We start from the raw sequence: 114371 nt of genomic DNA on the forward strand, positions 1-114371 counted from the left end.
TCGGATTGTTCCGGATGTTCAAGGGTTTGCACCTTCTGGTGCGGGTCCGCCGGCCTTTGGGCCATGAACGCCGGAAAATGTCGCAAGGGATGCTCATCAAAAGCCCTTGCAGAGGATTGGCCGCTTAACCGCAGAGCCATCGGATTTATCTCGAGAAGCTGGTCTTTTTTGTCAAATCGATTGTTGCTGAATGTTTGGTTGTCCATTGGTATCCCCCATGGAGACGAAATGTTCGTGAAGGCAAGGATGGATATTGGCAATGAGAATGATCAAGTGTCTTAAGGGCATTTGGTGGATGCCTTGGCATGCACAGGCGATGAAGGACGTGATACGCTGCGATAAGCGTCGGGGAGGTGCGAATACCCTTTGATCCGACGATTTCCGAATGGGGAAACCCACCTTAGATATCTAGAAAATTTGAACTGTTGGAACGATGAAGCGCTGTTTTGGTTTGTTTCTCAAAAGGAGGCACCCATACAGACCGCTCGGTCGTCGCGGCTTATGCCGCGCCCTCCCGGAGCACAGCCCTGAAAGGGCGGTACGTGCGTGAGGGAAGAACACTTCAACTTTCTAGATATCAAAATAAGGTATCTAACTTTCGAATACATAGGGGTTAGAAGCGAACCCGGGGAACTGAAACATCTAAGTACCCGGAGGAAAGGACATCAAACGAGACTCCGTAAGTAGTGGCGAGCGAACGCGGACCAGGCCAGTGGCTTTTATGAGACAAGTGGAACACCTTGGAAAGGGTGACCGAAGTGGGTGATAGTCCCGTACACGTAATGCGAATAAAAGTCCTTGAGTAGGGCGGGACACGTGAAATCCTGTCTGAACATGGGGAGACCACTCTCCAAGCCTAAGTACTCGTGCATGACCGATAGCGAACCAGTACCGTGAGGGAAAGGTGAAAAGCACCCCGACAAGGGGAGTGAAAGAGATCCTGAAACCGAATGCCTACAAACAGTTGGAGCCCAAGATTTGTTCTGGGTGACAGCGTACCTTTTGTATAATGGGTCAGCGACTTAGTCTGACGAGCAAGCTTAAACCGGTAGGTGTAGGCGCAGCGAAAGCGAGTCTGAACAGGGCGTTCAGTTCGTCGGATTAGACCCGAAACCAAGTGATCTAGCCATGAGCAGGTTGAAGGTAAGGTAACACTTACTGGAGGACCGAACCCGCATCTGTTGCAATAGATTGGGATGACTTGTGGCTAGGGGTGAAAGGCCAATCAAACTTGGAGATAGCTGGTTCTCCGCGAAATCTATTTAGGTAGAGCGTCGATCGAATACCTTCGGGGGTAGAGCACTGGATGGGCTAGGGGATCTCACCGATTTACCAAACCTAACCAAACTCCGAATACCGAAGAGTACTAATCGGCAGACACACGGCGGGTGCTAACGTCCGTCGTGAAGAGGGCAACAACCCTGACCACCATCTAAGGTCCCTAAGTTATGGCTAAGTGGGAAAGGATGTGAGGATCCCAAAACAACCAGGATGTTGGCTTAGAAGCAGCCATCATTTAAAGAAAGCGTAACAGCTCACTGGTCTAAATAAGGGTCTTTGCGCCGAAAATGTACCGGGGCTAAAGCCATACACCGAAGCTGTGGATTTGCACGTAAGTGCAAGTGGTAGCGGAGCGTTCTGTAAGCCGTTGAAGAGAGACCCGTGAGGGCTCTTGGAGGTATCAGAAGTGAGAATGCTGACATGAGTAACGATAAAGGGAGTGAGAGACTCCCTCGCCGAAAGTCCAAGGGTTCCTGCTTAAAGTTAATCTGAGCAGGGTTAGCCGGCCCCTAAGGCGAGGCCGAAAGGCGTAGTCGATGGGAACCACGTTAATATTCGTGGGCCTGCGGGTAGTGACGGATCGCGTATGTTGTTCTTCCTTATTGGATTGGAAGGGCTTCGAAGCGGTTCCAGGAAATAGCTCCCGCGTATAGACCGTACCCTAAACCGACACTGGTGGACTGGTAGAGAATACCAAGGCGCTTGAGAGAACTGCGTTGAAGGAACTCGGCAAATTGCACGCGTAACTTCGGAAGAAGCGTGACCCTTATGTACGCAAGTATGTGAGGGTGGCACAGACCAGGGGGTAGCGACTGTTTACCAAAAACACAGGGCTCTGCGAAGTCGCAAGACGACGTATAGGGTCTGACGCCTGCCCGGTGCTGGAAGGTTAAGAGGAGAGGTGCAAGCTTTGAATCGAAGCCCCAGTAAACGGCGGCCGTAACTATAACGGTCCTAAGGTAGCGAAATTCCTTGTCGGGTAAGTTCCGACCTGCACGAATGGCGTAACGACTTCCCCGCTGTCTCCAACGCAGACTCAGTGAAATTGAATTCCCCGTGAAGATGCGGGGTTCCTGCGGTTAGACGGAAAGACCCCGTGCACCTTTACTATAGCTTTACACTGGCATTCGTGTCGGCATGTGTAGGATAGGTGGTAGACTTTGAAGCGGGGGCGCCAGCCTTCGTGGAGTCATCCTTGAAATACCACCCTTACCTATATGGATGTCTAACCGCGGTCCGTTATCCGGATCCGGGACAGTGTATGGTGGGTAGTTTGACTGGGGCGGTCGCCTCCTAAAGAGTAACGGAGGCGCGCGATGGTGGGCTCAGACCGGTCGGAAATCGGTCGTCGAGTGCAATGGCATAAGCCCGCCTGACTGCGAGACTGACAAGTCGAGCAGAGACGAAAGTCGGTCATAGTGATCCGGTGGTCCCGCGTGGAAGGGCCATCGCTCAACGGATAAAAGGTACGCCGGGGATAACAGGCTGATGACCCCCAAGAGTCCATATCGACGGGGTTGTTTGGCACCTCGATGTCGACTCATCGCATCCTGGGGCTGGAGCAGGTCCCAAGGGTATGGCTGTTCGCCATTTAAAGCGGTACGTGAGTTGGGTTCAGAACGTCGTGAGACAGTTCGGTCCCTATCTGCCGTGGGTGTAGGAATATTGACAGGATCTGTCCCTAGTACGAGAGGACCGGGATGGACGTATCTCTGGTGGACCTGTTGTGGCGCCAGCCGCATAGCAGGGTAGCTATATACGGACGGGATAACCGCTGAAGGCATCTAAGCGGGAAACCCACCTGAAAACGAGTATTCCCTTGAGAGCCGTGGAAGACCACCACGTTGATAGGCCGGGTGTGGAAGTGCGGCAACGCATGAAGCTTACCGGTACTAATAGCTCGATTGGCTTGATCATTCTCATTACTTATATCCATCTAAAGCGCTCACGCATGAGCGGGTCTTCGACCCTATGCTCCGCGAAGGCGCCGGACGACCGGCGACGGTCAGTCGACCTTGCGGGCTAACGCCCGGAAAGCCGATAATCTCAATGTTGCAAGACATTGAAAACAGTCGAAACGACAACAAAACCAGCTTCTCTTTCATCGTTGCTTTTTGCTGACCTGGTGGTTACAGCGGAGCGGCTGCACCCGATCCCATTCCGAACTCGGCCGTGAAACGCTCCAGCGCCAATGGTACTTCGTCTCAAGACGCGGGAGAGTAGGTCGCTGCCAGGTCTGCCAAACGCAACATGAAATCATAATCTCTCCACATCCCATACTTTCCAATCAACAGGCCGCATCAAGCGGCCTTTTGCTTTTGCAAAACAGCAGGCACAAGTGCATAATTACACGCCGCTTCAAACGCGGTAGCCGGAAATACCGGCATGGTGGCAAGGGGTGCAGCAGCCCCGTCCGACCGCAGAAGCCTCAAAGCTTCCAGGTCGGACAAACGGAGAAATCCGGGCTGCACCGTCTGACCGCAGGGCAACGCCCGAGGACAGACACACGAAAACGGCAATCGCCGGATATGGTGGCGCGGGGTGGAGCAGCCCGGTAGCTCGTCAGGCTCATAACCTGAAGGTCACAGGTTCAAATCCTGTCCCCGCAACCAATCTCCCAAAAACATCTCAAAACAAGCTTCTCACAAAACACAAACATTAACCCCGCTCCCGCGGGGCTTTGTCGTTTGAGGAAGGCGCAAAAATACCAGCGCAGCCTATGCCGTGATATCGATAACCCCGCAGTCGCCGCTCTCGCTGCCAAACACCAGGCGGTGCCCGGTTCTGTTCCAGTCCATGGACGAAACTGCGCCCTTGCCGGGGCGGCGCAGCAGCACTTCCTTCTGATCGCCGAAGCGGCCGACGAGGATCATGCCGTCGGCATAGCCGATGGCGACGATATCCTCGACGGGATGACAGGCCACTGCCGTCACCGCGCTGTCGCCGCGGGTTCCCAGCTCCAGCGGCGCCTTGCCCATCGGGCCGTCCTTGCCGGAAAACGGCCAGACAACTGTTGCCGGGGCACCCGATGTCGCCAGCCATTTGCCCTTCGGGCTCCACGACCAGCTTTTGACCTTGTTGGGATAGCCGGTCATGCGCATGTGGCGGTTGTCTTCCAGGCGCCAGCCATGCAGGGCATTTTCCTGCATGGAGGTAACGAGAAAACGGTTGTCGGGTGAAAAGATCACCGAGACATGGGCACCCTTCCATTCAAGTTCGGTCGGCGTGCCGTTGGTCGCCGGCCAATGCAGTGTCACGCCATTGTAGCGCGCGACCGCCAGCCGCATGCCCTTGGGCGCAAAGGCGAGCCCTTCGACGCTGCGTTCATGGGTGAATTCACGCACCGATCCGTCGGGTGCACGCACCCAGGCAGTCTTTCCCGATGCATAGGCCACGGCGCCATTCGGTGCCGCCGCCAGCGCCGTCATCCACTTGCGCGGTATCCTGCTGAGTTCGGCGACTTCACCGTTCAGGCCGATCGAACAGACCCGGCCATCCTCGCCGCTTGTAAGCAATGACTTACCATCGACGGATGGTACGGCGCAAAGCAGGCCGTCATGGGCCTCCACGGTCTTGTGGCCATTGTCGAGCCGATGCACGCTGCCGTCGGCAAGCGCGAAGAACGGGACATCCTGGATAAAGCGCGCGTCAACGCAATGGCCGGCGAGGTCTAGCGGGGCAATGGTCGGCATCAGGCAAGGCAGCTTTCAAGTCCGGATTTCAGCGCATCATGGTCGAGTTCACGGCCGATGAAGACAAGGCGGCTTTCGCGCTTTTCGTTGTCTTTCCACGCCCGCTGATGATCGCCCTCGATGATCATATGGACGCCCTGGATGACGTAGCGCTCGTGATCGTTCCGGAAGGCGAGAATGCCCTTGAGGCGCAGGATATTCGGACCCTGTTCCTGGGTGATCTTCTGCACCCACGGGAAGAACTTGTCGGGATTGAGCTCGCCGACGCGCAAGGAGACCGAGACGACCGTGGTGTCATGAATCGGCGATGCATGATCATGGTGGTGATGGTGGTCATGCCCATGGTCATGGTCGTGATGATGATGCGCATGATCGTGATCATGATCGCAATCGGGCCCGCAGGCATGATCGGGGTGATCGTGGTCGAGGAAATGCGGATCGTTTTCCAATGCGCGCGTCAGGTCGAAAGCGCCGCGGTCAAGCACCCGCGTCAGGTCGATGTCGGCGCGCTCGGTCCGGTGGATGACGGCATAGGGGTTGATGGCGCGCACCGTGGCTTCGACGGCGGCGAGTTCCTCCGGCGTGACCAGGTCGGTCTTGTTGAGCAGAACGACGTCGGCAAAGGCAATCTGGTCTTCCGCCTCGCGGCTGTCCTTCAGGCGCAGCGGCAGGTGCTTGGCGTCGACGAGCGCCACGACGGCATCCAGCATGGTCTTGCTACGCACATCATCATCCATGAAGAAGGTCTGGGCGACAGGGACGGGATCGGCAAGGCCGGTTGTTTCGACGATGATGGCATCGAAACGGCCGGGACGGCGCATCAGGCCCTCGACGACGCGGATCAGGTCGCCGCGCACGGTGCAGCAGATGCAGCCATTGTTCATTTCGTAGATTTCTTCGTCGGATTCGACGATCAGATCATTGTCGATGCCGATCTCGCCGAACTCATTGACGATGACCGCATAGCGTTTGCCGTGATCTTCGCTGAGAATGCGGTTGAGCAGCGTCGTCTTGCCGGAGCCGAGATAGCCGGTGAGCACGGTGACGGGGATTTGGGGGATGCGCGCCGCATCCGGCGCAGCACTGGTGGTCGTTTGAGCTTCACTCATCGTGTGCCTCTTTGAATGGATGAACACAGGATATAGGTGATCGCCGCCGCTTTTGCTACATCAACTGTATTCAATTGCATGAATGGTTTGTTCAACCGGATTGAGCCTGTCAAGGGCGCAAAGCCGAAACGTCGAAGCGGTCGACATCCTCAAGCAGTTCAATGATGCCTTGCACACTGTGCGCAATGATCTGTTCGCCCGCTTCTGCGGTGGCGCGGGCGGCGTTGCCGGCAACGCCCAGCCGGTTGAGATCCGACATCTTCCAGCCAAAGGCATGCGGGCCGTAGGCGCGCAGGTGCTTGTAGTCCCGGATATAGGCGCGTTGGTTCGAATCAAAGTCCCGCGCCTTTGTCATATCCACTGTTTCCGGGTAGAGCGCCAGCATCACCGATGTTTCGATAAAGCCGCCATGAATGTCGAGCGCCTTGTCTTCCGGCGAAATCAAGCCATCCGGCAAACCAAACCGTGTCCAGCTTGTTGCCACGGCAAGCATATTGCAATGCACGCGCAGTTCCGTCGCGACGATGGTCATCAGCGGCGCGTTGCCGCCATGGGCGTTGAGGATCACCAGTTTGGACTGGCCACGACCGGCAACCTGCCTGCCGATGTCGATCCAGCGGCGGACAGCCGCATCGAAGGCGAGGGTCTTCGTGCCGTCGACATCCATATGCTCGATGGAGTAGCCGACGGGTTCAACCGGCAGGATGTCGACGGCAAGTGTGGGGGGAAGTGCCCGTTTCAGCCGTTCCGTCAACCCTTGCGCGATCAGCGTGTCGGTGTCGAAGGGCAGATGCGGGCCATGCTGCTCGTGGGCACCAAGCGGAAGAAGGGCAATGGTTCTGGCGGAAGAAGCGGGCATGGGTCACTCACGCGGTTTGACGGACCCTGTTAGCATAATTGTCGCGATGCCACGAGGATAGGCGCCGGAGGCCGGATTTTTACAGGCTTATTTCAAGCGCAACAGCAATTCGTCGGCAAATTTCATCAGAATGTCATATAAGAATTGTAACGCGGATTCATCGGGGGGATTGGACTTATGGTGCGGAGCTGAATGTTGGGGCGCCAAGATCTGTTTTCCATACAATTCCGGACTGCGCAGCGCCGATATTCTTCGCCTGATAATTGCCATTTACCAAAAAGAGCTAGCCGCCTTATCATCAACCGGACAATGGGTTCATAGCGAGCAGGAATTTGAATGGTCAAGGAACGCAAGCCTCTCATCCTTCATCGTCTGCAATCAACCGCTCGCTTGACGCGAACGGCACTGGCAACCCGGCTGCTGGCCCATGGTTTCTACGCCGGGCAGGATGCCGTCATGTTGCAACTGGCCCATGAAGACGGCCTTTCGCCGAGCGTTCTGGCAAAACGCCTGGGTGTCCGGCCGCCGACGATCACCAAAACCATCTCCCGGCTGCAAACGCAGGGTTTCGTCAAGAAGGAAGGGTCGGCGACCGATCAGCGCCAGGCCCATATCTTTTTGACCGATACCGGCAATGAAGCGATCCGGGCGATCGAAAAATCCATCCGCAAGACCGAGAAGGATGCGATGAAGGGCTTCGACAAAAAAGAGCGCAAAGCCCTGATCAAAATGCTGCAGCGGCTGGAGATCAATTTGTCGGCTGCCGAACTGCTGCGCCAGACCGGCTCGGAGGACGATCACGAGGAGGACGAGGGGGAAGAAGAGTAATTTTCTCGTCGCTCGTGGTGATTTACCGTTACAAATGATGTGAAATTGCTAACATGACGGCACGTCCCGCCGTCTGATTGGTTAGCTCCTTGCCTGTACCCGCTCCTTCCTCCCAGGAGGCCGTTCCTGCTGCCGCAATTCTTTACATCTTTGCGGCGGGCATCCTGTTTTCCTGCCTGGATTCAAGCGCCAAATATCTGGTTCTCCAGGGTATTCCGCCCGCATTCATTTCGTGGATGCGGTTTGCCGAGCATACGGTGCTGGTTTTCATCTTCTTTCGCGGCTGGACCAATCCGGCGCTGTTCAGGGTCAAGAGCATCCGCTTTCAGCTGCTGCGCGGCTTGTGCCTGTTCGGTTCCACCTATTTCAATTTCTATGCGCTGCAGACCATGCAGCTGGGCGAGACGATCACGATCACCTTCGCCGCGCCCATGGTCATTGCCGCCTTGGCAGGGCCACTGCTGGGGGAGTGGGCCGGCTGGCGCCGCTGGGCGGCGATCATCGTGGCATTCATCGGCGTGCTGATCATTGCGCGGCCCGGCTTCGGAACGCTCAATCCCGGCTTGCCCTATTCGATACTGGCCATGCTCAGCTATTCGCTCTACGTGCTGCTGACCCGCCGCATGGCTGCCACCGAATCACCAGAAAGCCTGATCTTTTTTTCCGCGCTCGCGCCTGCCGTGCTGATTTCGCCGGCCATCACCCAAGCCGTGATGCCGCAGACATGGTTCCAGATTGCGCTTCTGCTCATGCTCGGTTTCTTCGGCGGGTTAGGGCACTATCTGATCATTCTGGCCTACCGGCGCGCGACCACGGCCGCGCTTGCGCCCTATCCGTTTCTGCAGATCGTCTGGATGCTCGCCTTCGGATATGTGTTTTTCGGCCAGTTTCCCGATGTTTACACGCTTGTTGGCGCGGTTATCGTCATTGGCAGCGGGCTTTACGTCGTGCATCGCGAACACCGGTTGCGGCGGCGGTCCTGATCGCAGTCCGCATCCGCGCGTCACCGGCTCAATTGCTGCTTTGCGGGGCACGGGCGGCGAAAGGGCTTTGATTTATCCGGTTGCAGTGGCATAACGCCAGAGAATGACACTGTAATTGTCTGGCTAGACGGCGGGGAGGCGGTTTTTGGCGCAAAAGATCAAACTATCGACAATTGCCGACGCGCTGAAAGTGTCCACTGCAACCGTATCGCTTGCGTTGCGCGACAGTCCGCTTGTCGCCGATCAGACCCGCGAAAAGATCAAGGAACACGCGCGCGCCATCGGTTATATCTACAACCGCCGGGCGGCCAGCCTGCGCACGTCGCGCTCGGGCATTGTCGGTGTGGTGGTTCACGACATCATGAACCCGTTCTTTGCTGAAATCTTGCGGGCAATCGAAGGAGAACTTGATCGCTCCGGCCAGACCTTCATCCTGTCGAACCATTACGATCAGCTCGACAAGCAGCGCACCTTCATCGAGACCGTCCTGCAATTGGGCGGTGACGGCGTGATCATGTCGCCGGCCATCGGCACCCCGGCCGAAGATATCCGCATGGCGGAAGACAATGGTCTGCCAGTTGTCCTGATTGCGCGGTCGGTCAAGGATGCCAACGTGCCGGTGTTCCGGGGCGATGATTCCTACGGTATCAGCCTGGCCACGAATCATCTGATTTCACTCGGGCACACGCGGATTGCCATGGTCGGCGGTACGGACCAGACGTCGACGGGCCGTGACCGCTACGAAGGTTATCTCCTGGCGATGCAGAAGGCCGGTCTTGAGGTCAAGCCGGAATGGCGCATTCCCGGGCCGCGCACCAAACAGGCCGGTTTTGACGCCGCGCCGCAGTTCCTGGCGCTGAAGGATCATCCGACGGCGGCCGTCTGCTGGAATGATCTGGCTGCCATCGGCATGATGAACGGCATTGCCCGTGCCGGGCTGGTGCCCGGCGTCGATATTTCCGTGACCGGTTATGACGACCTGGAAGAAGCGGCGATTGCCACGCCGGCGCTGACGACCGTGTGGAACGGCCAGCGCGAGGTCGGCCAGCGCGCCGCGCGCGCCTTGCTCGACCAGCTCAATGGGGCGGATACCCACGCACGGCAGGAGCTGATCAAGCCGGAACTGCGCATCCGGCAGTCCACATCCAAACCCAAGGAACGGTAGTCCGGTTCACAGCCGCGTTTTCAACAGGCGGCTTAAAGCTTGATTAAGGCTGTTTGCCTAAGGTCGCTCCAGGCCAGTAATCCCCGGGGAGATCGTCGTGAAGCTGAGTTTGCCTGCCGGGATTGGCCTTGCCGCCTTTTTCGCCGCCGTTGCGGTGCTTGGGGATTTTTTGTCGTCCGCCAGCCCGCCGCCCGTGCAGGTCGATCCGACGACGACCGCTTCCATCGGACTGACAGATTTCGACCGGCCCGCCTTTCTCATCAGCAGCCCGGGAGGCGCGGCAAAGTGCAAGATCTTTCCACAAGGCAACGGTATTGCAGGGCATGATGCGCTGCACGTCGCCAGGGAATGTGCGGCGCTGTATGCGCCTTTGGCCGACGCGACGGAGTGGCGCAACAATCAGGACGGAACCATCGCTCTTGCGGATCAGTCCGGGAAAACCATCGTTGAATTCAGCCCCGGCGACGGACGGGCCTATGTCAGCGTTGCGCCGCGCTCCGTCCTGCTCTCGCTGTCGGCGAGCGGGCTGAATCTGTTCTAGCCGGGATTATTCTGCCGCCTGAAGCCGTTCGCGGGTGGCCTTGTGCGCCCGGGCGGCATCACCGAAAGCGGCAAAAATCTTGCGCGACGGGCTGTCGCTTTTTACCCAATATTCCGGATGCCATTGCACGCCGACAGCAAAACCGCGGGCGTTTTTGACCGACACGGCCTCAATGGTGCCATCCTCCGCCACCGCTTCAATGTCCAGCTGGGCCGCCGGCTTGTCGATGGCCTGCCGGTGCACGGAATTGACCTGAACCGTATCCGCCTGCATGACATTGGCGAGGCACGAGCCCGGCTTGATGCGCACGGGATGGCGGATGGCAAAACGCTCCGCCTGCTGCTCGGATTGCGGCGCCCGGTGATCCATGCGGCCATCCAGTTCCTGTATCTCGGTGGCGAGCGTGCCGCCGAGCGCGACGTTCAGCTCCTGAATGCCGCGGCAAATGGCAAGCAGCGGCACACCGCGCTCGATGGCGCGCCGGATCAGGGGCAATGAGGTCGCATCACGGGCAGGATCGTAGGGCTCGTGCGCTTCGGTGGGCTCGACGCCGTAGAGCGCGGGATGGACATTGGATTTGGAGCCTGTGATCAGAACTCCGTCCACGCCGTCAAGAATGGTATCGATATCGAGGCCTTCGCCGAAAGACGGGACAATCAGGGGGATGACGCCCGCTGCCTCGTAGGCCGCCTTCAGATACTGATCGGGCGCTGCGTGCCACGTGTAGTTTTCAAAGGCACGAACGTCTGATGTGATGGCGACGAGTGGCTGCCGCATGGGGATGCTCCATAAACAAATCTTGATAGAATGTAGTGCAGTTCGGGGGTGTTTCCAATGGGTCCGGCCCCGAGAGCCTTTCGGCCGCAAAGACGGCTTTTCTGTGAGGTTTTCCCGGATTTTCGTCGGCTTTGCACCGCGCCCCGTTTGTGTTTTCAGCCGCTGGACTTGAAGAGTCGAGTGTGTATGGTGGTCGGCGGACCGGGAGAAATGGACTGTTTGTCCGGGGGGTCTGAACCGAAATACTGGAGGAGAGTATATGGATCGTCGTTCATTCATCAGGAATGCCGGATATGCCAGCGCGGGGGTGGCTGCGGCTACCACATTGGCCGCGCCGGCAATCGCGCAGTCGATGCCGAAGATCACGTGGCGCTGTGCGTCGTCATTTCCAAAATCACTCGATACGATCTATGGCGGCGCCGAGGTTCTGTCGAAATATCTGAAGGAAGCCACGGACGGCAATTTCGTCATCCAGCCCTTCGCGGCCGGCGAAGTCGTTCCGGGATTGCAGGCTGCCGATGCGACGGCCGCAGGTACGGTCGAACTGTGCCACACCGTTGCCTATTATTACTGGGGCAAGGACCCCACCTGGGCTCTGGGTGCAGCCGTACCCTTCGCGCTCAATGCCCGCGGCATGAATGCCTGGCAGTACCAGGGCGGCGGCATTGACCTGATGAACGAGTTCTTCAACAAGCAGGGCCTGCAAGCCTATCCGGGCGGCAATACCGGCGTGCAGATGGGCGGCTGGTTCCGCAAGGAAATCAAGACCGTCGAGGATTTGAAGGGCCTCAAGATGCGCGTCGGCGGTTTTGCCGGCAAGGTGCTGGAAAAGCTGGGTGTCGTGCCGCAGCAGATCGCCGGCGGTGACATCTATCCGTCGCTCGAAAAGGGCACGATCGATGCGGCCGAATGGGTTGGCCCCTATGACGATGAAAAGCTCGGCTTCCACAAGGTGGCGCCCTATTATTATTATCCCGGCTGGTGGGAAGGCGGTCCGACGGTCAGCTTCATGGTCAACAAGCAGAAATGGGATTCGCTGCCGCCGAGCTATCAGTCACTGTTCCGCACGGCGGCCCAGGCAACCGATGCGAACATGCTGCAGAAGTATGACTATGTGAACCCTCCGGCCATCAAGCGGCTGGTTGCCGGCGGGGCGCAGCTGCGTCCGTTCACGCCGGAAGTCCTCAATGCCTGTTTCGAGGCGGCCAATACGGTCTATGCCGAAATCGAAGCGACCAATGCGCCGTTCAAGAAGATCTGGGACTCCATCAAGGCTTTCCGCAACGAGCATTTCCTTTACGCTCAGGTGGCCGAATACACCTTCGACACGTTCATGATGGTCCAGCAGCGCAACGGCAAGCTCTAAGCCAGCCGTTTTGAGCAAACAAAAGCCCGGCAGCGATGCCGGGCTTTTTCGTGTCCTGCCGTCACATTTTCGGCGGCTGGCTCAAATCCGGTGCCGCCGGTTGCGCGGGCGGCGCCGGATTGGGCGCGGGACCGCCAAGCGGCGGTGCACTGAGGTCGGTGCCCAGTCCGCCGCCAAGGCCACCACCCAAACCGCCGCCAAGCCCGCCGCCGAGGTCGGAATTGGGAATCTGGATCGTCGCCGGATTGATCGTGCTGGCAGGGCCGGTGTAGTGCATGACCATCTGCGGGAACATGATCGTCAGGGCCACCATGAGGATCTGGATGCCGACGAAGGGCACGGCGCCCCAATAGATCTGCCCGGTGGTGATCGGCTGGATTTTCTTGCCGGTGATCTTGTCCATATAGGGCACCTTGGCCGCCACGGAACGCAGATAGAACAGGGCAAAACCGAACGGCGGATGCATGAAGCTGGTCTGCATGTTGATGCCGAGCAGCACGCCGAACCAGATCAGGTCGATGCCGAGCTTGTCCGCGACAGGCGCAAGCAGCGGCACGATGATGAAGGCCAACTCGAAGAAATCGAGAAAGAACGCCAGGAAAAACACGAGGATGTTGACGACGATCAGGAATCCGACCTGTCCGCCCGGCAGGGATACCAGCAGGTGCTCGACCCAGACCTGACCGTTGACGCCGTAGAAGGTGAGCGAGAACACACGGGCTCCGAGCAGGATGAAGAGCACGAAGGATGACAGTTTTGTCGTTGACGCCAGCGCCTGATTGATCACGCTGAAACGGAGGCGGCCCTTCGAGGCGGCCATGAGCAGGGCGCCGACGGCCCCCATGGCACCGCCTTCCGTCGGCGTGGCGATGCCGAGGAAGATCGTGCCGAGCACGAGGAAGATCAGGGCGAGCGGCGGAATGAGAACGATGATCACCTGCTGCGCCAGCCGTGACATCAGGTTGAGGTGGAGTGAGCGATCCGCCAGCGCGAAAGCGTAGACGGCGATGGTGCCGATGGTCGCGCCCCAGATGTCGGCGTTGGTTCCCGCCACGGGTGTCAGCCAGACAATCGCGGCGTAGGCGATCGCACCGGCAACGGCGAGGGCAACGATGAGCGATGTGACGCCCGATCCCAATGTGCGCGCCTCGACGGGAAGAGCCGGCATGGATTTCGGTTTGAAGATGGACAGGGTCAGGACATAGACCATGTAGAGACCCGTCAGCACGAGGCCCGGGATCAGCGCGCCATGATACATGTCGCCAACGGAACGTCCGAGCTGGTCGGCGAGAACGATCAGGACGAGGGATGGCGGAATGATCTGTGCCAACGTGCCGGATGCGGCGATCACACCGGATGCGACACGGCGGTCATAGCCGTAGCGCAGCATGATCGGCAGTGAGATCAGGCCCATGGAGATGACCGATGCCGCGACGACGCCGGTGGTGGCCGCGAGCAGGGCGCCGACGAAGATGACGGCATAGGCGAGGCCGCCGCGAATCGGACCGAACAGCTGGCCGATCGTATCGAGCAGGTCCTCGGCCATGCCGGAGCGCTCGAGGATGATGCCCATGAAGGTGAAGAACGGAATGGCAAGCAGGGTGTCATTCGACATCACCCCCCAGAACCGTTCGGGCAGGGCATAAAGGAACGGCCAGTCGAGGGTGATCGTGCCGTTGGAATAGGGGGCAAGTTCGACGCCAATGAAGAAGAACAGCAGCCCGTTTGCAGCAAGGGCAAAGGCGACGGGGTAGCCGATCAGCATGAAGACGATCAGCGAAACGAACATGATCGGCGCCATGTTCTGCGCAATAAATTCAATCATTGCGCGCCTCCGCCATGGCGACTTCCTGTTCCGCAATCTCTTCGAGGCTGAGAGGCGGATTGGGATCGGGGATATCGCCGCGCATCACCGCAATCTTCTTGATGATTTCCGAAATGCCCTGAATGGCCAGAAGCAGGAAGCCGACCAGCAGGATCAGCTTGCCGGGCCATTGCACCAGCCCGCCGGCGCTGGGCGAGCCTTCGCCGCTGCGATAGGACAGGCTGACATAGGGGACGAAGTAAAAGCACATGAGCAGGACGAAGGGCATCAGGAAAAACAAGTGCCCGAGCAGATCGATCCAGTGCTGCACCCGGCGCGAAAAGGCGCCGTAGACGATGTCGATGCGGATGTGCTCGTTCTGCTGCAGCGTATAGGCCGCGGCCAGCATGAACGCGCCGCCAAACAGGAACCACTGCAATTCCAGCCAGGCATTGGATGACTGGTTGAACACCTTGCGCACAATGGCGTTGCCGGCGCTCACCACCACGGCCAGGAAAATCAGCCAGGCGACGTTGCGGCCAATAAATTCGTTGAAGCGGTCAATGGCTCTCGATACGGCAAGCAAAGCCGACATGCAGTTCCTCCCCCTCAGTCCGGCAACCCTCCGTTGCCGGGAAAAGCACCCGGACAGCCCTTGGCTGCTCGTCAAAACGGCGGCAATGCCTTCGTTTCGGCTGTCCCTCCCGATATTCCATCTGAACTGTTACCAGCCTCATACCGGTGCAGCAACCCGGGATGTTGCGGCCCGGCCTTCGTTTTCACGAAGGTGCTCGTTCGGTGGTTGTCATCGTTGCACGGGCAGTCTAACAGTGAATAAAACAATCCGGGGTTGGTATTTATTGTAATGACAAGTGCCTCTTCTCTTTCCGTTGCAGGAAAGACCATTGCGGTAACAGGCGGGTCCTCAGGTCTGGGGCTCAGGATGGTTCATGTGCTTGCCGCGCATGGTGCGAATGTTGTCTCCATTTCGCGCACGCCCGCGCCGGACAATGAGCACAGCCCCAATATTCTCAATATTATTGCCGATGTGACTGTTGCCGACGATATCGAGCGCGCGTTCGACGAGGCCGAGCAGAAGCTTGGAACGGTCACGGTGGTTTTCAACAATGCCGGTGTCGCCACGATGGAACGGGCGCTCACCACGACGCGCGAACAGCTGCGGCATATTTTTGAAGTGAACGTCGAGGGCGCGTTTTTCATCGCGCAGGAAGCGGCCAAACGGATGATTGCCGCCGGGGTCGGCGGATCGATCGTCAATTCCTCCAGCATCCTTGCCGATGCGCCGGTCAAGGGGTCCGCGGGCTATGCCATGTCGAAGGCGGCGATCAGCCAGATGACCCGCTCCCTGGCGCTGGAATGGGCGTCGCATGCGATTCGGGTGAATGCCATTGCGCCGGGATGGTTTCCGACGCGCCTCAACGAATCCATCATGAGCGGCCCGGCGCACGGATTCCTCAAGGGCAAGAACCCGATGCGCCGTCTCGGCGAGCCTGAGGATATCGATGGCACCGTTCTGCTGCTCGCCTCTGATGCCAGCAGCTATATCACCGGCACTGTCATCACCATCGATGGCGGCCACAGCCTGCAGGGTTAAATTCGTTCCGCTTCATTGTTGTTGGTGCGCACCGCAAGAACAAAGACCAGCAGCGCGAAGACGGCGGCATCGCGCCACAGGACCGGAAAATATCCGCCCCACAGGGATTCGACGATACCGACAGCCGCCGCGCCCAATGCCGCGTGCAGCGGTCTCGACAGGCCTCCGGCGGCGGTGATGAACAGGATCTTCAGACCGAAGATCATGCCGGTATTGAAGCTGACATTGCCGTAGTACAGCGCTGCGAGAAAGCCGGCGAGGGCGCAGACCGCACAGGCGGCAAGGATTGCCCGCGTCCGCACGCGGCGCGGATCAATCCCGCACATGGACGATGCAAACGGCTCGTCGCTCACCGCACGCCATATCCGCCCTGCGGATGTGCGCTGCATGATCAGTTCACCGGAGGCGATGACGATCAGGGCCACGCCGATGTTGACGAGTTGAATCTGTGTCAGGCTGATGTCGACGGCCGCGCCCAGCACGTGCACCGGGTCGGCCAGCATGGGCGGAAGCCAGTAGTCCCTGGTATCGGCGGCAAGGCGCGACAGTTCCATCAGGAAAATGCTGAGGCCGAGCGTCGCCACCAGAATCGTGTTCCTGTTCCCGGCCTCGAGCGGCGTGTAGATCAGTCTGGCGATGGCATAGCCGCCGAGCCCGACATACACCGCGGCAACGGCCAGCCCGAACCCGAGCGCCAGCGGCAAGGTCATCCACAGGACCGTCCAGCCGAACGCCGTGGCCAGGATGAATGTCTGGCCTGAAAAGGCAAACAGGGCGCCGAGCGACAAATCCGTTCGATGGGTCAGCCCGTGGATCAGCACATAGCCATAGGCCAGCAGCGCATAAAGCGCGGCGTTGTGGATGCCATTGATCAGCAATTGAAGAAAATAGGCCATCGGTCACCCGCAGATTTCCTTATATACTAACTTGCAAAATTGATTTTACCAGTTAGAATTTCGCCATGACCTTTGACTGGAATGCGCATCGATTCAGTGGCGGCGTGCTGGCTCTCGACCTGGCCAATACGGTGGTTTTTCGTGACGCGCCCGACCGCGCGCTGGACCGGTTTTCAGACCGTTCGGAACTGCGGGGATTTGCCGAAGCGGCGGCGCAATTCCGGCAGGCGGAGTGGGGCGATGCCCGCTTCCACCCGCCGGTGCAGCCAGCACAGATCAACCGGCTTATCGATGTGCGTGAAGCCATCAATGCGCTCTTTCGCACGGCCGTGCGGGGTGGAGGGCTCCCGCCGGCAAACATGGCGGCATTTCTGCAGCTTGGCTCGGCGCTGGTGTGCGATGAACCAGGCAGACAGGATCTGGCGTTGCCGGGCGCGGGCAAGGGCGAACGCGACCTGTCGCTCGGCACCGCCGCTTTCCTGTCCGCCATGCGGCTTCTGGAGCCGGCGCGGCTGGAGCGGATCAAGATCTGCCCGAACTGTCATTGGCTTTATCTCGACGAAAGCCGCAACCGCAGCCGCCGCTGGTGCGATATGACCGTATGCGGAAACCGGGCCAAGGCGCAAAGACACTATCGCCGCAATCGCGAACCATCGGAATCCGGTCATGGATAAGAGCATGAATCACTGGCGCCGGCTTGTCCTGTTGCCTGTACTGGCGGGTGTATTGGCCTTGGGGGCCTGCCGCGATTCGGGCGAGGGGGATTACCTCGCCGTTGCCGGAAAGCTGTTTGTCTTCAACTACCGGATTGCCCAGGCAACCTATCATCTGACGCTGACAAAGGTCCGCAAGGTGCCGGGTGATGCCGTGCTCGAGACCACCTTTGAAAACCCGGCCGGAGGAGAGCCTTTCATTGTCCGGCAGAATGTCTGGCCCGCAGCCGAAAAGATTTCGGTCGACAGTCCGCCGGTCAAGTGCGTGAAGGCCGATCGCGGCTACAAGGTAACGATCCGTCTCAGGGATGCCGGAGGCAAGCTGCTGCAGACAATCGACCGGACGATGATATCGGACACGGATGAATCGGTGCTGCCCAACAGGCCGCTGGTCGTCGGTCCGTTCTACGATCCCAACCCGGACAAGGACAAGCCCGACAGCGATGCTGTTGCCTGTCCGGCGTGATCCCTGGTGCCAGGGGGCAGCCATACACGGGATGGCGGTTTCATGGCGCCCACGCAGTCGCTTTAGGAATTGGTAATTGTGTTTCCCATTTGATAAATATCAGTTTGACATGGGGGGCAAATAAATATTCTAAATGCATGCCTCATACATAATCTGAGTATCGTTGGCGTTTGTTCGAAAGTATTCGTTAACGTATCCAATTATGGGTACAGTTATTCACGGACATTTTGATGAAAATTGAACGCAACGAGAGTATTTTTCTCGAAATTTTGTTCCTTCGCACGCTTTATGCGAACAAGAAGGCTGTCTGGTGGACCTCGGTCATCCAGATTCTTGCGACATTGGTTATTTATGTCAAAACCGATCATCCCATTTATGCGGCCTTTGCCCTCGCATTCTTCTTGATTGTCCTTGGGCGTACTGCAAACGCCAGCGCATTCGAACGAAAAGATCTTTCGTCCGCCACCATGGCCGATTTGCGGACATGGGAGTGGCGCTATCTCCTCGGGGCCATCAGCACGTGCATCCTGCTCGGCCTGCTTTGTCTGGTCAGTATCTACGTTCTCGCGGACGCCTCGGCTGCCATCACCAGTGTCGCAATCGTCGTCGCGTCGATGGTGGCGCTGGTGACGCGCAACTACGTTTCGCCGACGGTCGTCATCGGCATGTCCATTGGCATTCTGGCACCGCTGTTCCTGACATTCGTGCTCCTGGGCGGCATTTACAACTGGCTGCTGGCGCTGCTGATCCTTCCCTATTTCTGGAGCAATATCCGGATCGCATCCAAGCTGCGGCAATCGCTCTGGGATGCACTGCTGGGCAAACAGCAACTGAGCGTCGTTGTCAGCCACTTCGACGCCGCGCTAAACGGCATGCCGCAAGGGTTGCTGATGTTCGACCGCAACCAGACAATCACCGTTGCCAATATGAAGGCGGCGAAAATGATGGGCTTTGACGAGCCGGAGCAGGTTCACGGCCATTCCCTGCAAAGCCTGCTGCGGCTTGCCCGGGTCAAAGCCTATTTTCCCGAGGAGACGCAGGCTTCGTTGTCCGGCAAGATGCAGGACCTGCTCAGCGGGCGCAAGGAGCGCGACATGTTCATGTCTCCTGCCAAGCGCCATTATGAATTCACGGCAACGCCGGACCCGCAGCATGGCACGGTACTCATTTTCCAGGATGTGACCCGGCGGGCGGAAGCGGAGGCGCAGATCAGCCGCATGGCGCGCTATGACAGCCTGACGGGCCTGCCCAATCGCAGCCAGTTCGCCGAGATTGCCAGGACCTATACCGATGGCATCGAGCCGGGCACGCAGATCGCGCTGATGGTTGTCGATGTCGACGGTCTGAAACGGACCAATGACACGTTCGGCCATCGCATTGGCGATGAATTGCTGCGCGCCTTTGCCGACCGGCTTGCCTCGATCGACGTGACGCATCCGGTCATTTCGCGCTTCGGCAGCGATGAATTCGTGCTGCTGTTTTCGGCCGCCACGCGCGATGACGTGCTGCAGAGCGTGGAGCGCATCATGGCGGCCATATCGGGGCAGTACACCATCTCCGGCCATGACATCCTGACCGGCGCGCATGCGGGTGTGGTGATCGTCTGCGCGGCGGAGTTTGATCTTGCGGTCATGCACATGAATGCCGATCTGGCGCTCGATGTCGCCAAGAAGGACAGCCAGAAACAGTGGGTGGTTTTCGTCGAGACGATGGACCATTCCTTCCGCAGCAAACAACGGCTCAAGTCGGATTTGCGCAAGGCCATTGCCGAGGGCACCCTATCGGTCGCCTATCAGCCGATCATCAATGTCCGTACCCTGCGCATGGTCGGGTGCGAAGCGCTTTCGCGCTGGAACCACCCGGAATACGGGCCGATTTCCCCGGCGGAGTTCATTCCCATGGCGGAAGAGATGGGGCTGATCTCGGATTTGACCCAAAACGTTGTGGAACAGGCGATCAAGGATTGCAGCCTTTGGGGGTCGCGGATTGCGGTCTCCATCAACCTGTCGTCGCACGACCTGCAGAACATGGACATGGCCGACATCATCCGTTCTGCCCTGCATCGCCACAATGTAGAGCCGGAACTGATTGAAGTCGAGGTGACGGAAGGCGCGATCATTACGGACCGCGAGGCAACGGGAGGCGTTCTCCAGAGCCTCAAGGCCATGGGGTTGCAGGTTGCCATCGACGACTTCGGCACCGGCTATTCCAGCCTGAGCTATCTGAAGGATCTGCCGGTCACCAAGGTGAAGATCGACCGCTCCTTCATCACCGATATCACCGAGGAAGGCCGTTCCCTGAAGCTTCTGCGCGGCATCGTGCAGATGACGCATGAGCTGGGCCTGTCCGTGACAATCGAGGGCCTGGAGACGCGGGAACAGTTTGCCTTGATCAACCGCTGGATCGGCGCCGAATATGTGCAGGGGTTTCTCTATGGCGCGGCCACCACGGCGGAGAATATCGCCAAGAACTTCGATATCGAGATGGTGCAGTTGCCGGTGAAGCCGCGAAACAGCGAGATCGCGGCGGCCAGCTGACCGGGCGGCAGCGGCAACTGCCGCGCCATGTTCTGCGCGCTTGTGCTTGACCTGCTCCCGATCTTGTCGAAAACTCCCGCCGCTGACAAAGCCAGACTCAACAGGAAAGTATCGCTGTCATGATTGCACAAATTGCCATTGCGCCGCTCGTCGCGCTGATCGCCGGGATCATCATCCTGATCGCGCCGCGCCTGCTCAATTACGTGGTTGCGCTCTATCTCATCATCATCGGTGTGACCGGACTTTTCCCGCATCTGCTCAGCTGAGTGCAGCGGGAAGAAAGGCCCGGCCGGTAAAATCAGCGCAGTTGCCATTTTTATCGATTGAGAGGCTTTTCAGCGACTATCTGCGCATTGCGCTGCCGCGGGCTTTTCGCTATTGCCAATAGGACTAAGACTTTATGAGGTTTGAAGATGGCTGAACATCACGACACGGCGCCCGCAGAACTGGGTGCACCCATGGACTACAACGAGCATGAAAAGACGTATGATCTGTTCATTGCTCTTTCAAAATGGGGTGCGGTTGTCTGCATCGCTTTGGTAGCTGCGATGGCGTTCGGCTTTTTCGCTGGCGGGTTCTTCTCCGCAACTATTCTGTTTATTCTTATTTGCGTTGCTGCCTGGTTCGTTCTGTAAACACGCTCCATCAGCGTTGTTCATGAGCCGGGCGGATAATCCTGTTGACATCCGCTTGCATGAGCGGGCCCATCACCAGGATTGCCAATCGTCATAGCGGGGCAGGCGCGCTGGTCTTCGGGCCACTGCCTGTATAGTGGCAACATGCTTGGGGGTGAGGGCTTGGCTCAGACACTGTTCATACCGAAAGAGACCGACGTAAATGAACCGCGGGTTGGCGGTTCGGCGGAAACGGTCAAGAAACTGATCGGTCTTGGTTTTTCAGTCATTGTGGAAGGCGGCGCGGGTGTCCTGTCCCGCATTCCGGACCGCGAATTCGAAGCGGCGGGCGCGACCATCGGCAAAACCGCCGACATCCGCAATGCCGATGTCGTTCTGAAAGTCCGGCGTCCATCCACGGCTGAGCTCAAATCCTACAAAAAGGGCGCTGTCGTCATCGCCATGCTCGACCCTTACGGCAATGATGCTGCCGTCAAGGAACTGGCGGATGCGGGTGTCACCGCCTTCACCATGGAATTCATGCCGCGCATCACGCGGGCGCAGGTCATGGACGTGCTGTCGAGCCAGGCTAACCTTGCCGGCTATCAGGCGGTGGTCGATGCGGCCGGGGAATATGACCGGGCCCTGCCGATGATGATGACGGCGGCCGGCACCGTTCCTGCGGCCAAGATCTTCATCATGGGCGTCGGCGTTGCCGGTCTGCAGGCGATTGCCACGGCGCGCCGCATGGGCGCCGTCGTCACCGCGACGGACGTGCGCCCCGCCGTGAAGGAACAGGTTGCTTCGCTCGGTGCGAAATTCCTCGCTGTCGAGGACGACGAGTTCAAGGCGGCTGAAACCGCCGGCGGCTACGCCAAGGAAATGTCGAAGGAATATCAGGCAAAGCAGGCGGCGCTGGTTGCCGACCATATTGCCAAGCAGGATATCATCATCACCACGGCGCTCATTCCCGGACGGCCCGCACCGCGGCTCGTCACCCGGGAAATGTATGCGCGCATGCGTCCCGGCTCGGTCATTGTCGATCTCGCGGTCGAGCGCGGCGGCAATGTCGAAGGGGCTGTGGCGGGCAAGACCGTCGATGTCGACGGTGTGAAGATCGTCGGTCACCTCAATGTCGCCGGCCGCATCGCAGCGACCGCCTCGCAGCTCTACGCCAAGAACCTCTTGGCGTTCGTCGAGACGCTGGTCGACAAGGATGCCAAGGCCATCAAGATCAATTTCGATGACGAGCTGGTCAAGGCAACCGTGCTGACCCATGACGGCAAGGTGGTTCATCCGAACTTTGCCGCAGCGGCTGCCGCACCGGCGGAGGCAAAGGCGGAGCCCAAGAAGGTTGCGGCCAAGGCTGCGCCGAAAAAGGCCGCCGCACCCAGGAAAACCGCGCCCAAGACGGCCGCCCCCAAAAAGACTGAAGGAGAGGCGTGATGGCTGATACCGCACTCGAAAAAGCGCTTGATAGTCTCAATCAGGCGGCCGAAACGGTTCGCCAGGTTGCGGAAAACATGCCGGAAGCAGCCGGTGCCGCGGCCCATGCGGTGACCGGCGGTGCCGTCGATCCCTTCGTCTTCCGCCTCGCGATCTTCGTGCTGGCGATCTTTGTCGGCTATTACGTGGTCTGGTCGGTAACACCGGCCCTGCACACGCCGCTGATGGCCGTCACCAACGCCATCTCGTCGGTTATCGTCGTCGGTGCGCTGCTTGCGGTCGGCCTGTCGGCCAGCGGCTTTGCCACCGGCTTCGGCTTCATCGCCCTGGTGCTTGCCAGCGTCAATATCTTTGGCGGCTTCCTTGTGACCCATCGCATGCTCGCCATGTACAAGAAAAAAGAAAAGTGAGACCTGGGCAATGAGCGTAAATCTCGCAGCTTTTCTTTATCTTGTCTCCGGCGTCCTGTTCATTCTGGCGCTGCGCGGCCTGTCGCATCCCACCACAAGCCGTCAGGGTAATTTCTACGGCATGATCGGTATGGGCATATCGATCCTCACCACACTCACCCTTGCCGAGCCGAGCTTCCGTGGTCTTGGCCTGATCGTCATCGGTCTTGCCATCGGCGGCGGCGTTGGTGCCTATACGGCCAAGCGCATCGCCATGACGGCCATGCCGCAGCTGGTTGCCGCCTTCCACTCGCTGGTCGGTCTGGCCGCCGTCATGGTGGCTGCGGCGGCCATCTACTCGCCCAACTCCTTCGGGATCGGCGAAGTCGGCTCCATTCACGGGCAGGCGCTGGTGGAAATGTCGCTGGGTGTCGCCATCGGTGCGATCACCTTTACCGGCTCCATCATCGCCTTCCTCAAGCTTGACGGCCGCATGTCCGGCAAACCGATCATGCTGCCGGGCCGCCATGTGCTCAATGCGGGCCTCGCGATTGCCATCGTCGTGCTGGTCGTGGCGCTGGTGATGAGCGAAAGCCATTTCGTCTTCTGGCTGATCGTCCTGCTCTCGCTGGTTCTGGGTGTGCTGATCATCGTGCCGATCGGCGGCGCCGACATGCCCGTCGTGGTGTCGATGCTCAACTCCTATTCAGGCTGGGCTGCGGCCGGTATCGGCTTCACTCTCGGCAACCTGGCGCTGATCATCACCGGCGCGCTGGTGGGCTCTTCCGGTGCCATCCTGTCCTACATCATGTGCAAGGGCATGAACCGCTCGTTCATCTCGGTCATCCTCGGCGGCTTCGGCGGCGAGACCGGTGGTGCTGCGGCCGGTGAAGTCGAACAGCGCCCGGTCAAGCAGGGCTCGGCCGACGATGCCGCCTTCATCATGAAGAACGCCTCCAAGGTCATCATCGTGCCGGGTTATGGCATGGCGGTGGCGCAGGCCCAGCACGCCCTGCGTGAAATGGCCGACAAGCTGAAGGCCGAGGGTGTGGAAGTCAAATATGCCATCCATCCGGTCGCGGGCCGTATGCCCGGTCATATGAACGTGCTTCTGGCCGAAGCCAATGTTCCCTATGACGAAGTGTTCGAGCTGGAAGACATCAACTCCGAGTTTGCGCAGGCCGACGTGGCTTTCGTCATCGGTGCCAATGACGTCACCAACCCGGCGGCAAAGACCGATCCGAAATCGCCGATCTTCGGCATGCCGATCCTCGATGTGGACAAGGCCGGTACGGTTCTGTTCATCAAGCGCGGCATGGGCTCCGGCTATGCCGGCGTCGAGAACGAGCTGTTCTTCCGCGACAACACGATGATGCTGTTTGCCGATGCCAAGAAGATGGTCGAAAACATCGTCAAGGCGCTGGATCACTGATCCGGTTGCCTCCGACATATCAACTGAAAGCCCGCCGCATCGGCGGGCTTTTTCATTTCAAGGTCTGTTGGATTGTCCGCTGAATCTTTTGCTCAAACGCCGCCAGCCGGGCAGGGGCCAGTTTCTCGCAATTGTAGAGCGACAGCATGGAGAAGCGCGCCTTGGGTGCGCAGGTGCCGATGATGGCCGTGCCGAGAATACGGCGCACCGGACGGAACATGATCAGCCGGTCGATCCACCAGGGCGATCCGAGCGTGGTGATGGCGATACACGCGGTCATGGCGTTGAGACGGGGGATCATCCGGCCGAAGTCCGGCGCATGGTCGTAGGCGGTGCCGGGCACGAAGACCCGGTCGATCCAGCCCTTCAGGATGGCAGGCAGTCCGAACCACCAGGTGGGAAAAACCAGGATGAGCACATCCGCATTCTGCAAGGCGGCGGAGTCGTCCGTGACTTCGGAGGCATCGTATTGCGTGGTGTAGTAGCTTTGCCTTTCCGCGGGCGAAAGCCTGGGATCAAAACCACGCTGATAAAGATCGAACAGCTGCAGTTCATGCGGTGACGCGGCAATCTCAGCCGTCACCAATGCGGTCAGGTGCCCGCACAGGCTTTCTTTCAGGGGGTGAGCGGAAACAATGACGAACCGCTTCATGGGATGGGATCAGGAGCGCGTGCGCGCCAGGCCATCAAGGGCGGGCTTGTACTTGGGATCGAGCTGCGCTGCCTTGGCGTAGGATTTCGCCGCGCGGGCCTTGTCGCCGCGATGCTCGTAGATCAGCGCCTGATTGGCCCAGCCCTCGGCAATCGTGCCGTCCAGCTTGATCGCATTGTTGAAATCGTCAAAGGCGTTGTCGTCATCGCCCATGGCCACATAGGAAATGCCGCGGCCATTATAGGGCTCGGCGGCATCGGGCTGCAGCGAGATCGCCGTGGAGAAATCTTCGATCGCCTGCTTGTGCTGGCCGCGCGCCTGATAGATCAGGCCGCGATTGTGATAGGCGCGGGGATCGGTGGTGTTGAGCTGGATGGCCTGCTGGAAATCGCTGAAGGCGCGGTCGAGCTGTCCCGACAGGCGGTAGAGATTGCCGCGGCCGATATAGGCGGCGTCATATTGCGGATTGATCTGGATGGACTTGCTGTAGTCCGCTGCCGCCTGGGCCGTATTGCCCATGTTGCGGTAGACCAGCGCGCGGTTCGCATAGGCCTGGTAGAAATTCGGATTCAACTGCAGCGCCGTGTTGAAATCCTTGATCGCGTCGCTGTTGCGGCCGGCCCGGCCGAAAGCGGAGCCGCGCACATTGTAGGCTTCGGGATCACGGGGATTGCTGCGGATGACGCTGTCGAGCGAACTGATGTTCTCGGAAGACCCTTGCGCCTTGTCGATCCCGGTCATGTCGCTGGTCGAGGTCTGGCACCCGGCAACAGCCAGGGTGAGAACCGAAGCGATCACCAGTCCGGTGGTGCGCAACGCCTTGAATACCGATTGCGGGTCGCGATACGAAACCATTTCAAGTGAATGTGTCATACTCTTGGTATCCCGTTCAATCGAAAACGCAAAAAGGGCGGTGTGACGCAAGCCACTCCACCCCGTTATTGTGTCAAGGCGTTAATAAATGCTGATCAACGAGCCGCAGAAGCGCGGACCGGTGCCTTGCGTGCTGGCATTGGCAGAAGACCTTCGCGCTGTGCCTGCTTGCGGGCAAGCTTGCGGGCGCGGCTGATGGCTTCTGCCTTCTGGCGGGCGCGCTTGATCGAGGGCTTCTCGTAATGATCATGCATCTTCATTTCGCGGAACATGCCTTCGCGCTGCATCTTCTTCTTGAGAACGCGGAGAGCCTGATCAACATTGTTTTCGCGTACGAGTACCTGCACGTTTTATCCTGTATCTCTTAGAATTTCGTTGAGCTTGAATCCGAACCCATATCCTTGGTCAGTGGGTCAGCAATCCAAACTTCGCGACGGTCATCCATCGCAAACTGACGAGGCCATTATCAGAATGGCAATGGAATGTCCATGGTGAAGCTGTTTAAAATGGCGGATATTCTTCCCCGCCGCCGGTTCACGCGCCCGTGCAATTTTAGAATAACCGGCACGGAACGCCAATCTCCGTCGCAAAATGGCAAAAGACCTTTGAGCGGATGCGTTACTGATGCATAAAAGTGCGATCCTGCGCTTGAAAATCGATGTCGATTTCAGGACAGGATACGGCTCTCGCAAATCGTGGAACAAAACGCTCTGCCAAGGTCACCGGTACGGCCGAAAGCTCTGCAAAGGATTGAATGATGCGGAAATATTCAGTGTTTGCTTTGGCCCGCGAGGCATTGCGTGCCCACAAGGGGTGGGAGCAGCAATGGACGTCGCCCGAACCCAAGTCGGAATATGACGTCATCATTGTTGGCGCTGGCGGACATGGTCTTGCCACCGCCTACTACCTGGCGAAGGAACATGGCATCACCAATGTCGCAGTTCTGGAAAAGGGCTGGCTGGGCGGCGGCAACACCGGCCGCAACACCACGATCATCCGGTCCAACTATCTCTATGACGAATCGGCCGGCATTTACGAACATGCGGTGAAATTGTGGGAGGGCCTGAGCCAGGACCTCAACTACAACGTCATGTATTCGGCGCGCGGCGTGATGATGCTGGCGCACAATATCCACGACGTCCAGGTGTTCAAGCGCCATATCCATGCCAACCGGCTGAACGGCATCGACAATGAATGGCTGACGCCGGAACAGGTCAAGGAATTCTGCCCGCCGATCAACCTCTCCGCCGATGCGCGTTATCCCATCATCGGCGCGGCCCTGCAGCGGCGCGGCGGCACCGCCCGTCACGATGCCGTCGCCTGGGGCTATGCCCGCGCGGCTGCCGATCGCGGCGTGCATATCATCCAGAACTGCGAAGTCACCGGCATTCGCCGGGCGGCCAATGGCGCGGTTGTCGGCGTCGATACCAATCGCGGCCCGATCAATGCCAAGAAGGTCGGTGTGGTGGCCGCCGGTCATACCTCGGTGATCATGAACATGGCCGGTGTGCGCATGCCGCTGGAAAGCTATCCCCTGCAGGCGCTGGTGTCCGAGCCGGTCAAGCCGCTGATTCCGTGCGTGATCATGTCGAACACCGTGCACGCCTATATCTCGCAGTCCGACAAGGGCGAAATGGTTATCGGCGCGGGGACGGACCAATATACGTCCTATTCCCAGACCGGCGGGCTGCACATCATCAATCACACGTTGGACGCGATCTGCGAAATGTTCCCGGTGCTGACGCGGCTGAAAATGCTGCGGTCCTGGGGCGGCATCGTCGACGTGACGCCGGATCGTTCGCCGATCCTCGCCAAGACGCCCGTCCCCGGTCTCTACGTCAATTGCGGCTGGGGAACCGGCGGGTTCAAGGCAACGCCCGGCTCCGGCAATGTGTTCGCCCATACGATCGCCCGCGACGAGCCGCACCGGATCAATGCGCCGTTCACGCTCGAGCGCTTCACCACCGGGCGCCTGATCGACGAAGCCGCCGCCGCCGCCGTGGCGCACTGACAGATTCAAGAAACGAGACGACGACAATGCTTCTCATCAAATGCCCCTATTGCGAAGAAGAGCGCCCGGAGCTGGAGTTCCGCAACGCGGGTGAAGCGCATCTCGTGCGCTCCCCGGCCATATCGGAACAATCGGACGAAGACTTTGCCGCCTTCCTGTATTTCCGCCAGAACCCCAAGGGGCTGCAGTTCGAGCGCTGGCGGCATATCCATGGCTGCGGACGCTTCTTCAATGCCGTGCGCGATTCCGTCTCCGACAAGTTCCTGACCGTCTACAAGGCGGGCGAACCGCGCCCGGATGTCGAAACGCTTCTCAATCCGGAAACCGTTTCCGATGCTGAACCTGCAAAGAAACGCGCCCCCCGCGCCAAGAAAGGGGAGCTGTAAGCCATGAGCATTCCATCCCACTCCGGAAGCAACCGTATTGCCGGTGCCGGCCGCCTGGTTCCGGCGAAGACCGTCCGGTTCACCTTTGACGGGCAGAGCCTGACGGGTCTTGAAGGCGACACGCTGGCCTCGGCGCTGCTGGCCAACGGCATTCATCTGGTCGGCCGTTCGTTCAAATATCACCGTCCGCGCGGCATTCTTTCCGCAGGCAGCGAAGAGCCGAATGCGCTTGTCGATGTCGAGCGGGACAAATCCCGCAAGCAGCCGAACGTACGGGCGACCGTGCAGGAGATCTATGACGGGCTGAAGGTCAAGTCGCAGAACCGCTGGCCGTCGCTGACCTTCGACGTCGGTGCGATCAACGATGTGTTCTCGCCCATGCTGCCCGCAGGCTTCTACTACAAGACATTCATGTGGCCGAAGTTCGCATGGAAAACCATCTACGAGCCAAAGATCCGCGCGGCGGCCGGCCTTGGTGTTGTTCCGGGTGAAGCCGATACGGACCGCTATTCCAACCGTTTCGCCCATTGCGATGTGCTGGTGGTCGGCGGCGGCGCTGCCGGTCTTGCCGCTGCGCTCAGCGCCGCGCAAACCGGTGCCCGGGTCATCCTCTGCGATGAGCAGGCGGAAGCGGGCGGCGCACTGCGCTACGAGACCGATGTGACCATCGATGGCAAGCCGGGTTATGACTGGGCGACGGAAACGCTGGCATCCCTGCGCGCCATGGACAACGTCACGGTTCTCACCCGCACCACGGCGTTCGGTTACTACGCCCAGAATTTTGTCGGCCTTGTCGAGCGGATCAGCGACCATCTGAGCAATCCCGGCTCCGACATGCCGAGGGAGCGCCTGTGGCAGGTGCGTGCCAGGAAGGTCATCCTGGCGACTGGCGCCATCGAACGGCACATGGTTTTCGCCAACAATGACCGTCCCGGCATTCTGCTGGCTTCGGCGGCGCGCGCCTATCTCAACCAGTATGGTGTCGCGGTCGGCCGCAAGGTCGGCGTCTACACGGCCAATGATTCCGCCTATGCGGCGGCGATCGATCTGAAGCGCGCCGGCGTCGATATCCCTGTCATCGTCGACACGCGTGACAATCCATCCTCGCCGGTGATCGAGGAAGCCCGTTCGCTTGGCATCGACGTCGTGACCGGTCATGCGGTGTTCAGCGCCGGCGGCAAGCGCCGCGTCTCCTCCATCAGCATCCGCCCCAACCGGGGCGGCAGCGAGCGCAAGGTGGTGGTCGATGCGCTGATCATGTCGGCAGGCTGGACGCCCTCCGTGCACCTGTTCTCGCAGTCGCGCGGCAAGGTGGCATGGGATGCCGCCAATGAGCGGTTCCTGCCCGGCACCTGTGCGCAGGATTGTGTCTCGGTCGGTGCCTGCAATGGCAGCGACGGGCTGCAGCAGGCGCTGGACGAAGCCGTTGCCGCAGGCGGCAAGCTCGCCGGCGAGACCGGTTTCAACGGCAAGACCAAAACACTCAAGGCAACGGGCGGAACCGACTGGGTTCTCGGCATGATCGGCTCCGCGCCGGGTGCCGGTGCCGATACGACGGTCAAGGCTTTCGTCGATTTCCAGAACGACGTGACCGCCAAGGACGTGCGCCTTGCGGTGCGCGAAGGCATGCATTCCATCGAGCATGTCAAGCGCTTCACCACCAACGGCATGGCCACCGATCAGGGCAAGACATCCAACCTGCACGGGCTGGCCATTGCCGCCGAAGCGCTCAACCGGCCGATCCCGGCCGTTGGCCTGACAACTTTCCGGGCGCCGTTCACACCGGTGACTTTCGGCGCGATCGTCAACCATGCACGGCATGACCTGTTCGATCCGACCCGCCGCACGCCGATGCATGCGTGGCACGCGGCACAGGGCGCGGCCTTCGAGGATGTCGGGCAGTGGAAGCGCGCCTGGTATTATCCGCAGGCAGGCGAAGACATGCATGCGGCGGTGAACCGCGAATGCGTCGCCGTGCGCAACCAGGCCGGTATCTTCGACGCCTCGACACTCGGCAAGATCGAAGTGGTCGGGCCCGATGCGGCCAAATTCCTCGAACTGCTCTACACCAATCCATGGGAAAAACTCGGTGTCGGCCGCCTGCGCTATGGCATCATGCTGCGCGAAGATGGTTTCATCTATGATGACGGCGTCGTTGGCCGCCTGACCGAGGATCGCTTCCACGTGACGACGACGACCGGCGGTGCGCCGCGCGTCATGAACCACATGGAAGACTATCTGCAGACGGAATTCCCGCATCTCAATGTCTGGCTGACCTCGACAACCGAGCAATGGGCCGTCATTGCGGTGCAGGGGCCGAAAGCCCGCGAGATCATCGCGCCGCTGGTGGAAGGCATCGATCTTTCCAATGAAGCCATGCCGCATATGAGCGTGCGGGAAGGCAGGATCTGCGGTGTGCCGACACGGCTGTTCCGCATGTCCTTCACCGGTGAAGCGGGCTATGAAATCAACGTGCCTGCCGATTATGGCCGGGCCGTCTGGGACGCCGTCTACGAGCGCGGCAAGCCGCTGGGCCTGACGCCCTATGGCACCGAGGCCATGCACGTGCTGCGCGCCGAGAAGGGATATATCATCGTCGGCCAGGACACGGACGGCACAGTGACGCCGCAGGATGCGGGCCTCACCTGGGCCATCGGCAAGAACAAGACGGACTATGTCGGCATTCGCGGCCTGTTGCGCCGCGACCTGGTGGCGGATGGCCGCAAGCAGCTGGTTGGCCTGAAGACCAGAGATGCCCATGTGGTGCTGGAGGAGGGCGCGCAGATCGTCGCCAATCCGAACCAGCCCGTGCCGATGACGATGATCGGCCATGTGACATCCTCCTACTGGTCGCAGAATTGCGGCCGGTCGATTGCCATGGCTTTGGTGATCGACGGAACAAAGCGGCTCGGCGAAACGCTGTATGTGCCGATGCCCGATGGCGTGATCGAAGTGGAAGTGACCGGAACGGTGTTCTTCGACGAAAAGGGAGAACGGTTGAATGGCTGACCTTGCTCAAACGGCGCAGCGTGCGCATCCATTGCAGACCGGCCATGCCGGGGTCGGGTCCGTATCGGTAACCCTTGCTGATAACGCCACCCGCGTTTCGCTGCGGGCGCGGCCCGATGCGGTGGCGACGCTGTCCAAGGCGCTCGGCCTTTCCCTGCCGCTGAAGCCGAAGACAACCACCAGTCAGGGCAACCGTGCGGCCCTGTGGATCGGTCCGGATGAATGGCTTCTCATCGATGCGGACGGCAGTTCGCTGGTGGCCGATCTTGCCAAGGTGAAGGTGCTGCATTCCGCCGTCGACGTCTCCCATCGCAATGTCGGGATCATTGTCTCCGGCCGGGGTGCCGATGCTGTTGTCAATGGCGGTTGCCCGCAGGACCTGTCGCTCGGCGCCTTTCCGGTCGGCGCGGCCTCGCGCACGGTGCTCGGCAAGATCGAGATCGTGCTGTGGCGGACGGCCGAGGACACGTTCCGGGTTGAATGCTGGCGCTCCTTCTCCGGCTATGCCTACAGCTTTCTGCAGGAATCAGCGCGGGATGTGGCTGTCTGATCATACGACTTGAGCCGGCCCACTCATTTGTGCGTGGTTCGACAAGCTCACCATGAGGGAGACGGAGGATTGCGGGGAGCCATATTCTGCAACGGTCCCGATTAGCTTTGCAGCCAATCCATCTCCGTCATGGTGAGCTTGTCGAACCACGCACATTGCGTAGTGCAACGGCGATCTTTTTTTGCCGAATGCGCGGGTATTTGACAGCCCCGCGTAATAATAGTGTGCAGATTGATCGCCGGTGAAGTTATCGATCACAATTGCGCCGTGCTTTGCCATAATGAGAATGCCGATGGCTGCCGATTCGCGCGGTCGCGTCGCGAGAGTGGTTTATGGCTGTCAAAAAGCGCCTTGTTATCAATTTTACAGGCTATGAAGGTCTGCATCCCGATGCGGTGCGCGGGCGCTATCTCAATGCCTCGGCCGATTTCAACACGCTCTGGCACACGAAAACCAAAGCGGGGCCCATGCAGCCGGAGGGGCCGAACATCGCCTCGATGCAGCTTGATACAACCGGGGCGAACTGGACGGTCGAAACCGAGTTCTGCCAGTACGGCACGGCCGATATCTTCGATGCCTATTCCGCGCGCAATGTCGTAACGCGCTTTGCCACCGGCCTGATGGCGTTTCTCGATATTCTCATCACCGGCACCTTCTGGCGGTATCTGCGCACAAGCTGGCGGTTCTGCATCTTTTTCATGTGGCCGTTTGCGTTGACCTGTTTCATTTCGCTGGTCGCGCTGCTGATCGGGCTTGGACCATTGTTTGGCGGTTTCAGCGCCTACCACATGTTTTGGACCATTCCCCTTGCGCTCGCCATCGCCCGCCTCCTGATCCGCTGGCCGGGGGAAAAGGTATTCCTTTCCTACCTCTTGGATGACTGGGCGGCGGCGTCAGACCGGATTTACCGCCGCAGTCCGGCTTTGCTGGAACGGCGCAAGGCTTTTGCCGACCACCTGACCGAGAAGCTGCGGGAGAGCGGCGCGGACGAGGTGGTCATCATCGGGCACAGCCTGGGTACCGTGCCGGCTGTCGAGGCCATTGCCGATGTCTGGCGCAGTGCGCCGCAGCTCATCAGGCAGCAGCCGGTTTCGCTGGTGGCAACCGGCTCGTGCCTGTTGATGATCGCCTTTCATCCGCGTGCAACGGATTTGCGGGAAGATGTGCGGGTTGTCCTGCAGGATGCGCCGGTTCTGTGGGCGGAATATCAGACCATCGCGGATATCGTGCATTTCTACCGGTCGAACCCGGCGGCGGCGCTGGGGATAACCCCGCGCACCGAACTGCTGATCCGGCGTATCCGGTTCAAGCACATTCACAGTGCCAAGCGCTATGCGCGTGCCAAGAAGAATTTTTTCAAGATGCACCTTCTGTTCCTGAAGGGCGCGCAGATCCGCAATGCCTACGATATGGGCATGTTCGTGCAGGGGCCGTTTGCCTTCCAGGATCTGGCCGTGCGTGACAGTGCGCCGCCGCTGGACGATGCCGGGCGGCTTGTCGAGGCGATCCGCGCCTGATCAGTCCATTTCCGGCGGATGCTCGAGCACGGCAATCGTCAGCCAGTTTGCAACGAGTGCCGGTTTGATCGAGCCTTCGATTTCCAGGGTGACTTCGTAGTTGTTGAGCACACGGCCGGACGGGCGGATATCCGCATCCACCAGCTTGAAGCGGGCACGCACCTGCTTGCCGGATTTGACCGGCGCCATGAAGCGCACCTTGTCGAAACCGTAATTGATGCCCATCGTCGCGCCTTCGATCATCGGCAATGCCTCATAGGCGAGCGTCGACAGCAGCGAGATGGTCAGGAAGCCGTGGGCGATGGTGCCGCCGAACGGCGTTTCCTTGGCCGCACGCTCCGGATCGGTATGGATGAACTGGTGATCATCGGTCGCATCGGCAAACTTGTCGATCATGTCCTGGCTGACCACGCGCCATTCCGAACAGCCGATTTCTGTGCCGACACCGGCCTTCAACTGCTTGAGCGTGATAGCGTTCTTCATGGTTCCAAGGCTTTCCGAAAATTGGATCAGATCATCGATGGGGCTGTCGATAGACTTTTATGAACCAAATGTCATCCCTTGCGCGCTGCCGTATTGTTTCAAAGCCGGAACTCACCGTTATGATCAGCTCGTCAGAACGCCGGAGGGCCTTGCACCTTCCTGCTTGACGCCAGTTCAATATGGGCAAGCATGCCTCTGATCAGCGTATCGAAGATCAGCCGAAAGCGGTGTGAAGACCGCAGGTTTTCGTGCATGGCGATCCAGGTGGGAAGTATGATCGAAAACGCGTCGGGCAGCAGGCATACGAGGTCAGGATTTGCCTGGCCGAGACTGTCCTGGCATATGCCGATGCCAATTCCTGACCGGATAGCGGCGAGTTGGGCCAGATTGTTGTCCGTGCGATAGCTGAACTTAAGCTCATGCGGCATCGGAAAACGTTTCTCGATGCTGCGTATGAAGGCGGTCTGCCTGTCGAACCCGATGAGCCGGTGATTTTTCAATTCTGCCAGCGTACGGGGCGCGCCGTACCTGACAAGATAGGCACGGTGCGCGTAAAGCCCGAGCGAGATGCCTCCAACATTGCGCACAAGCAGCGCCTCCTGTGTGGGCTCTGCCATTCTGACAGCAATATCAACCTCGCGGTTCAAGAGATTTTCGACCGTATCGGAGGCGGATAACTCGATCTGCAAGTCGGGATATGTCTCAAGCAGCGGCGCGAGTATCTGTGGAAGAACCTCGGTGCCGATAACCTCGCTCGCGCCGATGCGTACCGTGCCTTCCACCGCGTCACGCTGTGCTGTTGCCAGACGGACAAGTGCTGCGGCATTGGCAGCCATGGCGGCAGCGTAGGGTTGCAGTTCCAGCGCGGCATCGGTTGCAAGCAGGCCGTTCGGCGAGCGGGTGAAGAGCTGGGCGCCAATAAGGTCTTCCAGCGTGTCGATATGCCGTCCCACGGTAGGCTGTGTCAAGCCGAGCTCACGTGCCGCTGCCGACAGTGAGCCGTGCCGGATGACATGAAGAAAAGTCCAGTAAAGATCCCAGTTCGGCATCTGTTGCATTATTTATGTATAGCCAGTCAAGGAATTTTGTCAATTTTGTTTATCGTATTGCTGGTGCATTGTTGGCGAGACAACGGAGAAAATGCACATGCAATCAACAGAACAGAAGATGGCGCTTGTATTGGGCGCAACAGGTGGCATCGGTGGTGCGGTAGCACGCAACCTCCTGAAGCGAGGCTGGCATATCAAGGCCCTGACGCGCGACATCGGCAAGGCCGGGAAAACCGCGGGTGATTTCGAATGGATTGCGGGTGACGCCCTCAATCCGGTGGATGTCAGCAAGGCAGCAGAGGGCGTGTCCCTGATCGTCCATGCCGTCAACCCGCCCGGATACCGGGACTGGGAGAAGCTTGTTGTGCCCATGCTCGACAATACCATCGCGGCGGCAAAGCAGGTGGGCGCCCGCGTGCTTCTGCCCGGCACTGTCTATAATTTCGGACCCGATGCCTTTCCGGTTCTGGCTGAAGACAGTCCGCAACATCCCGTCACGCGAAAAGGCAGGCTGCGTGTCATGATGGAGCAGCGTCTGAAGGATGCTTCCGCATCCGGTCTCGACGTCCTGATCGTCCGCGCTGGTGATTTCTTTGGCCCGAAGGCCGCAAACAACTGGTTCTCGCAAGGGCTTGTCACGCCGGGAAAGCCGGTATCGCTCGTCAGCAACCCTTCAAGGCGCGGCATCGGACATCAATGGGCGTTTCTTCCCGATGTCGCTGAAACAATGGCCCAACTGGTCGACCGGGCCGAAACCCTTCCCCGTTTCGCGGTCTATCATATGGAGGGCTTCTGGGATGTGGACGGCATGCAGATGGCAGCCGCCATCAGGCGTGTGGTTGGCCGCCCGGTGAAGGTCAGATCGTTTCCATGGTGGATCGTGCCGATCATGGCACCCTTCAATGCATTCATGCATGAGTTGAAGGAGATGCGGTATCTGTGGAAGCAACCGCTGCGCATGACGAACACGCGTCTGGTTGGCATACTCGCGGCCGAGCCAAGGACACCGATCGATGAGGCAGTACGGCAGACACTGGCTGACCTCGGCTGTCTCTGACAGCCCGGGTTGCCTTTGGCGGGTTTCGCCGTCACGCGGCAAAACTGCCACGAACCGCAGATGCAAAACAGAATATGGTTCAGGGAAGTTCGGATGGTGGGCGTGACAGGGATTGAACCTGTGACCCCTACGATGTCAACGTAGTGCTCTCCCGCTGAGCTACACGCCCATCCGACAGGGGCGCATACACCATATTGATTCCGGTCCGTCAATAGGGTTGGAAGAAGTTATCAGGCTTTCTTCACCGGAGCAGGCAGATAGGGCCTTTGATCAGGCCGCTACCAGCATTTTTTCGATCTCATTGACGAGATCGCGCAGGTGGAAAGGCTTGGAAAGCACTTTCGCATCCTTCGGCGCTTTCGAATCGGAATTCAGCGCCACGGCAGCAAAGCCGGTGATGAACATGATTTTCAGGTCCGGGTCGATTTCCGACGCACGGCGTGCCAGCTCGATGCCGTCCATCTCCGGCATGACAATGTCGGTGAGCAGCAGTGAAAACGGCTCTTCGCGCAACCGGTCATAGGCGCTTGCGCCGTTGTCGAAAGGCGTGACGTGATATCCTGCCTTCTCCAGCGCCTTCACCAGGAAGCGCCGCATGTCATTGTCATCTTCTGCTAGCAGGATTCTCTTCATCAGTCCGTCCGAATTGTCTGTCGCCTGATCATCCCCAGACAGGCGCCCCATCATGCTTAACAAGACGCTTTTTTGGTAAAGATCGCGTGAATGATTTGCTGAAAATAAGGGGGAACCCCGGAAAAGTCGAGCAAGATCGCAGCCGGGCGATCGAAGAATGCACCTGGTCCGGTCAGCCCGGAAAAGTTCCGCTGCCTTTGGCGGCTGATCAATTCCCTCCGGGGCGAAGTTGCTCTAAAGTAACGGCATATTCAAGCAAACCGTCGAAGTGAATGATGACCCTCGAGCGCGATTTCCCTGACAAGCTGCCCTATGAACTGCGCCGGCCGGCTGACCAGCGTATTCCGTTTGTGTTCAATTCGCCGCACAGCGGTCAGGTTTATCCGCCGGCCTTCCTGCAGCAGTCGCAGCTCGATGCACAAACGATTCGCCGCTCGGAAGACTGTTTTGTCGATCAGCTCTTTGCTGCCAGCGTCATGCTCGGTGCGCCGATGCTGGTGGCGCATTTCCCCCGCGCCTATCTCGACGTCAACCGCGAGCCCTATGAACTCGACGCGAAGATGTTCAGCGATTCGCTTCCCTCCTATGCCAATGCAAATTCGGCCCGGGTTGCCGGCGGTCTTGGTACCGTTCCGCGCCTTGTCGGCGAAGGGCAGGAAATCTACGCGCAGAAACTGCCCGTCGAGGAAGCGCTCGGCCGCATCACCACGATCTACAAGCCCTATCATGCGCTGCTTGCCGGGATGCTGGTGGAAACGCGCAGCCGTTTTGGCTATGGCGTTCTCGTCGATTGCCATTCCATGCCCACCGGCATCCGGTTTCCGGAAAGCGGCCTGCGCCCGGATTTCATCATCGGGGACCGGTTCGGCACCAGCTGTTCGCCGGAATTGACGCACACCGCCATCCACCTCCTGCGCGAGATGGGCTATGCGGTGGCGCACAACAAGCCCTATGCGGGCGGTTACATCACCGAGCATTACGGGCGTCCGCTCAAGCGCTTCCATGCATTGCAGATCGAGGTCAATCGCGGCCTCTACCTCAATGAGCACAACTACGAGCGCAAATCGGGCTTCGGGCAACTGCAGCGCGATATCAGCCAGTTCCTGGCCGATCTCGTTTCGCTGCCGGACTTCCACTTCCTCGATGTGCCGCTCGCGGCGGAATAAGGTCTTGTTGCTGTTGCCCGTCTGCAAACAAAAAAAGACCGCGCAAGTGCGCGGTCCAAGTCTAGGGAGGAAACGCCCAAGGAGGGCATAGACAGGTCACCCCGTCTGTTAACCAATCTATGCTGCATCGCACAAATGTCAAGTGATTTGTGCGTTTTTTTAAGCACGATAATTATGTGCCTAAAAAAAATGCAATAATTTAGCCGACAATGCAGGTAAATGAGAAAATTTTGATCGCGAGGAACCATTTTGGCCATTGAACTTTCGTTTTTGCGGCGGATTGCCGAGGTTGCAGCAGCGCAGACATTGCCCCGCTTTCGCACCGTTTCGTCCATCGACAACAAATATCAGGTGGGATTCGACCCGGTCACCGAGGCCGACAGGGAAGCCGAACGGGCGATTCGCGCGCTGATCAACAGCACCTTTCCCGCTCACGGCATCATGGGCGAGGAGTTCGGTTCGGAAAATCTCGACGCTTCGCATGTCTGGGTGATCGATCCCATCGACGGCACGCGCGCCTTCATTTCAGGCCTGCCGGTGTGGGGCACGCTTGCGGGCTTGACCATCGATGGCGATGCGGTGGCCGGCGTCATGGCGCAGCCCTTCACCGGTGAGCTGTTCATGTGCGACGGCACGGCATCCTATTACGAGGGGCCGGGTGGCGCGCGCCAGCTGAAAACCCGGCAGAATCCGGACATCGCCCAGGCCACGCTGTTCACCACGACACCCGCCCTGTTCAAGGACAAGAAGCGCGAGGCCTATGACCGCGTGGAGCGCAGCGTGCGCATGCCGCGTTACGGCGCCGACTGCTACGGCTATGCCATGATTGCCGCCGGTTTCGTCGATCTGGTGGTGGAGACCGCCTTGCATCCCTACGATATCGTTGCGCTGGTGCCGATCATCGAAAAGGCGGGCGGTGTCATCACCAATTGGGATGGCGGCCCGGCGGAAAAAGCCGGCGATATCGTGGCCGCGGGCTCAAAGGAACTGCACGCGCAGGCGCTGGAGCTTCTCAACCGCTGAAAGTTCACATCTCCGTGGCCTGTTCGTTCTCGATTCCGGCCATGTCGCCGCCGGTTCCGGGAATGAAGGCATCGAATGCCGCGAAAAACTGTTCGCGGTAAAAATCCTTCTCCTGCAGGATTTCATGCTTGGCGCCGTCGATGGTGATCAGTGTCGCATTGCGCAATTGCAGGGCGAACCGTTCGATTGCCGGGGTGGACACAACGCTGTCGGCCCCGGCGGCGACGACAAGGCTGGGGATGCGGATCGCCTCGATATAATCGGGATTCGTCACGCGTTTGATCGCCTTGGCCGCCGAGGCGATCCATCCGGCGGTCGGGCCGCCAATGGCGAGCTCCGGCGCGGTTTTCACTATTTCGCTGTTGCGCAGGTAGCGCGCGGCGTCCGATGTAACCTCGTTGAGGGCGAAGGGTTTGATCACCGGCTTGCCGCCGCGGATATACATCCCGCCGAGACCGGTCAGCCGCAGGCTATTGGCGACGGCGCTGAGCAGAATCTTGCCGAGCCGGCTGCCGTTGACGTCGAGAAGCGGCACCATCAACACCATGCGGCGGATGCGGTTTGCCAGGGCGGGCGCGGCGAGAAGCGCCGCCAGCGCGCCGGTGGAATGGGCCAGCACGTAAAACGGTCCGCGGCAGTCGGGCAGGAGCACGCTTTCGAACAGCAGCTCCAGGTCGGCCGCATAATGGTCGAAACTGCGGACATGGCCGCGCAGCGGGTCCTTCAGCAGGCGGCTTGATCCGCCCTGGCCGCGCCAGTCGAAGGTGGCCACGGCAAAACCCCGCTTGGCAATGTCACGGATGGTCTCGAAGTATTTTTCAATGCATTCGTTGCGGCCCTGCAGGATGATCACGGTGCCCTGGACGGGATGGGTGGTGGCGGGGAAAATCGCGTAGCGCAGCTGCCTGCCGCCCTTGAGCGGCAATGCGGCAACGCGGGCATCCTGCGGTGTCGGATTGGCGGCTGTTTCGACAAGCGGATGGGTCATGAATACCGGTCAGTCCTCGTCCCGCCCATGGGGGGATCACACGGGTGCGTTTGCATCTTTTGATAAAATGCATGGCAATAAAGGTCAAACCGGGTTCTCGTAAAAACAAAAAAATGACCGGAAACCCTTGGGAGGGCTTCCGGTCAGTACATTCCAGGCGGAAGGGACGTTACACCTGGAACGATCTCAGGAAATCAGTAGCCGTTCGCCGGGCGGATCTCGATGCTGAACCCGTTGTCGCTGCGGCGGTCGCGGTAGCCGCGCCGATCGCCCATCACACGGGTATCGAGGATGTCGCCATCGCGGGATACGGTGACCAGAACCGGCGTGCCGCGGCGCCATGCCTGGACAAAATAACGGCCGCGTTCGAAGTTCACATCGCGGACACGGTAGCCGCGGCGCTCCAGCATGCGGGTTACTTCGCGCGGACCGATCTGGTCGCGGAAGCGTTCATCGCGGCGCCATTCTCCACGCCGATCACCATAGAAGCGGCGGTCCTGAACGAGCAGGCCATCCATGTCGCCGCGGTCATCCATGTAGATTGCCCGGTCACCGCGATAGGTGAAGTCGTCGGCCATGGCCGAGGCGGAAATGCCTGTGACCAGCAGGGCGGCGGCGGTCAGTGCCAGAACAGTCTTTTTCATCATCTTGTCCTCGTCTCTTGCCGGTCAAATCCCGGCGTTGGATGTGTTTATAGGAGAGGGCGTGTGAACGTATCCCGAAGGGCGCGTTCATCTGGCGTTCATCGCTGCGGGATGCGTTGGGATGTGTAAAAACCGGAACATCCGGCAGCAAAAGGGGGCTTGAAATGGCTTTGACCGTTTCCCAAATACCTGATGTGACCGCCATAACGGGGTCACTGGTTCAGCGGGACTTGCCGATTGAGGGAGTCTCTTGACGAGCCAGAACACGCAACATTGTCGCTCTAAAGGAGGGCTTACTATGCGTCACGTGGATTTTTCCCCACTTTATCGTTCGACTGTCGGTTTTGACCGGCTTTTCACTATCCTCGACTCGCTGGCTCAGCCAGACGGTGCCCAGTCCTATCCGCCCTACAATATCGAGCGGACAGGCGAGAACACCTACCGCATCACCATGGCCGTTGCCGGCTTCTCGGAAGACGAAATCCAGATCGAAGCCCATCGCAACCAGCTCAAGGTGACCGGCGAAAAGGGTGCTGAAACATCGGATGACAGTGCCGAAACCCTGTATCGCGGCATTGCTTCCCGCGCGTTCGAACGCCGCTTCCACCTTGCCGATTTCGTTGAAGTCAGTGGTGCCAGCCTGAAAAACGGCTTGCTGCACATTGATCTCAAGCGCGAAATTCCCGAGGAAATGAAGCCGCGCAAGATCGCTGTCACTGCCCTGTCGGAAAAGACAGCCAAGCAGATCGAAGCCAAGACTGCCCACTAAGCTCTGAAAGCCGGAGTGAAAGAAGCGGCGCGATTGCGCCGCTTTTTTTATGCGATGAGCGCGCCGAAGCGGCTGATGTCTTCGGAGGTCGTGGCAAAGCTCGTGACAAAACGGGTGATCGTCTCGTCTTCGGCAACATGACCCTTTTCGGCATGGGGCGTGTGCCAGTCATAGAAAACGGCCCCTGCCGCCTGCAGTTTTGCCGATGTCTGCTTTTTCATGATCGCGAACACTTCATTGGCGCGCGGCTGCCAGGCGAGACGCAGATCGTTCGAATTGCTGATCAGCTTTGCCAGTTCCGCCGCCATGGCATTGGCATGCGTTGCCGTTTCCAGCCACAGCCCATCGGCAAAATAAGCCTCGAACTGGGCCGCGATGAAGCGGGATTTTGAAAAATTCTGCGCCGACCGCATGCGGATATAGGGCATCTGCCTTGCCTGTTCGGGGTTCATGAAAACCAGTGCTTCGGCACACCAGCAGCCGTTCTTGGTGCCGCCGAATGACAGGATATCGACGCCCTGCTTCCAGGTCATTTCCGCGGGCGAACAGCCAAGCGAGACAAGCGCATTGGCAAAACGCGCGCCATCCATGTGCAACGGCAGGCCATTTTCCTTGCAGATGGCCGAGATGGCGGCGATCTCGGCCAATTCATACAGTGTGCCGCTTTCGGTCGACTGCGTAATGGAAACGCTCATCGGCTGGCCCGCGTGGACGTGGCCCTTGGGGAAACCGTTCAGAGCGGCTTGCAGATTGTCGATGGCGATGCGGCCTGTCGGCCCGTCGATGGCCTGAACCCGTGCTCCGCTCGCGAAAAATCCCGGCGCGCCGGCCTCATCGGCAATCATGTGCGCTTCGCGGTGGGCAAAGGTGATGCCGCCCGGGCGGGCGATGCTGGCCTGCGCCAGGGAATTGGCCGCTGTTCCGGTCCCGACAAAGAAGACGGCGACGTCGCGCTCGAAAATTGCGCTGAATGTCTGCTGGACGGCGCGGTCGAGATCGCCCGTGCCATAGGCCGCGGCGAAACCGTTGGCATGTCTGGTCAGATTTTCGGCAATTTTCGGATGGGCTCCGGCCCAATTATCGGATGCGAAAAGCATGAAACAACCTCGGATGTGAAACTGACGCCGCCACGCTTACGCTTTTCCCCGCGGGCTGGAAAGCAGAAGATGATGTCTTTCCCGCAAGGGATTTTCGGGGTGCGTGGCGGAACCATCTGCTTTTCCTTGCTTATTTAGGGGAAAACGCCTGCCTCGAAATGAAATGCATGAAACACCCGATGTTTGCGCAATGATATTTCGTCCAATGCTGTTATTTTTTGCTTTTCCATCTTGTTTGTTTGGAATTATTCTGGCATACGAGGATATGACAGCAATGCTGTCCTAATTTGCACGATCCAAGCGCGGGATGGCAAGCAAGGGTGCTTCCGTCCTCAAAATGGTGACCGCAGTTTGCAACCGGAAGATATGCCGCACCAGAAGGGGCAGGAATATATGCTATTCCGTCCCGCGAGGAATTGACCGCCCCAAGGGGCCCATTTGGAGGGATTAACGATGTCGGATTTGACGCCATCTGTAACGACTGAACTTGCTCAGGCCGTACAGAACCGTGCGGTCAAAACCAATAAATCGTCCGGCATTCCCACCCGACAGGGCTTGTACGACCCGCGCAATGAACATGACGCCTGCGGCGTCGGCTTCGTCGCGCATATGAAGGGCGTCAAGTCGCACAAGATCATTGAAGACGGGCTGTTCATGCTCGAAAACCTGACGCATCGCGGTGCCGTCGGCGCCGACCCGCTGATGGGCGATGGCGCAGGCATGCTCGTGCAGATTCCCGATGCGTTTTTCCGCGCGGAATGGGCCGAAAAGGGTGTCGAGCTGCCGCCGGTCAATCATTACGCCGTCGGTTATCTGTTCATGCCGCAGGATGCCGAAGAGCGCGCCCATATCGAAACCGTCATCACGGAAGTGATCGCCTCGGAAGGCCAGACGCTGATCGGCTTCCGCGATGTTCCCGTCGACAATTCGTCCCTGTCCAAGGCGCCGCATATCGCGGCGACGGAACCCTTCCACCGCCAGGTGTTCATCGGGCGCAACCCGAACATCGAATCCAATGAGGATTTCGAAGGCCGGCTGTTTATCCTGCGCAAGGTTATTTCCAACCGCATCTATCAGGAGAACGGCGGCAAGGAGAGCGACTTCTACGTCGTGTCCATGTCGGCGCGCACCATCGTCTACAAGGGCATGTTCCTCGCCTATCAGGTCGGCGCCTATTACAAGGACCTGAAGGACCCGCGTTTCGTCAGCGCGGTGGCGCTGGTGCATCAGCGCTTCTCGACCAACACCTTCCCGTCATGGAAGCTGGCGCATCCCTACCGCATGGTTGCGCACAATGGTGAAATCAACACCCTGCGCGGCAACGTCAACTGGATGGCGGCGCGTCAGGCCTCGGTCGACAGCGAATTCTTCGGCAACGACATCTCGAAGCTCTGGCCGATCTCCTATGAAGGCCAGTCCGATACGGCCTGTTTCGACAATGCGCTGGAATTCCTGTTCCAGGGCGGCTACTCGCTCGCCCATTCGATGATGATGCTCATTCCCGAGGCATGGTCGGGCAACAAGCTGATGTCGGACGACCGCAAGGCGTTCTACGAATATCATGCCGCCCTGATGGAACCATGGGATGGCCCGGCAGCGGTTGCCTTCACCGATGGCCGCCAGATCGGCGCGACGCTCGACCGCAACGGTCTGCGTCCGGCCCGCTATATCGTCACCGACGATGATTTCGTCATCATGGCGTCGGAAGCCGGCGTGCTGCCGGTACCGGAAGAAAAGATCGTCAAGAAGTGGCGGCTTCAGCCCGGCCGCATGCTGCTGATCGACATGGAAAAGGGCGAAATCGTCTCCGACGACACGATCAAGTCCGAGATCGCCAACCGGCATCCCTACAAGACATGGCTGAAGAACACCCAGCTCATTCTTGAAGAGCTGAGCCCGGTCGAGCCGCGCGCGCTGCGCAAGGATGTCAGCCTGCTCGACCGCCAGCAGTCCTTTGGCTATACGCAGGAAGACACCAAGCTGCTGATGTCGCCGATGGCGACGACAGGCCAGGAAGCCATCGGCTCGATGGGTACGGACACGCCGATCTCGGCCATGTCCGACAAGTCGAAGATGCTCTACACCTATTTCAAGCAGAATTTTGCGCAGGTCACCAACCCGCCGATCGATCCGATCCGCGAGGAACTGGTGATGAGCCTTGTTTCGTTCATCGGTCCGCGTCCGAACATTTTCGATCTGGTCGGCACGTCCCGCCGCAAGCGCCTGGAAGTGCGCCAGCCGATCCTGACCAATGGTGATCTGGAAAAGATCCGCTCCATCGGCCACACGGAAGACCGCTTCGATACGAAGACACTGGATATCGCCTATAATGTCGAGGAAGGCGCGGCCGGCATGGCCGGTGCGCTGGAGCGCCTGTGCGAACGCGCCGAGGCGGCCGTGCATGGCGGTTACAACATCATCATCCTGTCGGACCGTCAGGTCGGGCCGGACCGCATTCCGATCCCGGCACTCCTGGCGACGGCCGCCGTCCACCATCACCTCATCCGCAAGGGTCAGCGCACCTCCGTCGGTCTGGTCGTGGAATCGGGCGAGCCGCGCGAAGTGCACCATTTCTGCTGCCTTGCCGGCTATGGAGCGGAAGCGATCAACCCCTATCTTGCCTTCGATACGCTGCTCGACATGCACAAGCGCGGCGAGTTTCCGCCGGAGGTGGACTCCAAGGAAGTCGTATCGCGCTACATCAAGTCCATCGGCAAGGGCATTCTCAAGGTCATGTCCAAGATGGGCATCTCCACCTACCAGTCCTATTGCGGCGCGCAGATTTTCGATGCGGTCGGCCTCAAGTCGGAATTCGTCGACCGCTTCTTCTTTGGTACGGCGACGACCATCGAAGGTGTCGGCCTGGAGGAAGTGGCCGAGGAGACGGTGCGCCGCCACCGCGATGCATTCGGCAATGATCCGGTTCTGCTCAGCACGCTGGATGTCGGCGGTGAATATGCCTACCGCATGCGCGGCGAGGCACATCTCTGGTCGCCGGATGCGGTAGCCAAGCTGCAGCATGCGGTGCGCACGGAGTCGGCCACCACGTTCAAGGAATATTCCGATCTGGTGAACAGCGAGTCCGCCCGGGCGCAGACCATACGCGGCCTGTTCAAGATCAGGATGGCTGGAGATGCCGGGCGCAAGCCCGTCTCCATCGACGATGTCGAACCGGCCAAGGACATCGTCAAGCGGTTCTCGACCGGTGCCATGTCGTTCGGTTCGATCAGCCGCGAGGCGCACACGACCCTTGCCATCGCCATGAACCGGATCGGCGGCAAGTCGAACACGGGCGAAGGCGGCGAGGAGCCGGACCGCTTCTATCCGCTGCCGGACGGCAAGCCGAACCCCGAACGCTCGGCCATCAAGCAGGTCGCATCGGGACGCTTTGGCGTGACGACGGAATATCTCGTCAACTCCGACATGATGCAGATCAAGGTGGCGCAGGGTGCCAAGCCCGGCGAAGGCGGCCAGCTGCCCGGCCACAAGGTCGACGCAACGGTTGCCAAGACCCGCCACTCCACGCCGGGTGTCGGCCTGATTTCGCCGCCGCCGCACCATGATATCTATTCCATCGAGGATCTGGCGCAGCTCATCTACGATCTGAAGAACGTCAACCCGCAAGCCGATGTTTCGGTCAAGCTGGTGTCGGAAGTCGGCGTCGGAACGGTTGCAGCCGGCGTTGCCAAGGCGCGCGCTGACCACATCACCATATCGGGCTATGACGGCGGCACGGGTGCATCGCCGCTCACATCGCTCAAGCATGCCGGTTCCCCGTGGGAAATGGGCCTTGCCGAGACCCAGCAGACGCTGGTGCTCAACGGCCTGCGCTCGCGCATTGCCCTGCAGGTCGATGGCGGTCTGCGCACCGGCCGCGACGTGATCATCGGTGCCCTGCTGGGCGCCGACGAATTCGGCTTCTCCACGGCGCCGCTGATTTCCGCCGGCTGCATCATGATGCGCAAGTGCCATCTCAACACCTGCCCGGTCGGCGTGGCAACGCAGGACCCTGTCCTGCGCAAGCGCTTCAAGGGCACGCCCGAACACGTCATCAACTTCTTCTTCTTCATGGCGGAAGAGGTGCGGCAGTTCCTGGCCGACATGGGTTATACAAGGCTGGAAGAGATCGTCGGCAAGGCCGAACTGCTCGAAAAGCGCGAGATGATCGATCACTGGAAAGCCAAGGGTCTCGATTTCACCCGCATCTTCCACAAGCCGGAAGCGGCGGAGGAAAAGACGCGCTGGACCGAGCGGCAGAACCATCCGATCACCGATATTCTGGATCGCAAGCTGATCGAGCAGGCCATGCCCGCGCTGGAGAACAAGATCCCGGTCAAGATCGAACTGCCGATCAAGAATGTCGATCGGTCGGCAGGGGCGATGCTGTCGGGTGAGGTGGCCAAGCGCTACCGGCACAAGGGCCTGAAGGAAGACACGATCTCGGTCACGTTCACCGGGACGGCCGGCCAGTCCTTTGCGGCATTCCTCGCACGCGGCATCTCGTTCGAGCTGATCGGCGACGGCAATGATTATGTCGGCAAGGGCCTGTGCGGCGGCCGCATCGTCGTCCGTCCGCCGCACGATACGAAAATCGTGCCGGAGAATTCCATCATCGTCGGCAATACCGTGCTGTACGGTGCCATCGAAGGCGAAGCCTATTTCCGCGGCGTCGCGGGCGAACGCTTTGCCGTCCGCAATTCCGGCGCCATCGCGGTGGTTGAAGGCACGGGCGATCATGGCTGCGAATACATGACCGGCGGTGTCGTCGTGGTCATCGGCCAGACGGGACGCAACTTCGCGGCCGGCATGTCCGGCGGCGTGGCTTATGTGCTCGATGAAGCCGGTGATTTCGCCCAGCGCTGCAACATGGCGATGGTCGAGCTGGAGCCGGTGCCGGAAGAGGACGATATTCTCGAAAAACTGCACCATCACGGCGGCGATCTGGCCCATAAGGGCCGCGTCGATGTCTCGGCCAATATGACCAGGCATGATGAGGAACGCCTCGTGCAGCTCATCTCGAACCACATGCATTACACGGGTTCGGGCCGGGCGAAGGAAATTCTCGACAATTGGGAAGCCTTCCGGCCGAAATTCGTGAAAGTCATGCCGGTCGAATACCGCCGGGCGCTCGAAGACATGGAGCGCATGCGGATGGGTGTCGCAGCGGAATAAAATCAACGCACTCCTGCTTCGAGCGTCATCACAATGATGCTCGGCATGGGGTCCAATGCTGCCCAGACCCAACACGGGAACGGGTGGTCCTCCAAGGGTGAGGGGAGCAGTTTTATGGGTAAGGTTACAGGTTTTCTCGAGATCGACCGGCAGGTCGGAAAGTATCAGCCCGCGTCTGACCGCATTCGCCATTTCCGGGAATTCACCATTCCCATGACCGATGGCGAAGTGAAGAAGCAGGCAGCCCGCTGCATGGATTGCGGCATCCCGTTCTGCCACGGGCCGACCGGCTGCCCGATCCACAACCAGATTCCGGATTGGAACGATCTCGTCTACAACGACAATTGGGACGAGGCGATCCGCAACCTGCATTCCACCAACAATTTCCCGGAATTCACCGGCCGCATCTGCCCGGCCCCGTGCGAGGAAGCCTGCACGCTGAATCTCGAAGACGTGCCGGTGTCCATCAAGACGGTGGAACAGGCGATTGCCGACAAGGCCTATGAAAAGGGCTTTATCATCCCGCAGCCCGCTGCGTCGAAGACCGGCAGGAAAGTTGCCGTCATCGGCTCCGGCCCGGCCGGTCTGGCCGCGGCGCAGCAGCTTGCCCGCGTCGGCCATGAAGTGCATGTCTACGAGCGCGAAAGCCGCGCTGGCGGCCTGCTGCGCTATGGCATTCCCGATTTCAAGATGGAAAAGCACTTCATCGACCGCCGCGTGGCGCAGATGGAAGGCGAAGGCGTCACCTTCTTCTACGGCGTCAATGTCGGCATCGACAAGCCGGTGCAGGAACTGCTCGATACCTATGATGCGGTGCTCTATTGCGGCGGCGCCGAAACGCCGCGTCCGGCGGGCATTCCGGGTGCCGATCTCGACGGCGTCCACGATGCCATGAACTATCTCGTGCAGCAGAACCGCCGCGTCGGCCGTGAAAACATCGAATCCGTGGCCTGGCCGAGCGATCCGATTGTGGCGTCAGGCCGCCATGTGGTTGTCGTCGGCGGCGGCGATACCGCCTCTGATTGTGTCGGCACGGCATTCCGCCAGGGCGCGGTGAAGGTCACCCAGCTCGATATCCGCCCGCAGCCGCCGGAAAAGGAAGACAAGCTCAGCGTCTGGCCCTATTGGGCGACGAAGATGCGCACGTCCTCCTCGCAGGCGGAAGGCGCGGACCGCGAGTTCCAGGTGGCAACGCTTGAATTCATCGGTGAAAACGGTGCATTGACCCATGTCAAATGCTGCGAGGTTGATGAGGCGCGCAAGCCGGTTCCCGGCACCGAATTCTACATCAAGGCGGATCTCGCCTTCATCGCCATCGGCTTTTCCGGTCCGTTCGAAACCAGTGTCGTCAGGGAACTTGGCGATGCGCTGGAGATGCGGGCGGATCGCCGCGGCAACCGTTCGATTGCCGCCGATGACAAGGATTACCGCACCAGCGTCGACAAGCTGTTCACGGCCGGTGATATCCGCCGCGGCCAGTCGCTGGTCGTCTGGGCGATCCGTGAAGGACGCCAGGCGGCACAGGCCATCGATGTCGCGCTGATGGGATCGTCGGTTCTGCCGCGATAGTCAGGCCGTTATTTCGGTGCCGCGTCAGACTTTGCCGGCCACGCATAGTCGTTGATGCGGCCCGGCTGGGCGTCCGGCGCCTTGCCTTCGAGAAGCAGCTTGTCCTGCGCCGACTTGTCGGCGGCCGCGGCTTTCGGTGCGGCGCCGAGGAGATCGGTGCCGCCATCCAGTTCCGGGTCACTCAGGCTGATCGGTGCAATGCGGTCGACCTTGACCGGTGCCTGCGGCGTTTCCGGCAGTGCCTGCACGGGCGAGCCCGGCTTGACGGCGGCGATGGCCGGTGATGTGGCGTTGCCCAGCATCTGGCGCAATGGTTTTTCCGCATAGAAAGCCAGTTTGCGCTTGCCTGCGGTGGTCAGGCCGACGCCGTCATTGTTGCGCAGACGGGCGGTCTGGCCGGAGATGTCAAAGCCCGACAGCGTAAAGCTGCCGCCCTGGTCGACAAAGCCTTCCCAGACATCGACGAATTTGCCGTCCGCCTTCTCCGTCGCATTGCGGTAGAGTTCGTTGAACGCCAGGAGATCGGTGCTCATGTTCTTGAACTTGAACGAGGGCTGGCCGACCCACACCACGGGGTGCCCGGTCTTCTTGACCGCTTCAAGGAATGCGTTGATGCGGCCCTGGTATTCCTTTGTCCAGGCTTCGCTCTGCGGCGCGGGGCCGTTGGCGAATTGCTGGCGGTCATTGGCACCGATCATCACGACGACGACAGCCGGTTTTTCCGCGTCGATCAGACCGCCGATGGTGGCGGGCCAGTTGCGGTGGTCGCTGCGCACGAAACCGGATGAGCCGTCGCTCTTGTCGACCACGCGCACGCCGGGCGAATCCATGAAGGCCGCATTGAGGCCTTCGGCAAGACCGCTGGCCATGAAGTCACCGACAACCAGGATGGTTTTGGCATCGGCCAGTTTCGACGGAATGACCGGTTCGTCCGCCGGCGCGGAGGGCTGGCTGGCGGGGGCTGCCGGTTGCGGCCGCGGCCGCTCGGCCCGCTTGGTCGTGCGGTTCTTGGAGGGGCGGACGGGCCGGTTGTTTTCGTCGAAGATCATCCGGTCGGTATTTTCGCGGTAGACTTCGCGGCGCGAGCCGAAGAGCATGTCGAGCAGTGTGCGCTGCTGGGCGGCGGCGATGTCGGTAAAGACAAGGCCGCCGGCCGCACCGAGGGATACGGACACAACGATGCAACGGATGAGGCGAGCCGGCCGTTTCATTGTATCCATCGTATTTCCAAACCTTATCGCTTGCGGATAATGGTCAGCACTTCCTTGCTGGGATGACCATCGGGATCGAGCCCCATTTTCTTCTGGAACGCCTGGATGGCATCCCGTGAGCCGGAGCCGATTTTCCCGTCCACTTCGCCGTCATAATAACCCAATGCGCGCAGATGTGTCTGCAATTCTTCACGCTCCTTCATGGAGATGGGCGTGAATGGGCGATTCCAGTCGCGGCGCAGCGGCGGCGCACCGCCGATCTGATCCGCAAGAAGACCAACGCCAAGCGCATATTTGTCGGCATTGTTGTAGTTCTTCAAAACGGAGAAATTCCGGGTCATCAGGAAGGCGGGCCCCTCGCGCCCGTCGAGCACTTTCAACTGGGCCTTTTCATTGCCGCGCGGGAATGGTTTGCCGTTGGCGCGCACCACGCCGAGGCTCTGCCATTCCGCCATGGTCTTTGAGCCGGCGGGGAATTTGCGCCCGGCCGGAAGGGTCACTTCGTAACCCCAGGTCCGGCCCGATTCCCAGCCGTTCTTGGCCAGGAGATTGGCGGCTGTCGCCAGCGCATCGGGTACGGATGTCCAGATATCGCGCTTGCCGTTGCCGTCCATGTCGACGGCATAGGCGAGATAGCTCGTGGGAATGAACTGTGTATGGCCAAGGGCGCCCGCCCAGGACCCGGTGAGGTGGCTGCGGTCGATGTCTCCGGTCTGCAGGATCTTCATCGCCGCAATCAGCTGGGTGCGGGCATATTTCGCCCGGCGCTGGTCGGCATAGGCGAGGGTTGCGAGCGAACGCACGGCGTCGCGCATGATGTCGGGCCGCTGCATGGCTTCGCCGTAATTGGTCTCCATCGACCAGATCGCCAAAAGGATATTGCGGTCGACACCGAATGATTTTTCGATGGCGGCGAGCCAGCGGCTGTATTTGCGCGCCATTTCCCGCCCGGTGGTGATGGAATGCTCGTTGACGCGGTTATCGATGTAATCCCAGACCGGTGCCGTGAATTCCGGCTGATAGGCGGCTTTCTGCAGCACTTCGGGATCGATATCCTTGACGCCGGCAAAGGCGCGCTGGAACGTCGAGGCGGAAATTCCGCTCTGCAGCGCCGTGGTGCGGAAATTGGCAATCCATGTCTGGAACTTTGCATCGGCGGAGGCACTCGTCGCCGTGACTGCAAAAGCCAGGCTCGCGGTTGCGGCCAAAATCATGATTCGCTTTGCAAAACTCGACGGGCTCTTGAACATGTTGTCTCCTTGAACTGGGTTTCCACCTATTCCGGCAAACAATAAATTATGCACATCAAAGTTAGGAATTGGTTTACCATGCATATTTGACGGGCGGTTCCTGCGGGAACATTACCGGTCGAAAAAAATGTTTATTATGCAGCTCAAACTATTTTCATTCTTTGCAGGGCAAATGTCCATTACCAATGTTAACTGAGTTTTTGTGTGAGATGGGGAATATATTGTGACGACAGCGAAGAGAATCCGCAAAGCCGTTTTTCCAGTCGCAGGTTTTGGCACCCGCGTTCTTCCGGCAACCAAGTCTATCCCGAAGGAAATGCTGACCGTTGTCGACAAGCCGGTCATCCAGTACGTGGTGGACGAAGCCCGCGAAGCCGGTATCGAGCACTTTATTTTCGTGACCGGCCGCAACAAGGCGGTCATCGAAGATTATTTCGACGCCCAGTACGAGCTCTATTCAACCCTGGCCGAGCGCGGCAAGACGGCGCTGCTCGACGAGTTGCAGAGCATCCAGCCGGGACCCGGCACGACCAGTTTCACCCGCCAGCAGGTGCCGATGGGGCTGGGCCACGCCGTGTGGTGTGCCCGCGATATCGTCGGCGATGAGCCTTTCGCGCTGCTTCTGCCCGACATGATCATGCAGCCGGAGAAAAACGGCTGCCTTGCCGACATGGTCGAGCTGTATAATCAGGCGGGTGGCGGCAATATCGTCGCCGTGCAGGAATGCGATCCGGAAGAAGCCCACAAATACGGCATCGTCGGCAAGGGCAAGGATGTCGGCAACGGTTTCGAGCTCACCGAAATGGTCGAGAAGCCGGCCAAGGGCACCGCGCCGTCCAATCTCTACATCAACGGCCGCTATATCCTGCAGCCGGAGATTTTCGACATTCTCGAGCATCAGGAGCGCGGTGCCGGCAATGAAATCCAGCTGACCGACGGCATGCTGAAACTGGCCAAGGAGCAGGATTTCTTCGGCTATCACTTCCAGGGCCGCACCTATGATACGGGCTCGAAGGAAGGCTTTGTCGAAGCCAATGTGGCGTTTGCCCTGTGGCGCAACGATATTCGCAACGGTGTCATCGACAATATCGGCAACATGCTGAAGACCATCCAGCCGCGCAAGGTTTGAGATGCGTTGAGGGGGGATATCACCCCCCTCTGTCCTACCGCTGCAGCGTCAGGCCCATATAGACGCTGCTTTCGCTGGTCTGGCGGGTATCGACCTCGCTGCGTGTGACGCGGTGCCGGGCGCTGACATCCAGCCCGAGGAAGCGGTTGAACCAGTAGGTGGCGCCGACTTCGGCGCCAAAGCCCTTGTCGAGGCCGCTGCCATCCTTGTTGTCGCGCAGCGATGCGCTCAACTCGGCATTGACGCTGAGGTTTGAACGGATCTGGCGCTTTACGCCAAGCCGTCCCTCATAGAAGATCGAACCGCTGTCATTGGGCGTTGTCCCGCCTTCGACACGGGTGAGCAAACCAAGATTGACATCGGTGCCGCGCTGCGGCGACCATTTGATTGCCCCGTCGACGCTCAGACCATCGACATTGGACAGCCGCTCATCGTCGATACTCTGGCGCAGATAGCCCAGCGCCAACTCGCCCGAAAGTTTCTCGCCGAAATCCGCCTCGATACCGCCGCGCAGCGCTGTGCGCATGCCGGAGCGGCGAAAGCCGTTGGAATCTTCCGTTTCATCGTAGATCAGCTTGCCGATCTCCACTTCGGCGAAGGGTTTGATCGCCGGGGACATTTCGAAGCCGCCGCGCAGGGCGATGCTGGCAAAGGTGTTGTTGCGATCCTTCTGGCTGAGCGTTGTCCCGTCGGGGAACTGGGCCTGACCATAGGTTGTCCGGTCGACCTTGCCCTTCACCTGGCCAAAGAACCGGCCGAATTCGTGCCTTATGCCCAATGTGCCATCCAGTTCCTGCACGCCGGGCCGGTTGGATGCGCCGACAACCGCCGTCGGCGCGCTGGCATCCTCCTGCCGGTAGCGGTAGCCGCCTTCGCCGGTCACGGTCGTGCGGTCGCCGAGATCGAGCTTGAACCCGCCGCGCAGCCCGACATTGGGCGCGGAATACTCCTGGCCCGACAGCGTCTTGTCGTAGAGACCGTCGAAATCGAGAAAGGCCGAATGGCGCGACCAGTCCGTCGTCGCCCGCAGGCGCAGCCGTGTTTCCGAGAGAATCGCGCTCTTGCCGGTTGAACTGCCGTCGGCGTTGGTCGTGGCGCGCAGGCCCTGCGAAATGGATGGCCGCAGCGTGACCGTACCGGCCCTGATGCCGAAGGGTGCAAACGGCTCGGGATCCGGCCGCACGGTCCGCCGCTCGATGGCCGGTTCAGACACGCTGTCCCTGCTTTCACGCTGTACGCGCGGATTGCCGTCCGTATCGTCGGCAATGCTGCCGGTAGTGAGCGTGGCCGGTGTCTGTCCGTTGCGCAGCGCGCGCGGGGCAGGCCGCGTCCGCTGCGTTGCTGCCGTCGTGCGATCCGCCGGAAGCGGAACGGTGCCTGGCGTGGCGGTGGGACGCGGATTGAGCGTGCGGCTGTTGTTCACCGGTCCGGACGACAGCGATGTGTCATTCGCCGTCGACGGAGCGCCTGCATCGTCATTGGACAGGGCGCCCGGACTGACGGGTTCATAGGGATCCGACGGAATACCGCCGGCGGTGGCGGGTGATGGCGCCGGCGCAGCGGCAACCACAGGCGCGCGCCGCACCGGAGCGGGCGGCGCATTCTGCTGGGTTTGCAGGACATTCTCGTCCACCGCGCCGCGCAGGGGCACGGCCTGCTGGGCCAGGGCCGTTCCACCGGCAGAAAACGCAACGCTGCTCATCAACCCCGTCCACAGACACAGGTTGATCGCAGAGGTGAAGCTGCCGCGATAGGCCGGTGCTCCGATGCGGGATTGCCGATGATACATAAATAGCATTGCCAATGAGTTCGAACGTTTATGGAGCGTAAACTGTCATGGTTAATGACTGGTTTCCGCTTCGGCCGCCGGACGGGTTTGAAGGGAGCGGCGCAACAAAAAATGGACAGCGGCGCGGCAAAGCGCTAACGGTTCTCGCCATGCAGGCAATAAACGACAGCGAACTGGACAAGACCGCGGCGGTGGATTCCGCCAAGCGGACGATTTCAACCGAAAGAGACGGGCTGAGCGCGCTGCGCGATGCGCTGGATGGCAGCCTTGCGGATGCCTTCGGCAAGGCCATCGAACGCATAGCCGCGGTCCGGGGCAGAATCATCGTCACCGGGGTCGGCAAGAGCGGTCACATCGCCTCCAAGATCGCCGCAACCTTTGCCTCGACCGGGACGCCGGCCTTTTTCGTGCATCCGGCCGAAGCCAATCATGGCGATCTCGGCATGATCGGCAGCGACGATGCCATTCTGGCCCTGTCATGGTCGGGCGAAACGGCGGAGCTGAAGGGGATCGTCAGCTATTCCAGGCGGTTCCGCATTCCGCTTATCGCGGTTACATCAGGGGAAAACTCGGCACTGGCACTGGCTGCCGATGTCGTCCTGCTGCTGCCCAGGGTCACCGAGGCCTGCCCGCACGGGCTGGCGCCAACCACCTCGCCGCTGCTGCAGCTGGCCATGGGCGATGCGATCGCCATTGCCCTCCTGGAAGCGCGGGGCTTCACCGCTGTCGACTTCAAGACATTCCACCCCGGCGGATCGCTCGGCGCAAGCCTGACCCATGTGCGCGAGATCATGCATCGCGGTGACGAGATTCCGCTGGTTCCGCTTGGCACGCTCATTCCCGATGCGATGAAAGTGCTGTCCGGAAAGCGTTTTGGCTGTGTTGCGGTTCACAATGATGACGGCTCGCTGGCCGGGATCATCACGGATGGCGACCTCTCGCGCAACCTTCACCGCAATCTGGTGACGGTGCGGGTCGAGGAAATCATGACCCGCAATCCAAAAACCGTGCCGACGAGCATGCTGGCGAGCGCCGCGCTCGCCCTGCTCAACGAGCACAATATCGGGGCGCTGATCGTGACGGAAGACCGCTTCCCCGTCGGTATCGTGCACTTCCACGACCTGTTGCGGATCGGCGCCGCCTGATTTCAATGTCTGCAGGCTCGTGGTGCGTGGTTCGACAAGCTCACCATGAGGGAAGTGGATTGGTGCAACGCTCACCAGAGACGTTGCGGAACTTGGCTCCCTACAGCCCACTCCATTCCTCATGGTGAGCTTGTCGAACCACGCACCTCACAATTTACTTCCCTGAATCAAGCCGCTTCGACCGTCAGCGTTCCCTGATCGGTGCCGGTGATTCTGACCCGGCTGCCGGCGGGCAGGTCGGGGCCTTTGACACGCCACAGGCTGTCGCCGATGCGGGCGCGCCCGTGTCCGTTCACCGTTGCCTCCTCCAGCACGACGATCTGGCCGATCATCTGTTCGTTGCGCCGGTTGAGCAGCGGCTCATCGGTCGGCACGTCAGCCGCGCCCATCAGCCTGCGGCCGATGAAGACGGTGATGACGGACAGAATGAGGAACAGGATGATCTGCACCTGCCAGCCGAGGGCGAGCATCGGTCCGAGCACGAGGATCGTCAGGAAGCCGACGATGATGGCGGCGATGCCGAACCACAGCAGGAAGATGCCGGGCACCGCCACTTCGAAAATCAGGAGGATGAAGCCCAGCACCACCCAGTTCCATGGGCCGAGTTCATAGAAGAGATGTTCCAGCATCAGTGCAACTCCTCCATCGATGCGTCAGGTCGCCGAGCCGGTCCCGCCGCCCGTGCCGGGAACGGTGCGCCCGCGCCCCGGCTGTGCCGGAGGCGATGTCCGTTCCGTCTGCGCCGCATCGCCGAATACTTCCCTGGCGATTGCACCGATGCCGCCGAGCGTGCCCACCAGTGACGAGACCTCCATCGGCATCAGGATCAGCTTCTGGTTGTTGCTGGTCGCAAACTTGCCAAAAGCCTCGGTGTATTTCTGCGCGACGAAGTAGTTGATGGCCTGCACGCTGCCCGCGTTAATCGCGGCGGATACGAGTTCGGTCGCCTTGGCTTCGGCCTGGGCGAGGCGTTCGCGGCCTTCGGCCTCGCGGTAGGCGGCTTCACGCTTGCCCTCCGCTTCGAGAATCTGCGCCTGCTTCAGGCCTTCGGCGCGCAGGATCTGAGCGGCGCGATTGCCTTCGGCTTCCAGGACCAGCGCGCGCTTGTCGCGTTCCGCCTTCATCTGTCGCGCCATGGAATCGATCAGGTCCTTCGGCGGATTGATGTCCTTGATTTCGACACGGGTCATCTTGATGCCCCAGGAATGGGCAGCCTCATCCACCACCCGCAGCAGGCGGTCGTTGATCGCGTCGCGATTGGACAGGAGCTCGTCGAGATCCATCGAGCCCATGACCGTGCGGATATTGGTCATGGTGAGGTTGAGAATGGCGTTCTTCAACCCGCTGACCTGATAGGCGGCCTGTGGTGCATTCAGGATCTGGTAGAAGGCGATACCGTCGACGGCGATATTGGCGTTGTCCTTGGTGATGACCTCCTGCGTCGGCACGTCAAGCACCTGTTCCATCATGTTCAGCTTGGCGCCGATACGGTCGAAGAACGGAACGATGAGGTTAAGGCCGGGTGCAAGGGTACGGGTATACTTGCCGAAGCGCTCGATGGTGTAATTGTAGCCCTGCGGCACGGTCTTGACGCCCGCAAACAGCACGACCAGAACCAGAAGAACCAGTACTGGAATGGTAAAATCGAAACCGCTGAACGGCATTGTACTCCCCCTTGCCTGACATCAGGACCAATGTCATCTCGCATCATCATCCTCTGTACGGATGATGCCAAGATAGACCAAAGTCTTGATCTCAGAAAGGCTTAAGCCGGGAATTATACAGGCGTTCCGTCCGCTTAGATCCAGCCCTGCAATTCGCGCCGGACCAGCTCTTCGATCACCCGCATGCCTTCATCGGAATCATTCAGGCAGGGGATATGGGTGAAGTTGACGCCGCCATGCTCGCGGAAGGTATTGCCGGCTTCAACAGCAATTTCCTCCAGCGTTTCCAGGCAGTCGGCGACGAAACCCGGATTGAACACGGCAACGGATTTCACGCCGCCCGCGGCGAGTTTTTCCATCGTCTTGTCCGTATAGGGCTGCATCCACTCTTCCGGGCCGAAGCGGGACTGGAAACAGGTGATCAGCTTCTTCTCGTCCCAGCCAAGCCGCTCGCGCAGCAGGCGCGTGGTCTTCCAGCAATGGCAGGGGTAGGGATCGCCGCGCCTGAAATAGCTTTGCGGGATGCCGTGATAGGAGGCAACCACCACCTCCGGCTCGAAATCCAATGTCGCAAAATGCTTCTCGATGGAGACGGCAAGCGCCTCGATATAGACAGCCTCGTCCTGATAGGAGGGGACGGTGCGGGTGGCGGGCATGAAGCGCATCTTGGTGAGCGCCTCGAAGAATTTGTCGTTGACCGTCGCCGTGGTCGTTGCCGAATATTGCGGATAGAGCGGGAACATGACGATGCGCTTGCAGCCCTGCCTGTCGAGCCGTTCCAGCGCCTCTTCGATGGAGGGTTGTCCGTAGCGCATGCCCCAGTCGACGATCACATCGGGATGGGCGGCGAGGCTTGCAGCCAGCTTTTCGCTTTGCGCGCGGGTATAAGTGCGCAGCGGCGATTCATTGCGCTCGCGGTTCCAGATCTTGTCGTAAAGCGCGCCGGATTTTTTCGGGCGGGTGTTGAGCACGATGCCATACAGCACCGGCAGCCAGATGGCACGCGGCCATTCGATCACGCGCTTGTCCGACAGGAATTCCTTGAGGTAGCGGCGCATGGAGGTGACATCCGTGCCGTCAGGCGTGCCCAGATTGACCAGAAGCACGCCGACTTTCGAGGTTTCGATGCGCGGATGGTCGCCGGGCTTGCTTATTGCCACACCAACCTCGCCAGACATCACCATCTCTTTCAACTCCTGCTTTGCGGTTGGAACCTAGTTGTGAGGGCCGGGATTGCAAGGGCGCGAAAAGACGCAGCAAAATGGGGTAAATCGCTCTCCGGCGGGTAAAACCCTGGCTGCTATGAAAGAACCCGGCACAACATTCAAGTTGCACCGGGTCGAAATAACGGTCCTGGGACCGTTTGTCCTAGCTGGAATTAACGCGGCGGGATTGTCATCTCGCTGCCGATGGGCAGTTTCTCGACGATCATCCGCGGATTGGCTGCCGCCAGCTTTTTCCAGTCCGAACCCTTGCCGTAGACCTGCTTGGCAATATTCCAGAAATTGTCACCGCGCTTGATCGTATAAGTCGATGGCGCGGCAGCGGCAGCGGGTGCCGGTGCAGCTGTTTCAGCCGCAGGCTTGGCGGGCGGTGCCGGGTCCGCTGCGGCTGGTGTGGCCGCTGCGGCCAGAACGGTTATGCGCCCGTCCGTATAGGGCTTGTAGGGCGTGTTCTTGGCGAGATAATCCGATACCACGGCTTCAAGGCCGGGGCCGTAATCATAGGCGTTCTGGGCATTGCTGGCGAAAATCTTGTAGCCATCGCCGCCCGCGCGCATGTAGTTGTTGGAGACGACGCCGTAGGTGGCGGCCGTGTCAATCGGTTTCCAGCCGCTGCCGTCGCGCACATCAACGGCGGAAACGCGCTGGCCGACGGGTTTCGACACGTCGAACGCGTATTTGAGGCCGGAAACCTGCGCGAAACGGCCTGCACCCTGATCGATCTGGCTGACGCCGTTTTCCAGCGCGGCCACCACGTCGGCCCCCTTGAGCTGAAAGGTCGACAGCGTGTTCTGGAACGGCAGCACCGTCAGGACTTCGCCCATGGTCACATCCCCGGCATCGATGGATGCGCGCAGGCCGCCGCCATTGATGATGGCGATGGTCATGCCCTGGTCCTTGACCCGGTCGAGCATGGCGTCGGCGACGAGATTGCCCATGGAACATTCGACCACCCGGCAAACCTCGCGGGCCGCTTCGATGACGCCGCTGGATTCGGCCACCTTTTTGGCTTTCAAGGCTTCGATCGGCTTGGCCAGTTCCTTGACCCGCGCGAGATAGGCGGGATCAGGCACCACGGAGGAATCGAGCAGGATCGGCGCGCCCTCGCTCCTGATGACATTGCCGTCATCGTCGAAGGTCACCTTCAGCTCGCCGAGATATTTGGAATAGGATTTCGCCTGGACGATCGGCACATCGCGGCCGGATGGCCCCTTGACGAGGGTCGGGTAGGGTCCAAGCGCCTGCGGATCGGTGTTCGACAGCAGCGTATGGCTGTGCCCGCCGACAATCACGCTGATCCCGGCAACGCTGGCGGCGATCTGCTTGTCCTTGACATAGCCGTCATGGTTGAGCGCGATGATCTTGTTGACGCCCTCGGCCTTCAGCGCCTCGACCTGCTTTTTCAGGGTCTCGATCTCATCGGCGAACTTGACCGTCGGTCCGGGCGTTGAAATATCCGCCGTGTCGGTGGTGATGGCCGACACGATGCCGATCTTCTGGCCGCCGATTTCCTTGACGACATAGGGCTTGTACTTGCCGGCGATGGGCGAGCCGTCAGCGGCAATGGTGTTGGCAGAGATGACAGGGAATTTCACCTTGCCGAGGAATTTTGCCAGCGTGTCGACGCCATCATCGAATTCATGGTTGCCGAGGGCCATGACATCATAGCCGATGCCGTTCATGAATTCGGCGGTGTCGTCGCCTTTATAGGTCGTGTAGAACAGCGAGCCCTGGAATTCGTCGCCCGCATTGAGCACGATGACATTGCCGCCATCCTTGGAGAGGGCCGCGCGGCGCTCGTCGATCTTGGCTTTTACCCGGGCAATGCCGCCAAAGCACTCGTTCTTGCTCTCCTCCTCGGCGGAACAGGTCGAATCATATTTGTTGATCGATTCCTGGCGCGAGTGAAAATCGTTGATGTGCAGAATGTTGAGCGTGTAATCGGCCATGGCCGCACCGGCGGTCATGACGAGAGCCGATGTGCCGAGCAGAATTCTGGCGAGGATTTTTGACATGAACTGTTCCCCTGTTGCGATCGCCTGATGCTGTCACCGGTCGTTGGCATCCGTGTGACAGATGCGCCGATGCTTTCATTCCTTGGCGTGGCATGCAAGGGAAGGGCGGCGGTTTTTGCCGCTCAAGGTAAAGGCAGAACCGGCCGGCGCAGCTGCCCGCGCGGGCCGGCGATGGCGTCAGCCGGTCTGGCCGCCGCGGCGTGTCAGCGAGAACTGCTGGCCGCTGGACGAGGTGCAGTTCAACTGGCCGGGATTGACGAGGGCGCAATTGACCTTGGACTGCGTGCCGCGGGCAAGCGAACGCAGGTTGATCTCGATGAGGCTGGCGGAGGCAAAGCGGTAGCTGCCTTCGGCCAGTTTTTCCTTGGTGTCATTGGCGCGGGTTTCGAAAACGCCGCCGTTGAAATTCGAGAAGGCAACGCCCGATGTATCAAACCATTGGCCCTGCACGGCGTCGGTCGGGCGGGAAGCCTGCACCGCTCCGCTGTCGTGAATGGGGCCGCTGGTCTGGCAAGCAGCAAGTGCCACTGCCATGGTCGCTGCGCTGAAGGCCAGTGAAATACGTTTCATCCGATCAATCTCCTGATGGGTTGCCCTTTTAAATGCCGTGAAAACCAAGCAAAAACAAGACATAAGTTTAATAAGCCGCAGAGTTTCGCCGCGTGTGGCTTCCGCAAAACTGCCCTGTTGTCCATTGGCGGGCGCCCATGTCAGATCGTTGTTCACCCCCCCGTCTCAAAAAATAACGCCAACTTATCCAACACTTCCCATCCGCGCTTATCCTTCTCGTGTCCTTTCCGGCGGGAATGCTTCCGGAAACTTTCGAAAGCCGGGAAAGGATCGGCGCTTCGGCCTGTGGGAGAACCCCGGGGCCGGGGAGGTTCAGTCCAATCATGCGATGTTGGACGAAACCGTTTGCCGGGGCGGGTGGTCCAAGGGATCGCAACAACCGCAACACCAACCAAAGACCTCAGCGCTCCCGATGGACCGCCCGTCTTTCCCATCTTTCAACAGCCAGACGCGACAGCGGGCGTGGCAACGGGGAGAGCGTTGCAGAACAATCATGCGTGGTTCGACAAGCTCACCATGAGGGAAGTGGAGGATTGCAGGGGTATATTCTGCGGCTTTTGCGATTAGCGTTACAGCGCCAACCTCCCTCATGGTGAGCTTGTCGAACCACGCACCACAACCACGCAGCGGATATGAAAACGGCAACCCTTGGGTTGCCGTTTTTGATCAATGCACGAGAATGTTGCGGAACTGCCAGGGGTCGCTGGTGTCGATGTCTTCCTTGAAGAAGCCAGGACGGTTTTCCAGCGGCGTCCAGTCGGTATAGTGCCCCTTGAGCGGCCCGAGATAGGGCTTCTGGATTTCAAGGCAGCGGCGGAAGTCGATCTCGTCGGTTTCGACAATTCCGGCTTCCGGATTTTCCAGCGCCCAGACCATGCCCGAGAGAACAGCCGAACTGACCTGAAGACCGGTTGCATTCTGGTAAGGCGCCAGTTTGCGGGCTTCCTCGATGGTCAGCTGCGAGCCGTACCAGTAGGCGTTCTTGTCGTGGCCATAGAGCAGGACACCGAGCTCATCCGCGCCATCGACGATCTCGGATTCCTCCAGAACGTGGTGGATGGCCTGCGGCTGGCCGGCGGCACCGAACATTTCGTCGAGCGACAGCGTTGCCACATTGGACGGGTGGTAGGCGTAGTGGCAGGTCGGCCGGTAGGCAGCCTTGCCCTTCTTGTCGAACACGGTGAAGAAGTCGGCAATCGAGATCGCCTCATTGTGCGTCACCAGCAGGCCGAACTGCGGTCCCTCGGTCGGACACCAGGTGCGGATACGGGTATCGGCGCCGGGCTGTTCGAGGAAGATCGCGGCCTTGTTGCCCTTCTTCTGCTTGCGGGCGTTCTTGGGCAGCCACTTTTCATGCGTGCCCCAGCCCAGTTCCGCCGGCTGCAGGCCTTCGGAAATGAAGCCGTCCACCGACCAGGTGTTCCAGAACACGCCGAACGGCTTCGGCTCGCCCGCGCGCTGCGTGTCGCGTTCGGCAATGTGAATGCCCTTGATGCCGGTCTGGCGCATCAGGCGGGCCCAACCGTCGCGGTCATTGCGCGCCGGTTCGGTGTGCTCGATACCCAGATCCTTGGCGAGATTGACAACCGCCTGTTTGACGAACCACGACACCATGCCGGGATTGGCACCGCTGCAGGAGACGGCCGTGGTGCCGCCGGGCTTGCGGCGCTTTTCCGCCAGCAGCGTTTCGCGCAGCGCATAATTGGTGCGTTTCGCGTTGTCGCCGCCCGCATTGTAAAATCCGGCCCATGGCTCGATGACCGTGTCGATGTAGAGCGAGCCGAGCTTGCGGCACAGGCGCATGATATCGACCGACGATGTATCGACGGACAGATTGACGCAAAAACCCTGGCCATCGCCTGCAGTCAGCAATGGCTTCAACAGCGTCTTGTAATTTTCCTTGGTAACGGCTTCCTGAATGAAGCGGATGCCACGCTCGTCGAGCAGTTTCTTGTTGGCATCACTCGGGTCGATGACGACCAGGCGGGACTTATCGAATTTGAAGTGGCGCTCTATGAGGGGCAGGGTACCCCGTCCGATGGACCCGAAACCGATCATCACGATCGGACCAGTAATTTCTCCATGTACAGGCCAATTCGCCTTCGCCATTTTTTTGCTACTCCTAATTTTTTAATCTCCATCAATGAGGGCAGCGGTTATTTCACCGCTTCAAAGAAACCATAGAGCATAGTGATGACAAAGAGCAAACAACCGTTCACCGGAAAGGGGTGAAAACTGCAACTACTGTTAATTGAAATGCTTCAAAGCGACTTTAAAGCCGCGACAAGCCGGTCGCGGACAGCCATGATGCCTTTGTAATGCGCCTGCGCCTCGCTCAGCGACTGGAGCTGATGGGCAAAGGCTTCGGCAATGCTGCGGCATTCCGGGTGCTTTTTCAAGGCACTCACCGGATCGAGATGAATGCGGATGGTGAAGAGAATGTCGCCGGATGCCGGCAGCTTGCGCAGGGTCTGGCGTTCGACGCGGACAAAGCTCTGGGCAACGATGTCCGCGTCGGTGTAGCGGGCGCCCTTCTGCTGGCTCGACAACGGGTGGTAGAGGTCGCCGTCCGGCTGCAACGACCAGTTCATGCGATAGACCGAACGGTCCGGCCGCAGATTATCGAACATGCGGCTGATCAGGCCCGCATTGCGGGTGCCCGCGCCGAAATCCGGCACCGGCGCATGGATGTCCTCCATCGAGCGGCCGAACTTTTCCAGAAGGGTCCAGGAGGAGGGGAAGGACAGCGATGCCGCCGCCAGATGCCAGCCGCGCCGTTCATCCTTGCGCATCAGGACGAGGTCTTCCTGCACGAGACTGGCCGCGCGATGCAGAAAGGGCGAACCGGCATCGCCGAGCGGAACCTGTTCGTCCCAGCCGGTAACCGCAATGGTGCTGCCGTTCCGGCGGTAAAGCGCGGGATAGTGCCCGGCGAGATGCGCGCTCAAGAGGTCGAGCACTTCCTTTTGCGAGTTGCCGGTTCCCGGCTCCTCGACGAAAATCTTCCCCGCATGCAGCCCGAACAGCCGTCGCTTTTCCCTGAGGTAGGGAAGGAGATTGCCGTCAATCTCGATCCAATCCTTCAGGTCGAGCTGGTGCAGCCCGATGGTGAAGGGCTGCGCCGAACCGTCATAGGGCGTGTGGGCGGGGGGCGTGTGGGCAGGCGCACTCATTCGGCGTTGTCCATTGCCTCCAGCTCGTCGATGATGCCTTCGATGACGGAAAGACCCTTCTGCCAGAACGCCGGGTCGGTGGCATCGAGGCCGAACGGAGCCAGCAGCTCCGAATGGTGTTTTGTGCCGCCGGCCTTCAGCATGTCGAAATATTTTTGCTGAAAGCCCGCATCGGCATTCTGGTAGACAGCATATAGCGAATTCACCAGGCAATCGCCGAAGGCATAGGCGTAGACGTAGAACGGCGAATGGATGAAATGCGGAATATAGGTCCAGAAGGTTTCGTAGCCGGGGCCGAAGCGGATCGCCGGTCCGAGGCTTTCCTTCTGCACATCCAGCCAGATCTCACCGATGCGGTCGGAGGTCAGTTCGCCATTGGCGCGCTCGGTGTGCACCCGGCGTTCGAACAGGTAGAAGGCGATCTGGCGCACGACCGTATTGATCATGTCCTCGGCCTTCTGCGCCAGCATGGCCTTGCGTTCGCGCTTGTCTCTGGTTTTTTCCAGCAGCGAGCGGAAGGTCAGCATTTCACCGAAGACGGAGGCGGTTTCGGCGAGCGTCAGCGGTGTTGAGGCCATCAGCGCACCCTGATCACCGGCCAGAACCTGATGCACGCCATGCCCGAGTTCATGGGCAAGGGTCATCACGTCACGCGGCTTGCCCATGTAGTTGAGCAGCACATAGGGATGGGCCGAAGGCACGGTCGGATGGGCGAAGGCGCCCGGCGACTTGCCGGGGCGCGTGGGCGCATCGATCCAGTTCTTATCGAAGAAGGCGCGGGCGATATCGGCCATTTCCGGGGCAAAGCCGTTATAGGCCGACAGCACGGTGTCCCTGGCTTCCGTCCACGGGATCACCGCCTGCGGCGTCTCCGGCAAGGGCGCGTTGCGGTCCCAGTTGTTGAGGTAATCGAGGCCGAGCCACTTGGCCTTCAGCGCGTAATAGCGGTGCGACAGGCGCGGATAGGCCGCCTGCACGGCCTCGGCCAGCGCATCCACCACCTCCCGCTCGACGCGGTTGGCAAGGTGGCGGCTGTCGGCAATATCCTGGAAACCGCGCCAGCGATCGGAGATTTCCTTGTCCTTGGCCAGGGTATTGGTGATCAGCGTGAAGGTGCGCAGATTTTCCTTGAATGTCTTTGCCAGGGCGTCGGATGCTTTCTTGCGCACGGTTCCGTCGGCGTCCTGCAGCATGTTGAGCGTCGGTTCGAGCGCAAGGTCCTCGCCGTCGACATCAAAGCGCAGTGCCGTCATGGTTTCGTCGAACAGGCGGTTCCAGGCGCCGCGCCCGGTGATCGACTTCTCATGGAACAGCTGTTCGATCTTGTCATCGAGCTGGTAGGGCTTGTCCTTGCGCAGATCGACCAGCCAGGGCCGGTAATGGCCGATGGCGGGATTGCCGTCCATCGCCTTCTCGATCACCGTATCGTCGATGCGGTTGAGTTCGAGGCTGAAGAAGATCAGGTGCGCGCTGGCATTGGTCATCTTTTCCTGGATGTCGCCATAGAGCTTGGCGCGCTTCGGATCGGAGGTATCGCCCGCATAGACCAGCCCGGCATAGGAGACGATCTTGCCGATCAGTTCTTCCAGTGCTTCGAATTCGCGGATCGCTTCGGCAAAGGTGCCGCCCATCGGTTTGGCGGCTTCGGCGGCCAGATTGCCCTTCCAGCGACTGGCGAAGAGCACGGCAAGTTCATCGGCCTTTTGCAGGTCCGTCTTGAGTTCGGTGCTGTCCGCCGAGGGATAGAGATCGGCAAGGTTCCACTCGGGCAGGACGCCGAGAGCGGTCTGTTCCGCCTTGACGGCGGCAGCGCCGGACTTTCCGGAAGGCATGTGGTTCGTGATTTCGAATTTCATTTTGGCACCGTTTTTTGGCAATCAAGCGCTTGTCCAACGCGAATCATGAGGGATAGTTTCGGCGAGCGAAAGCTTAAAAGTCCATTGGCGATTGTTCCAGTTGCGTATTCCGCGTTTACAAAACGTGCGTGTGTAAGACCTAAGAAGGGTGGATTCTCACGCCAAAAGGTCTTAATGGTGCTGTTAACCGCCCGTTGACCATGTCTTGAATCAGCTTTTCGCGTCTGGGTTTTTGCCATGCTCTCAACGTATTTGTTCTTCAATAAGTGACCATTAACCATTAAATCGGATAATCCAGATATTCGGGGACTGGAAAAAACGGTCAAGGTTGGGACGACATTGTCAAACATGATTCATGCACAGAACGGCAAATCGACGGCAGGTTCTTTTGTACGCGCCAGCTGGTTTGTGTTCCTCATGGTCTTCGGCTCGATGCTGTTTGCATCGGCACAGGCTTCCGCTGAGACACGCACGCTCAAGCTCTATTTCATCCATACGAAGGAACGTGCGGAAATCACGTTCAAGAAGAATGGACGCTATCAGCAGGACGGCCTGAACAAGCTCAACCGCTTCCTGCGCGACTGGCGCCGCAACGAACCGACGAACATGGACCCCCGCCTGTTCGATCTGGTCTGGCAGGTCTATCAGTCTGTCGGCGGCTCCGATTATATCCACGTGGTTTCCGCCTACCGCTCTCCGGCCACCAATTCCATGCTGCGCTCGCGCAGCCGCGGCGTCGCCCAGAAAAGCCAGCATATGCTCGGCAAGGCGATGGACTGGTATCTTCCCGGCGTGAAACTCTCGACCCTGCGCGTGACCGCGCTGAAATTCCAGGCTGGCGGCGTCGGCTATTACCCGACATCCGGCTCGCCTTTCGTCCACACGGACGTGGGCAATGTCCGCATGTGGCCGCGCATGAGCCGCCGCGAGCTGCTGGCCGTGTTCCCCGATGGCAAGACGATGCACATCCCCGCGGATGGCAAGCCGCTGCCTGGCTATGAACAGGCCGTTGCCGCCTATGAATCGCGCAAGCGCAGCGGCGGTTCCGTTCAGGTTGCCAGCAATTCCTCCAGCTCCGGCCGTCGCGGCAAGACCCTGTTCGGCATGCTCTTTGGCGGCGGCGGTGCCGACGACGAGGAAGATTCCAGCGAAGGCAGCGTCGCCGTGGCCTCCGCGCCGACCCCGTCGCGCAGCGTAGCCCGTGTCGCACGGCCGGCGGCATCGGATGATGACGAGGGCGGCGGTGCAACATCGTTGCCGGGCGTGGCGGTCGGACAGTCCGCCCCTGCAGCAGCGCCGGCGGCGGCCGCCGCACCGGCTCTGCCGACCCGCAATGCGCCTGCGCCTTTGACAGCGCCGCGGCCTGAAACACCGGTCGAAGCCTCGCCGGAAGACAATGCCGCGCTCGCCTTTGCCGTTCCCGTGCCGCTGCGCCGTCCGGACTATGCGCCGACGCCTGAAGCGGGCGCCCCGGCCACACTGAATGCGCTCGCCGAGGATCAGTCGACCGTTGTCGCAGCCCTGCCGACGCCGCGTCCGACCGACAGCGCCGGTGCCATCCGTGACATGATCGCTGCCAATGTGAACACCCCGGCCAATGAGCCCGCACCGGCCCAGCCGGAAATGGTCAACGCGCTGGTTCCCGTTCCTTTCGACAAGCCGCAGTCCGGTCCCAAGCGCACTGACATGATGGTGGCCTCGGTCGTGCCGAACCCGCGCCCGGCCATGCCGCCTGCGCAGGCACAGGTCGCCGCTGCGTCGGAACATGATGTCATTCCGGTTCCGAACGAAGATCTGGAAACGATCATCAAGCAGTCCGATGCCGCCCATGCCAAGGCACCGGCCGTTGCCGTGGCCCAGCCCATGCCGACAGTGCCGGCAACCACGGGCGGCCGCGTCGTCCGCAACAAGCCGGCGCCGACACAGAACACGCAGCTGGCATCGGCTGAGCCTCAGCCGTCGCTGCGCCGCACCATGCTGGATGCGGGCGGTTCGGCCGATCCGGTTGCCATGCTCGACAGCGGTGTGATCACCACGGGCAAGACCTCGAAGCCACGCCGCCAGACGGCCAAGAACCAGGGCGCCAAGGCCATTCAGGTTGCCTCGGAAGTGCCGGACCGGGCGCTGTCCAGCCAGCAGGTCGCCGAGACATCGCCGAACGTCGAACCGGCTGTCCTGCGCAACGAAGCCATGCGCACTGCGCCGACGACGGTGTATACGGCTGGCTTCCAGCAGGCACTGCCGGTGGCCGACACCAACAAGTTCACGGGCAAGGCTGTGACCTTCCTGTCGATCGCGAAGTTCACCGCAACCAACTGATCGCCCGTTCGCGGGTCAAACAAAAGGGCGGCTCCGAAACGGGCCGCCCTCTTTCATGAATTCCAGTATCTGCTGCATCTTGCCAGTGCGTGGTTCGACAAGCTCACCATGAGGGGTGTGGTTTGATTACAATGCCAATCGGCAACGTTGACGAATGTGGCCCCTGCAATCCTCACCCTCCCTCATGGTGAGCTTGTCGAACCACGCACCAAGCGGCATGCTGCTTGAAAATAGCGCTTTATGCTTTTGCCAGTTTGGCGGCCTCGGCGGCGAGCTTGGTGATGTCGTCCCACTTCCCGGCCTGAACCAGATTTTCCGGAGCAACCCAGGAGCCGCCGACGCAGACGACGTTCGGCAGATCGAGATAGGTCTTGGCGTTGCCAGCACCGATGCCGCCGGTCGGGCAGAACTGGATACCGGCAAAGGGTGACGACAGGGATTTGAGGAAGGACGCCCCGCCTGCCTGCTCGGCCGGGAAGAATTTCAGCATGGTATAGCCTTCTTCGCGCAGGGCCATGATTTCCGCCGGTGTGATCGCACCGGGAAGCAGAGGCACCTTGCCGGCGCTGGCGGCCTTCAGCAGCTGCGGCGTGGCGCCCGGGCTGACGATGAAACGCGATCCCGCGGCGCTGGCCTCTTCATACTGGCGCGCATTGAGAATGGTCCCGGCACCGACGATGGCTTCGGGCACCTCATTGGCGACGGCGCGGATGGCGTCGAGCGCGGCGGGCGTGCGCAGGGTGATTTCGATCGCCGGAAGGCCACCGGCGGCCAGTGCACGGGCCAGAGGCACCGCATGGGCGACATCGTGGACGAGAATGACCGGGATAACCGGCTGGCCCTTCAGAACGGGTAATAGCAAATCGGTCTTCTGGGCCATGTCAAACTCTCCGCGGTTGATGGGTTCAATCGATTTAGTCATACCGGGCCGCTTTGTCCACCGGTTGCTGTGGTGCCGCGAGATTCCGCCGCGGCAAAACGGCGCCAGGCGAGGGCCAGTTTGGCATCATAGCGGTTCTGTGTGAACTTTGGACCGTTATAGGCGCGGGCAAAGCTCTTCCAGTCGTGCCGTGCCAGGGCGGGCATGAGGTTGTTGTACGCGATGAAGCGGATCATCAGACGAAGCTGCCCCTTGAGGGAAGCGCGCGCCTCGGCGGCGAGCGCCTCGACGCTGTCATGGCCAAGGCATTTCCAGTGCGCGCCCATGACCTGGCCTATCCCCCAGGATACGGATTCAAGCGCCGCCTGCCGGTCGATGGTGATGGCTGCCTCCAGCAGCTGCCAGCGCGCCGCCTGCGATGCGGGATTGCGGACCGCACCGGCGGCAGGGTTGGCAAGACCCCTGCTGTGGGCGACCTGCCGCTGCGCGCCAGAGAGACGCTGGTCGAAATAGTGCCCCTCGAAGCGGATGGGCGGTTCGCTGCGCCCGCCGATCCGGTAAAGGCAGACGCCGCCGCTTTCCACCTCGGCGACGGCCAGCAGCACCGCCGGTTCGATCCCGGCCTGCTGCGCCTCGTCACGGATGTCGCGTATATCCTGTTGTGAAAACATATTCTCAGTCCCTCGGGAATTGTACCTGTTCACCAGGGATTATCCGGGGCCTTGGGGCGCGTTGGATAAGTAAACGCTGCAAATCTCTTGAAATCATCGCTTAGGAGCAGTAGTTGCAGGGGATCATGACCGATCACACCGCAAACTTGCCCTTCAAAGTGGCAGCACTCTACCGTTTTGCCCGGCTGGAACATTACCAGGCGTTGCAGGAGCCGCTGGCACAACTGTGCTGCGGGTCGGGCATCAAGGGCACGCTGCTGCTGGCGGCCGAAGGCATCAACGGCACCGTGGCCGGCACGCCCGACGCCATTGACAGGCTGGTCGCGTTCCTTGAAGCGGAGCCGGCCATCACAGGCATGGAGCTGAAGTTTTCCCATGCGAGCGAAATGCCGTTCAAGCGCATGAAGGTGCGGCTGAAAAAGGAAATCGTCACCATGGGCGTCGAGGATATCGACCCGCTCCAGAGCGTCGGCACCTATGTGCCCGCGCAGGAATGGAACGCCCTGATTTCCGATCCGGGTACGATCGTCATCGATACGCGCAATGATTATGAAACGGCGATCGGCACCTTTGCCAATGCGGTCGACCCGCAGACAAAGACGTTCCGCGAGTTCCCGCAATGGGTGGAAAACCACCGGGACGAACTGGAAGGCAAGAAGATCGCCATGTTCTGCACCGGCGGCATCCGCTGCGAGAAGGCGACGGCCTTCGTCAAGGGGCTGGGCTTCGACGATGTGTTCCATCTGAAGGGCGGCATCCTCAAATATCTCGAGGACGTGCCTGCCGCCGAAAGCCGCTGGGAAGGCGAATGTTTTGTCTTCGACGAGCGCGTCTCGGTCGGTCATGGCCTGGTGGAAGGGGCGGCGGAGCTGTGCCACGCCTGCCGCAATCCGATTGCGCCGGAGGACAAATTGTCCCCGCTGTTCGCGGAAGGCATTTCCTGCCCGAAATGCTATCACGAACGGACGGACGCCGACCGCGCCCGCTTTGCCGAACGGCAAAAGCAGGTGAAACTCGCCAAATTGCGCGGCGAAAAGCACCATATCGGCTCCTGATCACAAAAAATCCATCTGTCATTGCAATGACGCGATGCCGACCCTAACTAGGTCGGGACGCATCCGTGCAGCCATGAGGAGATTTGCATGTTCGACCCGAAGAAGATTCTTGATGATTTTCTGGGAAGCAGTATTCCCGGAACTGGAACCTCCGTTCGAGATACGGCCGGCAAGGCAACACAGATGGCCAAGGACAATCCGCTGGCTGCCGGCGCTCTGGCCGCTGTGCTGCTGGGCACAGGCACGGGCCGCGACATCGCCGGCGGTGCGCTGAAGCTCGGCGGCCTCGCTGCCGTGGCCGGGCTCGCCTACAAGGCCTATCAGAATTACCAGTCGGGCAATGCACCGGCCGAAACGGCAAAGGCCGGGGAGCCGGACCTGCTGCCGCCGCCCGACGATTCAAGCTTCCATCCGGCAACGGCGCCGCAGGGCGAGCATGAGTTCGCGCTGGTGCTGGTGCGCGCCATGATTGCCGCTGCCCGGGCCGATGGCCATGTGGATGAGGCGGAACGGGCACGCATCGTCGAAAAGCTTTCGCTTTCCGGCATGAACAGCGACACGCAGGAATTCCTGGCCACGGAGCTGAACGCCCCCGTCAATATCGACGCGCTGGTTGCCGCCGCCGCCACCGATGCGCAGAAGGTCGAACTCTACACGGCATCGCGCCTGGCCATCGAGGCCAAGACCCGCGCGGAACGCGGCTATCTCGATCTCCTGGCCGGACGGCTGAAACTGCCTGACAATCTCATCGATCATATCGAGGCCACTGTGGCCAATGTGAAAACGCCCGCGCCGCAGGCGTAAAGGCGAGCGAACCGGCATGGAAGACACCCGCCCCGACAGGCGGGTGTTTTGCTCTCGACAAGACAAACGACTCCAGTCTAGTTTGACGCGTTCTGACTCGGGGCCAAGGGTTCGTCAGGACATCCGGGCAGTGTCGATGGCTGCCATTGCGTCAAGGGTTTTGAGAGCGTCCGGGTCGCGCGCGCTTTGTTCGGACCCACCATCATGTCTCTATGTATGCAACTGGATGCATGGCCGGTGTGAGACCGCCATGGATTCGTGGACAGGGGTGGACCTCATGAAAAAAATTCTCATTCTGGGCTTTATGGTTCTGGCGGCGATGGCGGGTGCCAACGGTGCCTCTGCCGCCGAAAAGGTAACGGTGTTTGCTGCGGCGAGCATGAAGGAAGTGGTCGAAACGGCGGCTGCGAAGTTCGAAGCAAAGACCGGCACGAAAGTGACCTCCTCCTTTGCCGCATCGTCGGTGCTGGCCAAGCAGATCGAGCAGGGCGCGCCTGCAAACATCTTCATTTCCGCCGATCTCGACTGGATGGACTATCTCGAACAGCGCAATCTCATCGACAAGCCGTCGCGCAAGATCGTTGCGGGCAATGCGCTTGTTATTCTGACCAAGGCGGACAAGGGCGATGCGGCAACCATCCTGAAGGCCGGGCGCTTTGCCATGGGCGATCCCAGCAACGTGCCCGCCGGCAAATATGGCAAGAGCGCACTGGAAACATTGAAAGTCTGGGACGACGTCGCCAAGAACGCCGTTTTCACCGAGAACGTGCGCGCGGCGCTGGAATTCGTGCGCCGCGGCGAGGCGAATTCCGCCATCGTCTACGCCTCGGACCATACGGCTGCGCCCGAACTGATCGAAGCCTATCGTTTCGCCGGTTCGACCCATAAGCCCATCCTCTATCCGGCCGCGCTGGTCGGCAAGGAGCCTTCGGCCGAAGGCAAGGCGTTCCTCGATTTCCTCGCCAGCGATGAGGGCCAGGACATCATCAAGTCGAAAGGCTTCGTCGGCGCATCTGACAAGGCAGGCTGACAGTGCTGGGTGAGACAGAATGGGCCATCGTTCTTCTGTCGCTGAGGGTCGCGCTGGTCGCGATCCTCGTCGCTCTGCCCTTTGCCTTCGTTTTCGCCTGGATTCTGGCGCGCTTTTCCTTCTGGGGCAAAAGTCTGCTGCAGGCGCTGATCACCATGCCGCTGGTCATTCCGCCCGTGGTTACCGGTTATCTCCTGCTGGTGTGGTTCGGCGCGCGCGGCATGCTGGGCGGCTTCTTCAATGACGTGTTCGGGTTGACCTTTTCCTTCCGCTGGACCGGTGCGGCGCTGGCGGCGGGCGTCATGGCCTTTCCCCTGCTGGTGCGGCCGATGCGCCTTTCCATTGAAAGTCTCGATCGCGGCCTTGAGGAGGCGGCGCGCTCGCTCGGTGCCGGGCGTATCGTGGTGTTCCTGACGGTGACGCTGCCGCTTCTGCTGCCGGGTATTCTGGCCGGGGCGGTGCTGGGCTTTGCCAAGGCACTGGGTGAATTCGGCGCGACAATCACTTTTGTGTCCAATATTCCCGGCGAGACGCAGACCTTGTCGCTTGCCATCTATTCGCTGCTGCAGAGCCCGAATGGCGATGTGGCCGCGCTGCGGCTGATCCTGGTTTCCGTGGTGATTTCAATTGTCGCGGTGGTTGCGTCCGAATGGCTGCAGCGGCGCCTCAGCGGAGGCCGTGCATGAGCGAGACGCTGATTGTTTCCGTTGAAGGGCAGGTGGGGACATTCCCCGTCGCTGCCGCCTTTACGGCAGGCGGCGGCGTCACCGCGCTGTTCGGCGAATCCGGTGCCGGCAAGACGACGCTGCTGAAAATGATCGCCGGGGTCACGCGCCCGGCCAAGGGCCGGATCGCCATCCGCGATCACGTGTTGTTCGACAGCGCCAAAGGCATCCATCTGCCGCCGGAACAGCGCCGGATCGGCTATGTCTTCCAGGATGCGCGGCTGTTTCCGCACCTTTCGGTCAAGAACAACCTGACCTATGCGCGCTGGGCCGGGCGGCGCAGCGAAGGCCTGTCCTATGACCGGGTGGTGGCGCTTCTCGGCCTTGAACATCTGCAGCAGCGCGCACCGGCACTGCTGTCCGGCGGCGAGCGCCAGCGCGTGGCGATCGGGCGGGCGCTGCTGTCCAATCCGGCGCTGCTGCTGATGGACGAGCCGCTGTCATCTCTCGATCATGCCCGCCGCCAGGAGATCCTGCCCTTTCTTGAGACCCTGCGTGATGAAACCGGATTGCCGATCCTCTATGTCAGCCACGAGATCGACGAGGTGGCGCGGCTCGCCGACGAGATCGTGCTGCTGCAGGGCGGCCGGGTCACGGCGAGCGGACCCGCGGAGGCGATCTTTTCGCGGCTCGGCAGCCATGACGATGCCGGAGCGCTGGTGACGGGCGTGGTCACGGCAAGCGACGAGGCTTTCGGGCTGACATCCCTCGACATCGGCGGCCAGCCGTTCCAGATTGCCAGGCTCGGCTTTGCCGCCGGAACAAAGCTGCGGCTGCGCATAAGGGCGCGGGACGTTTCGATTGCCCGTGCACTGCCGCAGTCGATCAGCGTGCGTAATATCCTGCCCGCGCGCATTACCGGCATGGAGACCAATGACGGTCCCGACTGCGACCTGACGCTCGACATTGGCGGCCAGACCATCGTTGCGCGGCTGACGCGCAAATCGGCGCGCGAGCTTGCGCTCAACCAGGGCGAGGCGGTGTTCGCCCTGGTCAAAGCCGCATCGGTGGATCGCGGCGTGCTGCGGGGCTGAAGCCTATCTGGCGAGGAACCGTTCGATGCGCTCGATGGCGCGCAGGATGTTTTCCTCCGAATTGGCGTAGGAGAGGCGGATATAGCCCTCGCCGAGAATGCCGAAATCGGGGCCGCCGATCAGCGCCACACCGGCTTCATCCAGCAGTGCCGCCGCCAACTGCTTGGCCGGCCATCCCGTCTGCTTGATGTTGGGAAAAGCATAGAACGCGCCCTTCGGCGTGGCGCAGCTAATGCCGGGCAGGCTGTTGAGGCCGTCGACCACGATCCTGCGGCGGCTGTCGAAGGCGCGGCACATCTTTTCGACATCGTCCTGCGGGCCGTCGATGGCGGCGATGCCGGCATATTGGCTGGGGGCGTTGACACAGGACCAGCAATTGACGGCGAGCTTGCGCACCTTGTCATAAAGGCTGTCCGGCCAGATTGACCAGCCCATGCGCCAGCCGGTCATTGCCCATGTCTTGGACCAGCCGTTGAGCACGATCAGCCGGTCGCGGATCGACGGGAAGGTCAGGAGCGAGCAATGTTCCTCGCCGTCATAGGTCATCACGTCGTAGATCTCGTCGGACATGATGGCGACGTGCGGGTGCGCCTCCAGCCCCTTGACCAGTTTTTCAATCTCGGCCTTCGGGGTGACACCGCCCGTCGGATTGGCCGGTGAATTGAGGATCAGCAGCCGCGTCTTGGGCGTGATCAGCGCAAGCGTCTCTTCCGCCGAGAAAGCAAAGCCGTTCTCCTCGCGGATCGGCACGGGAACCGGGGTGGCACCGGTGAATTCAATCATCGAGCGATAGATCGGAAAGCCGGGGTCGGGGTAAAGAATTTCCGCGCCGGATTCGCCGAAAATCAGAATGGCGGCAAACATCGTGACCTTGCCGCCGGGGACAATCATGACATTCTCCGGCGAGACCTCGACGCCCGTGGTGGTCAGCGTGCGGCGGACCACGGCCTCGCGCGTGGCAAGCAGTCCGGTTGCCGGCGTATAGCCGTGATGGCCATCTCTGAGCGCCTTGATGGCGGCTTCGACGATATGGCCGGGTGTTTTGAAATCCGGCTGGCCGATGCCGAGATTGATGATGTCCTTGCCCTGTGCGGCGAGGGCGGTGGCGCGGGCGAGAACAGCGAAGGCATTTTCTTCACCGATACGGTCGAAACCGGAGATGGTACGCAGCATTATCTTGTCTCACATACAATTTATGTCTTCTGCTTTGTGCGGTTCCGATTGTATGGAGTCAAATACTCATATGCAAAACAGGCATGCTACCATGACCGATCTCAAAGACTGGATACCGCGCCCTCTGCCCGCCCGCGAAGCCATCGAGGGGCGATACGTCACTCTGGAGCCGCTGGAGGCCGCCAGGCATGGCGACGGGCTTTATGCGGCATCGAGCGTTGCGGATGCGGCCGACCGTTTCCGCTATCTGTTCGAAACGCCGGCGGGCGACCGCCCGGCATTCGACGCGTGGCTGGAAAAGGTTTCGGCCAGCAAGGATCCGCTGTTCTTTGCCGTCATCGACAAGAAGTCCGGCAAGGTTGCAGGACGGCAGACCCTGATGCGGATCGATCCGACGTTCGGCGTCATCGAGATCGGCAACATCTACTGGGGACCGCTGATCTCCCGCAAACCGGCGGCTACGGAGGCGCAGTATCTCTTTGCCTCCTATATCTTCGATACGCTCGGCTATCGCCGCTACGAATGGAAATGCAACAATGCCAATGAGCCGTCCAAGCGGGCGGCCGAGCGTTTCGGCTTCACCTTCGAGGGCGTTTTCCGCCAGCACATGGTGCAGAAGGGTGAGAATCGTGACACCGCATGGTATTCGATCATCGACAGCGAATGGCCGGCGCTGAAAGCCGCCTATCAGGCATGGCTGTCGCCGGACAATTTCGATGCGGACGGGTTGCAGATCAGGCGGCTTGAGGATTTGCGCGCGGGTTAGAGCTTGCGTTCGGGCGCAACGGGGCTAAAAAGGCTGCGACAGTTGTGCCCCAGGAAAGACAATGACCGTGAGTGATCCCAAAAGCCGCAATGCTGCCATCGCCGCAGCCTGTATCATGCTTGGTTTCGGGTTTGCCGCGTTCTACATGCCCAACATGATGATCGCGCTGGGTGCCCGCTCGCCGGTGCTGGCAGGCATTTTCGCCGCTGTCTTTGTGGTCGGTTTTTTTCTGGTGTTCTGGTTGCGTGGCAGGAGCCAGCGCCGCAAGGACTAGAGCCTTTCCTTTAAAAACGCAGCGCCGCCGTCAGGAGCAGCACGCCGACCAGCACGATGAACAGCGCACCGCCGACTTCGATGGTGTTCTGAACGCGGGTTGAAAGCGCGCCGCCGCCGGAAATTCTTAAGGCAACATTCTTGGCCGTCACCGCCAGCGTCGCCAGCACCGCCACGGTGATGAAGGTGCCGAAGGCCATGGCGAAGACCGAGAGCACGCCGCCGAGCATCAGCCCGTTCAGCAGCGAGAATGTCAGCACGATCAGCGCGCCGGAACAGGGGCGCAGGCCCACCGCAACGATGGCCGACCATGCGGTCTTCCAGTTGAACTCGCCGGCAAGCATCGCCGGATCGGGCGCATGGGAATGTCCGCAGGTGGCGCAGACTTCTCCCGCCGCATGATGGTGATCGTGATGATCGTGCGTGTGGTGGGTGTGATCATGCGCATGCGCCGCGTGATCGTGGTGGCCATGATCGTGATGGTCATGTCCGCAGCCGCAGTCATCGTCATGGCTGTGATGATGATCGTGGTGGTGGTCGGTCAGGACAGAACCGTGATCGTGCTTTTCCGGCATGAGATGGGCGACGCGCGGGCCGAACAGGAGCGGCAGCTTGCGCCAGAGCAGGGACAGACCGAAGGCGATGATCAGGACGAAGCTGGCGATCTCCATATAGCGGGCCGCGTCGTTCATCGACACGGTGGTGCCGCGCAGCACGAGCCAGGCCAGGCCGACGATGAACAGCGCGGTGATGGCCTGCAGCATGGACGAGGCGAAGGACAACAGGATGCCGCGCTTCAGCGTGGTCTCGTTGGCGAGCATGTAGGAGGAAATCACCGCCTTGCCATGTCCGGGGCCGACCGCATGCAGGATGCCGTAGAGGAAGGAGAGGCCAACAAGCACCGAGGCCTGCCAGGGGTCCTCGCGCATGGCTTTGAGCGCATGGGTCATGGCGAGGTAGAAATTGCGCTGCTGGATGTTGATCCAGAGGATGATTTCAGCGAAAGGCCCGGTCGGCTGCATCGCCACCTCGTTCGAACCGATACCGAGCGACGAGGTCTGCGCCCATGCGTGGCCGCCAAACAGCGCTGCGAGAATAAGGGCACAAACAAGGGTTGTTTTCCGCATCATCTTATCCTTTTGCCGGGCAGTCGATTTCCAGCTTGGTCGCGAAGATTTTCGACATGTTGGTCCCGGATGGGTCGTTGAAGAAAGAATCGGTCAGCGTCGCCTGGTTGGCGGCAAGCGCTTCATCCGGATTGGGCCGCACCACCTTGGATTTGCAGTTGGCGGGCAGGCCGGTGACATGAATATCGCTGTCATTGACGTAGTCGATGGCGGTGTAGAATGTCGGATCATAGACGCCGAAACTGGTGACCTTACCGAGCTTCAGCGGCTGCTTCGGCTTGCTCTCGAAGATGATCAGCAACTGGTTGTTCTGGAAATCGGCGATCAGGTGCTCCGGCGGCGCCATGACGACCTTCTTGTTGTCGAGCGTCACGGTCTGGAAATAGTCGAACTCGGAAATCGACGCGTTGATCGTGTTTGCAAGGTCGGTCAGTTCCTTCTCGTCCAGCTTCAGATCGCCGTTCTTGTCGAACTCGACGAGGACGGTGCTGGAAAAGAGATCGTCAAAACGCCAGACATGGCCGAGTTTCTGCACGGTTCCGTCGGGATTGATGGTGACATCGAGACGCGCTTCGGCAAAGACATGCGGGTGCACATACGCCGGTGAGGCGATCATCATGCCTGCTGCGAGGGTTGCGATGAAAATCGCGAATCTTTGGTGCATTATTCCGCCTGTAACATGAGCGCAAAGGACATTCCGAACGTGTCGAAATTGGGACGATATAACATATTCACGCCCTGCGATTGTCCTTGAACCATTTTGCCAGATAGTCAACAAGCACGCGCACTTTGGCCGGAAGATAGCGGCGGTGCGGGTAAACCGCATAAATTCCGCCATCGCGCAGCGAAAATTCCTCAAGCACACTGACCAGCCTGCCGCTTTCAATATCCGGCCTGGCGATGAAATCCGGCATGGAGCCGAACCCCAGCCCGGCCAGCACGGCGCGGCGGGTGGACAGCGGGCTGTTGATTTCCATCTGGCCGGATACCTGAACCGAAATCGTCGGGCCGCTGTCGTTGAGGAACTGCCAGTTGTTGCGCGAGCGGTTGTTGGTATCGATGATGCAGGGCAGGGACGCCAGCTGTTCGGGGCGGGTCGGACGCCCGACCCGCTCGATCAGATCGGGAGAGGCGCACAGCAGCGTGCCGAAGGGGGCGATGCGCTTGGCGATGAGCGAGGAATCCTGCAGCCGGGTGATGCGGATGGCAAGATCGAAACCCTCCTCGACCAGGTCGACGAACCGGTCATCCAGGCGCACGTCGAGAATGATATCCGGCTGCGCGACGCAGAAGTCGATCAGGCATTGGCCGATATCCGCATCGGCGAAGGTGCGCGGCGCCGATATCTTGATGCGGCCCTTGATGTCGCTGCTCGATTCACGCACCGTTTCCTGCAGGCTTTCCACTTCACGCAGGATTTCGCTGGCGCGCTGGTAATAGGTGTGCCCGGCTTCGGTCAGCGAGAATTGCCGGGTGGTGCGGTTGAGCAGCAGCGCGCCGAGCTCGTCTTCCAGCTCCCGCACATACTTGGACAACAGCGCCTTGGAGCGGCCGATCTTCCGGGCTGCGGCGGAAAAGCCTTCCGCCTCCACCACATCGATATAGGCCCGCATCCGGGTGAGTGTGTCCATGTCAGTGGTTTCCTTCCGCGGCGGACAGGATGGCGCTGCCAAGCCGGATGAGGGCGCTGTCGCTGCCCTTGGGGCCAAGCAAGGAAATGCCGAAGGGTGCGCCGTGCACTGCGCCGAGCGGCAAGGTGATCTGCGGAAAGCCCGAAAGGACGGACAGGCAGAGCAGGTGCAGGGCGCGTTCCCGGTAAGTCTGCAGTTCGTCGAAGGGCGAGCTGACCATGGGCGCGGCACCCGGAACGGTCGGCAGGACCATGACGCCGTCATCCCCGAGCACATCGGCAAGTTCGCGGCGGAAGAGATCGCGCCGCCGGGTCTGTGCCTCATAGGTCTGCGCATCGATGGCCGAACCATAGTCGAAGCGGTCCTTGACGCCGGGGCCAAGCCGGCGATCCCCTGCCGATATCCAGGCACCATGGCTGGCCCAGGCCTCGAACCCCTGGATCTGCCGGAAGCACAGATAGAGGTCGTCCATGGAGGCCGTGGACTGGCGGGCGGATCTGGCGTGGCCGAGATGGGCGGCGAGGTGCCGGTACATGGCGCGGAAGGCCGCATCCTCCGCCTCGCCGAGCAGGTAGTGTTCGAGCAGCGGGATGAACAGCGGGCGGTTGAGCTTGAAATCGTCCGCGTCCGGTCCGAGCAGGACCGCGCCGACTTTGCCGTAGAGGTCCCTGTCGCGGGCGAACCAGCCGAACGTGTCGAGCGAGGGGGCAAGCGGCATGGTGCCGGCAAGCGATATGCGGCCGTGGGTCGTGCGCAGGCCGATCAGTCCGCAGAAGCTCGCCGGGGCGCGGATCGAGCCGCCGGTGTCCGATCCGGTGGCGATGTCGGCCAGCCCGCCGGCCACGGCCGAGGCGGAACCGGACGACGATCCGCCGGTTACCCGGTCCGGTGCCCTCGGGTTGACCGGAAAGGGGTAGTGGCTGTTCTGCCCCATCAGCGAAAACGCCAGCTCGTCCGTCTGCGTCTTGCCGATGAAGCGGGCGCCGGAATCCAGCAGTTTCTGCACCGATGGCGCGGTAATACTTGCGGCTGATTCGTGATTTTTCGCCGGATTGCCGCATTGCGTCGGCAAACCGGCCACATCGAAGATATCCTTGACGGCGAGCGTAAAGCCGCTCAGCGGGCCCTCCACGGATGGAAAGGCCTGAAAAGGCAGATTCAGCAGGGCATTCAGGGGCGAAATCGTGCTCATCGTTCAATGATTCTATGTGATTTGCCCCCCTTTGTTCAATGAATAAAAAAAATTCGCAGATGCGAGATTTGTCATTGATTGGACACAAGTTTGGACTTATATCGCCCTTGCCCAAAGTCGCACGTGCCCCATGGGTGTCCGCCGATCTTCATTATGGTGAAGAAACGGTATGGTACCTGGAACTAACCCCTCCAGTCAGTTTGACGGCCTACTGCCAGACTGAGGACATCTTGAAGCAACGACGGTGCGGGCCTTTCTGGTGTCTTTCGGCTGTCCACAAGCCGGAATTACTGAAGAGGCACACCTTCATTGCCGGTAGTGCGGATGGCATCATCCAAACCAAGGCAGACAAAGCGGATCAACGCTGGCTTAGCGTAGATCCATCGCCGCATGAACTTGTCCGTGTTTCCAGCATCTCCAAAGGCTGGCTTCGCGCGAGATGGATTCACGCACTTTGTCCTGGCGGTCATACGGGGGAGAAACCCCTGCGATCGCGACTTGTTGAGGCGGCCGGAAGTGCCGTCACGATTGGAGACCCAAGATGGCTACACAGCGCATTCTCGATTTCATCAATACCCGACGCCCGAATGGCCCTTGCATGGTGCTCGACCTCGAAGTCGTGCGCGAAAATTTCCATAATTTCGAGATGGCCTTGCCGGACTCGAAGATTTTCTATGCCGTGAAGGCCAACCCCGCGCCGGAAATCCTGCGCCTGCTGGCTTCGCTTGGCTCGAACTTCGACACCGCGTCGGTTGCGGAAGTCGAAATGGCGCTCGATGCCGGTGCATCGGCTGACCGCATTTCCTTCGGCAACACGATCAAAAAGGAACGGGACATTGCCCGCGCCTTCGAACTCGGCATCCGCCTGTTCGCCGTCGACTGCGTCGAAGAAGTCGAAAAGGTTGCCCGTGCCGCTCCCGGCGCCCGCGTGTTCTGCCGTGTCCTGACCGATGGTGCCGGCGCCGAATGGCCGCTGTCGCGCAAGTTCGGCTGCGTGCCGGCCATGGCTGTCGACGTGCTGCGCGCGGCGCAGAAGCTCGGCCTCGAATCCTACGGTGTGTCGTTCCATGTCGGTTCGCAGCAGACGGACCTGGCTGCCTGGGACCGTGCCCTGGGCGATGCCAAGCAGGTTTTCGATGCGCTGGCCAAGGAAGGCATCACGCTGAAGATGGTCAACATGGGCGGCGGTTTCCCGACCCGTTACCTCAAGGACGTGCCGACCGCACAGGCCTATGGTCAGGCGATCTTCCAGTCGCTGAGCAAGCATTTCGGCAACCGCCTGCCCGAGACCATCATCGAGCCCGGCCGCGGCATGGTCGGCAATGCCGGTGTCATCAAGGCGGAAGTCGTGCTGGTTTCGAAGAAGGCCGACAACGACAATGTCCGCTGGGTCTATCTCGACATCGGCAAGTTCGGCGGCCTGGCGGAGACCATGGACGAAGCCATTCGCTACCAGATCACCACCCCGCGGGATGGCGATCGCAGCGAACCCTGCGTGCTGGCCGGTCCGACCTGCGACTCCGCCGACGTGATGTACGAAAAGAACCCCTATCCGCTCCCCATTTCGCTGACCATCGGCGATGAGGTGCTGATCGAGGGAACAGGCGCCTACACCACGACCTATTCCGCTGTGGCCTTCAACGGCTTCGAACCACTCCGATCATACGTCATCTAAACCGGCTTCAAGCCCGGTTGAAACATTCTGCCCGGCAATGCGCCGGGCAGCGGTGACACGCACATGACACGATTGGTCGAGACAATGGACGCAGCAGAAAACATCGAACAGAACCTGGTACCCGACGGCCTGTATTTCGCCGGCGCGGGTGCCTATGCCATCATCAACGAACTGCCGCAGGACGAGAAGGCGCGCGAAGATTTGCTCGACCGCGCCATGGGCGAGGGCCGCCGCCGCAAGTCGTCGGAAAAGCTGCGCCGCGGCCGTCTGCCGTCGGAAGGCCTTGCCTTCTCGGCACGCGGCGCGGGCGGTGCGCTGCTCGGCACGGTCCGGCTCTGGGACATCCAGGCCGGCCATGACGCGGCGGGCAAGGGCGTGCGCGCGCTGCTGCTCGGACCGCTTGCCGTCGATCCCGTATCGAAGGATCTCGGCATCGGTTCGGCGCTGATGCGCCATGCGGTCAAGGAAGCCGCCCGGCTCGGCCACGGCGCCATCATCCTGGTCGGCGATCCCGAATATTACGAGCGCTTCGGCTTTACCGGCGCGAAGACGGCAGGGCTTGCCATGCCGGGTCCGGTCGAACGCCGCCGCTTCCTCGCGCTTGAATTGAAGCCGGGACATCTGGATGGTGCCAAGGGCCTGCTGACGCCGAAAGGCCGCCGCTCGTCGCGGGCGATGCGGATCATTCCGGTGTCGCTGCGGTTCTCCGCCTGAATGGAAAAGCCGGCCCTTTGGCCGGCTTTTTGTTTAGCGGGCGAGGAATTCCTGAATCGTGCCGATCTCGCTCTGCTGGATTTCATGTCCGCCGGGATGCCAGGCGATGGTCACGTCCGTTCCCTGTGTCGCAAGATAATCCGCCAGCGCCTGTGTGCGGTCGGGCGGGCAGATCGGATCACGCTGCCCGGCGGTCACAAGCACGCGCTTTCCCGCCAGTTTCGGCTGCGGCGCCGGTGTCCACGGAATCAGCGGATGCATCAGGACGGCCGCGTCAAACAGCTCCGGTTGGTCCAGCATGACTGAGGCAAGAATGTTGGCGCCGTTGGAATAGCCAAGACCGACAACGTCGGATGGATTGGCAGCGTTCTTATGGGCTTTGACAAAATCCGCCATGGTCCGTGTCCGCACGGCGAGATCGTCCATGTCGTAGACGCCCTCGGCAGTGCGGCGGAAAAAGCGCGCGGCACCATGTTCCGAGACATCGCCGCGCGGCGAGACGACACCGGCTGACGGGATCAGGCGGCGGGCGAAATCGAAGAACTGGTTCTCGTCGCCGCCCGTTCCGTGAAAGACGAAGAACAGGGGGCTGTTCGGGGTTTGCGCCGCATGGATGCGGTGCTGATAGGAATGCGTCGACATATCCGTCCCTTCCGCCCGGTGCCTTTGCACCTGGGCCATGGATTGCACTGTGTTGCCACACATATGGAATGCCGGATGGCATCGCGGAAGCTGCCCGCCGCTTGATGGATTGTCTCCGTGGCGGAGACAGTGAGCGTGCATGGTTCTTTAATCTTTGACAATGCTTGCAATGGAGTTGGTGCGTGGTTCGACAAGCTCACCATGAGGGAGGTGAGTTGGCCGCAAGGCCAATTCTGCAATGTTGCAGAATACGGCTCCCTGCAATCCTCCACTTCCCTCATGGTGAGCTTGTCGAACCACGCACCAGATGGAAGTGCAAAGGAATGCAATCGATGTCCTTTTTTGTCCGCTTCTCGTCCGCTGCATGCGTATCTGCCGATTGCATCGCGTTGTACTGTCGGGATATCAACACACAGGAGATGCCAGAAATGTCCGCAGATACCGCTCTTATCGTCATCGACGTGCAGGAATCCTTCCGCCAGCGCGCCTACTGGAACGAGGCCGAAGCGCAGGCTTTCATTGCCAATATCCAGCGGCTGATCGATGGCGCCAAGGCTGCCGGCCTGCCGGTCATCCAGATTTTCCATGTCGACGGCGATGGCCCGTTTGCACTGGACTCCGGCTTCATCAAACCGCTGGCACCGGTTTCTCTCGAAGCCGATGTCGTGTTCCACAAGGCCCGGCACAGTGCGCTTGTCGGCAGCGGGCTCGATGTCTGGCTGACCGAGAACGGCATCCGCAAGCTGCTGGTGTCGGGTATCCGCACCGAACAGTGCTGCGAAACCACCACGCGCCATGCCTCGGATCTCGGCTATACCGTCGATTACGTCTCCGAGGCGACGCTGACCTTCGCCATGACCAATGCCGCAGGGCGCACCTTCAGCGCCGACGAGATCCGTGCCCGCACCGAGCTGGTGCTGGCCGGGCGCTTTGCCCGGATCGTCACGGTCGACGAGGCGTTGAACGGGGCGGGGCAGGCGCTGGCCGCATGAAACCCGAGCAATCCCGGCATATCGATGTTCTGGTGGTGGTGCCCGCAAGGGCGCTGCTGCTGGATATTGCCGGACCGGTGGAGGTGCTGCGCAAGGCCAATCTGGAACAGGACGCGGTGCATTTCGACGTGCGCTATGTCGGCCCGCTCGCCAGTGTCACCACGTCCATCGGCTTGACCATCAGCGGCATCGAGCCGCTGCCCGACCATGTGCCGCATGATGCGATGATCATGCTGGCAGGCGATACCACGACGCTGCTGGACACGGCGGCGAGCCGCGGGGCGGAGGCGCATGGACACCGCGATGCGGACATTGTCGCCTGGCTGAAAGCGCATGTGGGGGAAACCCAGACGCTGGTGACGATCTGCTCCGGCGCCTTGCTGGCGGCGCGTGCCGGCCTGTTCGACGACCGCGTCTGTACCACGCACTTTGCTTCGGTTGACGAGCTGCGCGCACTGGTGCCGACGGCGCGGGTGCTGGACAACCGGCTCTATGTCGAAGACGGCAACCGTTACTCGAGTGCGGGGATCACGGCGGGTATCGACTTGATGCTGCATCTGGTCAGCGAGATGGCCGGTCCGGCCTGTGCGGTGGCCGTCGCGCGCTATCTGGTGGTGTATCTGAGGCGCAGCGGTACCGATCCGCAATGGTCGCCGTGGCTGGACGGGCGCAATCACATTCATCCGGCGATCCACCGGGTGCAGGACCGGCTTGCCGCCGACCCGGCGCAACACTGGACGCTGGAAAGCCTGGCGGATATCGCCGCAACCAGCCCGCGGCACCTGTCGCGCCTGTTCAACGAACATGCCGGAATGAGCATTCCCGATTATCTCAACCGCCTGCGCGTGGCGCTGGCGCAGGAAATCCTCAGCCATACGCGGCTGGATATGGAGGGTGTGGCGGAGCGCACGGGTTTTGCCTCGGCGCGGCAGTTGCGCCGGGCGTGGGGCCGCATCCACGCCACCCCGCCGAGCGGGGCGCGGGGAACGCCGTGATCAACCCAAAAAGAAACCGCCCCGTTGGCGGAGGCGGTTTCAGGCAATTATTTTAGCGCTTGATATTGTCAGCCGACATCCGACCACGGGCCGTGGAAATCGCCTTCCTTGTCCACGCGCTTGAAGCCGTGCGCGCCGAAGAAGTCCCGCTGCGCCTGGATGAGATTGGCCGTGCCGCGCGCCTGCCGGTAGCCATCGAAATAGCCGAGAGCCGCGGCAAGCGCCGGGGTCGGCAGACCGGCCACGGCCGCCTTGGCAACCACATCGCGCAACGCCGTCGAAGCTGTCTTCATGCGTTCGACGAAGGAGGGCGCCAGCAGCAGATTGTCCTGGCCGCCACCGGCGAAAGCCGAGGCGATCTCGTCGAGGAACTGCGAACGGATGATGCAGCCGGCGCGCCAGATTTTCGCGGTGGTGTCGAGCGGGATGTTCCAGCCATGCTCGGCCGAAGCACCTGACATGACGGCAAAGCCTTGCGCATAGGCGGCAATCTTGCCGGCCAGCAGGCCCTGTTCGAGTGCATCGATGAAGGATTGATCCGTGCCCGCAAGCTTGGGCGTGCCGAGCGAGGCATAGGCTTTTGCGGCTTTGGCGCGTTCGTCGCGCAGCGCGGAAATCGAGCGCGCGGCAACCGCCGCTTCAATGCCGGTTGCGGGGATGCCGAGCATCTGTGCCTCGATGGCAGCCCAGCGTCCGGTGCCCTTCTGGCCCGCGCTGTCGACGATGATCTCGACGGCCGGCTTGCCGGTTTCCGTGTCGGTGGCGGCGAGTACCTTGGCGGTGATTTCGATCAGGTAGGAATTGAGCGGGCCCTTGTTCCATTTGTCGAAAATTTTGCCGATTTCAACCGGCGACAGCCCGAGACCATCGCGCAGGATGCCGTAGATTTCGGCGATCATCTGCATGTCGGCATATTCGATGCCGTTGTGGATTGTCTTGACGAAGTGACCGGCGCCATCGGGGCCGAGCAGCGCCGCGCAGGATTCGCCCTCATACTTCGCCGAAATGGCTGTCAGGACCGGTTCGATGCGCGCATAGGATTCGGGCGTGCCGCCGACCATGATCGATGGGCCGTGCCGTGCGCCTTCCTCGCCGCCGGAAACGCCCATGCCGACGAAGGTCGGATCATTGGCGCCGAGTTCCTTCAGGCGGCGGACCGTATCGTGGAAATTGGCATTGCCCGCATCGATGATGATGTCTTCCTTGGCAAGGAAGGGCTTCAGCGCTGCAATCTGTTCATCGACGGCCTCGCCTGCCTTCACCATCAGGATGATCGGGCGGGGTGCGCGGATGTTTTTGGCCAGCTCTTCCAGCGTTTCGCAGGGAATGATCTTGTCTTTGAGGGCGCCCGCTTCCTGATGGAAGGCGTGGGTCTTTTCCACCGTCCTGTTGTACACCGCGACGCGATAACCGTTTTCGGCAATATTGAGCGCGAGATTGGCACCCATGACGCCAAGGCCGATCAATCCAATGTCAGCTTGCTGCATGATTATGTCCTTGCTTTATTCGATTCGAACGCAGGCCCAGAGCCCGGGTGAGCATTTGTATATCAATGTGCCTGCCGGGCAATGACAATCTCAGCCATCACGCAACTGTTCCATGTCGCGGATGCGTTCGGCGCTGCTGTTCTGCAGCTTGTGCGTCACCCCGGCGATCAGGGTTTCCGCCATCAGGAAAAGCGTGGTGGAGGAGTCCCAGGGCGAGGGGACGGCCGTGCGCCCGGCGATGACGTGGCGGGCGAAGCGGGCGATGGGGGACAGCCACTGGTCGGTGATCAGCACGATCTCGACACCGCGCGCCTGCGCCTTCTCGGCGAAGCGGATGAGGCTGTCCTGATAACGGCGGATATCGAAGATGACGAGGACATCCTTCCTGCCCATGTCGATCAGCTGGTCGCGCCAGTTGCTTTCCTGGCCGGTGAGATGGGTGACGCCGGAACGGATGATCTTCAGATGTGCCGCCATGTAGATGGCGATCGGATCGGTGAAGCGGCCGCCGAGCAGATAGACATGGGTGCGGGTGCGGCTGAGCGCCTCCGTCGCGTCGTCCAGCTGCTGCGTCGAGAGATGGTGAAATGTTTCACGGATGTTCTCGATGGCCGCTTCCATCAGGGGGTAAGCGGCGCTGCCCTTGGATGACTGAATGATCGTCGCGCGGTTGAGCGGCGACTGGATCTGGGCTGCCAGCTCCTGCTGCAGGGCCTGCTGGAATTCCGGATAGCCCTGAAAGCCGAGACGCGAGACGAAACGCAGGATCGTCGGTGAACTGACCCCCGCCTGCGCCGAAAACTCCGCCACCGTACGCAGGCCGATCAGCGGGTAGTTGGCGATGAGGGTCTGCGCGGCCTTGCGTTCCGACGTCGACATGGCATCGATTTTTTCGCTGATCAGTTCGGAAATGCTTGTTCCCATCAAACTTCTTTCGGTCAAAGTCAAGAAACGCAATTTTCGCATTTGACAATTTTGTGACTTGTGTATCAAATCATACGTGAGTGGAAATAAAAATACAAAATGTAATACAAAGTACAAATTGCCGAAGAGGGCAAAATGGGATTATCGCAGGCCACGCACAGTGTCTGGGAGCCGGTCCGGGTATCCAACCCCGATGGTGGCTCGCCGTTTGTCATTCTCTGCGATCACGCTTCCAACCACATTCCCGCGCCCTATGGCCGTCTCGGCCTCGAGCCGGACGATCTGCAAAAGCATATCGCCTGGGACCCCGGCGCGCTGGGAGTCAGCCAGGGGATGGCCGCGCTACTGGATGCGCCGCTGGTTGAATCCTGCGTCTCGCGGCTGATCATCGATTGCAACCGGCCGCTCGAGGCGCCCGATCTCATCCCGGCCACGAGCGAATTGACCACGGTGCCTGCCAATACCGGGCTCGATGCGGCGGAAAGGCAGCGGCGCATCGCGCTGTCGCATCAGCCCTATCATGCGGCCATCGAAGAACTGGCAAGGGAGCGTGCGCGCAAGGGCTTTCCGGCGCCGGTCTATGTGGCGGTGCATTCGTTCACGCCGGTCTATCGCGGGGTCGAGCGGCCCTGGCACATCGGCATCATCCACGACGATTACGATCAGGTTGCCGCACCGCTGATTGCGGGGCTGCAGGCGCTCGATCAATACTGCGTCGGCATCAATGAGCCCTATTCGCCCGCCGACCGGGTCTATTACACGCTTGAACGCCATGCGTCGGCGCAAGGGCTTGCCGCGGTGATGATCGAGATCCGCAACGATCTCATCACCACACCCAAAGAAGAAAAAGCATGGGCCGGGACCCTCTCGGCCATTTTGAAGGAAATTGCCCAGGGGCCGCTTTCCACAACCAGGAAGGCTGCAAACAAGATCGCATAAGGATTGGTATCTGACGTTAGAAATTTCTCAAAAATAACGGGGAACGTGAGTACGATGACACACCAAGATTATACCGACGTGGATAAATCGGAGGACATCAAAGTTCTCCACGGCATGGGCTATGCCCAGGAACTGGAACGGCGCATGAGCCGTTTCTCCAACTTCGCCATCTCATTTTCGATCATCTGCATCCTGTCCGGCGGCATCAATTCGCTGGGGCAGGCGACGGCGGGTGCCGGCGGTGCCGCCATCGGCATCGGCTGGCCGCTCGGCTGCCTGGTCTCGGCGGTCTTCGCCATCGCCATGGCGCAGATCAGCTCGGCTTACCCGACCGCAGGCGGCCTCTATCACTGGGGTTCGATCCTCGGCAATCGCGGCACCGGCTGGCTGACAGCCTGGTTCAACCTGCTCGGTCTGATCACCGTGCTCGGCGCCATCAATGTCGGCACCTATTATTTCTTCATCGGCGCCTTCGGCACCTATCTCGGGATCACGGATTCCATCACGGTGCAGATCATCTTCCTGATCATCCTGACCGGCGTCCAGGCACTGGTCAACCATATGGGCATCGGCCTCACCGCCAAGCTGACCGACTTTTCCGGCTATCTGATTTTCGCCACGGCGATTGCCCTGTCGCTGGTCTGCCTCGCTTCGGCCAAGTCGTTCGAATTCAGCCGCCTGTTCACATTCGCCAATTATTCCGGCATGCCGACGCCGGCAGCGGATGGATCGATGACCGGCAGCCCCGTCTGGCCCACGAGCTCGAGCCTGTGGGTGTTCCTGCTCGGCCTGCTGCTGCCGATCTACACGATCACCGGTTATGACGCATCCGCCCATACATCCGAAGAAACCGTCAAGGCGGCGCATTCCGTGCCGCGCGGCATGGTTTCGTCGGTGCTCTGGTCGGCCGTCTTCGGCTATATCATGCTGTGCTCGTTCGTGCTGATGCTGCCAAGCATGGATGCGGCGGCGGCACAGGGCTGGAACGTGTTCTTCTGGGCGATGGGCGAACAGGTCAATCCTGTCGTCAAGAACATTCTCTACTTCCTGATCTTCATCAGCCAGTTCCTCTGCGGCCTGGCGACAGTAACTTCGGTCTCGCGCATGATTTTCGCCTTCGCCCGCGACAAGGGCCTGCCGGGATCGAGCCTGTTGTCGAAGGTCAGCCCGCAATACCGCACGCCTGTCGCCGCCATCTGGACCGGCGCCACCCTGGCCGTGCTGTTCGTCTGGGGTTCGAACATGGTGTCCATCGGTGACACGCCGGTCTATTCGGTGGTCGTTTCCTGCACGGTCATCTTCCTGTTCTTCTCCTTCGCCATTCCGATCGCGCTGGGCTTTTTCGCCTGGGGTACGCCGAAATGGAACAAGATGGGACCATGGAACCTGGGTGAAGGCATGTTCAAGCTGTTCGCCATCCTGTCGATCCTCGCCATGGCGCTGATCTTCATCATCGGTATCCAGCCGCCGAATGAATGGGCTCTCTACATCACCGTCGGCTTCCTGGTGGTGACGGCTGCTGTCTGGTTCGGCTTCGAACGCCGCCGTTTCCAGGGGCCGCCCATCGGCGATGCCGTGGCCAAGCGTGCCGCCGAGATCGCTGCCGCTGAAAAGGCCGTCGGCGAACGCGGCTGATTGCAAAACGGGGGCGGCGGGCTCGGGCCGGCCGCCCTGTCTTTTGACCCAATCCAAATTCTGTTTGAGGATAGACAAGAAATGCCCGGACATTGGAGTTTCGACGAATTAAAGCGCCATGTAACCAATGGCGAAATTGACACGGTGCTGGCCTGCTTCGTCGACATGCAGGGCCGCCTGATCGGCAAGCGCTTTCATGCCAGCTTCTTCGTCGACTCCGCCCATGACGAGACGCACGGCTGCAACTATCTCTTGGCCAACGACATCGACATGGAGCCGGTGCCCGGCTACAAGGCGGCCAGCTGGAAACAGGGCTATGGCGATTTCGTCATCAAGCCCGACCTTTCCACCATCCGCCATATTCCGTGGCTGGAAAAATGCGCGCTGGTCCTGTGCGATATTCTCGACCATCACCATCACGAGGATCTCGCCCATTCGCCGCGCGCCATCCTGAAGCGCCAGCTGGCGCGGCTGAAGGAGCGGGGCTATCTCGCCTACTTCGCCTCGGAACTGGAATTCTACCTGTTCGACGAGACCTATGAGAGTGCGCGTGCCAAGCACTGGAAGGGCATGACCACCGCATCGCCCTACATCCAGGACTATGTGATCCAGATGACCACCAAGGAAGACGCCGTCATGCGCGCCATCCGCAACGGTCTGTTCGATGCGGGCATTCCCGTCGAAAACTCCAAGGGCGAATGGGGCCCGGGCCAGGAAGAAATCAATGTGCGTTATGCCGAAGCGCTTGAAATGGCCGACCGGCACGTGATCATGAAGAATGGCTGCAAGGAAATCGCCACCCAGATGGGCAAGGCGATCACCTTCATGGCGAAATATGATTATGCGCTGGCGGGCAGTTCCAGCCACGTGCACAACTCGCTGTGGAGCGCCGATGGCAAGACGCCGCTGTTCTATGACAAGAACGCCGAACACACCATGTCGCCGCTGATGCGGCAGTGGGTGGCCGGGCAGCTGAAATATGCCGACGACTTCACCTTCTTCCTGGCGCCCTACATCAACTCCTACAAGCGTTTCCAGGCGGGCACCTTTGCGCCGACGAAGAACGTCTGGAGTCTCGACAACCGGACGGCGGGCTTCCGCCTGTGCGGCGAAGGCACCAAGGGCATCCGCATCGAATGCCGCATCGGCGGGGCTGATCTCAATCCCTATCTCGCCTTTGCCGGTCTGATCGCGTCGGGCCTGGCAGGCATCGACGAGAAGCTGGAACTCGACAAGCCGTTCCAGGGCGATGCCTATGGCGGGGCGCGGTTGCGGGAAATCCCCAAGACCCTGCGCGAGGCGACCGAAACGCTGGCGAAGTCGAAGATGCTGAAGACGGCGCTCGGCGACGAGGTGGTCGAGCATTACGTGCACACCGCCAAGTGGGAGCAGTTCGAATATGACCGCCGCGTTACCGATTGGGAGTTGCATCGCGGTTTCGAACGGTATTGAAGATCACGGCAAAGGCCTGTCCCGCGGCATGCGTTCGCGTGGCGGGGCCAGCTTTTGGAAAACACAGGCTAGAGGTTTACCCATGACCGAGACGGTCAAACTGATCACCCCCATCGACGGCTCCGTGTATGCGGAGCGTCCCGTTGCAACGGACAAGGCCATCGACGCGGCCGTGGAAGCGGCAAGGCAGGCGCAGGCCGGCTGGTCGCAGACCAGCATCGCCGAACGCGGCCGGCTTTGCCTTGCGGCGCTGGATGCCTTGCTCGGCATGAACGACGCGATCGTGCCCGAGATCGCCTGGCAGATGGGCCGCCCGGTGCGCTATGGCGGCGAAAAGGGCGGTGTGGAGGAACGCACGCGCTACATGGTCGCGATTGCCGAACGGGCGCTTGCGCCGGTCATCGAAAACGACAAGCCGGGCTTTCGCCGCTACATCAAGCACGTGCCGCTCGGCGTCGTCATGGTCATTGCGCCGTGGAATTATCCGTATCTGACCGCCGTCAACACGATCATCCCGGCGCTTATGGCGGGCAATACCGTCATCCTCAAGCATGCGGCGCAGACGCTGCTCGTCGGCGAGCGCTTTGCCCAGGCTTTTGCTGCGGCCGGGCTGCCGAAGGGCGTGTTCCAGAACATCGTGCTGAACCATGCCCAGACCGAAAAACTGCTGGGATCGGGCCGGATCGACCATGTCAATTTCACCGGCTCGGTCGGCGGCGGCCGCGCCATCGAAAAGGCGGCAGCGGGCACCTTCATGTCGCTCGGGCTTGAGCTGGGCGGCAAGGACCCGGCCTATGTGCTGCCGGACGTCAATCTCGACCATGCGGTGGCCAATCTGGTCGACGGCGCCTTCTTCAACTCCGGCCAGTGCTGCTGCGGCATCGAGCGCATCTATGTGCATGCGGATGTCTATGACCGCTTCGTTGACGGCTTTGTCGACCTGACCAAGCAGTATGTGGTCGGCAATCCGCTCGACGCGGCAACGACCATGGGGCCGATGGCGCAGACACGTTTTGCCGAACTCATCCGTGAACAGAAGGCGGAAGCCCTGCGCAAGGGTGCCAAGGCGCATGTCAATATGCGCGTTGCCAATGACGCGGCCGGATCGCCCTATCTTGCGCCCGAAGTGCTGACCGGCGTCGACCACCAGATGAGCGTCATGCGCGAGGAAAGCTTTGGCCCCATTGTCGGCATCATGAAGGTGCGCAATGACGAGGAAGCGCTGGCGCTGATGAATGACAGCCAGTATGGCCTGACGGCGTCGCTGTGGACCACCGATACGGACCGGGCCGCCGCCATCGGCGAGCGGATCGAAACCGGTACAGTGTTCATGAACCGCTGCGATTATATCGATCCGGCGCTGGTGTGGACCGGCGTCAAGGAAACCGGCAGGGGCGCTGCCATGTCGGCCATCGGCTACGGCAACCTGACCAGTCCCAAATCCTTCCACCTGCGTGAAGCGATCTGATTTTCTGAAAGAGACACACCATGAGCAAGCTGATCTCCAAATGGAATTACCCGACCACCGTTCGCTTCGGTGCGGGCCGTATCAAGGAACTGCCCGAGGTTCTCGAGGCGACCGGCATCAAGAAGCCGCTGTTCGTCACCGATCCCGGCCTGGCCAAGCTGCCGGTGGTGGCGAGCACGCTGAAAATCCTCGACGATGCCAAGGTTCCCTACGGCGTTTTCTCCGAGGTGAAACCCAACCCGGTCGAATCCAACCTCACCGCCGGCATTGCCGTGTTCAAGAAGGGCAAGCATGACGGCGTCATCGCCTTCGGCGGCGGTTCGGCACTCGACCTTGGCAAGCTCATCGCCTTCCAGGCGGGCCAGACCCGGCCGGTCTGGGATTTCGAGGATGTGGGCGACTGGTGGACGCGCGCCAACAGCGATGTCATCGCGCCGATCATCGCCGTGCCGACCACGGCGGGAACGGGTTCGGAAGTGGGCCGCGCCGGTGTCATCACCAATGAAGAGACCCACACCAAGAAGGTGATCTTCCATCCGAAACTTCTCCCGGCAATCGTCATCGCCGATCCGGAATTGTCGGTGGGGATGCCCGCCTTCATCACCGCCGGTACCGGCATGGACGCGCTGGCGCATTGCCTCGAGGCCTATTGCGCACCGGGCTATCACCCGATGGCCGACGGCATCGCGGTCGAAGGCATCCGCCTCGTGTTCGAAAACCTGCCCAAGGCCTATGCCAACGGCAAGGACCTGACGGCGCGCGCCCATATGATGAGCGCGGCGGCCATGGGCGCAACCGCCTTCCAGAAGGGGCTCGGCGCGATCCACTCGCTGTCGCATCCCATCGGCGCGCTGTATGACACGCATCACGGCATGACCAACGCGGTGTTCATGCCTTACGTGCTGGCGTTCAACCGTGATGCGGTGGAAGAGCGCATTGCGCGGCTGGCCAGCTATATCGGCATCAAGGGCGGGTTCGACGGCTTTGCCAAGGCGATCATCAAGCTGCGCAAGGAGCTGAAGGTGCCGCATGCGCTGCCCGGTCTGATCAAGGATCTCAACATGAGCAAGAAGCAGAAGGAACTGATCGCCGACATGGCGATTGTCGATCCGACCGCCGGCGGCAATCCGGTCAAACTGACAAAGAAAGCAGCGCTTAAGCTGCTGGATGAAGCGATTGAAGGATAGGCTCCGGGCCTGCCTCAATCGTCAAATTGAAACGGGGTGCTGGCAGCAGCACCCCGTTTTGTTTTGCCGACATGATGCGGATCAGTGCTCCAGAACCAGCAGGTCCTTGGCGGCGAGGCTGACCTTGACGTCTTCGCCGGGCACCGGCGGCGGCGCGCTCGGATCATTGAATGTATCGAAGGACACGGTGTTCTGGCCAAGCGAGGCGCGGATGCGGATGACCGAACCGAGGAAGTGTACGCTGTTGATCTTGCCGTCCAGGGTCGTCTCGCGGTTGCCGGTCGCACCGCCGAGGCTCACCGCCTCCGGGCGCACGGCGAGGGAAATCTTGTCGCCGGTCTTGTGGCCGTTGAGACGCTTCAGGCCGATCGACACGTCCTTGCCGTCGACGGTGATGGTGCCGGTGGCCGCATCGCGCACAACCGCATCCAGCGTGTTGAGCGTGCCGACGAAGGATGCGACGAAACGCGATGAGGGCTGGTTGTAAATCTCGAACGGCGCGCCGACCTGCTCGGCCTTGCCTTCATACATGACGACGATACGGTCGGAGATCGACAGGGCCTCTTCCTGGTCGTGGGTGACGAAAATCGTGGTGATGCCAAGCTTGCGCTGAATCGCCCGGATTTCCTCGCGCAGCGACACGCGGATCTTGGCGTCGAGCGCCGACAGCGGCTCGTCGAGCAGGAGAACCTGCGGCTTGGTGGCAAGGGCACGGGCGAGCGCCACGCGCTGCTGCTGGCCGCCCGAGAGCTGATAGGGGAAACGTTCGGCCAGATGGTCGAGCTTGATCAGCGACAGCATCTCGTGCACCGTCGCATTGATCTCCGCCTGCGGCTTCTTGGCGACCTTCAGGCCGAAGGCGACATTCTGCGCCACGGTCATGTTGGGGAAAAGCGCATAGGCCTGGAACACCATGCCGATATTGCGCTGGTTGGGCTTGAGGTTGACGACGTCCTTGCCGCCGATGCTGATCGTGCCGGATGTCGGGGTTTCGAAACCGGCGACCATGCGCAGCACCGTCGTCTTGCCGCAACCACTGGGGCCGAGGAAGGAAATGAATTCGCCCTTCTCGATGCTCAGGTTGAAATCATGAACAACCGTCGTGGCTCCAAAACTCTTTTTCAAATGGCTGATGGTGAGAAATGACATTGGCAAGGTTCCCGATTATCGCTTGGTTGCAGCGAGGGATTTGTTGAAGCGGGTGACGACCTGGATAAGCCCCATACAAACCCAGGTTATGGCAAAGGCGATGACGGAGAGCGCCGCCGGTTCATAGGCACGATTGGCGCCGAGCAGCTGCAGGAACGGTCCGAAAGCCGGACGGTTCAAGAGGGCTGCCATGGTGAATTCGCCGATGACGATGGCGAAGGTCAGGAACGCACCCGACAGCACCGCAATGAGCACATTGGGCAGGATGATGCGTGCCATGATGGTTATCCGGCTTGCGCCAAGGCTTTCGGCGGCTTCCGTCATGGTGCGGATGTCGATGGCGCCAAGGCCGGTATCGACGGCGCGGTACATGTAGGGCAGCGCCAGTGTCGTGTAGCCGAAGCACAAAAGGATGTTGGTGCCCATGGCCGAACCGGTCAGCGGCAGGATCGAGGAGGTGTTGTACAGCCTGATATAGCCGAACACGATGACAATCGCCGGAATGACCAGCGGCAGCAGCGTGATGAACTCGATGAACGGCCGCCAGCCCGGCAGGCGCAGGCGCACCCAATAGGCCGTCGGAACGATGAGCAGCACGCCGACGAAAATGGTGGCGATGGCCATGACGACGGAATAGGCGAACGTCGCCTGGAAGCCGGGATCGCTCAGCACGACCCAATAGGCATCGAGCGAATAGACCCCGCGCCGCATGCGCAGCGAAAACTCAAACAGGCCGATCAGCGGCAGGGCAAAATACAGAATGCCGAAGGCGAGGGCGAGCCAGGACCAGAAACGGTTCTTCTTCATTTGAGCCACCGTTCACTGCGGGCGCGCATCCAGATGTAAATGCCGTTGGAAATGCCTGTTATGATGATCATGCCGAAGGCCAGGGCGTAGCCGAGCTGCGGGTCCTGCAGGACGTCGCCGCGGATCTGTGCGTAGAGGACGATCGGGACGATGCTGAGGGACGAGCCGGTCAGCGCATAGGCCGTGGCGATGGCACCGAAGGAATTGGCGAAAAGCAGGAGAATGGTGCCAAGCAGGGCTGGCCACAGGATCGGGAAGGCGACCATGCGCCAGTATTGCGGCCCGGTTGCGCCGAGAATGAGGGCGGCTTCCTTCCATTCACGCTTCAGCCCGTCCAGCGCCGGCGTGATGATCAGCACCATCAGCGGAATCTGGAAGTAGAGATAGGTGATGGTCAGGCCCCAGAAACTGAGAAGATTGAAGCCGTGCGCGTAGAGATTGAACCCGAAGACGTTGACCAGGAGATAGGTGACGAGGCCGGTCCGTCCGAGCGTGAACAGAAAGGCATAGGCCAGCGGAACGCCGGCGAAATTGGAGGCGACGCCGGAAAACGTCATCATCGGCGCCCGGATCCAGCTCGGCAGGCCGCCCAGGGTGATGGCCGCGGCAATGCTGAAACCAATGAATGCGCCAAGCAGCGCCGATGTCAGCGATATCTTGATCGAGATCACGTATGCATCGATGATCGATGGCTGGAACAGGTTGACGAGATTGGCGAATGTCAGATTGCCCTGCGCATCCTGGAACGCCCCGGCGACGAGATAAATCGTCGGCAAAACCAGGAACATCACGGCAAACAGGAAGAACGGCATGACACCGAGCCAATCAAGCGACAAGCGCTTGCGCTCCTGGGTGGCGGCAGGTGGAATGGAGGAGGTGCTTGCTTCTGAAATCACACTCATGGATTTTGAAGACCGCTTTCTGAGCTGCATTATAGACGCTACCGCATCAATTGCGAAGCGAACAAACTGACCGACGGTTCAAGCAGGGCGCGCCTTGTCTCTGAAAAAGGGAATCCCCGCGGATGTTTCCACGGGGATCCGATGGTCAGAGATTACTTGACGTTGGCGCCGACAACCTTGTCCCAGCCCTTGGTGATGGCTTCCTTGGCGGCAGCCTGTTCATCAAGCGTCGGGAAGAAGGCCTTTTCGTAGGCCGCTGCCGGTGGCAGCTTGTCGAGGACTTCCTTCGGTACCTTGTTGTTCTTCACCAGATCCTTGAAGCGGGTCGGGTGGCAATAGCCCTTGAGGTAGCCGATCTGGCCTTCATCGGAATAGAGATATTCCATCCACAGCTTGGCGGCATTGGGATGCGGTGCATAGGCGCTGATGGCCTGGACATAGACACCGGCCAGAACGCCCGATGCGGGAACGACGACTTCAACCGGCGGGTTGCCCTTGAGCGTGTCGCGGCCCGAAAGCGCATTGTAGTCCCAGTTGATGATGATCGGGGTTGCACCCTGTGCCAGCGTGCCCGACTTGCCGATGACCGGAACGAAATTGCCTGCCTTGTTGAGGTCGGCAAAATACTTCAGGCCGGCTTCGGCAGCAGCGGCGCCCGGCTTGGCACCGGTCGATGCACCAGCAGCCTGTACGGCGAGAATGGCCTGGTTGGACGCGCGCGGATCACCGGCAAGCGCTACGGTGTTGGCATATTCCGGCTTGAGCAGGTCGGCCCAATCCTTCGGGACATTCTTGACGATGTCGGTGTTCACTTCGAACGACATGACGCCGTAATAGTCGCCATACCAATGGCCGTCGGCATCCTTCAGTTCGGCCGGGATCGAATCCCAGGTGGAAACCTTGTAAGGCAGTGTCAGGCCGTCTTTCTTGGCATCGGGGCCAAAGGAAAGACCGACGTCGATGACGTCAGGCGCCTGCGGGCCCTTGTTGTCCTTGTTGGCCTTGATCGCTTCGACTTCGTCCTTCGATCCGGCATCCGGATTGAGTTCGTTGACGGTCAGGCCGTACTTTGCCTTGAAACCGGCAATGATATCGCCATAACCACACCAGTCGTGCGGCAACGCGATGGTCGTCAGCGATCCTTCCTTTTTCGCGGCGGCAACCAGATCAGCCGGCGCATCCGCGAACGAAAGCGTGGTGCTTGCGAACAGCAGCGCTGTCGATAGAGAGAGCAAGCGTTTTGAAGAAACAACCATTTTAACACCCCTGTTTAAGCGACAAACGTCATTGGCTCTGTTTTCGACGTTCCTGCCTCCCGATATAGGGCTCTCATGTCAGTTAGATGACAGGCCTGCGAACGTCTTTTGCTGAGCAGTGGAAAGAAGTGAAACATTTTTTTGGTGGCTTAGCAATTCGCACGTGAGAGAATTATGACAGTGTCCGGACAGGCGGCTGAATTGCTCCCATAACGACAAAAAGATTGGCATGAGCGGCAGTTAGCCGAATAATGAATGTCGCATTTGATTTCCTGCGACATGCTCATCCACAAGGATCGGCCGGGGCAGGAAAAATCCGGTTAGCGGACTAACATTATTTTGTAAAAATCCGGGGATTGACCGCCCCTATTGGGGTGCTCTCGCGCTGCTTTTTCCGGCTGGATTGCCGTGCCGGATTCGGGCGGCAATTCGGTACAAATCCCGTGGGGGAAACCGGGCATTATGACGATGTGGCGGAAAGCTGCGGTGCGTGGTTCGACAAGCTCACCATGAGGGAGGATGAGGATTGCAGGGAGCCATACTCTGCAACCTTTGCAATTTGTATTGAAATCAGCCCAGCTCCCTCATGGTGAGCTTGTCGAACCACGCACCACAACCGCGAGGAATATTAGTGTCCGCCGCCTCCGCCGCCCGAGGCAGCGGGTGCCGGTTTGCGCATGAGCACGGCAAAAAGCGCCAGCGAGGCGAACAGCATCGTCAGGATATAGAAGACGTCCATGAACGACATCAGCGAGGCCTGCTGGTGCACCATGCCGGAAATCCGGCTGAGTGCCGCGGACGAGCCGTCAATGCCGTGCGACTGGAAATTCTTGGCCATGCTGGCCATCAGATTCTCGGCTTCCGGATTGCCCCAGCGCACCTTTTCGGACAGCTGGGCGTAATGCTTGACACCGCGATCCGTCAAAATCGTGTTGATGACGGCAAGGCCCACGGCACCGCCGAGGTTGCGTGTCAGGTTGAACAGGCCCGAAGCGTTCTTGAGCCGGGACGGCGGCAGGGTGCCGAGCGCCAGGTTGTTGATCGGCACCATGCACAGCATCAGCGAGCAGCCGCGCAGGATCTGCGGCAGCAGCAATTCATAGAAATCCCAGTCGGCGGTGAGGCCGGTCATGGTCCAGGTGCCCGCGGCAAAACCGATGAAGCCGATCATCATCATCAGGCGCGGATCCATCCGGTTGGACAGGAAGCCGGCGACGGGTGCGGTCATGAACATGGCGAGGCCGCTGACGAACAGGGCTTCGCCGATCATCAGCGCGTCATAGCCCCGGATGCGGCCGAGATAGAGCGGATAGAGATAGGTCAGGCCATAGAGGCCGACGCCCATGATGAAGGAGAACACCGAGCCGAAGGCGAAATTGAGGTTCTTGAAGGCGCGCAGATCGACGATCGGCTCCTCGGCGGTGAAGGCGCGATAGAAGAAGAGCAGCGCACCGAGGACGAGAACGATGGCGAAGAAGAAGATCGTGCTGTCCTGCAGCCAGTCATTGCGCGGACCTTCCTCGAGCACGTATTCGAGCGAACCGAGGAACGCGCCCATGCCGGCCAGACCCCACCAGTCGAACTTGCTGAACAGCGACTTGTCGCCCTTGTCGAAGTCGATGAGGTTCCAGGCGGCAAAGGCAACGATGATGCCGGGAATGACGTTGACGAGGAACAGCCAGTGCCAGGAAAAGGCGTGGCTGAGATAGCCGCCGACGGTCGGCCCGATGGTCGGCGCCAGCGTGGCCACGAGGCCGATGATGGGCGAGACGACCGAGCGCTTGGAAGGCGGGAAGATGGTGAAGGCTGCCGCGAACACGCTGGGGATCATGCCGCCGCCGATGAAACCCTGGATGGCGCGATAGACGATCATCTGGTCGATATTGGTGGCCGTGGCACACAGGATGCTGGCCGCCGTGAAGCCCGCCGCCGAAATGGTGAAGAGAACGCGCGTCGACAGGAGCCGGCCGAGGAAACCGGACAGCGGGATCATGATGACTTCGGCGATGAGATAGGAGGTCTGGACCCAGGAAATCTCGTCGGAGCTTGCGCTCAAACCCGCCTGAATTTCGGCAAGCGATGCCGAAACGATCTGGATGTCGAGAATGGCCATGAACATGCCGAAGACCATCGCCACGAAGGCGATGGCTTTCTTCGGATCGATGTGATCGGACGGCACGGCCGGTGCCGCTGGCTTTCCGCTGATGGTCGTGCTCGACATGATCTCGGGTCCGGTGCTGGTTGCGCTTACTTGGCCGGTGCCGTGCGGGTATCGACGTCAACGATGACGCTCAAGCCCGCCTGAAGCCTGCCGGATGCCAGAATATCGGCGGGCAGGGCGATGCGAACCGGGACGCGCTGGACAACCTTGGTGAAATTGCCCGTGGCATTCTCGGCCGGAAGCAGCGAGAACACGGCGCCGGATGCCGGGGCAATCGAGGCGACGGTGCCTTCAAACGTGTCACCGGAGAGCGCGTCGACCCGTACCCGTACCTTTTCGCCCGGCACGATGTCCCGCAGCTGCGTTTCCTTGTAATTCGCGTCGATATAGAGCGAATTGACGGGAACGAGGGCGGCAAGCCGCTGGCCGGGGGTGACGAGATCGCCCTTCTTGGCCGAGAGGTTGCCGACAACGCCATCGAGAGGCGCACGGATGACGGTGAAGGAGAGGTCGCGGGCGGCCTTGTCCTTGCTCAGCTGCAGCGAGGCAATCGATCCCTCGGCTTCCTTGTACTGGGCTTCCAGTACACCGACATTGGCGACTGCCGCAGCGATCTGGGCATCGGCGGAAACGAGATTGGCCTTGGCCTGATCCAGCGCCGCGGTGGCGTCGTCGAGCTGGGACTGGGAGGCAAAACGCGTGGCATGCAGCTGGCCGGCGCGAGTTGCGGCGGCTTCTGCATTGGTCAGGACCGCCTGTGCGGCGACCTTGCTGGCTTCGACCTGTTTGACGGATGCCTTGGCGGCTTCCGTCTGGGCCTGAATGCGCAGAAGCGTCAGGCGCTGTGTCGCGATCTGCGCCTCGGCCTGTTCTTCCGCAATGGTATAGTCGCCATTGTCGAGCGTGATCAGTGGATCGCCCGCCTTGACGCGCTGGTTGGCGACGACATTGATCGTATCGATATAGCCGGTGATCTTGGGCGCAATGGCGGTGATGTCGCCCTGGATGTAGGCGTCGTCGGTCGAGACCATGAAACGGCCTGTTGTCCACCATTCGTGGCCATACCAGGCACCGGCGCCGACAGCGGCGACAATGATGACGGGCAATATGAAGCGCTTCACCGAGCGTTTTGGCGGTGCCGGGATCGCAGTGACCACGTCGTGCTGCGGGGCTTCACTTTTCACCGGTGCTTCGACTTTGGAAGCAGGGGTGGGTGCAGGGAACTGACGAATCTCAGCCTCGTTGGTGGATTTCGGCGCGGACATAGAGAGCTCTTTCTACAGATGTTCAATCCGGTAACTGATTGAACCAATCGGTTCGATCGTTGACATAGCGCAAATGAGAGCGCATATCAAGGGGATCGAACCGCTTGGTTCGAAAAAGAATCGAAAATGAGGAAACTTGACTACTATGTCGTCTACCAAGGCACCCGTTATGGACCCAGGCATGACCGCTTCCGAACGTCCCGGCCGTCTGGCCGCAGGGCAGGATCCCGTCAAACGGCAGCAGATACTGGATGGGGCCAATCGCGTCTTTTCGCAGATGGGTTTTGATGCGGCCAGCATGAATGACATTACCCGCGAAGCGGGCGTGTCGAAGGGCACGATCTATGTCTATTTCAACAACAAGGAAGAGCTGTTCATCGATCTGTGCCAGCAATACAAGGCGGCGCTGTTCGACGGCATCTACCATGCGCTGGAGAGCAACAACAGCGACCTGCGCGAAGCCTTGATCCAGTTCGGCATCTCACTGTCGACGCTGATTACATCGAATGCCGGTATCCGTGCGCAGCGTGTCATCATCGGGGTGGCGGAGCGCATGCCGTCCATGAGTTCCAGCTTTTACGAAAAGGGGCCGAAAAAGGGTCTTGCCCTGATGCGCGCGCTTTTGGACAAACATGTCGCTGCTGGATCTCTCGCGATCGAGGATACGGAGCTGGCGGCCTATCAGCTTTCAGACCTTTTCCATTCGGGCCTGCTGCGCCGCCGCCTGTTCGGCCAGATGGAGCAGGAACCGGAGCCGGAGCAGATCCGCAAGACCGTGACTGCGGGTGTCGACCTGTTTCTCAAGGCCTACAAGGCCTGATCAGGCGGTGCCGCAGGCGGCACAGACGCCACGGATTTCGATGGTGGTCTTGGTCTGTTTGAAGCCGTTCTGCGTGGTCCATTCGCGCACCCGCTGGGTGATGATATCGTCGGAAAATTCCGAGACCTGTCCGCATTTCTCGCAGATGGCGAAGGCGATCATGCCGTGATTGTGGCTGTGATTGTGGGGATGCGCGCAGGCGACAAAGGCATTGATGCTTTCGAGGCGGTGGACCATGCCGTAGTCGAGCAGCTTTTCCAGGGCGCGGTAAACCTGCAGCGGCGCACGGAAACCGTCACCGCGCAGCTGGTCGAGGATGGTGTAGGCGCTCAGGGGCCCTTCGGCGCGCGACAACGTATTGAACACCAGGGTCTGGTTCTTCGTCAGCTCATGGGCGGTTGTCATTGCCTTCGGGTCTCCTGAACGTACACGTTTAAGTCGCTAGCGCGTGATATTGCCGTAAACAAGTCCGTTTCCGTAAAAATCTGCTGTCTCTAAGATAAGCAGCGGCGTCATCGGCTGCCAGTGGATAAATTAATTTCGTCTGTTCTCAAATTTGCCATTGTTGACTAATGTAATAACATCACATATCGAGACGTCAAGAAGATGCCGGATGGACGTGACCGACCGAACACCGCCGTCCGGAGCATGCGGATAGACCATGACTGACCAATGCCTGACCTTTCGCGACCTTACCCTGGGGTATCGCAGCCACCCTGCCGTTCATCATCTGAGCGGTGTGGTCGAGCGCGGTTCGCTGACGGCCGTCGTGGGTGCGAACGGTTCGGGTAAGTCGACGCTGATGAAGGGTATTGTCGGTGTTCTCAAGCCGATGTCCGGTTCCGTCGTGGTCGAGAAGGATGTTCGCGTCGCCTATCTGCCGCAGCAATCGGAACTGGACCGCTCGTTTCCGGCGCGGGTCGTCGATCTCGTTTCGCTGGGGCTCTGGCCCCGGCGCGGCCTGCTTGGCCGCTTTACCGCCGGTGACCGTGAACAGGTTTCGCGGGCCCTGATGGGCGTCGGGCTGGGCGGCTTTGAAAAGCGCCCCATCGACAGCCTGTCGGGCGGGCAATTGCAGCGCGCCCTGTTTGCCCGGGTGCTGGTGCAGGATGCCGATCTGATCCTTCTCGACGAGCCGTTCAATGCCATCGATGCCAAGACGGTGGGTGATCTCATTGCGCTGATCAAGCGCTGGCACGGCGAAAAGCGCACCATCATGGTGGTGGTCCACGATCTCGACCTGGTGCGGGAGCATTTCCCCGAAACGCTGCTTTTGGCGCGCAAGCCCATTGCCTGGGGCGCCTCGCGGGAGACGCTTCGTCCGGAAAACCTGCTGCATGCGCGGCAGTTCCACGAGGCCTGGGCCGAGAGTGCGCCCTGGTGCGAGGATGATGCCCAAATGTCCGCGACCGGCGGTCATGGCCACGATCACGCGCATGATCACACGCATCATGTGCATCATGATGGTCACAGCCGGGCGGGGGGCTGATCCGGATGTATGATTTCCTCATCGCCCCCTTCATCGAATACAGCTTCATGCAGCGCGCCTTGCTCGGCTCGCTGGCGCTCTCGCTCAGTTCCTGCCCCGTCGGTGTGTTCCTGATGCTGCGGCGGATGAGCCTGACCGGGGATGCCATGTCGCACGCCATCCTGCCGGGTGCCGCCGCCGGTTTCCTGCTCTACGGCCTGCAGATCGTGCCGATGACCATCGGCGGGCTGATCGCCGGGGTGATCGTGGCGCTCGGCGCCGGGGCGGTGTCGCGCTTCACGATCCAGAAGGAAGATGCCTCGATGGCGGCCTTCTACCTGATATCCCTTGCGCTGGGGGTGATGATCGTTTCGCTGCGCGGTTCGAATGTCGACCTGATGCATGTGCTGTTCGGCACGGTCCTTGCGCTCAACAACGAGGCGCTGAGTCTGATCGGCCTGATCTGCGGCGTCAGCATCGTGACCCTCGCCATTTTCTGGCGCGGCCTGGTGGCCGAGTGCCTTGATCCCCTGTTCCTGCGTTCGGTCAGCCGCATCGGCACGCCCGTGCATTTCATCTTCCTGGCGCTGGTGGTGCTCAATCTCGTCGGCGGCTTCCAGGCGCTCGGGACACTGCTGTCGGTCGGCCTGATGATGCTGCCTGCCGCTGGCGCGCGCTTCTGGACGACCCGTGTCGGCCCGATGTGCGCGGTTGCAATCCTGATAGGGATGATATCCTGCGTTGCAGGCCTGCTGATTTCCTATCATTTCGCCCTGCCGTCCGGCCCGGCGATCATCCTTTCCGCCGGTGCGATGTATATCGCGTCCATTCTCATCGGCTCACGCGGCGTTCTCAGCAGCCGCATGCGTTCCCACCGCCACAGAACCGCCTAAACCTCGATAAAGGAGACTACCAATGCGCAAAGCTCTTAAACTTGCTACGGCTCTGAATGTTATATTGTTACTATCTGCGGCTTCATCCACCGCTTTTGCGGCTGACCTGAAGGTTGTTTCCAGCTTTTCCATCATCGAGGATTTCGCCAAGAACGTCGGCGGCGACAAGATTTCGCTGACCAATCTGGTCGGCCCGAACGGCGACAGCCATGTCTATGAGCCCAAGCCATCGGATGCGGCGGCGCTGGCAAAGGCAGATGTGGTTCTGGTCAATGGTCTGGGATTTGAAGGTTTCCTGCCGCGCCTGGTCGAGGCGAGCGGCACCAAGGCGCCCATTGTCGAGCTGACCAAGGGTATCGAGCCCCTCAAGGCGCAGGAAGAGGAAGAAGGCCATGCGGAGGCAGGCGCTGAGCATCACCACGATCATGGTGCCTTCGATCCGCATGCGTTCCAGTCGATTGCCAACGCCAAGATCTATGTGAAGAACATCGTCGATGCCTTCTGCAATGCCGACAAGGCGAATTGCGATACCTACAAGAAGAACGGCGCGGACTATACCAAGAAGCTGGATCAGACCGAGATCGATGTGAAGGCCGGTATCGCCGCCATTCCGGAGGCCAAGCGCCTGATCATCACCTCCCACGATGCATTCGGCTATTTCGAGCATGCCTACGGGCTGAAGTTCCTGGCGCCCGAAGGTCTTTCAACGGATGCGGAGCCGTCCGCTGCCGATGTCGTCGCGCTGATCAAGCAGGTCAAGGAAGACAAGGCCTCGGCGATCTTCGTCGAGAACATCACCAATCCGCGCCTGATCGAGCAGATCGCCAGCGAGACCAAGCTGAATGTCGGCGGCACACTGTTTTCCGATGCCCTGTCGGAACCGGGCGAAGGCGCCAGCACCTATATCGACATGATGCACCACAATATCAGCGCCTTCAAAAAGGCCATTCTCGGCAGCTGATCGGCTGCGCAGGAAAAAGCGGGGGATGACTCCGCTTTTTTCATTGGCATCAATGTAATGTTATTACATTATATCTGCAGGACTCCCACGATGCATGAAGGAACAAGCATGTCACGACATCTGAAAAAAGTGTTGCCGCTCGCCATGGTCTTCGGCTTTGCCGCCTTGCCCGCTCTGGCCAATGAGCAGACCGCCTGGCGCGTTTTCGTCTCGGATCATGCGGAGCCGACCATCCGCGTGTTCGACCCGCGAACCGGCGGGATTGTCGATACGTTCAAGGTGAAGGCGCCGGCCGGGCTGTCGCTGTCCGACAGCGGGAAAACAATTTTTGCCGTGCAGCGGGACGGCGGCGAGGTGGCGGTCCTGTCGACCGGGATTGCCGTGGAGGACCATGGCGCCCATGGCGATCTCAAGGTCGAGGCGCCGAAACTGCTCGATCTGAAGCTGGAAGGCCAGCGGCCTTCGCACTTCGTCGATCACAACGGCAACATCGCCCAGTTCTTTGACGGCGACGGCGTGGTGAAGGTCGTCAGGGAAAAGGATGTGCTTGCCGGAAAAGCCGATGTGCGCAGCATCAAGCTCGCGTCACCGCATCACGGCGTTGCCGTCTCCTATGGCAGCACGGTGCTGGTGACGGAGCCGCATCCGGAAAAGCCGGTGGATGAGCTCCCCATCGGCATCAAGGTTCTTGGCGGGGACGGCTATCCCGTCGGCGCGCTGCATGCATGTCCCGACCTGCATGGGGAAGCGTCGTCCGGCAATATTCTGGCCATCGCCTGCAAGACCGGGTTGCTTCTGGTCAAATCCGGCGCGGATGCGCCCGAGATCAACCATCTCGCCTATGCGTCATCGCTGCCTGACGGCAAGATCACCACGGTTCTCGGCGGCAAGGGCCTGCAGTATTTCCTCGGCAATTACGGTCCGCAGGCGGTGGTGCTGGTCGAGCCGGGCAATGCCGAACCGTTCCGCCGGATCGAACTGCCCGCCCGCCGCGTGCATTTCGCCGTCGATTCGGCGCGCCCGCGGTTCGCCTACATCTTCACCGAGGACGGGCAGCTGCATCAGCTGAATGTCATTACCGCCAAAATCGAAAAATCGCTGAAGCTGACCGAGCCCTACAGCATGGACGGCCACTGGAGCCTGCCGCGGCCGCGCATCGCCGTCGCCGGTGACGAGATCATCGTCAGCGATCCGCTGAAGAGCCGTCTGCACGTGATCAAGGCGGCGGCCTTCGCAAAAGACCGCGAGATCGCGCTCGAAGGCAAGCCTTTCAATGTCGTGGCCGTCGGCGGCTCCGGCGAAGTTCACGACTGACGTTATCCGGCCTGCTGCGGCCCTCGCGGCAGGCCATTCCAAGAGGGCAATAGCCATGCACAACACAGCCATACCCAACCGCCTTCCGGTCACGGTGCTCTCGGGCTTTCTCGGAGCCGGCAAGACCACTTTGCTCAATCATATTCTCAACAATCGCGAGGGGCGGCGTGTTGCCGTCATCGTCAACGATATGAGCGAGGTGAACATCGATGCCGCGCTTGTACGCGACGGCGGCGCCAATCTTTCGCGCACCGATGAACAATTGGTCGAAATGACCAATGGCTGCATCTGCTGCACCTTGCGCGATGACCTGCTGCAGGAGGTGGAAGCCCTGGCCAAGCAGGGACGTTTTGATTATCTCCTCATCGAGTCGACCGGCATTTCCGAGCCATTGCCGGTGGCCTCGACCTTCGATTTCCGTGATGAGAACGGCCGCAGCCTGTCCGATGTGGCAAAACTCGACACCATGGTGACCGTGGTCGACGCGGCGAATCTGCTGAAAGATTATGCCTCGGCGGATTTTCTGAAGGACCGGGGTGAATCGCTCGGCGATGCCGACAACCGTACGTTGGTGGATTTGCTTGTTGATCAGATCGAGTTTGCCGATGTCATCATCCTCAACAAGATTTCCGATTCGTCCCTGTACGACCGCGATCTGGCGCGCAAGATCATCCGCGCGCTCAACCCGGATGCAAAACTCATCGAGACGGATTTTGCCGACGTGCCGCTGGATGAGGTGCTCAATACCGGCCTGTTCGACTTCGACAAGGCGCAGGAGCATCCGCTCTGGTTCAAGGAACTGAACGGCTTTGCCGACCATGTGCCGGAGACCGAGGAATATGGCGTCCGTTCTTTCGTCTACCGGGAGAGGCGTCCGTTCGATCCGCAGAAGCTCCATGCCTTTCTCGACAGGAACTGGCCCGGTGTCATCCGCTCCAAGGGGTTCTTCTGGCTGGCGACACGGCCGGATTATGTCGGCGAACTCAGCCAGGCCGGTGCGCTGGTGCGGGCGGAAAAACGCGGCCTGTGGTGGTCGTCGATCCCGCGCAACCGCTGGCCGGAGCATCCGGAATGGCTGAAGTCCATGAAGCCCTACCTGCACAAGGTCTGGGGCGACCGGCGGCAGGAGATTGTCTTCATCGGCGTCGATCCGATGAATGAAGTGCACCTGCGGGCACAGCTCGACGCCTGTCTGGTCGACGCGGATGAGTTCACGCCGGGCAAGTGGGAAGACCTGTTCGACCCATTCCCAAGCTGGGTCCGGCAGGCCGCCTGATTTCGGCCGGATTGATAGGGTTATCGCTCGGGCACCGCACGACAGACACGACAATCATACCGCTGGGACATAGGCCAAATCCAGCGGGTCGTGTTGCCGGACGATGCTCCATTCCCGTCCCGGGGTCAGCCGGGGCGGGAATATTTTTGGTGGGGTCAGATATAGGCGGCGGTTTCGGTGGGCGAAATCCGCACCTTGCCGATGTTGCGGCCGTCCATTTCGACGATTTCATACGCGTAATCATCGACTTTCAGCTTTTCGCCCTGGGCGGGGATGTGGCCGAGATTCCACAGGATGTAACCGGCCAGCGTCGTGTAGCGGTCGCCGTCATCGACGAGGTCGCGTTCGATCAGGCCGCCGAGGCGGCGGATGTCGATATAGGCGTCCACCACCATGCTGCCGTCTTCCGACCGCTCGAGGATCGGGCTTTCCTCGCCTTCATCCGGGAAGTCGCCGGCAATGGCCTCAAGAATATCCGTCGGCGTGACCACGCCCTCGAATGAGCCGTGTTCGTCGAGAACAATCGCCATCTGCACCGTCGTGCCGCGCAATTGCTCCATCACGCGCAATACGTTGGCATTCTCGTGCAGGATCAAGGGCTGGCGGGTCACCTTGTCCCAATCGATCTTGCCGCCGTCGAGAATGGCGAACAGCAGGTCCTTGGTCAGGGCAACGCCGACGAATTCGTCGACCCGCCCGCGGGCCAGAACCACGCGGCTGTGGGAGAGCGTGCGGATTTCCGCCAGCAGTTCCTCGTTGGTCTCGTTGAGGTCGAGCCATTCGACCTCGTTGCGCGGCGACATGATGGAACGCACCGGCCGCTCGACCAGGTCGAGAACGCCGCGGATCATTTCCTTTTCTTCCGGGTGGAAGACTTCGCCCGCGGCCGTCTGCTCGGCGATCACATCCAGCGCATCCGAGTGATGGCTGGCATCGCCGGAGCGGCCGCCGCCCAGGAGGCGCAGCACCGCGCCAGCCGTGCGGTCACGCAGGTCCATCGAGGTGATGCGCTTGTCGCGGTTATGCCGTCCGACCTGATTGGCCGCTTCGATGAGGACGGAGAAACCGATGGCGGCGTAGAGGTAGCCCTTCGGAATATGGAAGCCGAAGCCTTCGACGATCAGGCTGAAACCGATCATCATGAGGAAGCCAAGGCAAAGGATGACGACGGTCGGATGACGGCTGACGAAGGCCATGAGCGGTCTGGACGCAAGCATCATGACGCCTACCGCCACGACAACGGCGATCATCATGACTTCCAGAGATTTGACCATGCCGACGGCGGTGATCACGCTGTCGAGCGAGAAGACAGCATCGAGCACGACGATCTGGGCGATGACCTGCCAGAAAACCGCATGGGCGACGTTGGATTCCTTGGCGGACATATGTCCTTCAAGACGCTCGTGCAGTTCCATCGTGCCCTTGAACAGCAGGAACAGACCGCCGATGATCAGGATGAGATCGCGCCCCGAGAAGCCGAAACCCGCCACGCTGAACAGCGGTGTCGTCAGTGTCACCACCCAGGAGATGGAGGCAAGCAGCGCCAGGCGCATGATCAGGGCGAGGGACAGGCCAACGATGCGCGCGCGGTTGCGCTGGCTCGGCGGCAGCTTGTCGGCAAGGATGGCGATAAACACGAGGTTGTCGATCCCGAGTACGATCTCGAGCACGATCAGCGTGGCGAGACCAATCCAGGCATTGGGGTCGGCAATCCATTCCATTGGGAAGTCGGTTCCTTCTAAGAGATGCGGGTCAGGGCGCGACATGACGTGCGGATGCGGCTGGAAAAGCCAGCGCAAATCCGCCCGCGATGCAGGCCAAATCGGATGTTGGGGAGAAAAACGGGAATTGTTGCTGACGCTGCACGGGCAGAGTCAGCTTGCTTCGCAAGTCCGGACTTGGAGGCTCTTCAGATTGTTCGTCCGGCATCGAGGCGCGGTCAGTCCCTGTTTGACTGGCGTCATGGGTGAAACTTACGGGTGCCAGATGCGCTTATAATGGCAGTCTGCACGGCCGCGTTCAAGAGGATGTGGCGAAAATTCGGCAGCGGAGCCGCAAATCCGCCTATCCGGCAAAGCCGCCTGCATCGAGGAATGCCTGTTCGTCCGCCGTGGATTTCCGCCCGAGAATGGCGTTGCGATGGGGAAAGCGGCCAAACCGGTGGATGATGTTGTAATGATCTTCAGCCCATTCGAGCTGGCTCGGGGCCGATGCGGTGTAAAGCTTCACGCAGCGCAATTGCTCGTCGATGTCTTCCGAATGCATGAAGGGCAGATAGAGAAAGCCGCGCACGGACGGCTCGAGGGCAAGATCGTGGCCTCTTTCCAGCGCCTCTCCGGCGTAATGACGCGCCAGCGAGTCCGTTGCATACATGTGGCCGGTGCCGCGAAAGCAATTGCGCGGGAACTGGTCGAGCAGGATCATCAGCGCCAGCGCACCGTCGGCGGTTTCGATCCAGTGGTCATAGTCGCGCCGGGCGGCGGCGAAATGCCTGTTGAGAAAGGTCTGGTGGAACGTTTCGTCGAACGCCGCATCCTTCTTGAACCAGGCGTCGGGTCCGGCCTTGCGCCAGAAGCCGACAATACCGTCGATGATGGCCTGATCGGTTTCAACCATTGCTTGTCCTTCCATGGTGCTTGCAATCAGTTTGCACTGTCGGCGGTTTGCGCCGCCGGCAGCACGCGGGCGGTTTCTTCGCTCAGAGCCCGGCCGGTTTGCCGTGGTTTGACCAGGGGGCCTGGCACCGGTGCGTTGCCCCTCATCAGATCGTTGCCGGCGCGGATGCCGCCGGCGAGCTGCAGGTCGAGGCGTTCCGCATCACGCTGGCGCACGTCGCCGATGATCTCCGCCGCTTCCTCGGGCGCAACGCCGAGGCCGATCAGCGTGTTCTCGCCAAATGACAGGGCCGATTCGAAGGTTTCGCGGATCTGGTACTCGACGCCGGCCTTGATCAGCGCCAGCGTGTTGCCGCGGTCGAAGGAGCGGGCATAGACCTGCACCAGCGGATATTCCGCCTTGATATGCTCGGCGATGGCGAGAATGGTGTCGGGCTTGTCGACGCAGATGAGGACGGCCTGCGCACGGCCGGCGCCTGCCGCATGCAGGATGTCGAGACGCGTGCCATCGCCGTAATAGACCTTGAAGCCGAATTCGGCTGCGGCCTGGATCATCTCGATATCATTGTCGATGATCGAGACATCGACGCCGCGCATCAGCAGCGGCTGACTGGCGATCTGCCCGAACCGGCCGAAACCGATGACGAGGACGCTGCCGGACAGCCCTTCCGCGACGTCGACACCATCCAGCGACTGCTTTTCGCGCGGCAGGATATAGCGCAGGCCGATGATGGCGATCGGGGTGAGCACCATGGAGATGATGATGATGGCCGTCAGCATGGCATTGGCGCGGCCATCGAGAATGCCGACCGACGTGGCGGTGGAATAGAGCACGAAGGCAAATTCGCCGCCCTGCGCCATCACGACGGCGCGCTCCAGCGCTTCCGTGTGGGACGAGCGCATCAGGCGGGCGACGATATAGATCGCGATGCCTTTCACCACCATGAAGGCGGCGACGTAGAACAGCACGCTGCGCCAGTTGGCGGTGACGACGCTCAGGTCCAGCGACATGCCGACGGCGAGAAAGAACAGCCCGAGCAGGATGCCGCGGAACGGTTCGACATCGGCTTCGAGCTGATGCCGGAAGGTGGATTCGGACAGGAGCACGCCGGCAAGGAAAGCGCCCATCGCCATGGAGAGGCCGCTGACCTGCATGACGAGCGCGGCACCGAGCACGACGAGGAGGGCGGCGGCAGTCATGACCTCGCGCGCCCGGGACTGGGCGAGGAAGCGGAAGAGGGGGTTGAGCAGATAACGGCCGGCCACGATGAGACCGACCACGGCGCCGACGCCGATGCCGATATCCATCCAGCGCAGGCCCGTCGGCGGCGCATCGGTGGCTGCGATCGGCGCAAGGAAGGCGACGAGCGCGAGAAGCGGCACGATGGCGAGGTCTTCCAGCAGCAGGATCGAGACCATGCGCTGGCCCTTGGTGCTTGATATCTCGCCGCGCTCCTCCAGCAGCTGCATGACGATGGCCGTCGAGGTCAGGACGAAACCGGCCCCGGCGACGAAGGATATGGCGACGGGAAAGCCGGTGGCGATGCCGACACCGGTCAGCAGCAGCGCACAGACACCCACCTGCAGAGCGCCAAGGCCGAAGATCTCCTTGCGCAGGCCCCAGAGGCGGGAAGGCTGCATTTCAAGGCCGATGATGAACAGGAACATGACGACGCCGAGTTCGGCGACGTGCAGGATCGTCTGCGGATCGGAGAAGAATTTGAGGCCGAATGGCCCGATCACCAGACCGGCGGCGAGATAGCCGAGGACGGAGCCAAGCCCGAGCCGCTTGAAGACGGGCACGGCGACGACGCCTGCGCCCAAAAGCACGACGGCACTGAGAAGGTCCGGTCCATGAAGCTCCGCTGCCATTGTATCTCCCGCCGTTGGTTGTGCTGCTGGTTACCAGAGGTAAAGCGCCGGGGGCTGGCAGGCAAGGGGGTGCGTGGTTCGACAAGCTCACCATGAGGGATGTGGAGGATTGCAGGGAGCTATATCCGGCAATGTTCGTCGTTGACGTTGCAACCAAACCACGTCCCTCATGGTGAGCTTGTCGAACCACGCACTGTGATCCTGCAACCATCACTGAATGATAACGGAAACGGGGTGGAACTCCGGCCTACAACCCCCACAGCCGCTTGGCGTTGCTGGAAAACAGCCTGGTCTTTTCGCTTTCACCGCATCCTGCGACCAGCGCGTGCGTGGCGGCGATCCACGTGGCAAGGCCGCCGCCCAGCGTGCAGACCGGCCAGTCGCTGCCCCAGACAATCCGGTCCCAGCCGAAACTGCCGATGACATGCTGCACATAGGGTTTGAGCGTCTCCGCGCGCCATGCCCCGTCGGCATAGGCGACGATGCCGGAAATCTTGGCGATGACGTTGGCGCGTCCGGCGATTTCGGTGATCTTGCCGCGCCAGGTGGCGAAATCATCGCCCTTGATGTCAGGCACGCCGCAATGATCGAGAATGAAGGTCACGTCGGGGGCAAGGTCGACCAGCGCGATGGCCC

At 60.5% G+C, this 114371-nt stretch carries 99 protein-coding genes, 2 tRNA genes and 2 rRNA genes (1 of these 103 cut by a window edge); 53 read left to right on the top strand and 50 right to left on the bottom strand.

Annotated elements, in window-relative coordinates:
• Positions 1 to 267: 267 nt before the first annotated feature.
• From ACZ25R_RS06775 to ACZ25R_RS06785, 3 genes are all read left to right on the top strand, one after another.
• Positions 268 to 3198, top strand: a 23S ribosomal RNA gene (locus tag ACZ25R_RS06775).
• 204 nt (positions 3199 to 3402) lie between these two features.
• Positions 3403 to 3517, top strand: a 5S ribosomal RNA gene (gene rrf / locus ACZ25R_RS06780).
• Between the two features lie 299 nt (positions 3518 to 3816).
• A tRNA-Met gene (locus ACZ25R_RS06785) sits at positions 3817 to 3893 on the top strand.
• Positions 3894 to 3998: 105 nt separating this feature from the next.
• Here the strand turns inward: ACZ25R_RS06785 and ACZ25R_RS06790 are convergent.
• The 3 genes from ACZ25R_RS06790 to ACZ25R_RS06800 all read right to left on the bottom strand — a co-directional run bounded on the left by ACZ25R_RS06790 (position 3999) and on the right by ACZ25R_RS06800 (position 6941).
• Complete coding sequence (locus tag ACZ25R_RS06790; protein WP_472460536.1) at positions 3999 to 4973, bottom strand: WD40 repeat domain-containing protein; 975 nt, start codon at positions 4971 to 4973, stop codon at positions 3999 to 4001.
• Positions 4973 to 6082 carry a CobW family GTP-binding protein gene (locus ACZ25R_RS06795; RefSeq protein ID WP_464661482.1) on the bottom strand — a complete coding sequence of 370 codons (1110 nt, stop codon included), beginning with the start codon at positions 6080 to 6082 and terminating at the stop codon, positions 4973 to 4975. The genes ACZ25R_RS06790 and ACZ25R_RS06795 overlap by 1 nt, the downstream gene beginning before the upstream one ends.
• Before the next feature lie 109 nt (positions 6083 to 6191).
• Entirely contained in the window at positions 6192 to 6941 is a 750-nt protein-coding gene (locus tag ACZ25R_RS06800; RefSeq protein WP_472460537.1) for a creatininase family protein, read from the bottom strand.
• A 336-nt stretch (positions 6942 to 7277) separates the two neighbouring features.
• On the opposite strand from ACZ25R_RS06800, the gene ACZ25R_RS06805 reads away from it, so the two are divergent.
• From ACZ25R_RS06805 to ACZ25R_RS06820, 4 genes are all read left to right on the top strand, one after another.
• A complete protein-coding gene (locus tag ACZ25R_RS06805) occupies positions 7278 to 7769 on the top strand; it encodes a MarR family winged helix-turn-helix transcriptional regulator (RefSeq protein ID WP_223615934.1) in 492 nt (163 codons plus the stop codon).
• 89 nt (positions 7770 to 7858) lie between these two features.
• Positions 7859 to 8752: a DMT family transporter gene (locus tag ACZ25R_RS06810; protein ID WP_464661480.1), complete on the top strand. Its 894-nt coding sequence runs from the start codon at positions 7859 to 7861 to the stop codon at positions 8750 to 8752.
• A 145-nt stretch (positions 8753 to 8897) separates the two neighbouring features.
• Positions 8898 to 9917, top strand: a complete 1020-nt coding sequence (locus ACZ25R_RS06815) for a LacI family DNA-binding transcriptional regulator (protein WP_472460538.1) — start codon at positions 8898 to 8900, stop codon at positions 9915 to 9917.
• Between the two features lie 97 nt (positions 9918 to 10014).
• Positions 10015 to 10458 carry a hypothetical protein gene (locus tag ACZ25R_RS06820; protein ID WP_472460539.1) on the top strand — a complete coding sequence of 148 codons (444 nt, stop codon included), beginning with the start codon at positions 10015 to 10017 and terminating at the stop codon, positions 10456 to 10458.
• 6 nt (positions 10459 to 10464) lie between these two features.
• On the opposite strand, the gene ACZ25R_RS06825 is transcribed toward ACZ25R_RS06820, so the two are convergent.
• The gene (locus ACZ25R_RS06825; protein WP_472460540.1) at positions 10465 to 11235 is read right to left on the bottom strand and encodes a gamma-glutamyl-gamma-aminobutyrate hydrolase family protein; all 771 of its coding nucleotides are present in this window, start codon (positions 11233 to 11235) and stop codon (positions 10465 to 10467) included.
• A gap of 259 nt (positions 11236 to 11494) precedes the next feature.
• Between ACZ25R_RS06825 and ACZ25R_RS06830 the strand changes: the two genes are divergently transcribed.
• Positions 11495 to 12601 carry a TRAP transporter substrate-binding protein gene (locus ACZ25R_RS06830; protein WP_464661478.1) on the top strand — a complete coding sequence of 369 codons (1107 nt, stop codon included), beginning with the start codon at positions 11495 to 11497 and terminating at the stop codon, positions 12599 to 12601.
• 61 nt (positions 12602 to 12662) lie between these two features.
• On the opposite strand, the gene ACZ25R_RS06835 is transcribed toward ACZ25R_RS06830, so the two are convergent.
• Both ACZ25R_RS06835 and ACZ25R_RS06840 read right to left on the bottom strand, forming a co-directional pair.
• Positions 12663 to 14426: a TRAP transporter large permease gene (locus ACZ25R_RS06835; RefSeq protein ID WP_472460541.1), complete on the bottom strand. Its 1764-nt coding sequence runs from the start codon at positions 14424 to 14426 to the stop codon at positions 12663 to 12665.
• Positions 14419 to 15000 carry a TRAP transporter small permease subunit gene (locus ACZ25R_RS06840; RefSeq protein WP_223615941.1) on the bottom strand — a complete coding sequence of 194 codons (582 nt, stop codon included), beginning with the start codon at positions 14998 to 15000 and terminating at the stop codon, positions 14419 to 14421. Before ACZ25R_RS06840 ends, ACZ25R_RS06835 begins: the two co-directional genes overlap by 8 nt.
• A 270-nt stretch (positions 15001 to 15270) precedes the next feature.
• On the opposite strand from ACZ25R_RS06840, the gene ACZ25R_RS06845 reads away from it, so the two are divergent.
• The gene (locus ACZ25R_RS06845) at positions 15271 to 16020 is read left to right on the top strand and encodes an SDR family NAD(P)-dependent oxidoreductase (protein WP_464661476.1); all 750 of its coding nucleotides are present in this window, start codon (positions 15271 to 15273) and stop codon (positions 16018 to 16020) included.
• Here ACZ25R_RS06845 and ACZ25R_RS06850 read toward each other — a convergent pair.
• The gene (locus tag ACZ25R_RS06850; RefSeq protein WP_472460542.1) at positions 16017 to 16916 is read right to left on the bottom strand and encodes a branched-chain amino acid ABC transporter permease; all 900 of its coding nucleotides are present in this window, start codon (positions 16914 to 16916) and stop codon (positions 16017 to 16019) included. The genes ACZ25R_RS06845 and ACZ25R_RS06850 overlap by 4 nt on opposite strands.
• Positions 16917 to 16981: 65 nt before the next feature.
• Here ACZ25R_RS06850 and ACZ25R_RS06855 point away from each other — a divergent pair, with 65 nt between their 5' ends.
• The 8 genes from ACZ25R_RS06855 (at position 16982) to ACZ25R_RS06890 (ending at position 24513) form a co-directional block, all read left to right on the top strand.
• On the top strand, positions 16982 to 17590 hold the full coding sequence (locus ACZ25R_RS06855; RefSeq protein WP_223615944.1) for a CGNR zinc finger domain-containing protein: 609 nt from the start codon (positions 16982 to 16984) through the stop codon (positions 17588 to 17590).
• On the top strand, positions 17583 to 18095 hold the full coding sequence (locus ACZ25R_RS06860; protein WP_472460543.1) for a hypothetical protein: 513 nt from the start codon (positions 17583 to 17585) through the stop codon (positions 18093 to 18095). The genes ACZ25R_RS06855 and ACZ25R_RS06860 overlap by 8 nt, the downstream gene beginning before the upstream one ends.
• Positions 18096 to 18325: 230 nt before the next feature.
• On the top strand, positions 18326 to 20632 hold the full coding sequence (locus ACZ25R_RS06865) for a putative bifunctional diguanylate cyclase/phosphodiesterase (protein WP_472460544.1): 2307 nt from the start codon (positions 18326 to 18328) through the stop codon (positions 20630 to 20632).
• A gap of 119 nt (positions 20633 to 20751) precedes the next feature.
• Complete coding sequence (locus ACZ25R_RS06870) at positions 20752 to 20898, top strand: DUF3096 domain-containing protein (protein WP_091878304.1); 147 nt, start codon at positions 20752 to 20754, stop codon at positions 20896 to 20898.
• A gap of 147 nt (positions 20899 to 21045) precedes the next feature.
• Positions 21046 to 21267 (top strand): aa3-type cytochrome c oxidase subunit IV, encoded by a 222-nt coding sequence (locus ACZ25R_RS06875; RefSeq protein ID WP_223615947.1) that lies wholly within the window; start codon positions 21046 to 21048, stop codon positions 21265 to 21267.
• Positions 21268 to 21429: 162 nt separating this feature from the next.
• Positions 21430 to 22692, top strand: coding sequence for a Re/Si-specific NAD(P)(+) transhydrogenase subunit alpha (locus tag ACZ25R_RS06880; RefSeq protein ID WP_472460545.1), 1263 nt, complete (start codon positions 21430 to 21432; stop codon positions 22690 to 22692).
• Positions 22692 to 23102: an NAD(P) transhydrogenase subunit alpha part 2 gene (locus tag ACZ25R_RS06885; protein WP_223615949.1), complete on the top strand. Its 411-nt coding sequence runs from the start codon at positions 22692 to 22694 to the stop codon at positions 23100 to 23102. Before ACZ25R_RS06880 ends, ACZ25R_RS06885 begins: the two co-directional genes overlap by 1 nt.
• Before the next feature lie 10 nt (positions 23103 to 23112).
• Positions 23113 to 24513, top strand: a complete 1401-nt coding sequence (locus ACZ25R_RS06890) for an NAD(P)(+) transhydrogenase (Re/Si-specific) subunit beta (RefSeq protein ID WP_223615950.1) — start codon at positions 23113 to 23115, stop codon at positions 24511 to 24513.
• A 52-nt stretch (positions 24514 to 24565) separates the two neighbouring features.
• Here the strand turns inward: ACZ25R_RS06890 and ACZ25R_RS06895 are convergent, their stop codons facing one another.
• From ACZ25R_RS06895 to rpsU, 3 genes are all read right to left on the bottom strand, one after another.
• Positions 24566 to 25165: an NAD(P)H-dependent oxidoreductase gene (locus tag ACZ25R_RS06895; protein ID WP_472460546.1), complete on the bottom strand. Its 600-nt coding sequence runs from the start codon at positions 25163 to 25165 to the stop codon at positions 24566 to 24568.
• Between the two features lie 9 nt (positions 25166 to 25174).
• Complete coding sequence (locus ACZ25R_RS06900) at positions 25175 to 26020, bottom strand: tetratricopeptide repeat protein (RefSeq protein ID WP_288194351.1); 846 nt, start codon at positions 26018 to 26020, stop codon at positions 25175 to 25177.
• A 113-nt stretch (positions 26021 to 26133) separates the two neighbouring features.
• Complete coding sequence (gene rpsU, locus ACZ25R_RS06905; RefSeq protein ID WP_099997993.1) at positions 26134 to 26385, bottom strand: 30S ribosomal protein S21; 252 nt, start codon at positions 26383 to 26385, stop codon at positions 26134 to 26136.
• 410 nt (positions 26386 to 26795) lie between these two features.
• Here rpsU and ACZ25R_RS06910 point away from each other — a divergent pair, with 410 nt between their 5' ends.
• From ACZ25R_RS06910 to ACZ25R_RS06930, 5 genes are all read left to right on the top strand, one after another.
• Positions 26796 to 28049, top strand: coding sequence for a sarcosine oxidase subunit beta (locus tag ACZ25R_RS06910; protein WP_223615952.1), 1254 nt, complete (start codon positions 26796 to 26798; stop codon positions 28047 to 28049).
• A 26-nt stretch (positions 28050 to 28075) separates the two neighbouring features.
• The gene (locus tag ACZ25R_RS06915) at positions 28076 to 28435 is read left to right on the top strand and encodes a sarcosine oxidase subunit delta (protein WP_223615953.1); all 360 of its coding nucleotides are present in this window, start codon (positions 28076 to 28078) and stop codon (positions 28433 to 28435) included.
• 3 nt (positions 28436 to 28438) lie between these two features.
• Positions 28439 to 31444: a sarcosine oxidase subunit alpha gene (locus tag ACZ25R_RS06920; protein WP_472460547.1), complete on the top strand. Its 3006-nt coding sequence runs from the start codon at positions 28439 to 28441 to the stop codon at positions 31442 to 31444.
• Entirely contained in the window at positions 31437 to 31994 is a 558-nt protein-coding gene (locus ACZ25R_RS06925; RefSeq protein WP_472460548.1) for a sarcosine oxidase subunit gamma, read from the top strand. The genes ACZ25R_RS06920 and ACZ25R_RS06925 overlap by 8 nt, the downstream gene beginning before the upstream one ends.
• A 332-nt stretch (positions 31995 to 32326) precedes the next feature.
• A complete protein-coding gene (locus tag ACZ25R_RS06930; RefSeq protein ID WP_472460549.1) occupies positions 32327 to 33511 on the top strand; it encodes an alpha/beta hydrolase in 1185 nt (394 codons plus the stop codon).
• Here the strand turns inward: ACZ25R_RS06930 and ACZ25R_RS06935 are convergent, their stop codons facing one another.
• Together ACZ25R_RS06935 and ACZ25R_RS06940 are read right to left on the bottom strand one after the other, a co-directional pair.
• Positions 33512 to 33994: a MaoC family dehydratase gene (locus ACZ25R_RS06935; protein ID WP_223615957.1), complete on the bottom strand. Its 483-nt coding sequence runs from the start codon at positions 33992 to 33994 to the stop codon at positions 33512 to 33514.
• 131 nt (positions 33995 to 34125) lie between these two features.
• A complete protein-coding gene (locus tag ACZ25R_RS06940) occupies positions 34126 to 35052 on the bottom strand; it encodes a LysR family transcriptional regulator (protein WP_472460550.1) in 927 nt (308 codons plus the stop codon).
• Positions 35053 to 35140: 88 nt separating this feature from the next.
• Between ACZ25R_RS06940 and ACZ25R_RS06945 the strand changes: the two genes are divergently transcribed.
• Positions 35141 to 36100, top strand: coding sequence for an NAD(P)H-binding protein (locus tag ACZ25R_RS06945; RefSeq protein ID WP_472460551.1), 960 nt, complete (start codon positions 35141 to 35143; stop codon positions 36098 to 36100).
• A gap of 94 nt (positions 36101 to 36194) precedes the next feature.
• On the opposite strand, the gene ACZ25R_RS06950 is transcribed toward ACZ25R_RS06945, so the two are convergent.
• Together ACZ25R_RS06950 and cpdR are read right to left on the bottom strand one after the other, a co-directional pair.
• A tRNA-Val gene (locus ACZ25R_RS06950) sits at positions 36195 to 36269 on the bottom strand.
• Positions 36270 to 36370: 101 nt separating this feature from the next.
• Positions 36371 to 36733, bottom strand: a complete 363-nt coding sequence (gene cpdR, locus ACZ25R_RS06955) for a cell cycle two-component system response regulator CpdR (RefSeq protein ID WP_091878276.1) — start codon at positions 36731 to 36733, stop codon at positions 36371 to 36373.
• 275 nt (positions 36734 to 37008) lie between these two features.
• On the opposite strand from cpdR, the gene ACZ25R_RS06960 reads away from it, so the two are divergent.
• Complete coding sequence (locus ACZ25R_RS06960; RefSeq protein WP_223615960.1) at positions 37009 to 37899, top strand: N-formylglutamate amidohydrolase; 891 nt, start codon at positions 37009 to 37011, stop codon at positions 37897 to 37899.
• Positions 37900 to 38148: 249 nt separating this feature from the next.
• Complete coding sequence (hisN, locus tag ACZ25R_RS06965; RefSeq protein ID WP_288194345.1) at positions 38149 to 38922, top strand: histidinol-phosphatase; 774 nt, start codon at positions 38149 to 38151, stop codon at positions 38920 to 38922.
• A gap of 4 nt (positions 38923 to 38926) precedes the next feature.
• On the opposite strand, the gene ACZ25R_RS06970 is transcribed toward hisN, so the two are convergent.
• Positions 38927 to 39910 carry an alpha/beta fold hydrolase gene (locus tag ACZ25R_RS06970; protein WP_472460552.1) on the bottom strand — a complete coding sequence of 328 codons (984 nt, stop codon included), beginning with the start codon at positions 39908 to 39910 and terminating at the stop codon, positions 38927 to 38929.
• Between the two features lie 194 nt (positions 39911 to 40104).
• The gene (locus ACZ25R_RS06975; RefSeq protein WP_472460553.1) at positions 40105 to 40554 is read right to left on the bottom strand and encodes an antifreeze protein; all 450 of its coding nucleotides are present in this window, start codon (positions 40552 to 40554) and stop codon (positions 40105 to 40107) included.
• Between the two features lie 298 nt (positions 40555 to 40852).
• On the opposite strand from ACZ25R_RS06975, the gene ACZ25R_RS06980 reads away from it, so the two are divergent.
• Positions 40853 to 41323, top strand: a complete 471-nt coding sequence (locus ACZ25R_RS06980; RefSeq protein ID WP_472460554.1) for an Hsp20 family protein — start codon at positions 40853 to 40855, stop codon at positions 41321 to 41323.
• A gap of 47 nt (positions 41324 to 41370) precedes the next feature.
• On the opposite strand, the gene ACZ25R_RS06985 is transcribed toward ACZ25R_RS06980, so the two are convergent.
• Positions 41371 to 42420, bottom strand: a complete 1050-nt coding sequence (locus tag ACZ25R_RS06985; RefSeq protein ID WP_472460555.1) for a threonine aldolase family protein — start codon at positions 42418 to 42420, stop codon at positions 41371 to 41373.
• Between the two features lie 453 nt (positions 42421 to 42873).
• Here ACZ25R_RS06985 and gltB point away from each other — a divergent pair, with 453 nt between their 5' ends.
• Together gltB and ACZ25R_RS06995 are read left to right on the top strand one after the other, a co-directional pair.
• Complete coding sequence (gene gltB, locus ACZ25R_RS06990) at positions 42874 to 47592, top strand: glutamate synthase large subunit (protein WP_472460556.1); 4719 nt, start codon at positions 42874 to 42876, stop codon at positions 47590 to 47592.
• 114 nt (positions 47593 to 47706) lie between these two features.
• A complete protein-coding gene (locus ACZ25R_RS06995) occupies positions 47707 to 49161 on the top strand; it encodes a glutamate synthase subunit beta (RefSeq protein ID WP_105731870.1) in 1455 nt (484 codons plus the stop codon).
• A gap of 8 nt (positions 49162 to 49169) precedes the next feature.
• Here ACZ25R_RS06995 and ACZ25R_RS07000 read toward each other — a convergent pair whose 3' ends face one another.
• A complete protein-coding gene (locus ACZ25R_RS07000; RefSeq protein WP_472462448.1) occupies positions 49170 to 50372 on the bottom strand; it encodes an SGNH/GDSL hydrolase family protein in 1203 nt (400 codons plus the stop codon).
• Positions 50373 to 50395: 23 nt separating this feature from the next.
• Positions 50396 to 51622, bottom strand: coding sequence for a lytic murein transglycosylase (locus ACZ25R_RS07005; protein ID WP_223615969.1), 1227 nt, complete (start codon positions 51620 to 51622; stop codon positions 50396 to 50398).
• A 223-nt stretch (positions 51623 to 51845) separates the two neighbouring features.
• Here ACZ25R_RS07005 and galU point away from each other — a divergent pair, with 223 nt between their 5' ends.
• The gene (gene galU, locus ACZ25R_RS07010) at positions 51846 to 52751 is read left to right on the top strand and encodes a UTP--glucose-1-phosphate uridylyltransferase GalU (protein ID WP_223615970.1); all 906 of its coding nucleotides are present in this window, start codon (positions 51846 to 51848) and stop codon (positions 52749 to 52751) included.
• A gap of 34 nt (positions 52752 to 52785) precedes the next feature.
• Here galU and ACZ25R_RS07015 read toward each other — a convergent pair whose 3' ends face one another.
• A complete protein-coding gene (locus ACZ25R_RS07015) occupies positions 52786 to 54453 on the bottom strand; it encodes an outer membrane beta-barrel protein (protein ID WP_472460557.1) in 1668 nt (555 codons plus the stop codon).
• A gap of 236 nt (positions 54454 to 54689) precedes the next feature.
• Here ACZ25R_RS07015 and ACZ25R_RS07020 point away from each other — a divergent pair, with 236 nt between their 5' ends.
• Entirely contained in the window at positions 54690 to 55685 is a 996-nt protein-coding gene (locus tag ACZ25R_RS07020) for a KpsF/GutQ family sugar-phosphate isomerase (RefSeq protein ID WP_223615980.1), read from the top strand.
• A 167-nt stretch (positions 55686 to 55852) separates the two neighbouring features.
• Here ACZ25R_RS07020 and ACZ25R_RS07025 read toward each other — a convergent pair whose 3' ends face one another.
• The 9 genes from ACZ25R_RS07025 to ACZ25R_RS07065 form a co-directional block, all read right to left on the bottom strand.
• Positions 55853 to 56314, bottom strand: coding sequence for an NfeD family protein (locus tag ACZ25R_RS07025; protein WP_403184138.1), 462 nt, complete (start codon positions 56312 to 56314; stop codon positions 55853 to 55855).
• A 24-nt stretch (positions 56315 to 56338) separates the two neighbouring features.
• On the bottom strand, positions 56339 to 57349 hold the full coding sequence (locus tag ACZ25R_RS07030) for an SPFH domain-containing protein (RefSeq protein ID WP_472460558.1): 1011 nt from the start codon (positions 57347 to 57349) through the stop codon (positions 56339 to 56341).
• A 134-nt stretch (positions 57350 to 57483) separates the two neighbouring features.
• Complete coding sequence (gene hemH, locus ACZ25R_RS07035; RefSeq protein ID WP_472460559.1) at positions 57484 to 58527, bottom strand: ferrochelatase; 1044 nt, start codon at positions 58525 to 58527, stop codon at positions 57484 to 57486.
• 200 nt (positions 58528 to 58727) lie between these two features.
• The gene (locus ACZ25R_RS07040) at positions 58728 to 60587 is read right to left on the bottom strand and encodes a 5'-nucleotidase C-terminal domain-containing protein (RefSeq protein WP_472460560.1); all 1860 of its coding nucleotides are present in this window, start codon (positions 60585 to 60587) and stop codon (positions 58728 to 58730) included.
• A gap of 177 nt (positions 60588 to 60764) precedes the next feature.
• A complete protein-coding gene (gene omp10 / locus ACZ25R_RS07045; protein ID WP_464661455.1) occupies positions 60765 to 61157 on the bottom strand; it encodes an outer membrane lipoprotein Omp10 in 393 nt (130 codons plus the stop codon).
• 666 nt (positions 61158 to 61823) lie between these two features.
• Complete coding sequence (locus ACZ25R_RS07050) at positions 61824 to 63266, bottom strand: homospermidine synthase (protein ID WP_464661454.1); 1443 nt, start codon at positions 63264 to 63266, stop codon at positions 61824 to 61826.
• 152 nt (positions 63267 to 63418) lie between these two features.
• Positions 63419 to 64330 (bottom strand): heme-dependent oxidative N-demethylase family protein, encoded by a 912-nt coding sequence (locus ACZ25R_RS07055; protein WP_472460561.1) that lies wholly within the window; start codon positions 64328 to 64330, stop codon positions 63419 to 63421.
• The gene (locus tag ACZ25R_RS07060) at positions 64327 to 66162 is read right to left on the bottom strand and encodes a M3 family oligoendopeptidase (RefSeq protein WP_472462449.1); all 1836 of its coding nucleotides are present in this window, start codon (positions 66160 to 66162) and stop codon (positions 64327 to 64329) included. Before ACZ25R_RS07060 ends, ACZ25R_RS07055 begins: the two co-directional genes overlap by 4 nt.
• A 20-nt stretch (positions 66163 to 66182) precedes the next feature.
• Positions 66183 to 66536, bottom strand: a complete 354-nt coding sequence (locus ACZ25R_RS07065) for a hypothetical protein (protein ID WP_472460562.1) — start codon at positions 66534 to 66536, stop codon at positions 66183 to 66185.
• A gap of 67 nt (positions 66537 to 66603) precedes the next feature.
• Here ACZ25R_RS07065 and ACZ25R_RS07070 point away from each other — a divergent pair, with 67 nt between their 5' ends.
• A complete protein-coding gene (locus ACZ25R_RS07070) occupies positions 66604 to 68505 on the top strand; it encodes a peptidoglycan L,D-endopeptidase MepK (RefSeq protein ID WP_472462450.1) in 1902 nt (633 codons plus the stop codon).
• 238 nt (positions 68506 to 68743) lie between these two features.
• On the opposite strand, the gene ACZ25R_RS07075 is transcribed toward ACZ25R_RS07070, so the two are convergent.
• Together ACZ25R_RS07075 and ACZ25R_RS07080 are read right to left on the bottom strand one after the other, a co-directional pair.
• On the bottom strand, positions 68744 to 69385 hold the full coding sequence (locus tag ACZ25R_RS07075; protein ID WP_288194499.1) for a 2-dehydro-3-deoxy-phosphogluconate aldolase: 642 nt from the start codon (positions 69383 to 69385) through the stop codon (positions 68744 to 68746).
• Positions 69386 to 69423: 38 nt separating this feature from the next.
• Positions 69424 to 70056, bottom strand: coding sequence for an N-acetylmuramidase family protein (locus tag ACZ25R_RS07080; RefSeq protein WP_472460563.1), 633 nt, complete (start codon positions 70054 to 70056; stop codon positions 69424 to 69426).
• Between the two features lie 125 nt (positions 70057 to 70181).
• Here ACZ25R_RS07080 and trhO point away from each other — a divergent pair, with 125 nt between their 5' ends.
• The 5 genes from trhO to modC all read left to right on the top strand — a co-directional run bounded on the left by trhO (position 70182) and on the right by modC (position 74704).
• On the top strand, positions 70182 to 71111 hold the full coding sequence (gene trhO, locus ACZ25R_RS07085) for an oxygen-dependent tRNA uridine(34) hydroxylase TrhO (RefSeq protein WP_472460564.1): 930 nt from the start codon (positions 70182 to 70184) through the stop codon (positions 71109 to 71111).
• 87 nt (positions 71112 to 71198) lie between these two features.
• Complete coding sequence (locus ACZ25R_RS07090) at positions 71199 to 71915, top strand: tellurite resistance TerB family protein (RefSeq protein ID WP_464661449.1); 717 nt, start codon at positions 71199 to 71201, stop codon at positions 71913 to 71915.
• 277 nt (positions 71916 to 72192) lie between these two features.
• Positions 72193 to 72945: a molybdate ABC transporter substrate-binding protein gene (gene modA / locus ACZ25R_RS07095; protein ID WP_472460565.1), complete on the top strand. Its 753-nt coding sequence runs from the start codon at positions 72193 to 72195 to the stop codon at positions 72943 to 72945.
• On the top strand, positions 72942 to 73631 hold the full coding sequence (gene modB / locus ACZ25R_RS07100; protein ID WP_403184223.1) for a molybdate ABC transporter permease subunit: 690 nt from the start codon (positions 72942 to 72944) through the stop codon (positions 73629 to 73631). The genes modA and modB overlap by 4 nt, the downstream gene beginning before the upstream one ends.
• The gene (gene modC / locus ACZ25R_RS07105) at positions 73628 to 74704 is read left to right on the top strand and encodes a molybdenum ABC transporter ATP-binding protein (protein WP_472460566.1); all 1077 of its coding nucleotides are present in this window, start codon (positions 73628 to 73630) and stop codon (positions 74702 to 74704) included. Before modB ends, modC begins: the two co-directional genes overlap by 4 nt.
• Before the next feature lie 3 nt (positions 74705 to 74707).
• Here the strand turns inward: modC and ACZ25R_RS07110 are convergent, their stop codons facing one another.
• Complete coding sequence (locus ACZ25R_RS07110) at positions 74708 to 75877, bottom strand: pyridoxal phosphate-dependent aminotransferase (RefSeq protein WP_472460567.1); 1170 nt, start codon at positions 75875 to 75877, stop codon at positions 74708 to 74710.
• A 91-nt stretch (positions 75878 to 75968) separates the two neighbouring features.
• Here ACZ25R_RS07110 and ACZ25R_RS07115 point away from each other — a divergent pair, with 91 nt between their 5' ends.
• Both ACZ25R_RS07115 and ACZ25R_RS07120 read left to right on the top strand, forming a co-directional pair.
• Positions 75969 to 76643, top strand: a complete 675-nt coding sequence (locus ACZ25R_RS07115; RefSeq protein WP_472460568.1) for a GNAT family N-acetyltransferase — start codon at positions 75969 to 75971, stop codon at positions 76641 to 76643.
• A gap of 61 nt (positions 76644 to 76704) precedes the next feature.
• Entirely contained in the window at positions 76705 to 76917 is a 213-nt protein-coding gene (locus tag ACZ25R_RS07120) for a hypothetical protein (RefSeq protein WP_223612440.1), read from the top strand.
• Positions 76918 to 76927: 10 nt separating this feature from the next.
• Here ACZ25R_RS07120 and ACZ25R_RS07125 read toward each other — a convergent pair whose 3' ends face one another.
• The 4 genes from ACZ25R_RS07125 to ACZ25R_RS07140 form a co-directional block, all read right to left on the bottom strand.
• Positions 76928 to 78043 (bottom strand): nickel/cobalt transporter, encoded by a 1116-nt coding sequence (locus ACZ25R_RS07125; RefSeq protein ID WP_472460569.1) that lies wholly within the window; start codon positions 78041 to 78043, stop codon positions 76928 to 76930.
• Between the two features lie 4 nt (positions 78044 to 78047).
• A complete protein-coding gene (locus tag ACZ25R_RS07130) occupies positions 78048 to 78662 on the bottom strand; it encodes a DUF1007 family protein (protein WP_346307210.1) in 615 nt (204 codons plus the stop codon).
• 112 nt (positions 78663 to 78774) lie between these two features.
• Entirely contained in the window at positions 78775 to 79674 is a 900-nt protein-coding gene (locus tag ACZ25R_RS07135) for a LysR family transcriptional regulator (protein WP_464661442.1), read from the bottom strand.
• 1 nt (position 79675) lies between these two features.
• The gene (locus ACZ25R_RS07140) at positions 79676 to 80866 is read right to left on the bottom strand and encodes an amidase (protein WP_472460570.1); all 1191 of its coding nucleotides are present in this window, start codon (positions 80864 to 80866) and stop codon (positions 79676 to 79678) included.
• 541 nt (positions 80867 to 81407) lie between these two features.
• On the opposite strand from ACZ25R_RS07140, the gene odc2 reads away from it, so the two are divergent.
• Complete coding sequence (gene odc2 / locus ACZ25R_RS07145; protein WP_105731891.1) at positions 81408 to 82541, top strand: ornithine/lysine decarboxylase; 1134 nt, start codon at positions 81408 to 81410, stop codon at positions 82539 to 82541.
• Positions 82542 to 82625: 84 nt separating this feature from the next.
• Positions 82626 to 83255 (top strand): GNAT family N-acetyltransferase, encoded by a 630-nt coding sequence (locus ACZ25R_RS07150; RefSeq protein ID WP_472462451.1) that lies wholly within the window; start codon positions 82626 to 82628, stop codon positions 83253 to 83255.
• A gap of 33 nt (positions 83256 to 83288) precedes the next feature.
• On the opposite strand, the gene ACZ25R_RS07155 is transcribed toward ACZ25R_RS07150, so the two are convergent.
• On the bottom strand, positions 83289 to 83897 hold the full coding sequence (locus tag ACZ25R_RS07155) for an alpha/beta hydrolase (protein ID WP_472460571.1): 609 nt from the start codon (positions 83895 to 83897) through the stop codon (positions 83289 to 83291).
• 428 nt (positions 83898 to 84325) lie between these two features.
• On the opposite strand from ACZ25R_RS07155, the gene ACZ25R_RS07160 reads away from it, so the two are divergent.
• Both ACZ25R_RS07160 and ACZ25R_RS07165 read left to right on the top strand, forming a co-directional pair.
• Entirely contained in the window at positions 84326 to 84889 is a 564-nt protein-coding gene (locus tag ACZ25R_RS07160) for an isochorismatase family protein (protein ID WP_346307194.1), read from the top strand.
• On the top strand, positions 84886 to 85884 hold the full coding sequence (locus tag ACZ25R_RS07165) for a GlxA family transcriptional regulator (RefSeq protein WP_472460572.1): 999 nt from the start codon (positions 84886 to 84888) through the stop codon (positions 85882 to 85884). The genes ACZ25R_RS07160 and ACZ25R_RS07165 overlap by 4 nt, the downstream gene beginning before the upstream one ends.
• Before the next feature lie 68 nt (positions 85885 to 85952).
• On the opposite strand, the gene gndA is transcribed toward ACZ25R_RS07165, so the two are convergent.
• Positions 85953 to 87371, bottom strand: coding sequence for an NADP-dependent phosphogluconate dehydrogenase (gndA, locus tag ACZ25R_RS07170; RefSeq protein ID WP_472460573.1), 1419 nt, complete (start codon positions 87369 to 87371; stop codon positions 85953 to 85955).
• Between the two features lie 90 nt (positions 87372 to 87461).
• Entirely contained in the window at positions 87462 to 88295 is an 834-nt protein-coding gene (locus tag ACZ25R_RS07175) for a MurR/RpiR family transcriptional regulator (RefSeq protein WP_223612448.1), read from the bottom strand.
• A 135-nt stretch (positions 88296 to 88430) separates the two neighbouring features.
• On the opposite strand from ACZ25R_RS07175, the gene ACZ25R_RS07180 reads away from it, so the two are divergent.
• From ACZ25R_RS07180 to ACZ25R_RS07200, 5 genes are all read left to right on the top strand, one after another.
• On the top strand, positions 88431 to 89234 hold the full coding sequence (locus tag ACZ25R_RS07180) for an N-formylglutamate amidohydrolase (RefSeq protein ID WP_472460574.1): 804 nt from the start codon (positions 88431 to 88433) through the stop codon (positions 89232 to 89234).
• Between the two features lie 54 nt (positions 89235 to 89288).
• Positions 89289 to 90869, top strand: a complete 1581-nt coding sequence (locus tag ACZ25R_RS07185) for an APC family permease (RefSeq protein ID WP_472460575.1) — start codon at positions 89289 to 89291, stop codon at positions 90867 to 90869.
• Between the two features lie 81 nt (positions 90870 to 90950).
• Entirely contained in the window at positions 90951 to 92321 is a 1371-nt protein-coding gene (locus ACZ25R_RS07190) for a glutamine synthetase family protein (RefSeq protein WP_223612451.1), read from the top strand.
• 82 nt (positions 92322 to 92403) lie between these two features.
• On the top strand, positions 92404 to 93789 hold the full coding sequence (locus tag ACZ25R_RS07195) for an aldehyde dehydrogenase family protein (RefSeq protein WP_472460576.1): 1386 nt from the start codon (positions 92404 to 92406) through the stop codon (positions 93787 to 93789).
• A gap of 20 nt (positions 93790 to 93809) precedes the next feature.
• Positions 93810 to 94976 carry an iron-containing alcohol dehydrogenase gene (locus tag ACZ25R_RS07200; RefSeq protein ID WP_223612453.1) on the top strand — a complete coding sequence of 389 codons (1167 nt, stop codon included), beginning with the start codon at positions 93810 to 93812 and terminating at the stop codon, positions 94974 to 94976.
• Positions 94977 to 95057: 81 nt separating this feature from the next.
• Here the strand turns inward: ACZ25R_RS07200 and ACZ25R_RS07205 are convergent, their stop codons facing one another.
• The 6 genes from ACZ25R_RS07205 to ACZ25R_RS07230 all read right to left on the bottom strand — a co-directional run bounded on the left by ACZ25R_RS07205 (position 95058) and on the right by ACZ25R_RS07230 (position 102516).
• Entirely contained in the window at positions 95058 to 96125 is a 1068-nt protein-coding gene (locus tag ACZ25R_RS07205) for an ABC transporter ATP-binding protein (RefSeq protein ID WP_223612456.1), read from the bottom strand.
• Positions 96126 to 96140: 15 nt separating this feature from the next.
• On the bottom strand, positions 96141 to 96932 hold the full coding sequence (locus ACZ25R_RS07210) for an ABC transporter permease (RefSeq protein WP_130269636.1): 792 nt from the start codon (positions 96930 to 96932) through the stop codon (positions 96141 to 96143).
• A complete protein-coding gene (locus tag ACZ25R_RS07215; RefSeq protein ID WP_472462452.1) occupies positions 96929 to 97744 on the bottom strand; it encodes an ABC transporter permease in 816 nt (271 codons plus the stop codon). Before ACZ25R_RS07215 ends, ACZ25R_RS07210 begins: the two co-directional genes overlap by 4 nt.
• A gap of 242 nt (positions 97745 to 97986) precedes the next feature.
• Positions 97987 to 99090 (bottom strand): ABC transporter substrate-binding protein, encoded by a 1104-nt coding sequence (locus tag ACZ25R_RS07220; RefSeq protein ID WP_464661432.1) that lies wholly within the window; start codon positions 99088 to 99090, stop codon positions 97987 to 97989.
• A gap of 628 nt (positions 99091 to 99718) precedes the next feature.
• Positions 99719 to 101311: a DHA2 family efflux MFS transporter permease subunit gene (locus ACZ25R_RS07225; protein WP_472460577.1), complete on the bottom strand. Its 1593-nt coding sequence runs from the start codon at positions 101309 to 101311 to the stop codon at positions 99719 to 99721.
• Between the two features lie 26 nt (positions 101312 to 101337).
• Positions 101338 to 102516: an HlyD family secretion protein gene (locus tag ACZ25R_RS07230; RefSeq protein ID WP_472460578.1), complete on the bottom strand. Its 1179-nt coding sequence runs from the start codon at positions 102514 to 102516 to the stop codon at positions 101338 to 101340.
• Between the two features lie 181 nt (positions 102517 to 102697).
• On the opposite strand from ACZ25R_RS07230, the gene ACZ25R_RS07235 reads away from it, so the two are divergent.
• The gene (locus ACZ25R_RS07235) at positions 102698 to 103336 is read left to right on the top strand and encodes a TetR/AcrR family transcriptional regulator (RefSeq protein ID WP_464661429.1); all 639 of its coding nucleotides are present in this window, start codon (positions 102698 to 102700) and stop codon (positions 103334 to 103336) included.
• Here ACZ25R_RS07235 and ACZ25R_RS07240 read toward each other — a convergent pair whose 3' ends face one another.
• Positions 103337 to 103741: a Fur family transcriptional regulator gene (locus tag ACZ25R_RS07240; RefSeq protein WP_223612462.1), complete on the bottom strand. Its 405-nt coding sequence runs from the start codon at positions 103739 to 103741 to the stop codon at positions 103337 to 103339. It lies immediately after the preceding gene.
• Between the two features lie 256 nt (positions 103742 to 103997).
• On the opposite strand from ACZ25R_RS07240, the gene aztA reads away from it, so the two are divergent.
• The 5 genes from aztA (at position 103998) to zigA (ending at position 109248) form a co-directional block, all read left to right on the top strand.
• Positions 103998 to 104825: a zinc ABC transporter ATP-binding protein AztA gene (gene aztA / locus ACZ25R_RS07245; protein WP_472460579.1), complete on the top strand. Its 828-nt coding sequence runs from the start codon at positions 103998 to 104000 to the stop codon at positions 104823 to 104825.
• 5 nt (positions 104826 to 104830) lie between these two features.
• Positions 104831 to 105697, top strand: a complete 867-nt coding sequence (aztB, locus tag ACZ25R_RS07250; RefSeq protein ID WP_464661427.1) for a zinc ABC transporter permease AztB — start codon at positions 104831 to 104833, stop codon at positions 105695 to 105697.
• A gap of 22 nt (positions 105698 to 105719) precedes the next feature.
• On the top strand, positions 105720 to 106658 hold the full coding sequence (gene aztC / locus ACZ25R_RS07255; protein WP_472460580.1) for a zinc ABC transporter substrate-binding protein AztC: 939 nt from the start codon (positions 105720 to 105722) through the stop codon (positions 106656 to 106658).
• A 108-nt stretch (positions 106659 to 106766) separates the two neighbouring features.
• Positions 106767 to 107972 (top strand): zinc metallochaperone AztD, encoded by a 1206-nt coding sequence (gene aztD, locus ACZ25R_RS07260; protein ID WP_472460581.1) that lies wholly within the window; start codon positions 106767 to 106769, stop codon positions 107970 to 107972.
• Between the two features lie 70 nt (positions 107973 to 108042).
• Entirely contained in the window at positions 108043 to 109248 is a 1206-nt protein-coding gene (gene zigA, locus ACZ25R_RS07265; protein WP_472462453.1) for a zinc metallochaperone GTPase ZigA, read from the top strand.
• A 155-nt stretch (positions 109249 to 109403) separates the two neighbouring features.
• On the opposite strand, the gene ACZ25R_RS07270 is transcribed toward zigA, so the two are convergent.
• The 4 genes from ACZ25R_RS07270 to ACZ25R_RS07285 all read right to left on the bottom strand — a co-directional run.
• Positions 109404 to 111014 carry a TerC family protein gene (locus tag ACZ25R_RS07270; protein WP_472460582.1) on the bottom strand — a complete coding sequence of 537 codons (1611 nt, stop codon included), beginning with the start codon at positions 111012 to 111014 and terminating at the stop codon, positions 109404 to 109406.
• A 298-nt stretch (positions 111015 to 111312) separates the two neighbouring features.
• Positions 111313 to 111864, bottom strand: coding sequence for a DUF924 family protein (locus tag ACZ25R_RS07275; protein ID WP_472460583.1), 552 nt, complete (start codon positions 111862 to 111864; stop codon positions 111313 to 111315).
• A 26-nt stretch (positions 111865 to 111890) separates the two neighbouring features.
• The gene (locus ACZ25R_RS07280) at positions 111891 to 113735 is read right to left on the bottom strand and encodes a monovalent cation:proton antiporter-2 (CPA2) family protein (protein WP_472460584.1); all 1845 of its coding nucleotides are present in this window, start codon (positions 113733 to 113735) and stop codon (positions 111891 to 111893) included.
• A gap of 247 nt (positions 113736 to 113982) precedes the next feature.
• A protein-coding gene (locus ACZ25R_RS07285; RefSeq protein WP_472460585.1) for an amidohydrolase family protein crosses the window boundary here: on the bottom strand, positions 113983 to 114371 show its final stretch. It continues 445 nt past the right edge of the window; 389 of the gene's 834 nt are visible here — the last part of the coding sequence; its start codon lies beyond the right edge, outside the window; the stop codon is at positions 113983 to 113985.

The organism is Phyllobacterium sp. RCAM01083, from assembly GCF_055685835.1.

Bases quoted from the DNA above. Each gene is read 5' to 3' on its own strand.
- hemH (WP_472460559.1), bottom strand. From the start codon at position 58,527: ATGTCTGGCGAGGTTGGTGTGGCAATAAGCAAGCCCGGCGACCATCCG.
- cpdR (WP_091878276.1), bottom strand. From the start codon at position 36,733: ATGAAGAGAATCCTGCTAGCAGAAGATGACAATGACATGCGGCGCTTC.
- ACZ25R_RS07235 (WP_464661429.1), top strand. From the start codon at position 102,698: ATGACCGCTTCCGAACGTCCCGGCCGTCTGGCCGCAGGGCAGGATCCC.
- ACZ25R_RS07215 (WP_472462452.1), bottom strand. From the start codon at position 97,744: ATGCCGTTCTTCCTGTTTGCCGTGATGTTCCTGGTTTTGCCGACGATT.
- ACZ25R_RS06830 (WP_464661478.1), top strand. From the start codon at position 11,495: ATGGATCGTCGTTCATTCATCAGGAATGCCGGATATGCCAGCGCGGGG.
- ACZ25R_RS07000 (WP_472462448.1), bottom strand. From the start codon at position 50,372: ATGAAACGGCCGGCTCGCCTCATCCGTTGCATCGTTGTGTCCGTATCC.
- ACZ25R_RS06930 (WP_472460549.1), top strand. From the start codon at position 32,327: ATGGCTGTCAAAAAGCGCCTTGTTATCAATTTTACAGGCTATGAAGGT.
- ACZ25R_RS07165 (WP_472460572.1), top strand. From the start codon at position 84,886: ATGAAACCCGAGCAATCCCGGCATATCGATGTTCTGGTGGTGGTGCCC.
- ACZ25R_RS06855 (WP_223615944.1), top strand. From the start codon at position 16,982: ATGACCTTTGACTGGAATGCGCATCGATTCAGTGGCGGCGTGCTGGCT.
- ACZ25R_RS07275 (WP_472460583.1), bottom strand. From the start codon at position 111,864: ATGGTTGAAACCGATCAGGCCATCATCGACGGTATTGTCGGCTTCTGG.
- modC (WP_472460566.1), top strand. From the start codon at position 73,628: ATGAGCGAGACGCTGATTGTTTCCGTTGAAGGGCAGGTGGGGACATTC.
- ACZ25R_RS06800 (WP_472460537.1), bottom strand. From the start codon at position 6,941: ATGCCCGCTTCTTCCGCCAGAACCATTGCCCTTCTTCCGCTTGGTGCC.
- ACZ25R_RS07130 (WP_346307210.1), bottom strand. From the start codon at position 78,662: ATGATGATCGCCTCACCGGCGTATGTGCACCCGCATGTCTTTGCCGAA.
- ACZ25R_RS07230 (WP_472460578.1), bottom strand. From the start codon at position 102,516: ATGTCCGCGCCGAAATCCACCAACGAGGCTGAGATTCGTCAGTTCCCT.
- ACZ25R_RS07225 (WP_472460577.1), bottom strand. From the start codon at position 101,311: ATGTCGAGCACGACCATCAGCGGAAAGCCAGCGGCACCGGCCGTGCCG.
- ACZ25R_RS07120 (WP_223612440.1), top strand. From the start codon at position 76,705: ATGACCGTGAGTGATCCCAAAAGCCGCAATGCTGCCATCGCCGCAGCC.
- ACZ25R_RS07210 (WP_130269636.1), bottom strand. From the start codon at position 96,932: ATGAAGAAGAACCGTTTCTGGTCCTGGCTCGCCCTCGCCTTCGGCATT.
- ACZ25R_RS06995 (WP_105731870.1), top strand. From the start codon at position 47,707: ATGGGTAAGGTTACAGGTTTTCTCGAGATCGACCGGCAGGTCGGAAAG.
- ACZ25R_RS06975 (WP_472460553.1), bottom strand. From the start codon at position 40,554: ATGAAAAAGACTGTTCTGGCACTGACCGCCGCCGCCCTGCTGGTCACA.
- aztB (WP_464661427.1), top strand. From the start codon at position 104,831: ATGTATGATTTCCTCATCGCCCCCTTCATCGAATACAGCTTCATGCAG.
- ACZ25R_RS06960 (WP_223615960.1), top strand. From the start codon at position 37,009: ATGACCCTCGAGCGCGATTTCCCTGACAAGCTGCCCTATGAACTGCGC.
- ACZ25R_RS07150 (WP_472462451.1), top strand. From the start codon at position 82,626: ATGGACGCAGCAGAAAACATCGAACAGAACCTGGTACCCGACGGCCTG.
- ACZ25R_RS06890 (WP_223615950.1), top strand. From the start codon at position 23,113: ATGAGCGTAAATCTCGCAGCTTTTCTTTATCTTGTCTCCGGCGTCCTG.
- ACZ25R_RS06920 (WP_472460547.1), top strand. From the start codon at position 28,439: ATGAGCATTCCATCCCACTCCGGAAGCAACCGTATTGCCGGTGCCGGC.
- ACZ25R_RS07140 (WP_472460570.1), bottom strand. From the start codon at position 80,866: ATGAGCACGATTTCGCCCCTGAATGCCCTGCTGAATCTGCCTTTTCAG.
- ACZ25R_RS07205 (WP_223612456.1), bottom strand. From the start codon at position 96,125: ATGTCATTTCTCACCATCAGCCATTTGAAAAAGAGTTTTGGAGCCACG.
- ACZ25R_RS07055 (WP_472460561.1), bottom strand. From the start codon at position 64,330: ATGAGTGCGCCTGCCCACACGCCCCCCGCCCACACGCCCTATGACGGT.
- ACZ25R_RS07160 (WP_346307194.1), top strand. From the start codon at position 84,326: ATGTCCGCAGATACCGCTCTTATCGTCATCGACGTGCAGGAATCCTTC.
- ACZ25R_RS06900 (WP_288194351.1), bottom strand. From the start codon at position 26,020: ATGGTTTCGTATCGCGACCCGCAATCGGTATTCAAGGCGTTGCGCACC.
- ACZ25R_RS06985 (WP_472460555.1), bottom strand. From the start codon at position 42,420: ATGCTTTTCGCATCCGATAATTGGGCCGGAGCCCATCCGAAAATTGCC.
- ACZ25R_RS07195 (WP_472460576.1), top strand. From the start codon at position 92,404: ATGACCGAGACGGTCAAACTGATCACCCCCATCGACGGCTCCGTGTAT.
- ACZ25R_RS07025 (WP_403184138.1), bottom strand. From the start codon at position 56,314: ATGCTGGAACATCTCTTCTATGAACTCGGCCCATGGAACTGGGTGGTG.
- ACZ25R_RS07270 (WP_472460582.1), bottom strand. From the start codon at position 111,014: ATGTCGCGCCCTGACCCGCATCTCTTAGAAGGAACCGACTTCCCAATG.
- ACZ25R_RS07040 (WP_472460560.1), bottom strand. From the start codon at position 60,587: ATGTCAAAAATCCTCGCCAGAATTCTGCTCGGCACATCGGCTCTCGTC.
- ACZ25R_RS07060 (WP_472462449.1), bottom strand. From the start codon at position 66,162: ATGCCTTCCGGAAAGTCCGGCGCTGCCGCCGTCAAGGCGGAACAGACC.
- ACZ25R_RS07050 (WP_464661454.1), bottom strand. From the start codon at position 63,266: ATGGCGAAGGCGAATTGGCCTGTACATGGAGAAATTACTGGTCCGATC.
- odc2 (WP_105731891.1), top strand. From the start codon at position 81,408: ATGGCTACACAGCGCATTCTCGATTTCATCAATACCCGACGCCCGAAT.
- ACZ25R_RS06790 (WP_472460536.1), bottom strand. From the start codon at position 4,973: ATGCCGACCATTGCCCCGCTAGACCTCGCCGGCCATTGCGTTGACGCG.
- trhO (WP_472460564.1), top strand. From the start codon at position 70,182: ATGACCGATCACACCGCAAACTTGCCCTTCAAAGTGGCAGCACTCTAC.
- aztC (WP_472460580.1), top strand. From the start codon at position 105,720: ATGCGCAAAGCTCTTAAACTTGCTACGGCTCTGAATGTTATATTGTTA.
- ACZ25R_RS06940 (WP_472460550.1), bottom strand. From the start codon at position 35,052: ATGCAACAGATGCCGAACTGGGATCTTTACTGGACTTTTCTTCATGTC.
- ACZ25R_RS06925 (WP_472460548.1), top strand. From the start codon at position 31,437: ATGGCTGACCTTGCTCAAACGGCGCAGCGTGCGCATCCATTGCAGACC.
- ACZ25R_RS07090 (WP_464661449.1), top strand. From the start codon at position 71,199: ATGTTCGACCCGAAGAAGATTCTTGATGATTTTCTGGGAAGCAGTATT.
- ACZ25R_RS07125 (WP_472460569.1), bottom strand. From the start codon at position 78,043: ATGCGGAAAACAACCCTTGTTTGTGCCCTTATTCTCGCAGCGCTGTTT.
- ACZ25R_RS07070 (WP_472462450.1), top strand. From the start codon at position 66,604: ATGGTCTTCGGCTCGATGCTGTTTGCATCGGCACAGGCTTCCGCTGAG.
- ACZ25R_RS06970 (WP_472460552.1), bottom strand. From the start codon at position 39,910: ATGACCCATCCGCTTGTCGAAACAGCCGCCAATCCGACACCGCAGGAT.
- ACZ25R_RS06980 (WP_472460554.1), top strand. From the start codon at position 40,853: ATGCGTCACGTGGATTTTTCCCCACTTTATCGTTCGACTGTCGGTTTT.
- ACZ25R_RS07220 (WP_464661432.1), bottom strand. From the start codon at position 99,090: ATGGTTGTTTCTTCAAAACGCTTGCTCTCTCTATCGACAGCGCTGCTG.
- gndA (WP_472460573.1), bottom strand. From the start codon at position 87,371: ATGCAGCAAGCTGACATTGGATTGATCGGCCTTGGCGTCATGGGTGCC.
- ACZ25R_RS06860 (WP_472460543.1), top strand. From the start codon at position 17,583: ATGGATAAGAGCATGAATCACTGGCGCCGGCTTGTCCTGTTGCCTGTA.
- ACZ25R_RS07020 (WP_223615980.1), top strand. From the start codon at position 54,690: ATGCAGGCAATAAACGACAGCGAACTGGACAAGACCGCGGCGGTGGAT.
- ACZ25R_RS06840 (WP_223615941.1), bottom strand. From the start codon at position 15,000: ATGTCGGCTTTGCTTGCCGTATCGAGAGCCATTGACCGCTTCAACGAA.
- ACZ25R_RS06850 (WP_472460542.1), bottom strand. From the start codon at position 16,916: ATGGCCTATTTTCTTCAATTGCTGATCAATGGCATCCACAACGCCGCG.
- ACZ25R_RS06835 (WP_472460541.1), bottom strand. From the start codon at position 14,426: ATGATTGAATTTATTGCGCAGAACATGGCGCCGATCATGTTCGTTTCG.
- ACZ25R_RS07155 (WP_472460571.1), bottom strand. From the start codon at position 83,897: ATGTCGACGCATTCCTATCAGCACCGCATCCATGCGGCGCAAACCCCG.
- omp10 (WP_464661455.1), bottom strand. From the start codon at position 61,157: ATGAAACGTATTTCACTGGCCTTCAGCGCAGCGACCATGGCAGTGGCA.
- modA (WP_472460565.1), top strand. From the start codon at position 72,193: ATGAAAAAAATTCTCATTCTGGGCTTTATGGTTCTGGCGGCGATGGCG.
- aztD (WP_472460581.1), top strand. From the start codon at position 106,767: ATGTCACGACATCTGAAAAAAGTGTTGCCGCTCGCCATGGTCTTCGGC.
- ACZ25R_RS07110 (WP_472460567.1), bottom strand. From the start codon at position 75,877: ATGCTGCGTACCATCTCCGGTTTCGACCGTATCGGTGAAGAAAATGCC.
- ACZ25R_RS06870 (WP_091878304.1), top strand. From the start codon at position 20,752: ATGATTGCACAAATTGCCATTGCGCCGCTCGTCGCGCTGATCGCCGGG.
- ACZ25R_RS06915 (WP_223615953.1), top strand. From the start codon at position 28,076: ATGCTTCTCATCAAATGCCCCTATTGCGAAGAAGAGCGCCCGGAGCTG.
- ACZ25R_RS07280 (WP_472460584.1), bottom strand. From the start codon at position 113,735: ATGGCAGCGGAGCTTCATGGACCGGACCTTCTCAGTGCCGTCGTGCTT.
- ACZ25R_RS06805 (WP_223615934.1), top strand. From the start codon at position 7,278: ATGGTCAAGGAACGCAAGCCTCTCATCCTTCATCGTCTGCAATCAACC.
- ACZ25R_RS06910 (WP_223615952.1), top strand. From the start codon at position 26,796: ATGCGGAAATATTCAGTGTTTGCTTTGGCCCGCGAGGCATTGCGTGCC.
- ACZ25R_RS06875 (WP_223615947.1), top strand. From the start codon at position 21,046: ATGGCTGAACATCACGACACGGCGCCCGCAGAACTGGGTGCACCCATG.
- ACZ25R_RS07185 (WP_472460575.1), top strand. From the start codon at position 89,289: ATGACACACCAAGATTATACCGACGTGGATAAATCGGAGGACATCAAA.
- ACZ25R_RS06945 (WP_472460551.1), top strand. From the start codon at position 35,141: ATGCAATCAACAGAACAGAAGATGGCGCTTGTATTGGGCGCAACAGGT.
- gltB (WP_472460556.1), top strand. From the start codon at position 42,874: ATGTCGGATTTGACGCCATCTGTAACGACTGAACTTGCTCAGGCCGTA.
- ACZ25R_RS07240 (WP_223612462.1), bottom strand. From the start codon at position 103,741: ATGACAACCGCCCATGAGCTGACGAAGAACCAGACCCTGGTGTTCAAT.
- ACZ25R_RS06895 (WP_472460546.1), bottom strand. From the start codon at position 25,165: ATGAAGCGGTTCGTCATTGTTTCCGCTCACCCCCTGAAAGAAAGCCTG.
- aztA (WP_472460579.1), top strand. From the start codon at position 103,998: ATGACTGACCAATGCCTGACCTTTCGCGACCTTACCCTGGGGTATCGC.
- ACZ25R_RS07200 (WP_223612453.1), top strand. From the start codon at position 93,810: ATGAGCAAGCTGATCTCCAAATGGAATTACCCGACCACCGTTCGCTTC.
- ACZ25R_RS06885 (WP_223615949.1), top strand. From the start codon at position 22,692: ATGGCTGATACCGCACTCGAAAAAGCGCTTGATAGTCTCAATCAGGCG.
- ACZ25R_RS07175 (WP_223612448.1), bottom strand. From the start codon at position 88,295: ATGGGAACAAGCATTTCCGAACTGATCAGCGAAAAAATCGATGCCATG.
- ACZ25R_RS07065 (WP_472460562.1), bottom strand. From the start codon at position 66,536: ATGTTTGACAATGTCGTCCCAACCTTGACCGTTTTTTCCAGTCCCCGA.
- ACZ25R_RS06845 (WP_464661476.1), top strand. From the start codon at position 15,271: ATGACAAGTGCCTCTTCTCTTTCCGTTGCAGGAAAGACCATTGCGGTA.
- ACZ25R_RS06795 (WP_464661482.1), bottom strand. From the start codon at position 6,082: ATGAGTGAAGCTCAAACGACCACCAGTGCTGCGCCGGATGCGGCGCGC.
- ACZ25R_RS07180 (WP_472460574.1), top strand. From the start codon at position 88,431: ATGGGATTATCGCAGGCCACGCACAGTGTCTGGGAGCCGGTCCGGGTA.
- ACZ25R_RS07080 (WP_472460563.1), bottom strand. From the start codon at position 70,056: ATGTTTTCACAACAGGATATACGCGACATCCGTGACGAGGCGCAGCAG.
- ACZ25R_RS06935 (WP_223615957.1), bottom strand. From the start codon at position 33,994: ATGAAGAACGCTATCACGCTCAAGCAGTTGAAGGCCGGTGTCGGCACA.
- ACZ25R_RS07075 (WP_288194499.1), bottom strand. From the start codon at position 69,385: ATGGCCCAGAAGACCGATTTGCTATTACCCGTTCTGAAGGGCCAGCCG.
- ACZ25R_RS07030 (WP_472460558.1), bottom strand. From the start codon at position 57,349: ATGCCGTTCAGCGGTTTCGATTTTACCATTCCAGTACTGGTTCTTCTG.
- ACZ25R_RS07005 (WP_223615969.1), bottom strand. From the start codon at position 51,622: ATGTTCAAGAGCCCGTCGAGTTTTGCAAAGCGAATCATGATTTTGGCC.
- ACZ25R_RS06865 (WP_472460544.1), top strand. From the start codon at position 18,326: ATGAAAATTGAACGCAACGAGAGTATTTTTCTCGAAATTTTGTTCCTT.
- ACZ25R_RS07015 (WP_472460557.1), bottom strand. From the start codon at position 54,453: ATGAGCAGCGTTGCGTTTTCTGCCGGTGGAACGGCCCTGGCCCAGCAG.
- ACZ25R_RS07190 (WP_223612451.1), top strand. From the start codon at position 90,951: ATGCCCGGACATTGGAGTTTCGACGAATTAAAGCGCCATGTAACCAAT.
- ACZ25R_RS07135 (WP_464661442.1), bottom strand. From the start codon at position 79,674: ATGGACACACTCACCCGGATGCGGGCCTATATCGATGTGGTGGAGGCG.
- ACZ25R_RS06825 (WP_472460540.1), bottom strand. From the start codon at position 11,235: ATGCGGCAGCCACTCGTCGCCATCACATCAGACGTTCGTGCCTTTGAA.
- ACZ25R_RS07115 (WP_472460568.1), top strand. From the start codon at position 75,969: ATGACCGATCTCAAAGACTGGATACCGCGCCCTCTGCCCGCCCGCGAA.